Annotated in this window: 92 protein-coding genes (2 of these 92 cut by a window edge); 61 read left to right on the top strand and 31 right to left on the bottom strand. The window is 68.0% G+C overall.

Annotated elements, in window-relative coordinates; all coding sequences use genetic code 11:
* The 3 genes from IE191_RS11760 to IE191_RS11750 form a co-directional block, all read left to right on the top strand.
* Nucleotides 1-717 carry the 3' portion of a MurR/RpiR family transcriptional regulator gene (locus IE191_RS11760; RefSeq protein ID WP_191324548.1) on the top strand. 186 nt of this gene lie to the left of the window's left edge, so only the last 717 of its 903 coding nucleotides appear in the window; its start codon lies off the left edge, out of view; it ends in the stop codon at nucleotides 715-717.
* A 151-nt stretch (nucleotides 718-868) separates the two neighbouring features.
* Nucleotides 869-3,667, top strand: coding sequence for a TonB-dependent receptor (locus IE191_RS11755; RefSeq protein WP_191324547.1), 2,799 nt, complete (start codon nucleotides 869-871; stop codon nucleotides 3,665-3,667).
* Between the two features lie 91 nt (nucleotides 3,668-3,758).
* Nucleotides 3,759-6,119 carry a GH92 family glycosyl hydrolase gene (locus IE191_RS11750; RefSeq protein WP_191324546.1) on the top strand — a complete coding sequence of 787 codons (2,361 nt, stop codon included), beginning with the start codon at nucleotides 3,759-3,761 and terminating at the stop codon, nucleotides 6,117-6,119.
* Between the two features lie 6 nt (nucleotides 6,120-6,125).
* Here the strand turns inward: IE191_RS11750 and iolG are convergent, their stop codons facing one another.
* Nucleotides 6,126-7,109 carry an inositol 2-dehydrogenase gene (gene iolG, locus IE191_RS11745; protein ID WP_191324545.1) on the bottom strand — a complete coding sequence of 328 codons (984 nt, stop codon included), beginning with the start codon at nucleotides 7,107-7,109 and terminating at the stop codon, nucleotides 6,126-6,128.
* A gap of 133 nt (nucleotides 7,110-7,242) precedes the next feature.
* Here iolG and IE191_RS11740 point away from each other — a divergent pair, with 133 nt between their 5' ends.
* The 4 genes from IE191_RS11740 to IE191_RS11725 are packed head-to-tail and all read left to right on the top strand — an operon-like array spanning nucleotide 7,243 to nucleotide 12,255.
* Nucleotides 7,243-9,147 carry a bifunctional 5-dehydro-2-deoxygluconokinase/5-dehydro-2-deoxyphosphogluconate aldolase gene (locus tag IE191_RS11740; protein WP_191324544.1) on the top strand — a complete coding sequence of 635 codons (1,905 nt, stop codon included), beginning with the start codon at nucleotides 7,243-7,245 and terminating at the stop codon, nucleotides 9,145-9,147.
* Nucleotides 9,138-10,931 carry a 3D-(3,5/4)-trihydroxycyclohexane-1,2-dione acylhydrolase (decyclizing) gene (gene iolD / locus IE191_RS11735; protein ID WP_191324543.1) on the top strand — a complete coding sequence of 598 codons (1,794 nt, stop codon included), beginning with the start codon at nucleotides 9,138-9,140 and terminating at the stop codon, nucleotides 10,929-10,931. The genes IE191_RS11740 and iolD overlap by 10 nt, the downstream gene beginning before the upstream one ends.
* Nucleotides 10,928-11,803, top strand: a complete 876-nt coding sequence (gene iolE / locus IE191_RS11730) for a myo-inosose-2 dehydratase (protein ID WP_191324542.1) — start codon at nucleotides 10,928-10,930, stop codon at nucleotides 11,801-11,803. Before iolD ends, iolE begins: the two co-directional genes overlap by 4 nt.
* Before the next feature lie 56 nt (nucleotides 11,804-11,859).
* Complete coding sequence (locus IE191_RS11725) at nucleotides 11,860-12,255, top strand: hypothetical protein (protein WP_191324541.1); 396 nt, start codon at nucleotides 11,860-11,862, stop codon at nucleotides 12,253-12,255.
* A 12-nt stretch (nucleotides 12,256-12,267) separates the two neighbouring features.
* Here IE191_RS11725 and IE191_RS11720 read toward each other — a convergent pair whose 3' ends face one another.
* Nucleotides 12,268-12,594 carry a hypothetical protein gene (locus IE191_RS11720; RefSeq protein ID WP_191324540.1) on the bottom strand — a complete coding sequence of 109 codons (327 nt, stop codon included), beginning with the start codon at nucleotides 12,592-12,594 and terminating at the stop codon, nucleotides 12,268-12,270.
* A 4-nt stretch (nucleotides 12,595-12,598) separates the two neighbouring features.
* The gene (locus IE191_RS11715; protein WP_191324539.1) at nucleotides 12,599-12,805 is read right to left on the bottom strand and encodes a hypervirulence associated TUDOR domain-containing protein; all 207 of its coding nucleotides are present in this window, start codon (nucleotides 12,803-12,805) and stop codon (nucleotides 12,599-12,601) included.
* A 144-nt stretch (nucleotides 12,806-12,949) separates the two neighbouring features.
* On the opposite strand from IE191_RS11715, the gene IE191_RS11710 reads away from it, so the two are divergent.
* Nucleotides 12,950-13,558 (top strand): DNA-3-methyladenine glycosylase I, encoded by a 609-nt coding sequence (locus IE191_RS11710; RefSeq protein WP_191324538.1) that lies wholly within the window; start codon nucleotides 12,950-12,952, stop codon nucleotides 13,556-13,558.
* On the opposite strand, the gene IE191_RS11705 is transcribed toward IE191_RS11710, so the two are convergent.
* Both IE191_RS11705 and IE191_RS11700 read right to left on the bottom strand, forming a co-directional pair.
* Nucleotides 13,555-14,811, bottom strand: coding sequence for a histidine-type phosphatase (locus IE191_RS11705; protein WP_191324537.1), 1,257 nt, complete (start codon nucleotides 14,809-14,811; stop codon nucleotides 13,555-13,557). The genes IE191_RS11710 and IE191_RS11705 overlap by 4 nt on opposite strands.
* Before the next feature lie 89 nt (nucleotides 14,812-14,900).
* A complete protein-coding gene (locus IE191_RS11700) occupies nucleotides 14,901-17,708 on the bottom strand; it encodes a TonB-dependent receptor (protein WP_191324536.1) in 2,808 nt (935 codons plus the stop codon).
* Between the two features lie 234 nt (nucleotides 17,709-17,942).
* Between IE191_RS11700 and IE191_RS11695 the strand changes: the two genes are divergently transcribed.
* The 6 genes from IE191_RS11695 to IE191_RS11670 all read left to right on the top strand — a co-directional run bounded on the left by IE191_RS11695 (nucleotide 17,943) and on the right by IE191_RS11670 (nucleotide 27,031).
* Nucleotides 17,943-18,503, top strand: coding sequence for an RNA polymerase sigma factor (locus IE191_RS11695; RefSeq protein ID WP_191324535.1), 561 nt, complete (start codon nucleotides 17,943-17,945; stop codon nucleotides 18,501-18,503).
* Nucleotides 18,500-19,459, top strand: a complete 960-nt coding sequence (locus tag IE191_RS11690; protein ID WP_191324534.1) for a FecR family protein — start codon at nucleotides 18,500-18,502, stop codon at nucleotides 19,457-19,459. Before IE191_RS11695 ends, IE191_RS11690 begins: the two co-directional genes overlap by 4 nt.
* On the top strand, nucleotides 19,440-22,463 hold the full coding sequence (locus tag IE191_RS11685) for a TonB-dependent receptor (RefSeq protein WP_191324533.1): 3,024 nt from the start codon (nucleotides 19,440-19,442) through the stop codon (nucleotides 22,461-22,463). The genes IE191_RS11690 and IE191_RS11685 overlap by 20 nt, the downstream gene beginning before the upstream one ends.
* 148 nt (nucleotides 22,464-22,611) lie before the next feature.
* Nucleotides 22,612-23,157, top strand: a complete 546-nt coding sequence (locus IE191_RS11680) for a hypothetical protein (RefSeq protein WP_229815284.1) — start codon at nucleotides 22,612-22,614, stop codon at nucleotides 23,155-23,157.
* Nucleotides 23,158-23,291: 134 nt separating this feature from the next.
* On the top strand, nucleotides 23,292-25,139 hold the full coding sequence (locus tag IE191_RS11675) for an aspartyl protease family protein (RefSeq protein WP_191324531.1): 1,848 nt from the start codon (nucleotides 23,292-23,294) through the stop codon (nucleotides 25,137-25,139).
* 242 nt (nucleotides 25,140-25,381) lie between these two features.
* Nucleotides 25,382-27,031, top strand: a complete 1,650-nt coding sequence (locus tag IE191_RS11670) for a tannase/feruloyl esterase family alpha/beta hydrolase (protein WP_229815282.1) — start codon at nucleotides 25,382-25,384, stop codon at nucleotides 27,029-27,031.
* Here IE191_RS11670 and IE191_RS11665 read toward each other — a convergent pair whose 3' ends face one another.
* A complete protein-coding gene (locus tag IE191_RS11665) occupies nucleotides 27,032-27,532 on the bottom strand; it encodes a DUF3237 domain-containing protein (RefSeq protein ID WP_191324530.1) in 501 nt (166 codons plus the stop codon). It lies immediately after the preceding gene.
* Between the two features lie 97 nt (nucleotides 27,533-27,629).
* Here IE191_RS11665 and IE191_RS11660 point away from each other — a divergent pair, with 97 nt between their 5' ends.
* From IE191_RS11660 to IE191_RS11645, 4 genes are all read left to right on the top strand, one after another.
* A complete protein-coding gene (locus IE191_RS11660) occupies nucleotides 27,630-28,706 on the top strand; it encodes an alpha/beta hydrolase (protein ID WP_229815280.1) in 1,077 nt (358 codons plus the stop codon).
* Nucleotides 28,707-28,784: 78 nt separating this feature from the next.
* Entirely contained in the window at nucleotides 28,785-29,774 is a 990-nt protein-coding gene (locus tag IE191_RS11655; protein WP_191324528.1) for a LacI family DNA-binding transcriptional regulator, read from the top strand.
* A 164-nt stretch (nucleotides 29,775-29,938) separates the two neighbouring features.
* A complete protein-coding gene (locus tag IE191_RS11650) occupies nucleotides 29,939-32,293 on the top strand; it encodes a TonB-dependent receptor (RefSeq protein ID WP_191324527.1) in 2,355 nt (784 codons plus the stop codon).
* An 86-nt stretch (nucleotides 32,294-32,379) separates the two neighbouring features.
* A complete protein-coding gene (locus IE191_RS11645; RefSeq protein ID WP_229815279.1) occupies nucleotides 32,380-33,336 on the top strand; it encodes an alpha/beta hydrolase in 957 nt (318 codons plus the stop codon).
* On the opposite strand, the gene IE191_RS11640 is transcribed toward IE191_RS11645, so the two are convergent.
* The 4 genes from IE191_RS11640 to IE191_RS11625 form a co-directional block, all read right to left on the bottom strand.
* Nucleotides 33,333-34,583, bottom strand: coding sequence for an arsenic transporter (locus IE191_RS11640; RefSeq protein ID WP_191324525.1), 1,251 nt, complete (start codon nucleotides 34,581-34,583; stop codon nucleotides 33,333-33,335). The genes IE191_RS11645 and IE191_RS11640 overlap by 4 nt on opposite strands.
* Before the next feature lie 8 nt (nucleotides 34,584-34,591).
* Entirely contained in the window at nucleotides 34,592-35,884 is a 1,293-nt protein-coding gene (locus IE191_RS11635; protein WP_229815277.1) for an MFS transporter, read from the bottom strand.
* 78 nt (nucleotides 35,885-35,962) lie between these two features.
* Nucleotides 35,963-36,820 carry an alpha/beta fold hydrolase gene (locus IE191_RS11630; RefSeq protein ID WP_191324524.1) on the bottom strand — a complete coding sequence of 286 codons (858 nt, stop codon included), beginning with the start codon at nucleotides 36,818-36,820 and terminating at the stop codon, nucleotides 35,963-35,965.
* On the bottom strand, nucleotides 36,817-37,482 hold the full coding sequence (locus IE191_RS11625) for a TetR/AcrR family transcriptional regulator (protein ID WP_191324523.1): 666 nt from the start codon (nucleotides 37,480-37,482) through the stop codon (nucleotides 36,817-36,819). Before IE191_RS11625 ends, IE191_RS11630 begins: the two co-directional genes overlap by 4 nt.
* 126 nt (nucleotides 37,483-37,608) lie before the next feature.
* Here IE191_RS11625 and IE191_RS11620 point away from each other — a divergent pair, with 126 nt between their 5' ends.
* Together IE191_RS11620 and pip are read left to right on the top strand one after the other, a co-directional pair.
* Nucleotides 37,609-38,871 carry a spinster family MFS transporter gene (locus IE191_RS11620; protein ID WP_191324522.1) on the top strand — a complete coding sequence of 421 codons (1,263 nt, stop codon included), beginning with the start codon at nucleotides 37,609-37,611 and terminating at the stop codon, nucleotides 38,869-38,871.
* 30 nt (nucleotides 38,872-38,901) lie between these two features.
* Nucleotides 38,902-39,846 (top strand): prolyl aminopeptidase, encoded by a 945-nt coding sequence (pip, locus tag IE191_RS11615; protein WP_191324521.1) that lies wholly within the window; start codon nucleotides 38,902-38,904, stop codon nucleotides 39,844-39,846.
* Here the strand turns inward: pip and IE191_RS11610 are convergent.
* Both IE191_RS11610 and nfsB read right to left on the bottom strand, forming a co-directional pair.
* The gene (locus tag IE191_RS11610) at nucleotides 39,834-42,866 is read right to left on the bottom strand and encodes a sensor histidine kinase (protein ID WP_191324520.1); all 3,033 of its coding nucleotides are present in this window, start codon (nucleotides 42,864-42,866) and stop codon (nucleotides 39,834-39,836) included. The two genes, pip and IE191_RS11610, sit on opposite strands and share 13 nt — an antisense overlap.
* A 76-nt stretch (nucleotides 42,867-42,942) precedes the next feature.
* Nucleotides 42,943-43,626: an oxygen-insensitive NAD(P)H nitroreductase gene (nfsB, locus tag IE191_RS11605; RefSeq protein WP_191324519.1), complete on the bottom strand. Its 684-nt coding sequence runs from the start codon at nucleotides 43,624-43,626 to the stop codon at nucleotides 42,943-42,945.
* Between the two features lie 141 nt (nucleotides 43,627-43,767).
* On the opposite strand from nfsB, the gene IE191_RS11600 reads away from it, so the two are divergent.
* The 16 genes from IE191_RS11600 (at nucleotide 43,768) to IE191_RS11525 (ending at nucleotide 64,738) form a co-directional block, all read left to right on the top strand.
* Nucleotides 43,768-44,115 (top strand): ArsR/SmtB family transcription factor, encoded by a 348-nt coding sequence (locus tag IE191_RS11600; RefSeq protein WP_191324518.1) that lies wholly within the window; start codon nucleotides 43,768-43,770, stop codon nucleotides 44,113-44,115.
* Nucleotides 44,112-44,540 carry an arsenate reductase (glutaredoxin) gene (gene arsC / locus IE191_RS11595; protein WP_191324517.1) on the top strand — a complete coding sequence of 143 codons (429 nt, stop codon included), beginning with the start codon at nucleotides 44,112-44,114 and terminating at the stop codon, nucleotides 44,538-44,540. Before IE191_RS11600 ends, arsC begins: the two co-directional genes overlap by 4 nt.
* A gap of 3 nt (nucleotides 44,541-44,543) precedes the next feature.
* On the top strand, nucleotides 44,544-45,572 hold the full coding sequence (gene arsB, locus IE191_RS11590; RefSeq protein WP_191324516.1) for an ACR3 family arsenite efflux transporter: 1,029 nt from the start codon (nucleotides 44,544-44,546) through the stop codon (nucleotides 45,570-45,572).
* A 159-nt stretch (nucleotides 45,573-45,731) separates the two neighbouring features.
* A complete protein-coding gene (locus tag IE191_RS11585) occupies nucleotides 45,732-48,038 on the top strand; it encodes a TonB-dependent receptor (protein ID WP_229815275.1) in 2,307 nt (768 codons plus the stop codon).
* Nucleotides 48,032-49,174 carry a phosphotransferase enzyme family protein gene (locus tag IE191_RS11580; RefSeq protein ID WP_229815292.1) on the top strand — a complete coding sequence of 381 codons (1,143 nt, stop codon included), beginning with the start codon at nucleotides 48,032-48,034 and terminating at the stop codon, nucleotides 49,172-49,174. Before IE191_RS11585 ends, IE191_RS11580 begins: the two co-directional genes overlap by 7 nt.
* Entirely contained in the window at nucleotides 49,171-49,752 is a 582-nt protein-coding gene (gene pnuC / locus IE191_RS11575; RefSeq protein WP_191324514.1) for a nicotinamide riboside transporter PnuC, read from the top strand. The genes IE191_RS11580 and pnuC overlap by 4 nt, the downstream gene beginning before the upstream one ends.
* 75 nt (nucleotides 49,753-49,827) lie before the next feature.
* Nucleotides 49,828-51,537: an FAD/NAD(P)-binding protein gene (locus tag IE191_RS11570; RefSeq protein WP_191324513.1), complete on the top strand. Its 1,710-nt coding sequence runs from the start codon at nucleotides 49,828-49,830 to the stop codon at nucleotides 51,535-51,537.
* Between the two features lie 74 nt (nucleotides 51,538-51,611).
* Complete coding sequence (locus tag IE191_RS11565; RefSeq protein WP_229815273.1) at nucleotides 51,612-52,193, top strand: RNA polymerase sigma factor; 582 nt, start codon at nucleotides 51,612-51,614, stop codon at nucleotides 52,191-52,193.
* Nucleotides 52,190-53,158 carry a FecR family protein gene (locus IE191_RS11560; RefSeq protein WP_191324512.1) on the top strand — a complete coding sequence of 323 codons (969 nt, stop codon included), beginning with the start codon at nucleotides 52,190-52,192 and terminating at the stop codon, nucleotides 53,156-53,158. Before IE191_RS11565 ends, IE191_RS11560 begins: the two co-directional genes overlap by 4 nt.
* Nucleotides 53,159-53,406: 248 nt before the next feature.
* Nucleotides 53,407-56,277: a TonB-dependent receptor gene (locus IE191_RS11555; RefSeq protein WP_191324511.1), complete on the top strand. Its 2,871-nt coding sequence runs from the start codon at nucleotides 53,407-53,409 to the stop codon at nucleotides 56,275-56,277.
* 209 nt (nucleotides 56,278-56,486) lie between these two features.
* On the top strand, nucleotides 56,487-58,514 hold the full coding sequence (locus tag IE191_RS11550) for a glucosidase family protein (protein ID WP_191324510.1): 2,028 nt from the start codon (nucleotides 56,487-56,489) through the stop codon (nucleotides 58,512-58,514).
* Nucleotides 58,511-59,986: a tryptophan halogenase family protein gene (locus IE191_RS11545; RefSeq protein WP_191324509.1), complete on the top strand. Its 1,476-nt coding sequence runs from the start codon at nucleotides 58,511-58,513 to the stop codon at nucleotides 59,984-59,986. The genes IE191_RS11550 and IE191_RS11545 overlap by 4 nt, the downstream gene beginning before the upstream one ends.
* Nucleotides 59,983-61,527 carry an alpha,alpha-trehalase TreF gene (treF, locus tag IE191_RS11540; RefSeq protein WP_191324508.1) on the top strand — a complete coding sequence of 515 codons (1,545 nt, stop codon included), beginning with the start codon at nucleotides 59,983-59,985 and terminating at the stop codon, nucleotides 61,525-61,527. The genes IE191_RS11545 and treF overlap by 4 nt, the downstream gene beginning before the upstream one ends.
* Before the next feature lie 187 nt (nucleotides 61,528-61,714).
* Nucleotides 61,715-62,077, top strand: a complete 363-nt coding sequence (locus tag IE191_RS11535; RefSeq protein WP_191324507.1) for an antitoxin Xre/MbcA/ParS toxin-binding domain-containing protein — start codon at nucleotides 61,715-61,717, stop codon at nucleotides 62,075-62,077.
* The gene (locus IE191_RS11530; protein ID WP_191324506.1) at nucleotides 62,074-62,607 is read left to right on the top strand and encodes an RES family NAD+ phosphorylase; all 534 of its coding nucleotides are present in this window, start codon (nucleotides 62,074-62,076) and stop codon (nucleotides 62,605-62,607) included. Before IE191_RS11535 ends, IE191_RS11530 begins: the two co-directional genes overlap by 4 nt.
* 64 nt (nucleotides 62,608-62,671) lie before the next feature.
* Entirely contained in the window at nucleotides 62,672-64,738 is a 2,067-nt protein-coding gene (locus tag IE191_RS11525) for a phosphocholine-specific phospholipase C (protein WP_191324505.1), read from the top strand.
* A gap of 114 nt (nucleotides 64,739-64,852) precedes the next feature.
* Here IE191_RS11525 and IE191_RS11520 read toward each other — a convergent pair whose 3' ends face one another.
* Nucleotides 64,853-65,647, bottom strand: a complete 795-nt coding sequence (locus tag IE191_RS11520) for a ThuA domain-containing protein (protein ID WP_191324504.1) — start codon at nucleotides 65,645-65,647, stop codon at nucleotides 64,853-64,855.
* Nucleotides 65,644-67,089 carry an aromatic ring-hydroxylating oxygenase subunit alpha gene (locus IE191_RS11515; RefSeq protein WP_229815291.1) on the bottom strand — a complete coding sequence of 482 codons (1,446 nt, stop codon included), beginning with the start codon at nucleotides 67,087-67,089 and terminating at the stop codon, nucleotides 65,644-65,646. Before IE191_RS11515 ends, IE191_RS11520 begins: the two co-directional genes overlap by 4 nt.
* 180 nt (nucleotides 67,090-67,269) lie before the next feature.
* On the opposite strand from IE191_RS11515, the gene IE191_RS11510 reads away from it, so the two are divergent.
* From IE191_RS11510 to IE191_RS11500, 3 genes are read left to right on the top strand one after another with little or no spacing between them, the layout of a single operon-like run.
* Nucleotides 67,270-68,049 (top strand): SDR family NAD(P)-dependent oxidoreductase, encoded by a 780-nt coding sequence (locus tag IE191_RS11510; RefSeq protein WP_191324502.1) that lies wholly within the window; start codon nucleotides 67,270-67,272, stop codon nucleotides 68,047-68,049.
* A 5-nt stretch (nucleotides 68,050-68,054) separates the two neighbouring features.
* Nucleotides 68,055-68,855, top strand: coding sequence for an SDR family NAD(P)-dependent oxidoreductase (locus tag IE191_RS11505; RefSeq protein WP_191324501.1), 801 nt, complete (start codon nucleotides 68,055-68,057; stop codon nucleotides 68,853-68,855).
* A 12-nt stretch (nucleotides 68,856-68,867) separates the two neighbouring features.
* Nucleotides 68,868-69,644: an SDR family oxidoreductase gene (locus tag IE191_RS11500; RefSeq protein ID WP_191324500.1), complete on the top strand. Its 777-nt coding sequence runs from the start codon at nucleotides 68,868-68,870 to the stop codon at nucleotides 69,642-69,644.
* Nucleotides 69,645-69,686: 42 nt separating this feature from the next.
* Here the strand turns inward: IE191_RS11500 and IE191_RS11495 are convergent, their stop codons facing one another.
* Nucleotides 69,687-70,601: a hypothetical protein gene (locus tag IE191_RS11495; protein ID WP_191324585.1), complete on the bottom strand. Its 915-nt coding sequence runs from the start codon at nucleotides 70,599-70,601 to the stop codon at nucleotides 69,687-69,689.
* 154 nt (nucleotides 70,602-70,755) lie between these two features.
* Here IE191_RS11495 and IE191_RS11490 point away from each other — a divergent pair, with 154 nt between their 5' ends.
* Nucleotides 70,756-71,028 carry a hypothetical protein gene (locus tag IE191_RS11490; RefSeq protein ID WP_191324499.1) on the top strand — a complete coding sequence of 91 codons (273 nt, stop codon included), beginning with the start codon at nucleotides 70,756-70,758 and terminating at the stop codon, nucleotides 71,026-71,028.
* Between the two features lie 12 nt (nucleotides 71,029-71,040).
* Here IE191_RS11490 and IE191_RS11485 read toward each other — a convergent pair whose 3' ends face one another.
* The 3 genes from IE191_RS11485 to IE191_RS11475 are packed head-to-tail and all read right to left on the bottom strand — an operon-like array spanning nucleotide 71,041 to nucleotide 74,022.
* Nucleotides 71,041-71,481 (bottom strand): nuclear transport factor 2 family protein, encoded by a 441-nt coding sequence (locus tag IE191_RS11485; RefSeq protein ID WP_191324498.1) that lies wholly within the window; start codon nucleotides 71,479-71,481, stop codon nucleotides 71,041-71,043.
* Nucleotides 71,478-72,815, bottom strand: coding sequence for an aromatic ring-hydroxylating oxygenase subunit alpha (locus IE191_RS11480; protein WP_191324497.1), 1,338 nt, complete (start codon nucleotides 72,813-72,815; stop codon nucleotides 71,478-71,480). Before IE191_RS11480 ends, IE191_RS11485 begins: the two co-directional genes overlap by 4 nt.
* A 13-nt stretch (nucleotides 72,816-72,828) precedes the next feature.
* Nucleotides 72,829-74,022, bottom strand: coding sequence for an aromatic ring-hydroxylating oxygenase subunit alpha (locus tag IE191_RS11475; protein WP_191324496.1), 1,194 nt, complete (start codon nucleotides 74,020-74,022; stop codon nucleotides 72,829-72,831).
* A gap of 167 nt (nucleotides 74,023-74,189) precedes the next feature.
* Between IE191_RS11475 and IE191_RS11470 the strand changes: the two genes are divergently transcribed.
* Entirely contained in the window at nucleotides 74,190-75,869 is a 1,680-nt protein-coding gene (locus IE191_RS11470) for an AMP-binding protein (RefSeq protein WP_191324495.1), read from the top strand.
* On the opposite strand, the gene IE191_RS11465 is transcribed toward IE191_RS11470, so the two are convergent.
* The gene (locus tag IE191_RS11465) at nucleotides 75,823-76,965 is read right to left on the bottom strand and encodes an AI-2E family transporter (protein ID WP_191324494.1); all 1,143 of its coding nucleotides are present in this window, start codon (nucleotides 76,963-76,965) and stop codon (nucleotides 75,823-75,825) included. The genes IE191_RS11470 and IE191_RS11465 overlap by 47 nt on opposite strands.
* A gap of 164 nt (nucleotides 76,966-77,129) precedes the next feature.
* Nucleotides 77,130-77,939, bottom strand: coding sequence for an SDR family NAD(P)-dependent oxidoreductase (locus tag IE191_RS11460; protein WP_191324493.1), 810 nt, complete (start codon nucleotides 77,937-77,939; stop codon nucleotides 77,130-77,132).
* Nucleotides 77,940-78,074: 135 nt separating this feature from the next.
* Here IE191_RS11460 and IE191_RS11455 point away from each other — a divergent pair, with 135 nt between their 5' ends.
* Both IE191_RS11455 and IE191_RS11450 read left to right on the top strand, forming a co-directional pair.
* On the top strand, nucleotides 78,075-78,836 hold the full coding sequence (locus tag IE191_RS11455; RefSeq protein ID WP_191324492.1) for an SDR family NAD(P)-dependent oxidoreductase: 762 nt from the start codon (nucleotides 78,075-78,077) through the stop codon (nucleotides 78,834-78,836).
* A gap of 62 nt (nucleotides 78,837-78,898) precedes the next feature.
* The gene (locus IE191_RS11450) at nucleotides 78,899-80,530 is read left to right on the top strand and encodes an oleate hydratase (RefSeq protein WP_268249432.1); all 1,632 of its coding nucleotides are present in this window, start codon (nucleotides 78,899-78,901) and stop codon (nucleotides 80,528-80,530) included.
* Between the two features lie 47 nt (nucleotides 80,531-80,577).
* Here the strand turns inward: IE191_RS11450 and IE191_RS11445 are convergent, their stop codons facing one another.
* Nucleotides 80,578-81,612: an NADP-dependent oxidoreductase gene (locus tag IE191_RS11445; protein ID WP_191324490.1), complete on the bottom strand. Its 1,035-nt coding sequence runs from the start codon at nucleotides 81,610-81,612 to the stop codon at nucleotides 80,578-80,580.
* Between the two features lie 186 nt (nucleotides 81,613-81,798).
* Between IE191_RS11445 and IE191_RS11440 the strand changes: the two genes are divergently transcribed.
* Nucleotides 81,799-84,087: a TonB-dependent receptor gene (locus tag IE191_RS11440; protein ID WP_191324489.1), complete on the top strand. Its 2,289-nt coding sequence runs from the start codon at nucleotides 81,799-81,801 to the stop codon at nucleotides 84,085-84,087.
* Nucleotides 84,088-84,122: 35 nt separating this feature from the next.
* Entirely contained in the window at nucleotides 84,123-84,902 is a 780-nt protein-coding gene (locus IE191_RS11435; protein WP_191324488.1) for an SDR family NAD(P)-dependent oxidoreductase, read from the top strand.
* A gap of 20 nt (nucleotides 84,903-84,922) precedes the next feature.
* Here IE191_RS11435 and IE191_RS11430 read toward each other — a convergent pair whose 3' ends face one another.
* Together IE191_RS11430 and IE191_RS11425 are read right to left on the bottom strand one after the other, a co-directional pair.
* Nucleotides 84,923-85,714 carry a ThuA domain-containing protein gene (locus IE191_RS11430; protein WP_191324487.1) on the bottom strand — a complete coding sequence of 264 codons (792 nt, stop codon included), beginning with the start codon at nucleotides 85,712-85,714 and terminating at the stop codon, nucleotides 84,923-84,925.
* Entirely contained in the window at nucleotides 85,714-86,142 is a 429-nt protein-coding gene (locus IE191_RS11425) for a nuclear transport factor 2 family protein (RefSeq protein WP_191324486.1), read from the bottom strand. Before IE191_RS11425 ends, IE191_RS11430 begins: the two co-directional genes overlap by 1 nt.
* Nucleotides 86,143-86,505: 363 nt before the next feature.
* Here IE191_RS11425 and IE191_RS11420 point away from each other — a divergent pair, with 363 nt between their 5' ends.
* On the top strand, nucleotides 86,506-87,966 hold the full coding sequence (locus IE191_RS11420; protein WP_191324485.1) for a GH1 family beta-glucosidase: 1,461 nt from the start codon (nucleotides 86,506-86,508) through the stop codon (nucleotides 87,964-87,966).
* A gap of 4 nt (nucleotides 87,967-87,970) precedes the next feature.
* Nucleotides 87,971-88,966, top strand: a complete 996-nt coding sequence (locus IE191_RS11415) for an alpha/beta hydrolase (RefSeq protein WP_191324484.1) — start codon at nucleotides 87,971-87,973, stop codon at nucleotides 88,964-88,966.
* 104 nt (nucleotides 88,967-89,070) lie between these two features.
* Here IE191_RS11415 and IE191_RS11410 read toward each other — a convergent pair whose 3' ends face one another.
* On the bottom strand, nucleotides 89,071-89,430 hold the full coding sequence (locus IE191_RS11410) for a Rieske (2Fe-2S) protein (RefSeq protein WP_191324483.1): 360 nt from the start codon (nucleotides 89,428-89,430) through the stop codon (nucleotides 89,071-89,073).
* Between the two features lie 14 nt (nucleotides 89,431-89,444).
* Nucleotides 89,445-90,485, bottom strand: coding sequence for an NADP-dependent oxidoreductase (locus IE191_RS11405; protein ID WP_191324482.1), 1,041 nt, complete (start codon nucleotides 90,483-90,485; stop codon nucleotides 89,445-89,447).
* 142 nt (nucleotides 90,486-90,627) lie between these two features.
* On the opposite strand from IE191_RS11405, the gene IE191_RS11400 reads away from it, so the two are divergent.
* From IE191_RS11400 to IE191_RS11390, 3 genes are all read left to right on the top strand, one after another.
* Nucleotides 90,628-91,035: a nuclear transport factor 2 family protein gene (locus IE191_RS11400; protein WP_191324481.1), complete on the top strand. Its 408-nt coding sequence runs from the start codon at nucleotides 90,628-90,630 to the stop codon at nucleotides 91,033-91,035.
* A 23-nt stretch (nucleotides 91,036-91,058) separates the two neighbouring features.
* Nucleotides 91,059-92,258 carry a beta-ketothiolase BktB gene (gene bktB / locus IE191_RS11395; RefSeq protein ID WP_191324480.1) on the top strand — a complete coding sequence of 400 codons (1,200 nt, stop codon included), beginning with the start codon at nucleotides 91,059-91,061 and terminating at the stop codon, nucleotides 92,256-92,258.
* Between the two features lie 108 nt (nucleotides 92,259-92,366).
* On the top strand, nucleotides 92,367-93,716 hold the full coding sequence (locus IE191_RS11390; RefSeq protein ID WP_191324479.1) for a malonyl-CoA decarboxylase: 1,350 nt from the start codon (nucleotides 92,367-92,369) through the stop codon (nucleotides 93,714-93,716).
* 6 nt (nucleotides 93,717-93,722) lie between these two features.
* On the opposite strand, the gene IE191_RS11385 is transcribed toward IE191_RS11390, so the two are convergent.
* Both IE191_RS11385 and IE191_RS11380 read right to left on the bottom strand, forming a co-directional pair.
* Nucleotides 93,723-95,249, bottom strand: a complete 1,527-nt coding sequence (locus tag IE191_RS11385; protein ID WP_191324478.1) for a carboxylesterase/lipase family protein — start codon at nucleotides 95,247-95,249, stop codon at nucleotides 93,723-93,725.
* Nucleotides 95,250-95,252: 3 nt separating this feature from the next.
* Nucleotides 95,253-96,779, bottom strand: coding sequence for a malonate--CoA ligase (locus tag IE191_RS11380; RefSeq protein ID WP_191324477.1), 1,527 nt, complete (start codon nucleotides 96,777-96,779; stop codon nucleotides 95,253-95,255).
* 136 nt (nucleotides 96,780-96,915) lie between these two features.
* Between IE191_RS11380 and IE191_RS11375 the strand changes: the two genes are divergently transcribed.
* The 4 genes from IE191_RS11375 to IE191_RS11360 all read left to right on the top strand — a co-directional run bounded on the left by IE191_RS11375 (nucleotide 96,916) and on the right by IE191_RS11360 (nucleotide 101,492).
* Nucleotides 96,916-97,611 (top strand): GntR family transcriptional regulator, encoded by a 696-nt coding sequence (locus tag IE191_RS11375; RefSeq protein WP_229815271.1) that lies wholly within the window; start codon nucleotides 96,916-96,918, stop codon nucleotides 97,609-97,611.
* A gap of 54 nt (nucleotides 97,612-97,665) precedes the next feature.
* Nucleotides 97,666-98,031 (top strand): malonate transporter subunit MadL, encoded by a 366-nt coding sequence (gene madL, locus IE191_RS11370; RefSeq protein ID WP_191324476.1) that lies wholly within the window; start codon nucleotides 97,666-97,668, stop codon nucleotides 98,029-98,031.
* Nucleotides 98,024-98,785, top strand: a complete 762-nt coding sequence (madM, locus tag IE191_RS11365; protein ID WP_191324475.1) for a malonate transporter subunit MadM — start codon at nucleotides 98,024-98,026, stop codon at nucleotides 98,783-98,785. The genes madL and madM overlap by 8 nt, the downstream gene beginning before the upstream one ends.
* A 355-nt stretch (nucleotides 98,786-99,140) precedes the next feature.
* Complete coding sequence (locus IE191_RS11360; protein ID WP_191324474.1) at nucleotides 99,141-101,492, top strand: TonB-dependent receptor; 2,352 nt, start codon at nucleotides 99,141-99,143, stop codon at nucleotides 101,490-101,492.
* Between the two features lie 15 nt (nucleotides 101,493-101,507).
* Here IE191_RS11360 and IE191_RS11355 read toward each other — a convergent pair whose 3' ends face one another.
* Together IE191_RS11355 and IE191_RS11350 are read right to left on the bottom strand one after the other, a co-directional pair.
* Complete coding sequence (locus IE191_RS11355; RefSeq protein ID WP_191324473.1) at nucleotides 101,508-102,608, bottom strand: DUF475 domain-containing protein; 1,101 nt, start codon at nucleotides 102,606-102,608, stop codon at nucleotides 101,508-101,510.
* 329 nt (nucleotides 102,609-102,937) lie between these two features.
* A complete protein-coding gene (locus IE191_RS11350; RefSeq protein ID WP_229815270.1) occupies nucleotides 102,938-105,409 on the bottom strand; it encodes a TonB-dependent receptor in 2,472 nt (823 codons plus the stop codon).
* Between the two features lie 251 nt (nucleotides 105,410-105,660).
* Here IE191_RS11350 and IE191_RS11345 point away from each other — a divergent pair, with 251 nt between their 5' ends.
* Nucleotides 105,661-106,665 (top strand): NADP-dependent oxidoreductase, encoded by a 1,005-nt coding sequence (locus tag IE191_RS11345; protein ID WP_191324472.1) that lies wholly within the window; start codon nucleotides 105,661-105,663, stop codon nucleotides 106,663-106,665.
* On the top strand, nucleotides 106,662-107,186 hold the full coding sequence (locus IE191_RS11340) for a nuclear transport factor 2 family protein (RefSeq protein WP_191324471.1): 525 nt from the start codon (nucleotides 106,662-106,664) through the stop codon (nucleotides 107,184-107,186). The genes IE191_RS11345 and IE191_RS11340 overlap by 4 nt, the downstream gene beginning before the upstream one ends.
* 16 nt (nucleotides 107,187-107,202) lie before the next feature.
* Here the strand turns inward: IE191_RS11340 and IE191_RS11335 are convergent, their stop codons facing one another.
* Both IE191_RS11335 and IE191_RS11330 read right to left on the bottom strand, forming a co-directional pair.
* On the bottom strand, nucleotides 107,203-107,343 hold the full coding sequence (locus IE191_RS11335; RefSeq protein WP_191324470.1) for a hypothetical protein: 141 nt from the start codon (nucleotides 107,341-107,343) through the stop codon (nucleotides 107,203-107,205).
* A 62-nt stretch (nucleotides 107,344-107,405) separates the two neighbouring features.
* Nucleotides 107,406-108,392, bottom strand: coding sequence for a LysR family transcriptional regulator (locus IE191_RS11330; RefSeq protein ID WP_191324469.1), 987 nt, complete (start codon nucleotides 108,390-108,392; stop codon nucleotides 107,406-107,408).
* A gap of 253 nt (nucleotides 108,393-108,645) precedes the next feature.
* Between IE191_RS11330 and IE191_RS11325 the strand changes: the two genes are divergently transcribed.
* The 5 genes from IE191_RS11325 to IE191_RS11305 all read left to right on the top strand — a co-directional run.
* Nucleotides 108,646-109,893: an aromatic ring-hydroxylating oxygenase subunit alpha gene (locus IE191_RS11325; protein WP_229815268.1), complete on the top strand. Its 1,248-nt coding sequence runs from the start codon at nucleotides 108,646-108,648 to the stop codon at nucleotides 109,891-109,893.
* A complete protein-coding gene (locus IE191_RS11320; protein ID WP_191324467.1) occupies nucleotides 109,883-111,151 on the top strand; it encodes a cystathionine gamma-synthase family protein in 1,269 nt (422 codons plus the stop codon). The genes IE191_RS11325 and IE191_RS11320 overlap by 11 nt, the downstream gene beginning before the upstream one ends.
* Complete coding sequence (locus IE191_RS11315; RefSeq protein ID WP_229815266.1) at nucleotides 111,148-112,746, top strand: FAD-dependent oxidoreductase; 1,599 nt, start codon at nucleotides 111,148-111,150, stop codon at nucleotides 112,744-112,746. Before IE191_RS11320 ends, IE191_RS11315 begins: the two co-directional genes overlap by 4 nt.
* Before the next feature lie 14 nt (nucleotides 112,747-112,760).
* Nucleotides 112,761-113,918: an NAD(P)/FAD-dependent oxidoreductase gene (locus IE191_RS11310; protein ID WP_191324466.1), complete on the top strand. Its 1,158-nt coding sequence runs from the start codon at nucleotides 112,761-112,763 to the stop codon at nucleotides 113,916-113,918.
* A gap of 84 nt (nucleotides 113,919-114,002) precedes the next feature.
* Nucleotides 114,003-115,343 carry the 5' portion of a CocE/NonD family hydrolase gene (locus tag IE191_RS11305; protein WP_191324465.1) on the top strand. Its footprint extends 588 nt past the window's final position, so 1,341 of the gene's 1,929 nt are visible here — the first part of the coding sequence; its start codon is at nucleotides 114,003-114,005; the stop codon falls past the right edge of the window.

Here is a 115,343-nt window from a genome sequence, read left to right as displayed (position 1 = left end):
CAACCCTCTGCCATCGTGCGCTTTGCCAAGGCGCTGGGCTTTACCGGGGCCGGGCCGATGCAGCGCCTGCTGCGCGACAGCCTGATCGCGCAGAACAGCGCGCTGGGCTATAGCGAGCGGGTCCACCAGTTTGGCGCGGCGGTGGAGGATTCGGTCTCGGCCGGGGGCATCGGCGCGCTGATCGACGAATTTGCCGAAGGCGATATCCTGGCCTTGCAGAATACCCGCGCGATGGTCGGCCGCGAAGGGCTGGCCAGCGCGGTGGCGCTGATCGCGGCGGCGCGGGTGGTGCATCTGGTGGGGATGCGCCGCGCGTTTCCGGTCGCGGCCTACCTCGCCTATGCCGTGCCGCAGGCGGGCAAGCCGACCATGCTGGTGGACGGGGTGGGCGGCCTGGCCGCGCAGCAATTGCGCGCGATCGGGCCGGACGACGTGATGATCGCGATCAGCTATCACTCCTATGCGCCGGAAACGGTTTCGGCGGTGGAGGCGGCCTGCGCCGCCGCGGCCAAAGTGCTGGCGATTTCAGACAGCCTGCTCAGCCCGATTGCCAAGCGCGCGACGCAGACCCTGCTTGTGCGCGAATCGGAAGTGCGGGGCTTTCGCTCGCTGTCATCGTCGCTGTGCCTGGCACAGGCGCTGGTGGTGGGGCTGGCCTATGACCAGCAGCGCCATGTGGCTGCTGGCGGTGGGGCGCCGGCGGGTGACGCTTCCTGACCGGCAAGCGCGTGATCCGTATGCCGCAATTTTGAAATTTTTATATCAAGAAAGATGGAAACGAAAAAATCATATTGACACAAACCGAGCAATACCATTCCATATGACCAACGCCCGGCAATGTGGCGAAAGGGATGTGAGGGATATGGAAATGATCGGTTTGCTCTGTCGGTCGCGTCTGCTGCTCAGCGGATCGACCCTGATGCTGGCATTGGCGGCCCAAGTGCCGGCGCATGCCCAGACCCTGCCACCTGCCGCCCCGGCCGCGCCCGCGACGCCGGGAACATCGGCCGAAACCGAAGGGCAGCTTGGCGCCAGCATTGTGGTGGTGGGCAACCGCTATCAGGCCGCGACCTTGCAGATGCGATCGGCCAACACGGTCAACGTCATTTCCGCGCAGGACTTGCAGCACACCGCCGTCCACAACGTGGCCGAGGCGCTGGGCACGGTGCCGGGCATCAACGTGATGAACACGGGTTCGGCCTTTGCCGGGGGCGTCGACGGCGCCTCGCGCGGGGAAGGCATGTTCGTGTCGGTGCGCGGGCTCAATTCCGAATACAACATCAACCTGATCAACGGCGTGTCGGTGGCGCAGGGCAATCCCTATAGCCGCGGCGTGCAATTGAGTCTGCTGCCCCCCTCGGGCTTGCAGACGATCATCGTCAACAAGACTTCGCAGCCCGACATGCTGGGCGACGCGATCGGCGGCACGATCGATTTCCGCACCCCTTCGGCGTTCGACTATGCCGACGATTCGCGCGCCTCGGTGACGGTGGGTGGCCGCATGGAAAGCCGCGCCCGCGCCTATGGCCAGAACGGCCTGGGCTGGAACGCGGGGGCCGACTATGCCCGCAAGTTCGGCGCGGACCACCAGTTCGGCCTCTATGTCAGCGGGTTCTACGATATCCGCCACTTCGCCAACAGCCTGGTGGGCGGGGTGCAGGAATCGGGCTGCTGCGACAATGGCTATGACTTTGCCGTGCAGGATGCCGCCGGCAACAGCGCGCCGGGCCTCGATCCCGCCTCCAACCTGATCCTGACGGCGGCCAACTTCGGCCTGTCGAGCGGCTATACCGAACGCTATGGCGGCAACGGCACGTTCGACTGGCACCCGGACGCGGATACCTCGATCTACCTGCGTGCCAGCTATGCCCGCGCCAAGACCGACCAGAACAGCCAGCTCACCCAGATCGTGGGCGGCGGCAAGCTGGACGGATCGAGCGGCACGGCGCTGGGCAATGGTACCTATGCGCCGGTGATCGGCAACGTCCAGGCGCGCTTCTGGTATGAAACCAATCCGGCCATCGCCACGCTGGGCACGGTGCAACTGGGCATGGACAAGCACGCCGGGCGCCTGACCGTGTCGCCCAGCCTGTTCTATAGCTGGGGCAGCAATGCCCGCCCGAACCACATCGAAGTGGCTGGCCGCTATGCCGCCGTTGCCTATGGCGGGTCCACGCTGTTCGGCTATGACAACGGCTATCCTGTGCCGTTGCTCAATTCCACGCTGCGCGGCCAGCTCAACAACATCAATGCCATGCCGGCCACCGGCGGGGCGCCCGAATATACCCCGCAGACCAGCTTCCAGCGCAAGGGCGGCGGCAAGATCGACTTCAAGATGGATTTCGACGGGGGCCACCTGTCGTTCCTCAAGGCCGGCTTCCGCGTCGAGACCAGCCACCGCGAGATCACCAACCGCGACTACACCGTTTCGGGCTATGGCAATGCCAGCACGCTGGGCGACCTGGGAATCTTCAAGGAAATCTATCCCGCGGTCTGGCCCAAGCGCTATCTCTGGCAAGTGCCGGTGGTGGACCAGGGCAAGGTCTTTGCGCTGTTCAACCAGCTTGGCGGGGCGACCGACGCCACGATCGACACCTGCGGATCGAACCCCATCAACAGCTACAACTGCAACACGCAGAAGGCCAACGAGACGGTCTGGGCCGGCTATGTGATGGGCCAGTTGCAGTATGGCGACCTGGAGATCGTGCCCGGCGTGCGCTATGAGCACACCGACATCAAGAACGTGTTCTGGGTGACGCCGACGACTGACGGCAACACCGCGACCGGCGCGTTCTCGTCCAACAAGTCGCGCTTCGATGCCGTGCTGCCGAGCGTGGCCTTCACCTATCGCCCCGGAGGCAGCGCGGTCTATCGCGCTTCGGCCTGGACCAGCTATGTCCGTCCGCCGTTCCTGCAACTGGGTGGGGGTGCTTCCACCAACGTGTCGGGCGGGGTGACCACGATCACCCAGGGCAATCCCAACCTCAAGGCGATCCGCGCGATCAACCTGGATGCCTCGGGCGAGTGGACCATTCCGGGCGGCGGGCACGTGATGCTGGCCGGGTTCTACAAGCACCTGTCGAACTACATCTATGACAACGGCAGCAGCGCCGGGATCGTCACCGGCACCAACGTGGGCGTCACCACCGGCACGGTGACCTACAAGCCGGTCAACGGCGGTTCGGGCCATGTCTATGGCATCGAGTTGCAGGCGCGGCAGAAGTTTTCGGCGCTGCCTGGCCTGCTTTCCGGCCTGGGCGTGGCGGTGAACTTTACCCGGCAGTGGACGCGGGTGGACGTGCTGGGCGACGGCACGCGCATGGACCGCATCCAGAACGCGCCCGATGTCATGGCCAATGGCCAGGTGTTCTTCGAGAAAGGCCCGGTCTCGCTAGACGTGAACTACAGCTATGCCGGCGAATATGTCTCGCTTTACGATACGCTGGGCAAGAATTCGACCTGGGACGACGTGTGGGTGCGGCCGGTCAGCCGCGTGGACCTGCACGCCGGCTATGCCTTCAGCCAGATGTTCAAGCTGGACCTTTCGATCGCGAACCTGTTCAACACGCCGAGCTATTGGTCGCACATCGGCAAGAACAGCCTGGCGGTGTCGGACATCGTCAATTCGGGCACGACCTCGCTGGTGACGGCGACCGTCAAGTTCTGATCGATCGGGCCCGCGATCGGCGGGTTGGGGGGCGGGACCGGGCAGAAAGGGGCTGCCCGGTCCCGCTTCGTTTGAAAGGCTGGAGAAAGCGATGAAGTCTTCGCGTCGAGGCATGCTCAAGGGTTCGGTCGGCGTGGCCGGGGTGATGGCCAGCAGATTGGCGCGGCCGGGGGCGGCGCTGGCGGCGGCGGCGGGCGGGGAAGACATGCTGGGCCTGGTCGATCCGATGATCGGCACGGGCGGGCATGGCCACGTCACCCCGGCCGCGACCACGCCGTTCGGCATGGTCCAGCTTGGCCCGGATACCGACAACGCGCGCTGGGATGCCTGCTCGGGCTATCACCACGACGATACGACGCTGCTCGGCTTTTCGCACAACCACCTGAGCGGCACCGGGGTGGGCGATCTGCTGGACGTGCTGGTGGTGCCGCGCACCGGGCCGGTGGTGCTTTCGCCCGGCACGCTGGCGCAGCCGCAAGGCAGCTATCGCCAGCGCTTCGACCATCAGGACGAAGTGGCCGAGCCGGGTTATTATGCCGTGCTGCTGCGCGAGAGCGGCATCGGCGTGGAACTGACCGCCACGGCGCGGGTGGGGCTGCACCGCTATCGCTTTCCCGGCGCCGGGCATCTGCTGATCGACTTTGCCCATGGTGCGCGCGACGAGCCCGATGCCGCGAGCCTGGCGGACGATCCTTCCGGCCCGACCAAGGTGACCGAAGGCAGCCTGAAGCTGGTGGCGCCCGACCTGATCGTGGGCAGCCGCCGCGTGCACCAGTGGGCCGACGGGCGGCAGATCCACTTTGCCCTGCGCCTGTCGCGCCCGGCCGCGCAGGTACAGTTCTTCTGTAACGATGCCGCGTTGCCGGCCGGAACCGCAGAGGTTGCCGGGGCCAACCTGAAAGCGGCGCTGATGCTGCCCGATGCCGGGGCAGCGCCGGTCATGGTGAAAGTGGGTCTTTCCGGCGTGGACGTGGCCGGGGCGCTGGCCGCGCTGGACGCCGAAGTGCCCGGCTGGGACTTTGCCATGGTGCGCGGCGCGGCGCGCGCGGCCTGGGCAGAGCGGCTCGGCGCGGTGCGGGTGCAGGGCGGCACGCGCGACCAGCGCGCGATCATGGCCACCGCGCTCTATCACACGGCGGCCGCACCCAATCTCTTTGCCGATCCGGACGGGCGCTATCGCGGCATGGACAGCGCGGTCCACACCCTGCCGGCGGGCGAAGCGAACTACAGCACCTATTCGCTGTGGGACACCTATCGCGCGCTGCATCCGCTGCTCAGCCTGATCGACGCGCCGCGCAATGCCGCCTTTGCCCGCAACCTGGCGCGGATGACGCTGGAAAGCCCGTTCGGGCCGCCGGTCTGGCCGTTGCAGGGGATCGAGACGCATTGCATGATCGCCTGGCATTCGGTGGCGGTGATGGCCGAGGCGGTGAACAAGGGCGCCACCGGGCTGGACCTGGCGCGGCTGTGGCCGGCGCTGCGCCACCTGGCGTTCGCGCGCAACGACAGCGGGCTCGAGCCCTATCGCCGGCTGGGCTATATCCCCGCCGACACAGTGCGCGAGGCGGCGAGCAAGACGCTGGAATATGCCTATGACGACTGGGCCATGGCCGCCCTTGCCGAAGCCGCCGGGGCGCAAGGCGATGCGCAGGCGCTGCGCGCGCGATCGCGCAACTGGCGCAACCTGTTCGACAAGGGCACCGGCTTCGTGCGGCCGCGCCTGGCCAACGGCGCCTGGGCCGAACCGTTCGATCCGCGCGCGCTGGGCCACGATACCAACCACTGGCGTGATTTCACCGAATGCAACGCCTGGCAGGCGACGTTCATGGCCCAGCACGATCCGCAAGGGCTGATCGACCTGATGGGCGGGGATGCCGCGTTCGAGGCCAAGCTCGACGGGCTGTTCACCGCCGACAGCACGCTGCCCGGCGATGCCCCGCCCGATGTTTCGGGGCTGGTGGGCCAATATGCCCATGGCAACGAACCGAGCCATCACGTGGCCTATCTCTATGCCTGGTCCGGCTCGCCGTGGAAGACCCAGGCGCGGGTGCGCAGCCTGATGGCGACGATGTATCGCGCCGCGCCCGATGGCCTGGCCGGCAACGAGGATTGCGGGCAGATGAGCGCGTGGTTCGTGCTCAGCGCGCTCGGGCTCTATCCGGTGGACCCGGTGAGCGGGGTGTGGGTGTTCGGATCGCCGCTGTTCACGCGGGCGGAACTGGCCGTGCCGGGCGGGCGCCTGGTGATCGAGGCGCCGGGCAACAGCGAGCAGGCGGTCTATGTTCGCGCGGTGCGCTGGAACGGCAAGCCCTGGCCGCGAAGCTGGATTTCCCATGCCGAGCTGGCGCGGGGCGGGCACCTGGTGTTCGAGATGGACACGCGGCCCAATCCCGCCTTCGGCCGCGCCCGCGATGCGCGCCCGCCGGTCAACGCGCTCGGCGCCGCCCGATAGGCGCGATCAGACCGATACGAAGGCGCCGGTTTGCGCCGATTCCTGCGCCGCCTGCGCCAGGCGCAGCGCGCGCAGGCCGTCGGCAGCGGTGACCAGCGGCGGGGCGCCTGCGATCACCTGGGCGAAATGGTCGATCTGCGCGGCGAAGGCGGCGGCATAGCGATCGAGGAAGAAATCGAGGAACGGCGCCTCGCTCGCGCCCTGCGCCCCCCAGTGCTCGACGCGATTTTGCGCCACATTGCCCACGCGCAGCGCGCCGCTGGCGCCGAATGCCTCGATCCGCTGGTCATAGCCATAGCCGCTGCGGCGGCTGGAACTGATCACTGCCAGGCGCCCGCTGGCGGTGCGCAGGATGGTCTTGGCGGTATCGACATCGCCGGCCGCGCCGATCGCGGGATCGACCAGGCAGGCGGTGGCGGCCAGCACCGCCACTGGTTCTTCCTCCAAGAGCCAGCGCGCCATGTCGAAATCGTGGATTACCATGTCGCGGAACAGACCGCCCGACGTGGCGACATAGGCGGGCGAGGGCGGGGCGGGATCGTGGCTGATGATATGCAGGGTTTCGAGCGCGCCGATGCGGCCGGCGGCAAGTGCGGCACGCAGCGCGGCGAAATCGGGATCGTGGCGGCGGTTGAAGCCCATCAGCACGCGCGCGCCCTGCGCCTCCAGCCCGGCCAGGGCCTGCTGCGCCACGGCAAGATCGAGTGCCAGCGGCTTTTCGCAGAGCACCGCCAGGCCGCGCGCGGCGGCGGCCAGTGTCTGTGGCGCATGGAGCGCGGTGGGGCTGGCGATCACCGCGCCGGCAAGGCCGGGCACCGCGAGCGCGGCGTCGGGCGCCATGGCCTGCGCCCCGTGGCGGCTGGCGAGAGCCTGCGCGGCGGCGGGATCGATATCGGCCACCACGGCCAGGCGCAGGCCGGGATGGCGGGCGATGTGCGCTGCATGAACCGCGCCGATCCGCCCGGCGCCGATTAGAACGATATCGTGCATGAACCCCTGCCGCTGCTGCTGCCGCGCTTATGGGCTGATTTCTGCGCCCTGCACAAGGGCGGCACTGGCCAGGCGGCGCGGTTGGCGGCATAGCGGAGCGCAGCACGCCAAACCCGGGGACAAGGCGCGATCCATGAAGCCACTCGATATCATCGCGATCGGCCGCGCCGGGGTCGATCTCTATGGCGAGCAGGTGGGCGGGCGGCTGGAGGATATGGCCAGCTTTGCCAAATACCTGGGCGGCAGCCCGACCAACACCGCCGTGGGCCTGGCGCGGCTGGGGCTGAACGCCGGGCTGATCACGCGGGTGGGTGGCGATCACATGGGTCGCTTCATCCGCGAGGAACTGGTGCGCGAAGGGGTGGACACGCGCGGTGTGCGCAGCGATCCGGCGCGGCTGACCGCGCTGGTGCTGCTGGGCATTCGCGAGAACGGCACCTACCCGCTGATCTTCTATCGCCAGGATTGCGCGGACATGGCGCTGTGCGAGGCGGACATCGATCCCGCGCTGATCGCGCAGGCCGGCGCGGTGCTGCTGTCGGGCACGCATTTTTCCACGGCGCAGACGGCAGCCGCCTGCCGCCGCGCCGCCACGCTGATGCGCGGGCAGGGCGGGCGCGTGGTGCTGGACGTGGATTACCGCCCGGTGTTGTGGGACCTGGCGCCGCGCGACGCCGGGGAGGATCGCTTCGTGGCCAGCCACAGCGTGACCGCGACGATGCAGCGCGCGCTCGATCTGGTCGATCTGGTGGTCGGCACCGAAGAGGAAATCCACCTGCTGGGCGGATCGACCAACACGCTCGACGCGCTGCGCTCGATCCGCACGCTGACCGACGCGCCGGTGGTGGTGAAGCGCGGCGCGAAAGGCTGCGTGGTGTTTGAAGGGGTGATCCCTGGCGAGTTGGACGAAGGGCTGGTGGCCCCGGCCTTTGCCGTGCCGGTGGCCAATGTGCTGGGTGCGGGCGACGGGTTCATGGCCGGGTTCCTGCGCGGCTGGCTGCGGGGGGAGCCGATGGCGCGCTCGGCCGCGTGGGGCAATGCCTGCGGCGCGATCGTGGTGGCGCGCCACGGCTGCGCCCCGGCCATGCCCACCTGGCCGGAGCTGGAGGCGTTCATGGCGGCAGGGGGCGCGCGCAGCCCCGCCAGCCTGGAGCAGATGCATTGGGCGACCACCCGCGCCCCGGCGGATGAAGCGCTGACCATCCTGGCGATCGACCATCGCGGCCTGTTCGAGACGCTGATCGACAGCGGCGGCGGCGACGAGGACCGCGTGGCCACGTTCAAGGACCTGGCCAGTCAGGCGATGGAGCGCACCGCCGCCGGGGATCGCGCCTGTGGCCTGCTGCTCGACGGGCGGTTTGGCGCGCGGGCGCTGGCCCAGTCGGCCGACGCGCCCTATTGGATCGGACGGCCGATCGAGATTTCGGGATCGCGCCCGTTGCGCTTCGAGGGCGGGGCGGACGTGGCGATCACGCTGCGATCCTGGCCCCGGCCCCATGCGGTGAAATGCAACTTGCGCTATCACCCCGACGATCCGGCGGACTTGCGCGCAGAGCAGGACGCGCAACTTCTGCGCCTGTTCGACGCGACGCGGGGCACGGGCCATGAACTGCTGCTGGAAATCATCGCCGCGCCCTATGGCCCGGTGGCGCACGATACCGTGGCGCGGGTCATGGCCCATGTCTATGCGCTGGGGATCTATCCCGACTGGTGGAAGCTGGAGGCGACCGACGATCCGGCCGCCTGGGCCGCGATCGAAGCGGTGATCGCCGACGCCGATCCCTGGTGCCGGGGCGTGGTGGTGCTGGGCGCGGAAAGCAGCCCGGCGCACCTGGCGCGCAGCTTTGCCGCTGCCGCGCCGCGCCGCATCGTCAAGGGCTTTGCCGTGGGGCGCGCGATCTGGCACGATGTGGCGCAGCAATGGTTTACCGGCATGATCGACGATGAAACCGCGCTGGTTCGCCTGACCGCGAACTTTGCGCAGATGGTCGCCACGTGGCGAGAGGCGCGCAGCCGCGCGCTGGCGCCATGCGGCTGACCGCGGCGCGGGCCCTGGTGCGCTGGCTGGCGGCGCAGGACGTCTTGGTGCCCGGCGCGGAGGGCGACGCGCGCGTGCCGTTCTTCGGCGGGGTATGGGCGATTTTCGGCCATGGCAACGTGGCCGCGCTGGGCCAGGCGCTGGCGGCTGCCGATCCGGCGCGCCTGCCCACCTATCGCGCCCACAGCGAGCAGGGCATGGCCCATGCTGCGATCGGCTATGCCCGCGCCCATGCCCGGCGGAGGGCGATGGCCTGCACCACCTCGATCGGGCCGGGGGCAACCAACATGGTGACGGCCGCCGCGCTGGCCCATGCCAACCGCCTGCCGGTGCTGTTCCTGCCCGGCGATGTCTTTGCCTCGCGCCGGCCCGATCCGGTGTTGCAGCAGATCGAGCACTTTGCCGATGCCACGGTTTCGGCCAACGACTGCTTCCGCCCGGTCTCCCGCCTGTTCGACCGCATCACGCGGCCCGAGCAATTGCTCGACGCGCTGCCGCGGGCGATGGCCGTGCTGACCGATCCGGCGGCCTGTGGCCCGGTGACGCTGGCGCTGTGCCAGGACGTGCAGGCCGAGGTGATTACTTGGCCGGAGGCGTTTTTTGCGCCGCGCCTGTGGTCGATCCGGCGCCCGGCGCCCGACGCGGACGAGCTGGCAGCGCTGGTTGACGCCCTGCGCCAGGCCGAGCGCCCGCTGGTGATCGCCGGGGGCGGGGTGTTCTATGCCGGGGCCGGGCCGGCGCTGGCCGCGCTGGCGGCTGCGAGCGGATTGCCGGTGGCCGAGACCCAGGCAGGCAAGGGCGCGCTGCCCGCCGATGCGCCCGGAGCGCTCGGCGCGATCGGCGTGACCGGTAGCGCAGCGGCCAACCAGGCGGCGCGCGTGGCCGACGTGATCGTGGGCCTGGGCACGCGCTTGCAGGATTTCACCACCGGATCGCGCCGGCTGTTTGCCGCCGATGCCCGGTTGTTCCAGGTGAACCTGGCGCTGCATGACGTGGCCAAGCATGGCGCGCAGCCGGTGCTGGGCGATGCCGGCGTGGTGGTGGCGGCCCTGGCGCAGGCGCTGCGCGGCTGGACGGTGCCGCCCGGCTGGGCCAAGGCGACCACCGGCTGGGCGCGGGACTGGCATGGTACGGTGCGCGCGGCGCTCGATTGCCCGGTGCCGAACGGCGACTTGCCCGATGACGTGGCGGTGATCGGTGCCGTGCAGCGCGCGCGGCCCCATGCCACGATCGTGGGGGCGGCGGGCGGCCTGCCCGGAGACCTGCACCGTTTCTGGCCCTGCCCGGCACCGGGGCACTATCACGTGGAATATGGCTATTCCTGCATGGGCTATGAGCTGGCGGGCGGCATGGGCGTGGCCCTTGCCCGGCCCGAGGCGGACGTGGTGGTGATGGTGGGCGATGGCAGCTATCTGATGCTCAATGCCGAACTGGCCAGCGCGGTGGCGCTGGGCGTGGGCTTTACCGTGGTGCTGGTCGACAATCGCGGCTTTGGCTGCATCCACCGCTTGCAGGGACGCACCGGCAATGCCTCGTTTGCGACCTTGCGCGGCGGCGGGATCGATTTTGTCGCTCATGCCCGCGCGCTGGGGGCAGAGGCGCACAAGATGGCCGATGTCGCCGCGCTGGAAGCGGCGCTGCGCGCGCCGCGTGCGCCCGACCGGCCGACGGTGCTGGTGATCGAAACCGATCCTGATGGCGGGCGCGATCTGGGCGGCGCTTGGTGGGACGTGCCCGTGCCGGAGGGCTCTGCCAATGACGGGGAAGGGATGGAGCAGCCATGACGGTGCGGTGGGGGGTGAGCCCGATCGGCTGGGTCAACGATGATCTGCCCAGCCTGGGCGCGGGAACGCCGCTGGCGACGATCCTGGACGATGCGGCGGCGATCGGCTTTGCCGGTATCGAGCGCGGCGGCGTGTTTCCGGCCGAGCCGGCGGCGCTGGCGCAGGTGTTGCAGGGCGCCGGGCTGGCCCTGGCGGGGGCCTGGCATGGCAGCGGGTTGCTGGCCCATGGCCTGGCGGGGGAACGCGCGGCGATCGAGGTGCAGGCGGCGCTGCTCGACGCCTGTGGCTGCGGGGTGTTCGTGCTGGCCGAGACCAGCGGCGCGGTCCATGGCCGGCGCGATGTGGCGCTGCGCGCCCGGCCGCGACTGGCGCCGGGGGAATGGCCCGCGTTCGGCGCGATGCTGACGGCGCTGGGTGACCGGCTGGCCGAACGGGGCCAGCGCCTGGCCTATCACTATCACCTGGGCACGGTGGTTGAGGATGCCGACGATCTGGCGCGGCTGATCGATGCGACGGGCGAGAGCGTGGGGCTGGTGATCGATACCGGCCATGCCCGGCTGGGCGGGATCGATCCGGTGGCGGTGATCCGCGACCATCCCGCGCGCGTGGCGCATGTTCATGCCAAGGACGTGCGGCCGGGCGTGGCGGCGGCCACGATCGGGCAGGGCGCCTCGTTCCTGGATGGCGTGCTGGCCGGCATGTTTACCGTGCCGGGCGATGGCGCGATCGATTTTGCGCCGGTCTGCGCGGCGCTGCGCGCGATCGGCTATGCCGGGTGGATCGTGATCGAGGCCGAGCAGGACCCGGCGCTGGCGCCGCCTGCCGCCTATGCCCGCGCCGGGCTGGCGCATCTAAAGGCACTGTGGGGATAAGTCGCACGACAGGGGCGGGGGTTGAAGAACCCTGCCATGCATGCGACATCGGCTTGATGGATCCGGATATTCGCGCGGTGATCGCCGCTGTCGCCTTTGCCTCCACCACCGGCAAGCCGGTTGCCGGCCTGTTCGACCACGACGCCGCGCGCGACCGCCGCGTGGCGGCCGAGCGGCGCGACGATCGCGTGAAAGGCTTCGACGGCGAACGCAATGTCGCTTTTGGCGGCACGCTGCCCGAAATCCATGACGAAGGCACCAAGGCCTACCTCTCGTTCACGATCGAAGGCGACCAGGTGCGCGGCTTCGATCGTGCCAGCGGCGGGCATTTCGAGGCGCGCGTGGGCGAGGGCGTGGTGCAGGTATTCGATCACGCACGAGGCACGTGGTTTGCCTATGACGTGCAGGATGCCGGCGCTGCCGCGAGCTATCTGCGCAGCGGCACGGCCTGACGGGTTGGCCGGTTAGCTCGCGAGTTTCGCGCGCTTGGCTTCGGCCCACTTGCGGCCGTCTTCGCCGCCCCACAGCAGCCAGGCGATGAACCCGGCGGAAGGGTCGCTGTTGCTGTCCCACTGATGGGCATTGGCCTGCTTGTCCACCGCGTGGCGGGCGAAATAGCTGGCCATGGCTTTCACGTCCTTTTCGCTTACCTCGCGCCGCTCTGCCAACTGGTGCGCGCGGCGCAGGCCGACGGCGGTGCCGCCGCGCCCGAATTTCTCACGCAGGCGCAGGCCGCGGCGGGCGTTGGCGGCCATCTTCTGGGTGGGGGTGAAGGTCTGTTGCTCGGCCATGGGATCAATCCTTGTGCAGCGCTTCGGGCTTGTGTGCGGCGCGGGCGCCGTCTTCGGTCTCGACCAGAATCTGCGGATCGTCTGGCGTTGCCGCGACCTTGTGGCCCTTGACGTGCATCGTGTGCGTCACCTTGCGCACGACCTTGCCGTGGGCCGTGCCGCCGCTTGCCTGCCACTTCACCTTGCTGCCCTTGCGCAGACCTTCGGCCATGATTGCATCCTTTCCCAGTGTCTGGGGATCAACCCGGCAGGCGCGGGGGCAGTTCCGGCGGGCAGGTGCCGTTTGCGGTGGATCGGGCCTGCCCCTTGGGGCATGACGCGGCAATCACCGGCGCAAGCAAAGGAAACCGTGCCCATGACCGCCACCAGCCCCGGCCCTGATGGACAGATGCGTTGCCACTGGTGCGCGGCAACCCCCGAATATCGTGCCTACCACGACAGCGAATGGGGCTTTCCCGTGGCCGACGATGTTCGGCTGTTCGAGAAGCTGGTGCTGGAAGGGTTTCAGTCTGGCCTGAGCTGGCGGACGATCCTGGCCAAGCGTGACAATTTCCGGGCTGCCTTTGCCGGTTTCGATTTCCACGCCGTGGCCGCGTTCGACGATGCCGACGCGGCACGCCTGATGCAGGACGCGGGCATCGTGCGCCATGCCGGCAAGATTGCCGCCACCATCAACAACGCGCGACGGGCGGTGGAGATGGTGGCACAGGAAGGCTCGCTGGCCGCCTACTTCTGGCGCTTCGAGGAACCGCCGCGCGCGGCGGGCAGCGCCACCGTGGTGGCGGTGACACCCACTTCCACCGCGCTGTCCCGCGACCTGAAGAAGCGGGGATGGGCGTTCGTTGGCCCGACCACCGCCTATGCCTTCATGCAGGCGATGGGCCTGGTCAACGATCATGCGCCGGACTGCGTGATCCATGCCCGCGTGGCGCAGGCGCGCGCGGCGTTCACCGTGCCGCGCTAGCGCGGTTCGTCCAGCACCTTGGTTTCCTGCGCGATCAGGGTGGCGAAGCCCTGCGGCGTGCAGGTGGGGCCGCAGCGGCCGGGCGCGAGCGGATGGTGTGGCGCGGCCGGGCCGGATTGCGGCAGGGGCGCGAGGCTGCGGGCCTGGTCCGGCGTCTGCGCGAGATAGGACAGGCGCAGGGTGGCGCGGCCGGTGCGGCGGTCGATCAGCCGCTCGAACAGCAGGCCGCCGCCGATCGGGGGATCGTTGCGACCATAGCCGGGCAACTGGAAGCCGGTGCCGAGCAGGGCGGTGACGGCGGCGATGGTGTTGTCATGCCCCACCAGCACCGAGACGGCGGGCGCCCTGGGCGCGGTGAGCGTGGTGGCGATCCGCCGCGCGATGAGGCCGCCGACGCGCGGCGCCATATAGGCCGAGCGGGCGAAGACATCGAACAGGCGGGCATGGAGCGGCGACATCGCGGCGATATCGGCGGCAGAGGCACGGCCCCAGCCCACCTGCGCCAGCGGCATGCCCTGGGTATATTGCAGCAGGAACACTTGCGCGGTGCCCGAGGCGAGATCGATCGGGCCGGAGAGCGTGAGGCCCTTGCCATCCGCCGACGGGGCGATGCGATTGGGCAGGGTTGAAATCGGGCAGGGGCGGCGGCAGCCGAGCACGCGCTCGATCGTGGCGACCGCCGGACCCATGCCGACCATCAGCGCGCGGCCCTGGTCCAGCTCGGCATTGATGCTGGCGGCAGCGGCGCGGGCATCGAACGGCACGGCCTGGGCGTCGAGCGCGTCGAACAGCGGATCGGCCTGGTCTTCGGGGCGATGCTCGACCGGCACGGCGCAACCGGGCGCGAGGCCCTGGGCCAGGGCCTGGCCGCTGGCGATGGTGCGCGACTTGCTGTTGGTCCAGATCGCAAGCTGGCCGGTTTGCGGGCAACCGCCGCCGGGCAGCAGGCCCTGGCCGACGAAGCGCGTGCGCATGTAGCCCGCGAGCCGCTCCAGCGCCTGGGCGCCGTGCGGGGTCAACTGGCTGGGCGGGGTGTTCCACCGGGGAAAGGGCTGGTCGGCCAGCGGCGCGGCGGCGGCTTCGCCATCGAGCGGGGCGCGAATGCCGTGGCGGATCAGCAGGACGACGCGATCGACGCGATAGCGGCTGGCAGAAGAGCGGGCAGAATCAGGACGGGCGGCGGCCCAGGCGGGGGTAAGCGCGACGGCCAGGCAGACGGCCAGGCTCAGTGTGATACGGGCGGGGCGGTGCATGGCGAGGGCGCTACCTTGAAAATGGGACAGAACCGCGAAAGCGGCCAAAAAAGGAGCGGCGGCACCAGGCCGCCGCTCCAGTCGAGGGATCAGAACGAATACTTGATGCTGGCCAGCCCGGTGGTGCCGGAATTGACGATGTCGGAAATGGCCAGCGAATGGCGCCCGATGTGCGCCCAATAGGTGTAGTTGTTGAACAAGTTGGCCACCGAGACATCGGCTTTCAGGCCATTGCCGAAGTCATAACCGGCGTGCAGGTCCACGCGCTTGACCGGGCGCACCCAGCGGTCGTCCCACTTGGTGGGCTGGCCGAGGTAGTTGTAGGACTCCAGGTAGGCGCCGGTATAGTTGTAGATCGCGTCGATCGAGAAGCCGCCGAGCGCGTAGAACACGCGAGCCTGGGCCATCACGTCGGGTGCGTTCTGGATGTTGCGGATCACGCCGTTGCCGATGTCCACGCTGGTCCACTGGCGGGTGAGGTTGGCACCCAGGCCAAAGCCGCGCAGCGCGCCGGGCAGCTCGACGAAGGTTTTCTGCACTTGCAGTTCCACGCCATAGATATTGCCGCTGCCGCCATTGAGCGGGCGGGTGACGAACGTCTGGTTCGTGCCGTCGCTGGTGGCGGTGTTGAGCAGGGTGGTGCCGCTGTCATAGAGGTAGTTGGTCAGGCGCTTGTAATAGCCGCCGAGCATGGCGTGGCCGGCCGGGGCGAAGTTCCATTCCACCGAGGCATCGGCGTTGATCGCGCGGATCGGCTTGAGGTTGGGATTGCCTTCCACCACCGTGACCTTGCCATCGTCGCCAGTGCGCGCGGTGGAACTGCCGCCGAGCTGGAAGAACGGCGGGCGGGTGTAGGAGAACCACACGTCGCCGCGCGCCACCAGCGTGGAATTGGGACGCCAGTTGACGAAGAGGCTGGGCAGCAGTTCGTTGTAGCTGGTGCGGTTGCTGGCAAAGGCGCCGGGCTGTTCCACCCCGCCCGAATAGGCCATGACCCAATAGGTGTTGCGGATCGACGTGTGTTCGAAACGCAGGCCCGGGATCACTTCCAGGTTGCCGGTCTTGAGCGTGGCGGTGGCATAGACCGCCGACACGGTTTCACGGCCCGACAGCGTGCCGCAATTGTAGTTGTTCACATAGAGCGAGCCGCAGGTGTCGAAGCTGTTGTAGCTCGATCCATCGGCTTCGTTGGCGAACTGGTACTTGCGGAACAGGGCGAACAGGGCATCCTTGTTGAAGCGCGGCAGCGACCATTCGTAAAGCCCGGGGTAGGTGTGGGCATATGTGCCGTTGGTCAGCCCGAGTTGCGCCCAGGTGGCGGTGTGGCCAAGATAGTTGGCGACATAGTCCGTCGTCCAGTCGCGGCTGGTGACGTCGCGCTTGCTGGTCTGGAGCTTGGCGCCGAAGGCAATGCTGCGCAGCACGCCATCGTCGCCGAAATCGCGGCTGACGTCGAGGCGGCCGCCCCACTTGCGCTGGCCGCTGAACTGTTCGGTCAACTGGCCGGCGCGGCGCGCGGGCAGCACGCTGGCGGAATTGTCGAAGGCGTTGAAGATCGCCTGGTTGTACAGCGCGACGGGGTAGTTGTCGCTATAGCCCACCGACTGACCGCCCAGCGGAATCTTGGAGCCGCTGGTGTACTTGTCGGACTGGTTGATGCGGGCCGAAGCCTCGATATGGTTGGGCCGGTTGTTGTGGCCTTCGCTGTAGAACACTTCGGGCGCGACTTTCCAGTCACCGAACTGCTTTTCGCCGCCAAAGGCCGCCGTGGCGAGGATCGCGGTTTCCGGGTTGGTCTCGAAATAGTTGCGCACCGAGACCGAAGGCACGGTCAGCACGTAGCGGTCGGTGCCGGGCGAGAGAATCCACGCCTTGGTGCCCCCGTTGAACTGGGCCAGGGTGGAATCCTGTTCCGTCAGCGCCTTGGCATAGGTGCCGCGCAGATAGACGCGGGTGGTATCGTCCGGGCGCCAGTCGAGCGAGGCGTTGCCGCCAAAGCGGCGCGAGGTGCCGCTGGAAACGCCGGCGTCGAAGCCGGTGAGCGCGGCGTTGCGTTCGGGATCGAGGCCGGGATAGGCCGCGCCCGAACTGTTCGAGGCGTTGAGATAGCCCCAACTGCCATCGTCATGCGCCGATTGCGCGCCGCGAATCTCGCTGTTGGTATAAGTGCGGCGGTCGTAATAGCCGCTGACGTAGAGGCCGATGGTGTGGCCGGGGCCAAAGCGCGACGAGACCTCTGCCGCCAGGCCGCCGCCCAGGCCGCTGTCGCCATAGGTGCGGGCGCGGGTTTCGAGGCGGCCCGAGGCGGTGACGCTGCCGTGCAGGCGATCGGAATAGTCGAACGCGGACGGCGTCCGGAAATCGACCGTACCGCCGATCGCATCGCCATCCATGTCGGCGCGCGAGGCCTTGTTGAGCACGATGGTGTTGAGCCCGGTGGGCGGCAGCAGGGTGAGCTGGACGCCACGGCTGTAGGGCTGGCCCTGCGCGACGTTGACGCCGTTGATCAGGTTGACGTTGTATTCGGAATTGAGGCCACGAATGGCCACGTACATGCCTTCCCCGCGCGAGGCGCCGTCGACGCCGCCGATGAACGAGGAGCCGGTGTTGACCACGTTGACGCCGGGCAGCAGGCCGAGCGCTTCGGCCACGTTGTGCACGGCGGTGTGGCGCAGGTCTTCCTCTGACAGCACCGAGATCGGGTGCGAGGACTGGAACTGGATGTCGGCGGCCTGCTTGCGCGTGCCGATCACCACGATGGCGCGCTCGGCATCGGCGGGCGCATCGCTGTCGGCGGCTTGTGGCGCGGCCTGCGGGGCCTGCTGCGCCAGGGCGGGTGCGATCATCGTGTGCAGCGCGCTGCCCAGCAGGGCGATACGCAGATAGGAACGTGGCATGTGTCTTCCCCCTTCGGAACACGACCGGCCACTGCGGGGCGGGTCTGCCGGGAAGGACGCAGCGACACTCCGCGATTCCCCGAAAAAATTTGATGGCGGGATTGTCATCCCGCTGTCACACCTGCCGCCTAGGGGCCGCGGCCATGCGCCTGCGGGGGATCGTCCCCGCCCGGATGGGCCGGTTCCGGACGGGATCGCTACCGGGGGGCAGCAATGGCAGGAACGGGGTCGACCATGCGGAGCATCGACGGGGATAGTCATGCGCCGCTGCCAGAGCCGGGCGGGGGCCTGGAGCTGGCGACCAGCGCAGAGGAGATGGCGGCGCTGCGCGGCTATCTCAAGCGGCGGATGCGCGACGGGCAGGATCTGGACGACATGGTCCAGGACGTTTATCTGCGCGTGCTTTCGACGCCGGAAACGGGGCCTGTGGCCAATGTGCGGGGATTTCTGCGCCGGGTTGCGTCAAACCTGTTGATCGACCGTTACCGCAGGAAGGCCGCCCGCTTGTCCGACAACCACACGACCTTGGACGAGCATATCGTCGACGATGGCGCGCTCGCGCCCGAGCGAATCGCGTCCGGGCGGCAGGAACTCGCCCTGCTGGGCGATGCGCTGGAGGCGATCGGGCCGGTGGCGCGCGATGCGTTCCTGCTGGTGCGGGTGGAAGGGTTCAGCCACAAGGAAGCGGCGCAGCGGCTGGGCATCACGCCCAAGGCGGTGTCGCACCATGTGGAGCGCACGCTGGCCCGCATGGCCGAGCGGCTGGCGATGCCCCAGGGGGGCAGTGCCCGATGAGCACGCCGAGCCCTCAGGAAAGCGCCCTTCTGGCGCAGGCCGCGCAGTGGCTGGAGCGTGCGCGCCATGGCAGCGAGGCGGATCGCGCCGCCTTTCGCGCCTGGTTGCAGGAGCGGCCCGAGCATGTCGCGGCGATGGACCTGGTCGAGCGGGCCTGGCGCGCCGCGCCCCGTGCGGCGCAGGCACGGGGCCTGAAGGCGCGCGCGCCGGCCGCCGTGGCGCAGGGCCATGTCCGTAGCCGCTGGCGGCTGGCGGGGCCGGCGCTTGGCCTAGCCTGTGCCGGGGCCTGTGCTGGCCTTGCCGCCGTGGCCGCCTGGACCATGAATGTGGACGAGCAGCGCCTGGCCGCGCCGGCCGATCGCATGGCCAGCTTTGCCCTGGCCGATGGTAGCCGGGTGTGGCTGACGCCGGGCAGCGCGGTAACCATGCGCGCCACGCTGCTCGATCGCGCAGTGCGCTTGCAGGGCGAAGGCACGTTCGATGTGCGGCACGAGCGGCGCCCCTTTGCGGTGACCGCCGGAGACGTGCGCGTGGTCGATCGCGGCACGTTGTTTTCGGTCGCCCGCCGCGACGGGCAGACCGCGGTGATCCTGGCGCGCGGCGCGATCGATATCGAGGACAGCCACAGCGGCGCGGTGATCGCTTCGCCGCATCCGGGCCAGCAGGTGGCGCTGGGCGGAGACACCGCGACGATTTCCGATGTCGACGCCACGGCCGCGCTCGCCTGGCGCGAGGGGCGCCTGGTGGTGCAGGACCAGCCCCTGTCGGCGGTGGCGGCACGGCTGGCGGAATTGAGCGGCACGCCGATCGCGCTGCGCGATCCGGCGATCGGCACGCTGCGCGTCTATGGCACTTATCGCATCGGCGATGCGGCGCAGTTCCTCGATGCCGTCGCCGCGCTCTATCCCGTGGCCTGGCGCCGCACCGAGCGGGGGTATGAGGTCTACCGCCGCTAGCGCCGCTGCGCTGGGCGCGCTTTGCGTGGCGCCCGCCCTGGCCCTGGCCCCGCTGCCGGCCTGCGCCCAGGAGCCGCCTGGTGCCGGCGGACCCATCGTCTTGCCGGCCATGCCGCTGGGCGAGGCCTTGCTGGCGCTGGCGCGGGAGGCCGGGCGCAACATCCTGTTTGCCGCCAGCGACGTTGCCGGGGCACGGGCGCCGGCCATCCGTGCGGCCGACTTCGACAGCGCGCTGCGCCGGCTGGCGCGCAGCAACGGCTTGGTGGCCACACGCCTGGCGGGCGGCGCGGTGCGTCTGCAACGCCCCGCCGCGCCGGTTCGAGCAAGGCCGCCGCGCCGCCTGACGGCATTCGCGCCGTTGCCACCCCGGCCGATCGAGGACCGCACCGCGATCGTGGTGGAAGCGGCGCTGGCAGCGCGCGCGTGGGGCGCCGGGGATGTGGCGTTGCGCCCGCAGGACGGGCTGGCCAGCGCGCAGATCCGCCGCCTGCCCGATCGCACGATTGCCGAGGCGCTGGGCCGCCTGCCGGGCATCGTCACCCTGGCCACCTCGCTGGAAGGGGCGATGGGGCGTGTGGACCATGCCGGGCGCGCCACGGGTGATTTCGTGGCGATGCGCGGGCTGCCTGGCACTTACGTTGAAACCCGCATCGACGGCATCGAGATTCCGCAAAGCCTGCCTTACAGCCGGGGTACGCAACTGGGGCTGATGGCCCTGGCGCCGGACATGGCGCTGAAAGTCCATCGCGTGCTCGATGCGCGGCTGGCGGGGGAGGCAATCGCTGGCACGCTGGATATCGATCACCTCGGGCCGTTTGCCGCCAAGGCGCAGGGGCTGCGGCTGGGGCTGACGGCCGGGGCGGATGACCAGGCCTGGCGCTTTGGCCAGAACGCGGGGACTTGGGGCGCCAAAGCCGGGTTCGGCTGGCAGAGCGGCGATGGCCGGCTGGCGCTGGTGGCCAGCGCGGCGCTGAGCCGGCGGCATTTCGCCAGCGTGGAGCAGACCTACCAGTCCGGCAACCTCGCCTATGCGCTGACCGATGCCCAGGGCAACAGCGCGCCCGGGCTGGACCCGGCGGCGAACCTGCTGCTTGCCTCGGTCAATGCGCAAGTGACGCGCGGCGCGGCGCACGAGGAAACCGCGTTTGTGGCGCTGGGCTGGCGCCCCGATCCGCGCCTGACGGTGACGGCCAGCGCGATGTGGGCGAGCCGGGCGATTGCGCAGGATGTCTATCAGGTAAGCGTGCAGGGCGGGCGCGCCGCCGGCTTCTTTGCCCAGACGACGCGGCCGGACGGGCTGGTGGAGACCCGGAGCGTGCGGGCCGACGCACATTACTGGTTCGAGACCAACCCGGAGCGGGACCGGCTGGGCATGGCGCAGCTCGCCGCAGCGTGGGACGCCGGGCGGGTGCAGGCGCAAGGCCTGGTGTTTGGCGCGCTGGGCCGCACCGACCGGCCGGACCATATCGAGATTTCCTTCTGGGATCCGCAGACGACGCGGCTGTCCGGTGGGGTGCAGGTGGCCAGCGTGCGCGGTTTTCCCGTGCTGCAACTCAATGCCGCCGACGCGGCGCTGGTCGCCAATCCGCTGGCCTTTCCGGTGCACAACCAGGGGGAGCGGGAAAGCGAGACCAGCCAGGACCGCCGGCTGGGCGGGGACTGGCGGGTGCGGCTGGAAGATGCGGCCGGCTGGCATGGCGAGATCGGGGGCCTGGCGGTGCGATCGTGGCGCACGCGCGCGACGGCGCACTTTCTCTATGCCGATACCCTGCCGGAGGGCACCACGCTGGGCGGCAGCGGACTGGTCGACGGGCAGATCGGGCCGGTGCTGCGCGGGGTCTATGACTATGCCATCCCGACCATTTCCGACGCGGCGCTGCTGGCTGCGATCGGCCGGGCCACGGTGCAGCCGCGCACGAGCGACGATCGCAATGCCAATGCCTATGCCCTGCGGGAAGACCGCCTGGCGGCCTATGCCGTGGTGGGCGGCCCGCTGGCCGAGGGGCTGGACCTGGCGCTGGGGCTGCGCGGCGAATGGTCGCATCTTGGCGGGCGCTATTGGCTTTCGGGCAACGACGGCGTGCCCGCCGATGGCGTCGCCTATGGCTGGAACCAGCTATCGGCGCGCTTTGCCGCGCTGCTGCCGAGCGTGACCCTGCACTGGCGCGCGGCGCCGGCCTGGACGCTGGACGCGGCGCTGTGGACCAGCCAGACGCGGCCTTCGCCGTTTCAGTTGACCGGCGGTGGCAGTTCGGCGCGCGACAGCCAGGGGGTGATGGAAATCCAGTTGGCCAACCCGGACTTGCGCGCGGTCCGTGGCACCAATCTGGACCTGGGCGTGGCGTGGCAGGGGCCGGGCGGCCTTCACCTGGCATTGAGCGGCTTTGCCAAGCGGCTGGCACGCTATCTCAATGACACCGGCAACGATCTCAACAACCCGGACGCGGTCATGCAATATCGCGCGGTACGCCTGATCCGGCCGGAGAATGGCGGCACGGCCACGATCCTGGGGCTGGAAGCGAGCGCCGCCGTGCCACTGGGCGGCGTGGCGCGGGTGCTGCGCCATGTTGCGCTGGCCGGTGACCTGACCATGCTGCACAGCGCGGTGCGGCTGAACAATCCGGCGCTCGATCGGGTGGAGCGCACGCAATATGCGCCGGCCAGCAATCTGTTGCTGCGGCTGCATTACGATGACGGGCGCATTTCGGCCGACGCGGCCTGCCGCCTGACTGGCGCCTATATCCAGGAATATGGGATCGAAGTGCCGACCTTTGCCGGCACCACGCCGCTTTCGGGCAGCGCGCTCGACACCTGGGTGCGCCCCTCGCGCCAGATCGACCTGGCCGTGGCGCGTCAGTGGGGCACGCACACACTGCGTCTCGCGCTGCGCAACGCGCTCAACGATACGGCCTATCGCGCCACGATCGGCCGCACCAGCGATGCCGTGCCGCAGACCATCCTGGGCGGGCGGCAGGTGCTGCTGACGTGGACGGCGGGCTTCTGACGAAGCCACTCGGCTGGGCTTATTTTCCCATCAAGAAAAAGATTATCGACGTGATATCGGGAACCACATCGGGTGATGGCTGGTTGCAAGACCAGGCCGGGTCTGCCCGGCCAAGATCTAACGTTTTGGCAAGATGGGAGTTCGACACGTGAAGGTTTTCCATTTCCTGGTGGCGGCAGCGGCCGTGGCCAGCGTTCCGGCCCTGGCCCAGGCGCAAACTGCTGCGCCGGCTGCACCGACAGCCAATGCTGGGGCGAGCGTGGCCGTGGGCGGCACGATCTTTGATCCGCAGGGCGGCGAAGTGGGCAAGATCGTGAGCATGACCGGCGATGCCGTGGTGGTCGATACCGGCGCCAACAAGGCGACCCTGCCCAAGAGCGCGATCGGCAGCGGGCCGAAGGGGCCGATCATCGCCATGACCAAGGCGCAGATCGACGAGCAGGTGGCCGCCGCCAACCAGAAGGCCGCCGCTGCCGTGGAAGCCGCGATGGTCACCGGCGCGCCGGTGAAAGGCAAGGCCGGCGGCTCGATCGGCACGATCAAGGAAGTGAAAGGCGACCAGGTCATCGTGGCGCGCGCCGCCGGGCCGGTGGCCTTGCCCAAGACTGCGTTCGGCCTGGGCGCCGATGGCCTGTTCATCTCGATGACCGCGGCCGAACTCGACGCCGCGACGAAGGCTGCCGCGTCTTCGTGACGCGCTTGCCCGGCCTGCCTGCGGTGGGCCGGGCGCCTGACCCGAAAAAGGATTGAGCTGCCGCTATTTGCCTCTGGTGGCGCGCCCGGATTCGTGATCAAACGGCGTGTCGCTTTGACCCGAGGCCCGCCATCATGAATCGGTCTTTCCGCGCCACCCTGTCGCTTGTGGTGGCCGCGTTGCCGCTCGCCTTGCCCACTGCCCATGCCGAAAGCGCGGGCAAGTGCCAGTTTGGCCTGATCGCGAAGCTTCCGGTGGTAATGGAGCGCAGCCGGGCCAGTGTGCCGGTGACCGTCAACGGCTCGGCCACGCGCGTGTGGCTCGACAGCGGGGCGTTCTTCAACTTCATGCCCAAGGCGCGCGCGGTGGAACTGGGCCTGAGCACCCAGCCCCTGCCGCAGGGCTTCCATTTGACCGGCATTGGCGGCACGGTGACGCCCGAACTGGCGCAAGTGCGCGATTTCGGCATTGTTGGCGTGACCATGCACAACGTGCAGTTCCTGGTCGGCGGAACGGACGCGGGGAACGGCTTCCTCGGCTCCAACCTGCTGGGCACGGGTACCACCGAATTCGACCTGGCCAAAGGCGTGGTCAACCTGTTCCAGGAGCGCGGCTGCGGCGGCGTGAGCCTGGCCTATTGGGGCAAGGGCATGTCGGTGGGCGAGGCGCGCGTGTTCAACCCGGTCAATGAATATGACCACCACATCATCGTGGAAGTCCTGGTCAACGGGCAATCGTTGCACGCGCTGCTCGATACCGGGGCACCCACCTCGACGCTGGGCCGCCGCGCAGCCGAACGCGCCGGGATCGACCTGGGCGCGCCGGACGTGGTCGCGTCGGTCCGTATCGGCGGGATCGGCGCCAAGCGGCGGCAAAGCTGGATCGCGCGCACCCGGACGATTTCGATCGGTGGGGAAAACATCACCAACAGCCCGATCCGGGTGATCGACGACAGCGACGATGTCCGCTCTGCCGACATGGTGCTGGGCGTGGACTTCCTGCTGTCGCACCACGTGATCGTCTCGCGCGCGCAGAAGACCATGTTCCTGACCTATAACGGCGGACCGATCTTTTCGGCGACGACCGATCACGAGATCGGCAAGCTGGACACGCGCGCCGAGGGCATGGGCGCGAGCGAACAGAGCGCTGAGCCCAGGACCGCCGACGAATTCGCCGGGCGCGCCTCTGGCCGCATGGATCGCAACGACGTAGCCGGCGCCATTGCCGATTTTGGCGAGGCGATCCGCCTTGCGCCCACCCGCGCCGACCTGTTGCAGCATCGCGCCGAAGCCTGGCTGCGCAGCGGCAAGGTGGCACTCGCCCGCCAGGATCTGGACGCGGCGCTGGCCATCCAGCCCGACGATCACCGCCTGCTCACCCGGCGCGCGCAGCTCCGCCTGGCCACGGGCGACCGCGCGGGGGCGCGGGCCGACACCGATGCTGCCGCCGCGCACCTGCCGCGCGGCTCGCTCGACGTCATGCCGGTGGTCTCGCTCTATGAGCGGCTGGGCCTGGCCGATCGCGGATTGCCGCTGATCGATGCGGTGGTGGCCCTGCACCGCGAGGATTCGGCCTATCCCAACCTGCTCAATGCGCGCAGTTGGAACCGGGCGCTGGCCAATGCCGATCTCGACCGCGCGCTCAAGGACAGCGACCTGGCGATCCGCAAGGCCGGCCCGCTGCCCGGCCTGCTCGACACCCGCGCGCTGGTGCAATACCGGCGCCAGGCCTATGCCGCCGCGATTGCCGACGAGACCGCTGCGCTGGCCACCCGCCCGCGCCTGGCAGCCGCGCTGTTCGTGCGTGGCCTGGCCCGCACGGCCAGCGGCGACAAGGCCGGCGGCCATGCCGATCTCGCCGCTGCGCGCGCGATCCAGCCCCGCATCGACGCCCGCTACGAGCCCTATGGCCTGGTCGCGCCGAACCCCGGCCCTGATGGTGCGCCGGGCGCGGCGCCCGACCTGGATGGCGGCGAGGGCTGATTCTGTGCGGGCAAAACGGTTGCGCGAAAGGTCGCGCATCCATTTGCGCCCATATAAATATCTTTAAAATGCAATATGATGAATGGAAATGAGGCTGGGCATTGCCAGTTGCAATCGTTTGCCCAAGTGTTATGTATCATTACCATATCGCGGCGCGATAACGAGGAGAGGTGATGATGCGCGTGCCCCAGCGTTATGCGGCTGGCTTGTTGGCCGGCCTGTCGGTATTTGCCCTCGCGCCCATGGCGCACGCCGCGGCGGATGAGACCGGTTGCACTGGTCTGGCCAAGGCCGGTCAGGTGGCCTGGCCCGAGGCAGGCACGCGGATCGTTTCGGCCACCTGGCGTGCGGCCGGCACCACGGTGCCGCTGCTGGCGCAGCCCGATGCGCCGCCGGTGCAGGTGGCGCTGCCGGCGCACTGCGAAGTGCAGGGCATCCTGCACGAGCGCAAGGGGATCGACGGGCAGGACTATGCCATCCGTTTCCGCGTGCGGCTGCCGGCAGCGTGGAATGGCCGCTTCCTGATGCAGGGGGGTGGCGGCACCAATGGCACGGTAGGCGATGCCATCGGCATGACCGCGATGGACCAGCCTTCGGCGCTGAGCCAGGGCTATGCGGTGATGGCGCAGGATTCGGGCCACGACAACGCCACCAATGCCGATCCGGCGCGCGGCGGCCTGGTCGCCTTTGCCCGCGATCCCCAAGCCCGCGCCGATTATGGTGGCGCTTCGCTGCGGCCGGTGACGCTGGCCGCAAAGGCGGTTATTGGTGCCTATTACGGGCAGGCGCCCCGGTTCAGCTATTTCATGGGCTGTTCCAAGGGCGGGCAGGAAGGCATGGTGCTGGCCCAGCGCGAGCCAGACCTCTATAACGGCATCGTTGCGGCAGCGCCCGGCTTTGCCCTGCCGCGTGCCGCGCTGGCCGAGGCATGGAACACCCAGGCTTTCGGCGGCGTGCTGGCGGCGCAAGGCAAGGCGCCGACGGTGGCCAACCTGGCCACGGCGTTTTCGGTGGAAGACGGGGCGCGGGTGCGCCAGGCGATCCTGGCGGCCTGCGACGGGCTGGATGGCGCGCAGGATGGCATCGTGGCCGATGGCGCGCGGTGCACCAGCGCGCTGGTGGTGCCCCGGTTGCGCGCAGCGGGCCTGAGCGCAGCGCAAGTCGTGGCGCTGGAGCGGGTTCACGATGGCGTGCGCGATGCGGCGGGCCACCAGATCTATCCCGGTTTTGGCTGGGATGCCGGCTGGTTCGATCCGGGCTGGCGCATTTGGATGACCGGCAGCGCCGATGGCCGCGTGCCCGCGCTCAACGTGGTGCTGGGCGGTCCTTCGCGCCTGGTGCTGTTCGCCACGCCGCCGGGGGATGCGCCGCCGGCGCCCGATGCGATGCTGGCCGCGCAGAAGGCCTTCGTGCCCGCGCAGGGTGCCGCCGCGATCATGGCGACCGCGCCGGGCTGGCCGCGCTCGGCCTGGCAGGACGTGGGCGCGCATGAGCCCGATCTCGATCGCTTCCGGGCGCGCGGCGGGCGGCTGATCGTGCCGCATGGCGCGTCTGACCCGGTGTTTTCGCTCAATGACACGCTGGCCTGGTGGCGCGCGCTCGATCGCCATAGCGGCGGCCAGGCGGCCGGCTTTGCCCGGGTGTTCCCGGTGCCGGGCATGGCGCATTGTGCCGGCGGCCCCGCCACCGACCGCTATGACGCGCTGCGCGCGCTGGCAGACTGGGTGGAGAAGGGCCGCGCGCCCGATGCTCTGGCGGCGAAGGCGGGGCCGGCCACGCCCTGGCCGGGACGGGAGCGGCCGCTGTGCCGCTATCCCCTGGTGGCCCGCACCAAGGGCGGCGTGACGGCCTGCGCCCTGCCACCCAAAGTGCCAGTGAAGGCGGCGCGCTGATCAGCGCACTTTGTACACATCAATGTCCACGGCCGGGTGTGCCGGATCGCTGCCGCCGGTGATCGTGGCGACATAGGCGCCGCTGTTGAGCCAGGCATTGCGGCCCAGCGGCGCCTCGAACATCGGCATGCCGACCATCTGCGGTTGCTTGCCCGTTGCATCGGGGCAGGCCTTGGCGTGGTTGACCACGTTGATCACGCTGCCGTCGTCGGCCTTGAGCATGTAGTCTGCGTGCAGTTCGATGCAGCCGCCCGCGCCGTGGAGCTGCCAGTCCCAGCCGCCGGGCAACACCGCGCCGTGCAGCATCGGCCCATCCACCGTGCCGCCGGTGATCCGCACCAGGCTGCGCCCGCCGCGCGGGGTCTGCCCCACGTCAAGGGATTCGCCCAGCAGCACGTGGGCGCGAAAGGCGGGTTCGAGCACGGGCGGTGTGGCCGCGTGGCTGGTGGCGTGAAGGGCAAGCATGGCGACAGGAAGCGCGGCAAGGCGGAGCGGGAGCATGACAGTCCTTTCAGGCGGTGACGACAACTGAGTAAACGATTGCGCAGTTGGGGCCGCTGTGCAAGATGCCCCGGATAGATCCGGCAAGGAGAGGATGATGATCGACAGGCGTGGGGTTTTGCGCCAGGCGGGCCTGGTTGCCGCCACTGGTCTGGCTGGCGGGCTTGCGGGCGGGCTGGGCATGGGCCGCGCCTTGGCGGCGCCGGTCGATCCGCTGGCGGGCGTGGACCCGCAGTTGCGCGCCGGGGCGCAGATCGTGCTGGCGATGGGGGCCAAGCTCTCTCCGCTCACCACGGCGCGCCTGCCGATCCTGCGCGAGGGTGGGGCAGCGATGGCCGGGCCGCTGCGCGCCGATGTGCCGGTGGAAGAGCGCAAGGTGCCGGTGGGGCCGGGCATTCCTGACGTGACGGTCTATGTGATCAACGCCGGCAAGCGGCCCGGCGGCGGCCCGCGTCCGGCGATCCTGCATACCCATGGCGGCGGCTTCGTGGCGGGCACGGCCAAGGCCGAGCGTGGCTATCTCCAGGATTTTGCCCATGCGCTCGACTGCGTGATCGTGACCGTGGAATATACCCTGGCGCCCGAGGCGCGCTTTACCCGTTCGCTGGACGAGACTTATGCCAGCCTGCGCTGGCTGCATGATCAGGCCGAGGCGCTGGGTGTCGATCGCGCGCGGCTGGCGGTGATGGGCGAAAGCGCGGGCGGCGGCCATGCAGCGCTCCTGGCGATCCGGGCGCGCGATCGCGGCGAGGTGCCGCTGGTCTTGCAGGCGCTGACCTATCCGATGCTTGATGATCGCACCGGCAGCACGGTGACGCCGCCACCCGGCGTTGGCCATCTGGGCTGGGACACGCAGGCCAATCGCTTTGGCTGGGCGAGTTTCCTGGGTGCCGAACCGGGATCGCGTCAGGTTCCGGCCGCTGGCGTGCCAGCGCGGTGCGCGCGGCTGGGCGGCCTGGCGCCCGCGTTCATCGCGGTGGGCGGGATCGACCTGTTCGTGGACGAGGACATCACTTATGCACGGCGGCTGACCGATGCCGGGGTGCCGACCGAATTGCTGGTGGTGCCCGGCGCCTATCACGGGTTCGATCGCGTGGTGCCCGATGCGGCGCCGTCGCGGCACTTGATCGAAAGCCGGCTTGCCGCGCTGCGCCGGGCCTTTGCGCAAGGGTAATCCCCTGGTGCGCCCTTGCTTGGGCCTGGCGCTGGCGCCATGGTGCCGATCGCCAGGCGACACCATGAAACGGACGACATGAATCTCAAGCAGTTTGCCGAATTGGCCGGGGTTTCCACCGCCACGGCGTCGCGCGCGCTGAGCGGCACCGGGCGGGTGAGCGAAGAGACCACCACTCGCATCGCTGCCTTGGCCGAGAAGCTGGGCTATCAGCCCAATGCCATTGCCCGCAACTTGCGCACCCAGCGCACCATGACCGTGGGCGTGCTGGTGCCGATGGGGCACGATGCGCTGCAACACCTGTCGGACCCGTTCTTCAACACCATGATCGGCTTTCTTGCCGATGCCCTGGTCGAGCATGGCTATGACCTGCTGCTGTCGCGGGTCTTGCCCGACGACGAGCGCTGGCTTGATCGCTATATCGGCACGGGCCGGGTCGACGGGCTGCTGGTGATCGGGCAATCCGATCAATACCACGTGATCGAAAGCGTTGCCCGCCGCTATCGCCCGATGGTGGTGTGGGGCGGGCAAATGCCCGGGCAGCGCCATTGCGCGGTGGGATCGGACAACTTTCGCGGCGGCGTGATGGCGGCCGAGCACCTGATCGCGCGGGGCTGCCGGCTGCTGGCCTATGCCGGTCCGCGGCAGGGCGTGGAATTCGGCGAGCGCCTGGCCGGCGTGCGCGCCGCGCTGGCGGCGGCCGGCCTGCCCGATCCGATCGAACTGCCTTCGCATTTCGAACCCGACGCGGCCTATCGCGACCTCGCCGCCCATCTGGGCAACCTGGCGACGATGCCCGACGGGATCGTGGCCGGCGCGGACGTGACCGCTGCCAGCATGCTCAAGGCCCTGGCCGAAATGGGCTGCGACGTGCCGGGCACGATGCGGGTGATCGGCTATGACGGCCTGCCGATTGCCGGGCACCTGGTGCCGGCGCTGACCACGATCGACCAGCAACTGCGCGAAGGGGCGCGCATCATGGTCGACCTGCTGATGCGCCGCATTGCCGGCGAAGAGGCTGCCTCGGTGCGGATCGAGCCGCGCCTGTTGCTGCGCCAATCGACCTGATCGCCTTTCCTGCCGATTGACAGCGCCGTCGGTCAGGCGGGGCGATGCAATCGATCGTATTTTCATGCGCAATCGATTGCGCAATGACGTGCAATGGCGTAGGCGTAAGGCCGAATCGCCGGCGGTGAACCGCCGCAGCACCGATTGCACAGGGAGAGAGAACCATGACCCATCGCACCCTTTTGCTGGCCACTGCCGGCATCGTCGCACTGGCAACGCCGGCTCTGGCACAGGAAGCCGCGCCCACTGCGGCTGCTGGCACAACCGATTCCATGCCCGCCGAAATCGTGGTGACCGCGCAGAAGAGCAGCGAGCGCATCAGCAAGGCGCCGATCGCGGTGAGCGTGGTCGCGCAGGGCCTGCTCGATCGCCAGGGCCTGACCACCGGCGAGCAACTGGCCACCACCGTGCCTTCGCTCAAGCTGTCGCAGAACGGCTTTGCCATTCGCGGCATCGGCAGCAACAACGGCTTCAGCGGCTATTCCACCGTCGCCACCCAGATCGACGGCATCTACAACCCGTTTTCCGCCGCGCTGACCATGGCGGTGTTCGACATTGCCTCGGTCGAAGTGCTGCGCGGGCCGCAGGGCACGGTCTATGGCCGCAATGCCACCGCGGGCGTGGTCAACATCAACACCGCCGATCCGGGCCGCACCTATGGCGGCAGCGCCAGCGTGCAATATGGCCGCTTCAACGATATTCGCGCCCAGGCGGCGATCGACCTGCCGGTCAGCGACACTTTCGGCATCCGCATTGCCGCGTTCCACCAGGTCAACGATGGCTATGGCCCGCAGTTCAAGGCCGACCGGTTCGACAAGACCGACCTGCTCGGCACGCGCGTGACCGCCAAGTGGGAAATCACGCCGACGCTGAGCTGGCGCGTTTCGGGCGCCTATGGTGAAAACAACAGCACGGTGCCCGCCGTCTATCTGCGCAACTACACCTATTATCCCGATGCCGATCTCAAGGCAGGCACGTTTGGCAAGGGCGTGATCGTGCAGAGCGACGCGGTCAATCCGGGGCTGGATACGGTCACGGCCAATCGCCAGGCGGTGAAAAGCTATGATGTCCGCTCCAAGATGGTGTGGCGCGCGTCGAACGCGCTGAGCCTCACCTGGCTGGCCGGCTATTCCGAGCTGAAGAACAACGGCGTGACTGCCTCGACCGGGGTGTTCTCTCAGGAATACCTCAACCAGCGCATGCAGACCTGGTCGCACGAACTGGACGTGAACTATGAAAGCGGCCCGCTCAAGCTGGTCGCCGGCGCCTATATCTCGGAAGACAAGCAGCCTTCGGGCCAGCGCCTGCTGCACGCCGGCAATACCGCACCCGCGCCGTTCAACAGCGTCTACAACATCTTCGGCGCCAAATATGCCGGCACCGGCAACGAGATTTCCACGATCAGCGCGGTCGACGTGGTCAACACCTATTCCGGCACGGGCAGCCGGTCCAAGGCCCTGTTCGGCCAGGCGACGATCAAGCCGGTATCGGGCCTGCGCATCAACCTGGGCCTGCGTTCCACCTGGGACACCGTGTTCTCGCGCGAGCAGCAACTGGTTTGCCCCGGCGATACGGTGACGCGCAGCAACATCAGCGCCACCACCTGCCCCACGTCATCCACCCCGCTTGCCTATACCGACGACAGCAATCGCCCGGCGGTCAAGTTCAGCAAGGTGAACTGGAAGATCGGCCTGGACGCCGATATCACGCCCGACGTGATCGGCTATGCCTCGGTGTCCACCGGCTATCGCGGCGGCGGCTTGCAGGCCAGCACCAACCCGGCCGGGTTCCGCCAGTATGCGCCCGAAACGGTCACCAACTATGAAGCGGGCCTGCGCGCCAACCTGCTGGGCAACCGCCTGTTTGTGGGCCTGACTGCCTATCAGATGGATTACAAGGACTTGCAGGTTTCGACGATCATCGTCGATCCGGTGCAGGGGCCGATTGCGGTGACGACCAATGCCGCCAAGGCGCGCATTCGCGGGCTGGAGCTGGAAACCACGTTCCGGCCGACGTCGGCCGACCGCTTCTCGGGCTATATCTCGGTCATGGATGCCAAGTTCCTCAGCTTCGCCGATACGCCCGATGGGCTGCTCTATGCCGACACGATGTACAACATCTTCGCGCCGCTGCTGGGTTATTCGGCGATCACTGCGGCGACGACCGACAATTCGGGCAAGCGCCTGCCCAACGCGCCCACGTTCAGCGCGCGCGCCAGCTATTCGCACAGCTTCACGCTGAATTCGGGGGCGAAGATCACCCCGGCGGTGGATTTCTATTACCAGACCCACAGCTATGCCACCGCGCAGAACATCGCGCAGGGGCTGATCGATGGCTATACCAAGACCGACCTCAACCTTCAGTTTGACGATGCAAGCGGCCATGCCTACGTCAATTTCTTCGTCAACAACCTGGAAGACCGCCGCATTCCCACGGTGGTGACCCCGGTGTGGAGCTCGACCACGGCCAGCTATGCGCCGCCGCGCACCTATGGCGTGCGGATCGGTTTCAAGTATTGAGGCCTTTGGGCAATCATGCGGAAGGGAGGGCGATGGACCATGCGATCGATCGGCGGAGGCTCTTGGCCACGGCGGGAAGCGCGCTGATGGCCGGCGTCCTTCCTCCCGGCCTGGCCAGCGCTGCCACCGGCGACGTCCGTCCGCCGTTGCAGACGCCGATCGGCGCCAGCCCGCTGCCGGCGCGCTGGCAAGCGGCGGAAGCGGTGCGGCTGTGGCCGGGCGCGGCACCGGGCGGCACGTTCCACCCGGCGGGGCGGGCGGCAGACCTGGCGGCCACGTTCCTGACCGACGTGGCCGTGCCGGAGCTGCGCGTGTTCCGGCCGCGCCAGGCCAATGGCCGCTCGCTGCTGGTCGTGCCGGGCGGCGCCTATACGTTCGTGTCGGTGCGCAACGAGGGCCTCGATGTGGCCGATGCCTTCACCGCGCTGGGCTATACGGTGTTCGTGCTGGTCTATCGCCTGCCCGGCGAAGGCTGGACGCCCCGCGCCGACGTGCCGCTGGCCGATGCCCAGCGCGCCATGCGGGTGATCCGCGAGGCGGCCGGATCGGCCGGATTGGATCCGGCGCAGGTGGGCGTGATCGGCTTTTCGGCGGGCGGGCATCTGGCGGCGTCGCTGCTGACCGGCTTTGGCGAAGCGCTGTTCCCGGCGCAGGACGCGATTGACCGGCTGGACGCGCGGCCAGCCTGCGGCGCGTTGCTCTATCCCGTGATCGCCATGGAGCCGCCCTATACCCACGCGCTGTCGTGCGCGCGGCTGCTGGGCGATCATCCCGATGCGGCGCTGGTCGCCCGGCGTTCGCCTGCGCGCCATGTCACGGCGCAGACGCCGCCGGTGCTGGTCGCCCATGCCTTCGACGATCCGGCGGTGCCGTGGCAGAACAGCACGCTGTTCATCGAGGCGATGCAGGCGGCGGGACGCCCGGTGGAAGCGCACTTCTTCGAGGAAGGCGGCCACGGCTTTGGCATTGGCCCGGCCAATGCGCCGGCTGGGCAGTGGCCGCGCCTGGCGTCTTCGTGGCTGGATCGCGCCTTTTCCGGCTAACCCATCAACACCCGGCACAACAGTGCCAGCGCCAGGGCCGGGGGCATAGCCAGCAGGCCAACCTTCAGGAAGGGAAAGAAGCCCACGTCTTCCCCTTCGCGGCGGATTACCTGAAGCCACAGGATCGTGGCGAGCGAGCCGGTGATCGACAGGTTCGGCCCCAGGTCCACGCCGATCAGCAGCGCATCGACAATCACGCGCGGCGGCTGGGCAAGGCCGACCGCGCCGGCCGCGACCAGCCCGGCGGGGAGATTGTTCATGACGTTGGACGCCAGCGCCAGGACCGTTCCGGCGGCGAGTGCGGCGCGGTGCGGATCGGCGGCGGCCTGCGACAGCATATAGGCGATCGCGCGGATCGTGCCGATCCGGTCGAGCGCCTCGACCAGCACGAACAGCCCGGCGACCAGCGGCAGCACACCCCATGAGACCTGGCGCGCCAAGGCGAGCGGCGATTGCCGGGCGCGAAGCGAAACGCCGATGGCGGCCACGATTCCGGCAAGCGCGGTGGGCAGGCCAAGCGGTTGGTCGAGGGCGGAGGCGGCGATCAGCACGCTGGCGGTGAGCGCGATGGCGAGCAAGGCCGCCCTTCCGGCGCGCGACAGCGAGGGCCGGGTGACCTGCGCGGCGCAGGGGCCTTGCAGGTCATGCCGGAAGGTCCAGCGCAGCACCGCATACGTGGCGCCGATCGCGGCGAGCGAAGGCAGCGCGAAAGCCGCGAGCCAGGGGCCGAGCGGCGGCATGTGCCCGCCATAGAGCACGAGATTGGCCGGGTTCGAGATCGGCAGGACGAAGCTGGCGGCATTGGCGATGAGCGCGCAGGCAAACAGCAGCGGCAGTGGCTCAGCGCGGGCCTGGCGCGCCACGGCGAAAACCGCCGGGGTCAGCACCACCGCCGTGGCATCGTTGGACAGGAACGTGGTGACCAGCGAGCCGGTGGCATAGACCAGCGTGAACAGCCGCGCGCGCGAGCCACGGGCGTGGTTGACGGCGGCTGCCGCGATCCAGTCGAACACGCCATGCTGGCGCGCCGCCTCGCTCAGCAGCATCATGCCGGTGAGGAACAGGTAGACGTCCAGCCCCTTGGCAATGGCGGTGCCGGCGTCCGCCACCGGCAGCAGCCCGGTGAGCACCAGCAGCGCGGCGCCGGTGACCGCCCAGATCCATTCGGGCCAGCGCATCGGGCGTGCGATGACGCCGGCGGTGGACAGGGTGGCGATGGCCCAGATGGCGCCGTTGGCACTTGGCATGGCGGCGCTCATGGCCGGGATGCGCCAGTCGCGCAAGCCGGGCGCAGCGTGGCGGCAAAGCCGATCCACAGGCCCAGGCTGACCAGGGCAAAACCACCCAGGATCAGGAACGTCGCGTGATAGCCGAGCATCTGCGCGAGCCAGCCGCCGATCGCGGGAGAGAGACTGGCGCCCACCCCCTGCACGGTCATCACCGCGCCCTGGCCGACATTGACCCGCCCGGTGCCATCGAGCAGGCAGGCGATCAGGCCCGGCACGGCCACGCTTTGCAGGCCCGCGCCGATGCCATCCAGCGCCTGGACCGGCCAGACGCCCCAATGTTCGATGAAGGTGCCGGCCAGCACGCCGCGCAAGGGCAGCGCGGCAAACGAGATCAGCAGCACCAGCCAATAGCCGCGCCGATCAGCGAGCTTCATCGCCACGAGGCTGGCCACGATCATCACCGCCTGCGCCACCATCACCGTGGTGGCGGTGAACATCGCCGGATCGCCCTTGCCCATGCCGACCACGGCCAGTCCATAAAGCGGCAGCATCGCGCCATTGCCGAGATGGAAGCAGGCCAGGGCAGCGGCCAGGATCAGCAGTGGCTTGTTGCGCAACAGTTCGCGAAAGCCTTCGGCCTGGCCATCGCCGGTGCCGGGATCATCCGGCGCGGCGTGATCATGCTCCAGCCCGCGCGCGGCACGGTGGTCGATCGCGCGTTCGGGAATCGACAGGACCGCGATGATCGCGACAACGCCGAACGCGGCGGCGAGGAAGAAGATTGCCGGCATGCCAAAGCGCCAGCCGAGCCAGCCCGACAGGCCGGCGCCGATCATGTTGCCGGCGTGGTTCCACGCCTGGTTGCGCCCATTCTGGGCGTTGAAGCCGCGCTGGCGCACCACGCCCAGCGTGATCCCGGCCACCGCCGGGCCGATTGCCGCGCCGGCAATCGCGGTGGCCACCTGGCTGCCGGCGACAACCACGAAGGCCTGCGACCACAGCAGCAGGAACGAGGCCAGCACCGTGCAGATGCCGGTGATCACCACCACCCAGCGCTTGTGCGGCGTGTGATCGATGAACGCGCCGGCGGGAACGGTCATTGCCATGCCGGCAATCCCGCCGGCGGTCATCACCGTGCCGATCGGGCCGGTCTGCCAGCCGCGCTGTTGCAGGAACACGCCCAGAAACGGGCCTATGCCGGCCTGCATGTCGGCCATGAAGAAGTTAAGCGCTGCCAGCGCGCGGCGCGCCCGCCGGGCGTCGCCTGTCGCCGGCGCACCGGGGCCGAGATCGATTGCATTGCCTGCTGGTGCGCCCACGCCCGCTGCCCTTTTGCCTGACATTGCCGCACCAACCCGGGCACGGCGCATTGTTTCCCGGGCAACAAGGGCAGGCGTTCAGGGCAAGGGCGCCAGAAAGTCTGCGAGCGCGGCTTGCGCGGCCGGTTCGTCCAGCATCGGGGCATGGCCGATGCCGGGAACGGGCACCAAACGGGCCCGCGGCTTGCCCGCGACCATCGCCTCGGCAACGCGCTCTTCGAGCAGGTCGGTCTGGGTGCCGCGCAGCAGCAGGACCGGGCGCGCCGCGGCAAAGGCATGCCATTTGCCCCAGGGATCGGGATCGGCAACGATCCGGCCAAAGGCCTGGGCAATGGCAGGGTCATAATCGGCGATGACCATGCCGCCCTCTTCGCGGAACAGGCGGCGGGCCATGCCCATCCAGTCCGCCGCGCCATAGTGGGGAAAGACATCGGCGTTGAGCGTGGCACAGGCGCGCGCCGCCGCGTTCCAATCTGGCAGGGGCTCGCCCTTGCCGACATAGCCGGCGATCCGCGCCAGTCCTTGTGGCGCCAGTTCCGGGCCGATGTCGTTGATCACCGCGCCCGCCACGCGCGCCGGATGCTGCGTAGCGAGGTCCACGGTGATCAGCCCGCCCATCGACGTGCCCACGAACAGCGCGCGGGCCAGGCCCAGCGCATCGAGCAGGGCGATCACGTCGGCGGTGTAGGTGGCGATGTCATAGCGCGCCTCCGGGTCGCGCGCCGATTGCCCCCGCCCGCGCATGTCGAGCGCGAGGACGCGGCGACCGCGCGCGGCGAGCCAGGGCGCCACCGCTTCGAAATCGCGCGAATTGCGGGTCAGGCCGTGGAGGCAGACCACCGGCAGGCGCGCCGGGCCGGGCGCGGCGGCATAGTCACGCGCGAAGAGAGAGAGGCCATCGGGTGCGGTCCAGGTGCGCTCTGCAAACAGGCTCATGCCGGGGTGTCCGTGGCGGCGGGCGGGGTCAGGCCATGGGCGAGCAGGCGGCCGGTTTCCTGCACCACGCTTTCGGGTGGCTCGTCGCCCCACACGCCAAAGCGCAGGCCCAGGAACACGTTCATCCCCATGATCGCCCAGGCGCGCACTTCGCTGTTGCCGGGGCTGATTTCGCCACGCTGGGCTGCGGCTTCCAGCCGGGCGGCGATGCGCGCGGCGGAATTGGTGTAGTGTTCGCGGTAGGCGGCCGGATCGACGAATTCGGATTCGTCGATGATGCGGTAGATCTCTTTATGTTGGCGCACGAAGTTGAGATAGGCGAGCTGCCCGGCGGTTTCGGCGGCAAGCTGGTTGGGGGCAGCAGCGATGCTGGGGCCGACGAAATCCTTCACCTGGCCCGAAAGATCGCGCACCAGCGCCTGGAAGATCGCTTCCTTGCTGTCGAAATAGACATAGAAGCTGCCCGTGGCGACACCGGCGCGCGCGGTGATCTGGCTGATCGCGGCATCGTGAAAGCCCTTTTCACCGAATTCCTCGGCCGCGGCATTGAGCAGCGCGCGCAAGGTGCGGCGGCCACGCTCGGTCTTGGGCACCTTGGATGGGCGCGGGGCAGACGCGCTCGGGGGAGCAGGGGGCGCAGGAGCAATCCGGGTTTCAGCCATCGACAGCCGCTTTCTAAATTGAAGCGTGATTCATTTTTCACTATTAAGCCGGAACCGGCCAAGAGCGCAAGCTACAGCCAAGGCCACCCCACGCTCAATGGGGCCGCGCTCACTGGGGAGAGAGAGATGCCCGATGCTGACAACCCGCCCGCGTCCCGGCGCCTGACACGCCGGCCAGCCTTCGTGCTGGCGATGCTGCTGGTGGTCTATACCTTCAATTTCATCGACAGGCAGATTCTGGGCATCCTGGCCGGGCCGATCAAGGCCGATCTGGGGTTGAGCGACACGCAACTGGGCGCCCTGGGCGGCTTTGCCTTTGCCTTGCTCTATTCCACCATGGGCCTGCCCCTGGCCTGGCTGGCCGACCGGCGCGGACGCACCCCGGTGATCGCCGCTTCGCTGGCGGTGTGGAGCGCGTTTACCGCGCTGTGCGGCATGGCCTCGGGCTATTGGGCGATGTTTGCCTGCCGCCTGGGCGTCGGCGTGGGTGAGGCGGGCGGGGTGGCGCCATCCTATGCGCTGATTTCCGATACCTTTGCGCCGCAGCAGCGAGCCCGCGCGCTGGCGATCTATTCGCTGGGCATTCCGCTGGGCTCGGCAGCGGGCATCCTGCTGGGCGGCTATGTCGCGGCGGCGGTGAACTGGCGTGCGGCGTTCCTGGCGGTGGGGCTGGCGGGCCTGGCGTTCACGCCGCTGTTTGCCTGGACCGTGCGCGATCCCCGGCGGCCCGGCGAGGGCGAAGCGCCGGCCATGCGCGCGGTGCTGGCGATCCTGGCCGCCAAGCGCAGCTTCTGGCTGCTCGCGTTCGGTGCGGCCTCGTGCTCGATGATGGGCTATGGCCTGGCGTTCTGGCTGCCCTCGCTGATGCGCCGCTCGTTCGGGCTGGGGCTGGTGGAAACCTCGCAGTTCTTTGGCCTGCTGCTGTTGCTGGGGGGAACGGCGGGGGTTCTGGCCGGCGGCGTGCTGGCCGATTGGCTGGGCACGCGCAGCCGCGCGGCCTATGCCCGCGTGCCGGCGCTCTCGTTCCTGGCCGGGGTGCCGCTGTTCGTCGCCGGGCTGCATGCGGGCGGCGCGGCCCTGGCGTTCTGGTTGTTCCTGCTGCCCCAGGCGCTGGTCTACATCTGGCTCGGCCCGATCCTGACGGCGGTGCAGCATCTGGTGCCCGCGCCGATGCGCGCCACCGCCTCTGCCGCGTTCCTGCTGATCAACAACCTGATCGGGGTGGGGCTGGGCGCGCTGACCATCGGCACCCTGTCAGACAGTCTGACGCCGCACTTCGGCAACGATGCGCTGCGCCAGGCGATTCAGATCGGGCTGGGCTTCTATGTGCTGGCGGCGCTGCTGCTGCTCGCGGGCAGCCGCCATCTGGCGCGCGAATGGGTGGATTGATTTAACCGCCGGGGAGCGCGACAAGGCGCCATGCTGCGCACACTCTATCCCGAAATCGAACCCTATGAAACCGGCCTGCTCGACACCGGCGAGGGGCATCAGGTCTATTACGAACGCTGTGGCACGCCCGGCGCGACGCCGGCGGTCTTCGTCCATGGCGGGCCGGGCGGCGGCTGTTCGCCCACCCATCGCCGCCTGTTCGATCCGGCGCGCTATGACGTGCTGCTGTTCGACCAGCGCGGCTGCGGCCGATCCACCCCGCATGCCGAGCTGGAGGCCAACACCACCTGGCACCTGGTGGCCGACATGGAGCGGCTGCGCGCGCTGACCGGCGCGGAGCAATGGCTGGTGTTCGGCGGATCGTGGGGCTCCACGCTTTCGCTAGCCTATGCCCAGGCCCATCCCGAGCGGGTGAGCGCCCTGGTGCTGCGCGGCATCTATCTGGGCACGCGCGAAGAGGCGGACTGGTTCTATCAGTTCGGCGTGCCGCAGATCTTTCCCGACAAGTGGGCGCGCTTTGCCGCGCCGATCCCGCCCGAAGAACGCGGCGACATGCTGGGCGCCTATCACCGGCGGCTGACCACCGGGCCGCTGGAGCAGCGGATCGCGGCGGCGCGGGCGTGGAGCCTCTATGAAGGCGAGACGATCACCCTGCTGCCCGATCCGGCCAACAGTGCGCAGCACGATGACGGGCATTTCGCGCTGGCCTTCGCCCGGATCGAGACGCACTATTTCGTCAACCGCTGCTGGCTGGAACCGGGCCAGTTGCTGCGCGACGTGGGGCGGCTGCGGCACATTCCCGCCACGATCGTGCATGGCCGCTATGACATGCCGTGCCCGGTGCAGTTCGCCTGGGCGCTGCACCAGGCCTGGCCCGAGGCGGAGTTCCATCTGGTGGATGGCGCCGGCCATGCCTTCAACGAGCCGGGCATTCTCGACCAGTTGATCCGCGCGACTGACCGCTACGCGCGATAGGCGGTGCGGCCGGGCACGCGCAACTGCACCACCGCGCCGCCCTGCGCGCCGTTGCGGATATCGATCCGCGCGCGCAGGCGGCCGGCCCGCTCGCGCATGCCGACCAGGCCGAAATGCCCCTCCGCGCCGCATGGCGCACCGGCAAAGCCCACGCCATCGTCGCTGATGCGCAGGATCAGGTCGCACGGGCCGAAATGCAGCGCCACCGTGATGGTCTGGGCACTCGCGTGGCGCCGCGCATTCTCGACCGCTTCCTGCGCCACGGCCAGGCATTCCTCTGCCACGCCGGCGGCCACTTGGCGCGGCTTGCCGGTGATGCGCAGCACCACGGGCGGCGGTTGCGTATCGGCGCACCCTTGCGTGGCGAGCGGCGCCAGTGCCTGGCCCAGATCGACGGCAGCGGCCGACTGCGCGCGCAAATCGATCACCCGGTCGCGGGCGGCGGCGACCACATCATCGCCCCGTTCCAGCACGGCATCGAGTTCGGCCCGCGTGGCCGGATCGAGCGAAGCGCGCGTCGCCACGGCCTGGAACCGCAGGATCAGGCCCTGCACGCCTTGCAGCAAGGTATCGTGCAATTCGCGGGCAATGCGCTCGCGTTCCGCCACCTGCCCCTCGCGCTTGGCCCGCGCCCGCGCCAGCAGCACGCGGGTGCGCTGGAGATAGAGCGCACGGGCCAGCACGAGGATCACCGCCGCCACGGCCAGGCGAAACCAGGTGGTCTGCCAGAACGCGGCGCGGATGGTGAAGGCCAGCGCCGCGCCCTGCGGCTGCCAGGCGCCCTGGCGATCGGTGGTCTGCACTTCAAAGCGATAGGCGCCGGGGGCGAGGTTGGCATAGGATATGTCCTGCGCCGTGCCGTTGCCGGCCCAGGTTTCATCCAGGCCGGACAGCCGCACGCGGAAGCGGCGCTGGCTGGGCGTGGCCAGATCGAGCACGCCATAGCGGATGGTGACCTGCGTGGTGCCGACCGGCAGCACGGGCGCGCCGCTCGCGGCAATCTCGTTGCCGTTCGCCTCCAGAGCGCGCACGAACAGGCGATAGGGCGCCTCGGGCAGCGGGCTGGACCAGGGCAGGGCTTCCAGCACCCCGGAGCGAGTGAGCGCCAGCACGCGGCCGCCGCCATCGGCCACCATCTGCTCGCCCGCGCCCGGCTGGGGCAGGGCAATGCGGCGATCATCGTCATCGAACGTGGTGTGGGGGATCGGCCGGCGCGGTGCGGCAAAGGCACCGTCCAGCGCGGCGGTGGCGACGCGCGACAACCCGCGATAGCCGAGCAGCCAGGTGGTGCCGTTGCCGGTGGCGATGATGCCACGTGTGTCGAACAGCCAGGGGTGATCGGCCACGTCGAGCACCTGCATGCCCTTGTCGGTCAGGCGCAAGAGGCCGGTGGTGCCGCCCACCAGCACATCGTTGGCGCGCACGGTCAGCGAACCGGGGCGCTCGAAGCCGATCTGGCGCCCGTCCCAGATGGTGAGCTTGCCACGCTCCAATCGCGCCAGGCCGCGCCGTCCCAGGATCATCACCAAGCGGCCCTGATTGTCGAAGGCCAGGCTGCGCGGCGCGCCGAGCGGGGAGTCGATCGGCAGCGGCGCCCAGCCCGTGGCGGTGCGCCGGATCAGGCCCAGGCCACTGCCGCTGACCCACAGCGTGCCATCGGGGGCGACGGCGCAATCGAACATTTCCACCACCGACCGGGGCAGGGGCGCTGCCTGCCCGCGATGCGGCCCGGCCAGCGCCACGGCGCGGTTGTGCTCCAGCGCCCAGACATCGCCGTTGGCCCCGGCGCACAGGCCCATGACGAAATCGTCGAGCGTGGCCAGGCGGCGTGGTGCCTGGCCGGGATCGAGGGCGAACACCGTGCGGCCATTGCCGAGATAGGCCCGCGCGCCCAGCGCGGTGGCGACCAGGCCGGTCGGTGCCGGGGCGCCAACCTGCGCCAGGCTGCGCAAGGGTGTGGGGGAAAAGCGATCGAGCCCGCGCTCGGTGCCGATCCAGACATTGCCGTCACGATCGGCGAGGATCGGCGAGGCGCGGTCCGAAGTCAGCCCGTCGCTTTCGCTGATGCGTTCCACTGCGCCGCTCTGCGGCCATATCGCCACCACGCCCGAAAGGTAGGTCGTGGCCCAGATACGCCCGAACGGATCGGCCACGGCCCGATAGAAATTGGCCGGTGGCAGGGCGGTGGCAGGCACGATCACGCGCTGCGCCGGGCCGGGCCGGGTCGCGGAAATCGCGCGCAGGCCGGAGCGGTCGATCAGATAGAGTGAAGAGTCTGCCGTCTGAACCAGGGCGCTGCCGCTCGATCGGCCGACCGGCCAGGGCTGCGCGCGGAACGGGCCGGGGCCGGGGCGCCCGCGAAACAGGCCACTGTTCCAGGTGTTGAACCACAGCTCCCCTTGGGCGGAGGTGAATTGCGGCTCGCCTTCGCTGGCGTCGAGCATCGCCGGGGCCACGGCCTGCCACCCGGTGGGCGTGTGGCGATAGACGGCGTGATCGCCGTCGCCCGCGCCGATCCACGGCTCTCCGTCCGGGCCGATGACGATGCGCGTGATCTCGCTGGCATCACCGGGCTTGCCCGCATCCTCAATATGGCCATGGCGATAGACCGCCATGCCGCCGCCACCGGCATAGCCCAGCCACACCGCGCCATCGGGGGCTGCGGCCAGCGCGCTGACTGCGGTGGCGGCGCGGGGGTGGCCGGGCGGCGGGGCAACCGGCTGGAACGTGGTGCCATCGAAGCGGAACAGCCCTTCGACGCTGCCCACCCACAGGAATCCGTCGCGATCCTGCGCCAGCGACTGGACGAAGCGCGGGGCACGATCCCGCACGGTCCAGGCGCGGTGCATCCAGGCGGGCGGCGCGGCCGGAAGAGCTGGGGCAGGGCGGGGCGGGGGAGGCGCAGCTTCTGGCGAGCCAGGTGCACTCGCGGCGGTGGCGGCGGCCAGCGCGAGCAGGCCGGCCAAGGCCAGCGCCCCGCTGCGCGGGCGAAGAAGGAATGGGCGGTGTCTGTGGATCATGCCGATGTTGGTTCCATCGGCAATCGCGCAGGCTTGCGCAAGGGCCTGTGTGGCAGGCCCTTGCGTTGCCTTCGGCTCAGACGCGGGTGATGATTGCGTCTGCCGGCAGGCGCGACTTGGGCAGGCGGCCGTTGTAGTCGGCGTCCTTGTCGGCATAGCCCAGCGCCACCACGAACAGGCTGTTGAAGCCCTTTTCGCGCAGGCCGAATTCGGCGTCGAGCACGCGCGTGTCGATGCCTTCCATCGGCGTGGCATCGATCCCCAGCGTGGCCGCGCCTAGCAGGAACTGCCCGAGGTTGAGATAGACCTGCTTGTCCAGCCAGTGCTGCTGGTCGCGCAGTTCATACTTGTGCAGGCCCGAGAACGTGAGGCGCCCGGCATGGACGCGGGCCTTCATCGCTTCGGGATCGGGGGCAAAGCGGCCATCGGCCTCTTCCTGCGCGGTGATGCGGGCGATGTGTTCGGGCGTGGCATCGATCAGGCTGGCAAAGACGACGACGTGCGAGGCATCGCGGATGCCCTTGGCGTTGAAGGCAAAGCGCTCCTGCGCGGCCTTGGCCACGCGCTCCTTGCCCTCTGGCGTGCCGGCGACGATGAAATGCCAGGGCTGGAGGTTTGTGCTCGACGGGCTGAAGCGCAACAGCTCTTCCAGCGTGGCGATGTCGGCATCGCTGATGCGGCGCGCGGGGTCATAGGCCTTGGCCGTGTGGCGGGTGCGAGCCGTGGCGAGAATGTCGGGGAAGGTGGCAATATCGGACAAAGGGGGAAACTCCGTTGAACCCGCAAGGGGCAGCGGCGTCCTCTATGGGTATCCGGGCGGCCACTATCCAGAGGCACGGCCCGTTATGCCGCCATGCATTTTCGGGCTGGCTATCACGGACATATCCATTAATCTGGATATATGGAAAACGAATCGGCCATCGCGACCCTGGGTGCGCTTGCGCAGGGCACCCGGCTCGACGTGTTTCGCACTCTGGTGCGGCACGAGCCCGAGGGGCTGCCGGCTGGCGACGTGGCGCGCGCACTGGGCGTGCCGCAAAATACCATGTCGGCCCATCTCGGCATCCTGGCCCGCGCTGGGCTGGTGCGAGCCGAGCGGCAGGGCCGCACGATCCGCTATCGCGCCGATCTCGACGCGCTGCGCGCGCTGATGCTGTTTCTCGTCACCGATTGCTGCGCGGGCAATGCCGCGCTCTGCGCGCCGCTGGTGGCGGCGCTTTCGCCCTGCTGTGGAAAGGACCCCGCGTGAGCGTGGATATCATCATCTATCACAACCCCGAATGCGGCACCTCGCGCAACACGCTGGCGATGATCCGCAATGCGGGGATCGAACCGCACGTGATCGAATATCTCAAGACCCCGCCCACGCGCGAAATGCTGGCGCAACTGATCGTGCGCGCCGGCATCGCGCCGCGTGCCCTGCTGCGCGAAAAGGGCACGCCCTATGCCGAGATGGGGCTCGACGATCCCGCCCTGCCGGACGCGGCACTGATCGACGCGATGATCGCCTGTCCGATCCTGATCAACCGGCCGCTGGTGGTGTCCCCGCTCGGCGTGAAGCTGTGCCGCCCGTCCGAAGCGGTGCTCGATCTGCTGCCGGCTGCGCAGCAGGGACCGTTCGCCAAGGAAGACGGGCAGGTGGTGATCGATGCCGCCGGTGAGCGGGTGGGCTGAACGGTGGGCCTGTTCGAACGCTATCTGTCGCTGTGGGTGGCGCTGTGCATCGCCGCCGGCGTGCTGCTCGGGCAGGCGCTGCCCCGCCTGTTTGCCGCGATCGCTGCGGCGCAGGTGGCGCAGGTCAATCTGGTGGTGGCGGCGCTGATCTGGCTGATGATCGTGCCGATGCTGCTCAAGATCGATTTCGCGGCGCTGGGCGCGGTGCGGCAGCACTGGAAAGGGGTGGGCGTCACCCTGCTGATCAACTGGGCGGTCAAGCCGTTTTCGATGGCGCTGCTCGGCACGCTGTTCATCGGCCACCTGTTTGCCGCCTGGCTGCCGGCGGGGCAGGGCCCATCCTATGTTGCCGGGCTGATCCTGCTGGCGGCGGCGCCGTGCACGGCGATGGTCTTCGTCTGGTCCAACCTGTGCGATGGCGAGCCCACTTTCACGCTGTCGCAAGTGGCGCTCAACGACGTGATCATGGTGTTCCTGTTCGCGCCGCTGGTCGGCCTGCTGCTGGGCGTGGCGGCGGTGCAGGTGCCCTGGGCCACGTTGCTGCTCTCGGTGCTGCTCTATATCGTGGTGCCGGTGATCGCCGCGCAAATCCTGCGCCGGGCCATGCTGGCGCGCGGCGGGCAGGCGTTGCTCGACCGGCTGTTGCGCGCGCTGGGGCCGGCGTCGCTGGTGGCACTGCTGGCCATGCTGGTGCTGTTGTTCGGGTTCCAGGGTCCGGCGATCGTGGGGCAGCCGCTGGTCATCGCGCTGCTGGCCGTGCCGATCCTGATCCAGGTCTATGGCAACGCGGCGCTGGCCTATTGGCTGTCGCGGCGGTTGGGCGTGGCCTGGTGCGTGGCCGCGCCCGCCGCGCTGATCGGCGCGTCCAACTTCTTCGAGCTGGCCGTGGCGGCGGCGGTATCGCTGTTCGGCCTGCAATCGGGCGCGGCGCTGGCAACGGTGGTGGGCGTGCTGGTGGAAGTGCCGGTGATGCTTTCGATCGTGGGCATGGTGAAAGCCACGCGCGGCTGGTACGAACGCAGACCTGCCTGACCGGCCTGCCCCGTTTCCCGCAAGGCCGTGCTTTCACGACGGCGCATAAGGGTGTAGGCGCGCGCCCTTTGCAGCACGATGAAAGAAAGAGTGACAGGGATGATCGGCACGACGCGCAGATGGAGCGGGCGCAGATGGGCCGGGATGGGCGCGGCCCCGATGCTGGCGTCCGCGCTGGCCCTGGCCGTGGCGGGCCTGGTGCCCCAACTGGCGCACGCCGCGCCGGATGGCGAGAGCGCAGACGCAGACGGCAATCGCCCGATCCGGGTGATCGGCCATCCCGATCCCGAAGGCCTGCTGCCCGATACCGCTGCGCCCAAGGCGGTCAGCGCGATCGGCGCGGCGTTCATCGAAAAGCAGGCGGCGACGTTCAACGCCTATCAACTGGTCAACATCCTGCCCGGCGCCAATGTCGCCAGCACCGATCCGTTCGGCCTCTCCACCTCGTCCAGCCTCACCCTGCGCGGGCTGGGCCAGGATGCCATCGGCGTGACCATGGAAGGCGCGCCGCAGAACGATATCGGCTATTACGTGGCCTATCCGGCGCAGTTCGCCGATCCGGAAAACATTGCGCGGGTGGAACTGAGCCAGGGCTCGGCCGATATCGCCTCTCCGGTGGTCAATGCCGTGGGCGGCCTGCTCGCGCTCAGCCTCGATGCGCCGCACCGCGATTTCGGCGTGCTGGCCGATGCCTCGCTCGGCTCGTTCAACGAACGCCGCGTGTTCGTGCGGGTGGACAGCGGCAACCTGGGGCAGAGCCCGCTGCGCGCCTTCGTGTCCTATTCCAACAACCGCGCCGACAACTGGCGCGGCCCCGGCGTGGACAAGCGCCAGCATATCGATGCCAAGATCATGGGCGAATGGGGCAACGGCAACACCGCGAGCCTTGCGGTCTCGTACAACGATGCCAGCAATTCCACCTATCGCAGCCCAAGCCTAGCCGATTGGCAGGCGCAGGGGCGCGGCTATAACCTTGCGGCCAGCTATGGCAGCGGCGATCTCAATTACTGGAACCTCTATCGCCAGCCGTTTCGCAATCTCTATTTCGCCGCGCCGGTGCATCTGGCGCTGGGCACCGGGCTGACGCTTGATGCCACCAGCTATCTCCAGTTCGGCTATGGCAATTCGCCCTATGGCGCCTCGATCGGGCCGGATGGCTATTACCCCGGCACCTATCTCGGCACCCAAGCGCTCGATGCGCCGCTCAAGCTCTCGGGCCTGGAAAACGGCGGCACGGTGAACGTGCTGGGCAACTGGCTGGGTGAACAGACCCGCGCCGGGCAGACCCTGCGGCTGACCCTGGCGCGCGGCGCCCACACGCTCACCGCCGGGCTGTGGCTCGACTATGGCAGCGACCGCGTGGTGGAAAGCTTTACCCCGCTCAATGCCAATGGCGATCCGGTGGACGGCTGGGGCCACGACGGGCCGGCGGTGCACACCGCCGATGGGCGGCTGTTCTCGCTGGCCGATACCAAGACGATCACCGTGGCCAAGGCGTTCTTCCTGGCCGACAGCATCGCGCTGGCCCCGCGTGTGACGCTCGACCTGGGCTTCAAGGGCGTTGACCTGCTGCATGCCGGGCGCAACAACCTGCCGGGCACGCAGGGGCGCGTGCATTTCGACAGCTTTGCCGCCTTGCCGCGCGCCGCGCTCCATGTGCAGTTGACCGACCGACAGCAGGTCTTTGCCAATGTGACCACCAATTTCCGCGCGCCGGACGAATACACGCTCTACGATACCTATGATGGCTATGGCGGCGTGGCTTCGGTCGGCACCACGGCGCTGAAGAACGAATATTCGCTGGCGCAGGAACTGGGCTGGCGCTGGCAGGGGCGCAACCTCTCGGCCTCGGCCACGGCCTTCCACTATGCCTTCCGCAACCGGCTGGTGGCGACCATGGCCAATGTGAACGGCGCGCTGGTCAACACGACGCTGAACGGCGGGCGACAGGAATCCTGGGGCGTGGACGGGGAAGTGGACTGGCGCCCGCTGGCGGGCATGAGCCTCTATGCCTCGGGCGAATGGCTGCATGCGCGGATCAAGGACAACCTGCCCGCGGATGGCGATTTTCTGCCCACGGCGGGCAAAGTGGCGGTCTCCAGCCCGGAATGGCAGTTTGCGCTGGGCGGTACCTATGACGACACGCGCCTGTTCGGCAGCCTGGCGATGAAATACCTGGGGCCGCAGTTCGCCACGTTCATGAATGACGAGCGCATTCCCGGCTATGCCACGCTCGACCTGTCGATCGGCGTGCATCTGGCGGGCTGGCTGGACGGCAAGCGCACCGATCTGCGCGTGAACGCGATCAACGTCACCGATCCGCACGTGCTGTCGGGCGTGCAGGCGGTGACCCCGGCGGCGCGCGACACGGTGGGCACGGGCGGCACGGTGATCACCGGATCGGCGCCGACCTATTACATCGGCAGCGGGCGCGCGTTCATGGTCACGCTGGCGCGGCAATTTTGAGCAGCGGCGCGCATCAGGTCCACGGCATGGGCACGGCGCTGGAGGCGCCGTCGTGGCCGCCGATCACCCTGGCCGAGGCGAGCGCCGTGCTGGCGCGCTGGCCGCAGGCGGGGGTGCCGGTGCGCCTCGCCTGGCACAGCCCGCGCCCGTTTTCCGCCGCCACGCTGGTGGAAACCGCCGCCGGCATGTTGTTCCTCAAGCGCCACCATCATACCGTGCGCAGCGTGGCCGGGCTGGGCGCAGAGCATGCGTTCCTGCGTCACCTGGCCGAGCATGGCCAGCCGGTGGTGCGCCCCTTGGCCGATGCGCAAGGCCAGACGGCGCTGGCCATGGGCGACTGGGTGTGGGAAGCGCATCCCGTGGCGCCGGGCGATGATCTCTATCGCGACGCTCCGTCGTGGACGCCGTTTCACAGCGAGGCCCATGCCCATGCCGCCGGCGCGGCCCTGGCCCGGCTGCATCGCGCAGCGGCCGACTATGCCGCCCCAGCGCGCCCGGCCGAACCCCTGGTGAGCAGCGCGACGATCCTTGGGTCTGGCGATCCGCTGCGCGCGGCGGTGGACTATGTGGCGGCGCGGCCCGCGCTGGCCGACTGGGTGGCCGGGCGGCCGTGGCAGGAGGAACTGGCCGAGGTGCTTGCCCGGCACGATGCCCCCGCCGTGGCTGGCGCCTTGCAGGCGCGGCCGAGCTTGTGGACGCACAACGACTGGCATCCTTCGAACCTGACATGGACGGCGGCGGGCACGATTGCCGCCGTGCTCGATTTCGGGCTGGCCGACCGGGGCTTTGCCCTGCTTGACCTTGCCATCGCGCTGGAACGCAGCACAGTGCGCTGGCTGGAGCTGGACAGCGGCAGCCAGAACCTCGCGCAGATCGCCGATGCGCGCGCCCTGCTGGCAGGCTATGCCAGCCAGGCGCCGCTGGATGCTGCCGATCGTGCGTTGCTGGCCCGGTTGCTGCCGCTGGCCCATGTGGAATTCGCGCTGGCCGAAGTGGACTATTTCGCCGGCACGGTGCGCCGCCAGGCCGATGCGGCGCTGGCCTGGCAGGGCTATCTGCTGGGCCATGCGGCGTGGTTTCGGGGGTCGGAGGGACAGGCCCTGCTGGCCGCGATTGCCGGGGGTGCGAGCCTATGAGCATGCTGGAATGGGTTGCCGTGGCGGTGAGCCTGCTGGGCATCTGGCTGACGGCGCGGCGGCTGATGGTGTGCTGGCCGGTCAACATCCTGGCCTGCGCGCTCTATTTCAAGCTGTTCCTGGACGTGAAGCTCTATGCCGACATGGTGCTCCAGGCGCTGTTCGGGCTGGCCATGGTCTATGGCTGGTGGGCCTGGTGGCGCAGCCGCCGTCAGGGCATGCCCGTTGCCGGAGACGTTGTCGTCGCCGCCCTGCCGCGCGGCTCGCTTGTGCTGGGGCTGGGCGCGGGGACGGTCGGCGCCATGGCGATCGGCTGGTTCACCAGCCATTATACCGATGCGGCGCTGCCGTGGATGGATGCGGCGCTGTCCAGTTTCAGCCTGGTCGCGCAAGTCTGGGCGGCGCGGCGCCATGCGGAAAACTGGCTGCTGTGGATCGTGGTCGACGTGATCTACGTCGGCATGTTCGTGTTCAAGGGGCTGTGGCTCACCGCCGGGCTCTATGCCGCGCTGGTCGTGCTCGCGGTGCTCGGCTGGCGGCAATGGCGCGGCCGGGGCATCGCGGTTTCGCCGGGCTAACCCATGTAAAGGGCTGGGCGATTTAGGCGCACTGTGGCGGAACCGCCATGGCCCCGCTGCCGTTGCCTTGCCATCATGTCAGCCACGCCCCGCGTGCCGGCGCGCTCCGGTCCTTTCCATCCGCTGTCCATTGCCATCGTCGGGGCCGGGCCAACGGCAGTCTATGCGCTCGATGCCTTGCAGCGCCAGGGCGTGGCCCATCGCGTCACGCTGCTGGAGGCGGGCGGCCAGCCGGGGCAGGGCATTCCGTTCAACGCCCGCCACAACGGCGCGCATCTGCTGGCCAATATCGCCGGATACGAGCTCCCCCCCGTGGGCGAAACGCTCAACGCCTGGGCCACGCGGCAAAGCCCGCAGCGCCAGGCGGCGCTGGGCTTGGCAGGCACGGCGCACGATCCGCGCGCCTTCTTTCCGCGCATGGCGCTGGGCGCCTATTATGCCGACCAGCTTGGCCGCCTGATGACGCCGGAAGCCGGGCCGTGCGCCACCGCGCTGCACTGCCATGCCGAAGTGCAGGACATTCTTGCCCGGCCCGATGGCGTTGAGGTGGTGTGGAAGCAGCGCGGCCGCCGGCACACGGCCGATTTCGACGCGGTGATCGTTGCCAGCGGCTATGGCAAGCCCGATGTCGGCGCGCGGCTGGCCGGGGCCACGGCGCGCACCGCGCATGGGCGCCGCGTGGCCGTGCTGGGCAGTTCGCTGAGCGCGATCGACGCGGCGGTGGAACTCGCCGTGCGGCATGGGCACTTCCATGAGGCGGGCGACGGCACGCTGCGCTATGCGCTGGAACAGCCCTTTGCCGTCACGTTCCTGTCGCGCCACGGCCTGCTGCCGGAGGCGGATTTCTGGGTGCCGGAAACCGCGCCGCCGCTGCGCCATTGCACGCCCGAGGCACTGGGCAGAGTGGTGCAGGGCCGCGCCGGAGACCTCGATCGCGCTTTTGCGCTGTTCGCCCGCGAGCTGGGCGAGGCCGATCCCGGTTACGCCGCCGCGCTGAACCTGGAGAGCTGCGATGTCGACAGCTTTGCCGAGCGCCATTTTTCCGCGCGCATGGCGGCCGATCCGTTCGCGCATGCCCGCGCCAATCTGGCCGAGGCGCGGGCCAGCCATGCCCAGCGCAAGGCCAGCCCGTGGCGCCACGCCATCCTGCGCCTGCACGAGGCCTTTGCCACCATCGTGCCCACACTCGCCGATGCCGACCTGGCGCGGTTCTCGCGTGGGCTCAAGCGCGTGTTCGTCGACAACTATGCCGCCGTGCCGCACCTGTCGGTGGTGCGCCTGCTTGCGCTGCACGACGCCGGGGTGCTTGCCGTCCAGCGCGTCGACGGGCGCCAGGGCGTCGCACGCGGACCGGACGGGGGCTGGCAGATCGCGGGGCAGACGTTCGATGACGTGATCGATGCGCGCGGGCAGGCGCCGCTGGGCCTGGAAGACTTTCCGTTTCCCACGCTGCGCTTGCACCTGTGCGCCCAGGCCCTGGCGCAGGAGCGCGAATGGCACGAAGGCCTGGCGCCAGCGCAAGGCCATGTGCTCGATCCCGAAGACCCCGCGCTGGCCCGCGTGCATGTGCTGTCCCTGCCGTTCCTGCTGCACCGCCACCCGTTCATCCAGGGCCTGACCGAGAGCGCGGCGATGGCCCGCGCCTGCGTCGCCGCCCTGATGCGCCGCGCGGAAGCGACGCCGCTGTCGCGCGACGACATCCACGTGGCCCTCGCCTGGCTGGATCGCACCGATCCGATCTACCAGGGCCACGACGTGCTGATGGTGGCGAGGCCAAGCGCCTGACGGCCGAGGCAAATTTTTTCGCCTGAGAAGTGACGGAAAGGCACGGGCGGTGCATCGGTGGGCAGATGCCTGCAATGTCTTCTTTCCTGATCGGCTGGGTCAGCCGCCACGTGCTGCCGCACGAGCGCGCCTTGCGCACCTGGTTGCGCACGGCGTTTCCGGCGATCGATGTCGATGACGTGATCCAGGAATCCTATTGCCGGTTGGCTGGCCTTTCCAGCGTGGAGCATATCGACGATCCCCGCCGCTATTTCTTTCGCGTCGCGCGCAATATCGTGCTGGAACAGGTGCGCCGCGAACGGGTGGTGCGGATCGAGGCGGCCAGCGGGCTCGCCGTGCTGGAGCAGGGGGGCGAGGACGAGGAATGCAGTCCGGAGCGGATCGTGGCCGGCCGCCTGGCGCTTGAGCGCGTGGAGCGCCTGATCGATGCGCTGCCCGAACGCAGCCGCAAGATCGTGCGCATGCGCAAGATCGAGGGCCTGCCCCAGCGCGAGATCGCCAGCCGTCTGGGCCTGAGCGAAAACGTGGTGGAGAACGAAGTGGCGCGCGGGCTGCGCCGTGTGCTGGACCAGTTGACCGAAGGCGAACGCGCCGAAATGCCCACGCGCCGCCGCGCCATGCTGGCGCGCCGCACCCGCCAGGGAGACCGCCCATGAGCGATGCGCCCGCCAACCCGATCGATGCGATCGCCTGCCAGTGGGCGGCCCGGCTGGACCGCGGCCTTGCCGGCGAAGAGGAAGCCGCGCTCGACGCCTGGCTGGCGCTCGATCCACGCCATCGCGGTGCCTTGCTGCGGGCGCAGGCGGGCATGGCCCTGCTCGATCGGTGCCGCGCGCTGCACGATGACGATGCGCCGGAGCAGGCGCCACAGGACGAAGCCCCCGATGACCATGCCCGATGGGGCGCCACCCGGCGCCAAGCCCTGGCGCTGGCCGGCGTGGGCGTGGCAGGCGGGCTGATCGGTGCCGCCGGCCTCGCGCTCTGGCCGCAGGGTTCGGGCATCCGCACCCGCATCGGCGAAATGCGCCGCGTGCCGCTCGCCGATGGATCGATGGCCGTGGTCAACAGCGGCAGCGAATTGAACGTCTCGTTCACTCCCCGCCGCCGCGACGTGGACCTCGCGCAGGGGGAGGCCTGGTTCCAGGTGGCCAAGGCACCCGATCGGCCGTTTACCGTCACGGCGGGCCGCGTGCGGGTGCAGGCGGTGGGCACCGCGTTCAATGTGCGCCGGGCCGGCCTGGGCGTGGACGTGGTGGTGACCGAAGGCACGGTCAAGGTATGGAGCGAGGGCGGCGAGGCGCAACTGGTCAAGGCCGGGCAGCGCGCGCGGCTGGACGATGGCGTGGGGCTGGCGGTCAGCCCGATCGCGGCCGATGCGGCCCAGCAGGAACTGGCCTGGCGCGAAGGGCAGATCGTGCTGGACGACGTGACGCTGGCCCAGGCCGCCCAGCGCTTCAACGCCTATCACGAGGATCGCCTGGAAGTGGACCCGGCGCTGGCCGACAAGCGCGTGGTCGGCTCGTTCCAGACCAACGACATGGACGGCTTTGCCCAGGCCTGCGCGGCCATGGTGGGCGGCCGGGTAGAGCGCGGCAACGGCGTCATCCGCATCCTGCGATAGGGTGTGTGGGGATTTGGGCCATGGCGGGCTGCGAACGGGCGCTTTCCGCGCTTCCGGTGCTCACGTACCTGAAGTACGCTGCGCTCCGGGTCGCGAAAATCACCCATTCTCGCTCCACCCTGGCCCAAATCCCCACACACCATAATTTTTTGCGGGTTTTTTGAACCGGGCCTGACGGAAATGCGTTGGCCGGTCATCTGTGGGGCTGAACGCTGCAAAGGCGTGAGAACCTGTCAGGGGAGGATACCATGCGATCGATCCATCGCTTCTGCATCTCGTCATCCGTGCTCGCCGGGGCGGCCGTCGTGGCCGTGGCCCCGGCCATGGCCGATGAACAGGTGCGCCAGTTCGACGTGCCCGGCCAGGCGGCCAAGGATGGCCTTGTGGTCTTCGCCCGCCAGGCCGGCATCCAGATCCTGGCGCCCGGCACGGCCACGCAAGGGCGGCGCATCGCCGCGATCAAGGGGCGCTATACCGTGCAGGACGGCCTGCGCCGCCTCGCCGCCTCGGGCCATCTGCGCCTGGTTTCGTTCGATGGCCGCACGGCGGTGTTTGCCGATGCCGGCCCGCTCGATCCCGCGCCCAGCCGCCTGCGTTCCGCGCCGCGCCCGCAGGCCGCGCCCGGCGCCGGGCAGGACGTGACCTCGCCGGCCAGCCCCAGCCAGCAAACTCCGGCGGCAGAGACGACCGCGCCCGAAGGCATCCAGGCCACCGAAGCCATCGTGGTGACCGGCAATACCTCGGGCCGCCGCACCCAGTTCAACTCGTCGAGCAACGTGACACTGGCGAGCGCCGCCGAACTGCAACGCAAGGCGCCGCGTTCCACCGCCGAAACGCTGGAGCTGGTGCCGGGCATCTTCGTGGAAGCGACGGCGGGTCCGGCATCCAACAACTATTCGGTGCGCGGCCTGCGCGGCGGCGGGCAGACGTTCATCACCCTGGAGCAGGATGGCCTGCCGATCCTCTATGGCGGTGGTGGTGCCGACTTCTATTTCCAGCAGGATCTCTCGGTCGATCGCATGGAAGCGGTGGAAGGCGGCACTTCGGGCGTGCTGGCCCCCAATGGCGCGGGCGCCACGATCAACTTCATCTCGCGCAAGCTCAATTTCGACAAGCTGGGCGGCCTGGCCCGGATCAGCGGCACGACCTATTCCGACTTTCGCGCCGATGCCTATCTCTCCGGCCCGGTGGCAGACGGGCTGGCCTATAGCCTGAGCGGCTATTTCTGGAGCCAGCGCGGCCAGCGCCATTCGCCGTTCCGCTACAACAGCTATCAGGTGAAGGGCCAGATCGAGAAGCGCTTCGACGACGATGGCTTCGTGCGCCTGACCGTGCAGCGGCGCGACGAGCGCGATCCCTATTATGCCGACATGCCGTTCGCCGTCGATGCCTCGGGCAAGATCGGCAGCATCCCGGGCACCGACCTGCGCTATGACAACATCCTGGGCGAAGGGTTCCGTTCGATCGCGGTGCCCGATGCTTCGGCCACGGGCAACCGGCTGCGCGTGTTCAACGGCAAGGATGGCATCCACACCACCTCGTGGACCTATCGCATCGACATGGAAAAGCCGCTGGCCGATGGCGTGAAGCTGTTCGCCCGCGCGCGCTATCTCGACGGCAACTACGATTTCAACGGCATCTTTCCGGGCAGCGGCTCGGGCACGGCAGGCCTTGCCTCGGCGGTCGATTACCTGACGCCGGGCACTTCGCCGATTGCCAGCACCCTGGCGGCCGGTGCGGCGGCTTTCCCCGGCACGACCCAATTCGGCATTCGCGACACCCTGACCGGCAAGGTGATCGCTGCGTCCGATGCTGCGACGCTGAACGCGCTTAACGGCAATGGCCTGCTCCAGCAGACGGTGCTCAATCACCAGACGCTGGCGACCAAGGATTTCGGCAGCAATTTCGGCGTGACGTGGGACGTGCGCGGCGATGCCGTGCAGAACTCGCTGACCGTGGGCGGCATGTATTACGACGTGCGCCGCCGCAACGACCAGTCGGCCGTGGCCACCCTGATCAACGATGTGCGCGACAATTCGCATATCTATGACGTGGTGGCGCTGAGCGCGGGCGGCGATGTGCTGGGCCAGCTCACCAACAATGGCATGCTCAGCTATGGCAACTGGGGCCAGGGCATTTTCAACGACCACGTCGAAAGCCTCTCGGGCTATTTCAACGACGAGCTGACGATCAACGACAAGCTGCACATCGACTTTGGCGCGCGCTATGAGCACCAGCACGTTTCGGCCAACATCGGCAATACCGCCGCTGTCAACGAAGCAGTGCCGGCCGGCACGCCGGGCCTGGCGCAGGACGTGGGCAGCACGTTCGACGGCACCTATACCCACTATTCGGCCAGCTTCCACGACTGGGCCTATACGGCGGGCATCAACTATGAACTGACGCCGGCTGTCTCGCTCTATGTGCGCGGGGCCAAGGGTTTCCAGACCAATGGCGCGGATACCGGCGGCACGCACGGGCCGACCGACCTGACGCTCTATGAAGGCGGGGTGCGGCTGCGCACGCCGTTCCTTTCGGCCTCGATCGTCGGCTTCCGCACGCTGTTCAAGAACCAGTCCTACCAGTTCATCGATCCGGCCGATCCGGCCAATGCGGTGAACGCGCTGGCCAACAACACCACCAACGGCGTGCAGCTTGATGCCGAAATCCGCCCGACGCGCAATTTCACCCTGACCGCCACCGGCGTCTACCAGGTGCCGCGCCTCAACAACCTGCGCTTCGATGGCGCGGCGCAGACGCAGTATGAAGGCAATACGCCCGAACGCACGCCGAAGAAGCTGCTGACGGTGACGCCCGCGTTCACGCTGCCCCATGGCCTGGGCGAGATCTATGGCCGCTGGAAATACATCGGCAAGATCTTTGCCGACGCCGGCAATGGCGTGGCCCTGCCCAGCTACAGCGTGTTCACCATCGGCACCAATCTCAACCTGACCGACCAGCTCAACCTGACGGTGAGCGTGGACAACCTGACCAACGCCAAGGGCTTTACCGAAGGCAACCCGCGCCAGGGCCAGACGCAGACGATCGTCAACGGCTATTTCTATGGCCGCGCGATCGCCGGACGCAATGCCATGGCCTCGCTCACCTATCGCTTCTGAGCATCCCCTCGCGCCGGGGGTTCCCCCTCCCATGACCCCCGGCGCACCCTTTCTGGGGTTGGCGAAACCAAATTGTTCGTCACCCCGGACATGATCCGGGGTCCCGCTTCTTGGAGCTTGGCGTAGCGGCGAAAGAAAAAAGCGGGACCCCGGGTCAAGCCCGGGGTGACGCTGGAATCAGCAATATCTTGTCAGTGAGAGGTTTTACCATGATCCCCACCCGCGTGCTGGCGCCGCTTGCCCTGCTGCTTCAGGCCGGGGCCGCGCCGCCTGCGGGGGCGCCGGTGTTCCAGGAGGGCCTCAATCTCAACGCCTTTGTCCAGCAGGGCGATGTGGCCGCGCATGTCCTGCTGCGTTCGGGCAGCGATCCGCGCCTGATCGTGGCGTTTCCCGCGGGCAACAGCGGCACGGCGCTGTGGTTCGGCAAGATCGCGCGGCCGGCGCAGTGGACGGTGACCACAGCGCCCGTGCCGGTGCACGAGGCCGATGCACAGGGGCGCCCCTTGCGCGGGGTGCGCCTTGCCGCGCAGATCGGCACGCCCCGGCTCGACCTGAAGCAGGCGGTGCTCTCGAGCGTGCGGGTGCTGCGCGATTACCAGGCATTGGGCCAGACGCCGGGGCAAGTGCTGGTGGCGCCACAGATCTCCGGGCAAAGCGTGACGTGGCAGCGCGACCGGCTGGACAGCAAGGCCGGCTATCGCCTGGCGGTGACCGTCACCCACGGGCGCCTGGCCGATGGCGCGATCCTGGCTGGCGCCGACGGGCGGATCGCCCTGGAAATCACTGCGCTGAGCGGCGATCCGGCGCTGACGCCCTATACGCCGCAGACCCTGCTCACGCCCCAGGCGGCGGCCGATCCGGCGGCCCGCCGCGCGTTGCAATTCCTGAGCTATCATGAGAAGTTCTTGGCCGGTTCCTGGCGGTTCAACACCTATTTCGGACGGGACACGCTGATGTCGGTGCGCCTGCTGATGCCGGTCCTTTCGCCCGCGGCGGTGGAAACCGGTTTGCGTTCGGTGCTCACCCGCCTGTCGGGTGATGGCAACGTGGCGCACGAGGAGGACATCGGCGAATTCGCCGTGCTCGATCACCTCAAGGCGGGCGAGGGGCCAAGCGATGCGCCCACCTACAACTATGCGATGATCGACAGCGCCTTTCTGCTGGCGCCGGTGGCGCGGGCCTGGCTGGTGGACGATCCGCGCGGGGCGGCCCGCGCCGCCACGTTCCTGGCCGAACGGACCGGCGATACCGCGCTCGGCGCCGCGCTGATGGCCAATCTGCGCCATGTGGTACGGGCGGCCGAACCCTTTGCCCGCGATACGCGCTGGCAGAACCTGATCGCGCTCAAGCCCGGCATGGATGCGGGCGAATGGCGCGACAGCAACGATGGCCTGGGCGGCGGGCGTTATCCCTATGATGTCAACGCCGTGCTGGTGCCGGCTGCGCTGGAGGCGGCCGCTGCGATGGCGCGGGCCGGGCTGCTCGATGCCTATGCCGCGCCGGAAGATCGCGCTATGCTGGCGCGCGTGGAAACCATGGCGAAAGTCTGGCACGAGGCGGCGCCGCGCCTGTTCCTGCAAAGTGTGGATGCACCCACGGCAAGGGCGCGCATCGGCGCCTATGCCCGCGCGCAAGGGGTGCCGGCGGCGCCTGCGCTCGCTGCACTGGGCCAGCAGCCGCTGCGCTATCACGCCATCGCCCTCGATGGCGCGGGGCAGCCGGTGCCGATCCTGCATTCCGATGAAGGCTTTGCCCTGCTTATGGGCAGCCCCGATGCCGACCAGGTCAGGCTGGCCGCCGATACCATGGCGCGGCCGTTTCCTGCCGGGTTGATGACCGGGGCGGGCATGGTCGTGGCCGATCCGGCGCTGGCCCCGGCCCCGTTGCAGGCGCGCTTTGGCCGCAATGCCTATCACGGCACGGTGGTGTGGTCGTGGCACCAGGCGCTGGCCGCCGCGGGCCTGGCGCGGCAGGCGGCGCGGGCTGATCTGCCCGCACCGGTCTGCGCGCGGGTGCGGGCCGCGCAAGGGGCGCTGTGGCGCGCGATCGATGCCACGCGCGCGGTGCAGAGTTCCGAGCTGTGGTCGTGGAGCATGGCGGGCGGTCGATACAAAGTGGAGGCCTTTGGCGCGCGCGGCGGCGATGCCGACGAATCCAACGCCGCGCAATTGTGGAGTACGGTCTACCTCGCGCTCAAGCGGCCGACACCCGGCGCCACCGGCTGCGGCCCGCGATGAGCGCGGCGCCGATCCGTTCGGTCGCGATCCTGGGCGGCGGCACCGCCGGGTGGATGACGGCCGCCGCGCTGTCCAAGGCGCTGGCCGGGCAAGGCGTGGCCATGGCCCTGATCGAATCCGACGCGATCGGCACGATCGGGGTGGGCGAGGCGACGATCCCCACGATCCACTGGTTCAACCAGTTGATCGGGCTGGACGAAGCCGCGTTCATGCAAGCGACCGGCGCCACCTGGAAACTGGGCATCGAATTTCGCGGCTGGCAGGGGGAGGGCAGCGCCTATTTCCATCCGTTCGGCACGTATGGCTTGCCGGGCGACGCGCAGATGCTGCCGCACCGGCTGATCCGCGCGTGGAACGGTGGGCATGCCCGCGATATCGAGGCGTTTTCGCTCACCACGCAACTGGCCCGCGCGCGCCGGTTTGCGCGGGGCAATGGCGATCCACGTTCGCTGCTCTCGACGCTGGGCCATGCCTATCACTTCGATGCCGGGCGCTATGCCGCGTTCCTGCGCCAGATGGCCGAAGGGCGCGGCGTGCGCCGCCACGAAGGGCGCGTCACGCGGATCGAGCGCGATGGCGAGACCGGCCTGGTCCGCGCGCTGACCACCGAGCGTGGGGAGCGCATCGCGGCCGACCTGTTCATCGATTGCTCGGGCCTGAAAGGCCTGTTGATCGAAGGGGAAATGGCCGCCGGGTTCGAGGATTGGTCGCACTGGCTGCCCTGCGACAGCGCCTGGGCCGCGCCCACCGCCGCCGATCCCGCAGCGCCGCTGCACACCACGGCAACGGCGGCGCAGGCCGGCTGGCGCTGGCGCATTCCGCTGCAACACCGCGTGGGCAACGGCTATGTCTTTTCCAGCCGGTTCCAGCAGGCGGAGGCCGCGCGCGACAGCCTGCTCGCCGCGATCGGCACGCCCGAGGCCGAACCGCGCCTGATCCGCTTCGTGCCCGGCCGCCGCCGCAAGGCGTGGATCGGCAACGTGGTGGCGATCGGGCTGTCCAGCGGATTCCTGGAACCGCTGGAATCGACCAGCATCCACCTGATCCAGACCGGGATCGGAAAGCTGCTCTCGCTGTTTCCCAGACAGGACTGCGCGCCTTTGCTCGCCGAGCAATACAACCGCGTGTTTGCCCGGGAGATGGAAGACGTGCGCGATTTTCTGGTGCTGCACTATCACTTTACGCAAGGGCGGACCGAACCGCTGTGGCAGGCCTGCCAGGCCGCGCCGCTGCCCGATAGCCTGGCCTACAAGGTGGAGCAGTTCCGCGCCAGCGGGCGGCTGATGCTCCAGGGCGAAGACCTGTTCCGCGATGCAAGCTGGTTTGCGGTGATGACCGGGCAAGGCCTGCGCGCCGCCGATCACAATCCCATGCTCGACAGCATGAGCGAGGCGGACAACCTGCGTCATCTTGATGCCGTGCAGGCCGCGATCGCCAAGAGCGTGGCCCAGTTGCAGGCGGGCGGGGCATGAGCCTGCGCATGCTGTTGCGCGGCGCGGGCTTGGGCCTGGTGGCGCTGGCCACGATGGGGCAGTCGCTGCCGCCCCCACCGCAAGTGCTGTTCGGGCCGCTGTTCGAAGCGGTGCAGGCGGCGCGGATCTATCCCGACAGCAAGACCTTTGCCGATGCCACCCCGCGCGAGGCGCCCGACGCCGTCATGGCGGCCTGGCGCGCCGAGCGGCCGCAAGGGGCCGACGCGCTGCGCGCCTTTGTCGAGCGGCATTTCGTGGTGCCCGCGCAACCCGGCGCCAAGCCCAGCCTGCGCGAGCATATCGCCGCTCTGTGGCCACAATTGACGCGCCCGGCGTTCACCCCGCCGCCCGGTTCCTCCGCGCTTGCCATGCCCGAGCCCTATGTCGTGCCGGGCGGGCGCTTTCGCGAAATCTATTACTGGGACAGCTATTTCACCATGCTCGGCCTCAAGGCCGATGGGCAGGACCGGCTGATCACCGGCATGCTCGACGATTTCGACAGCCTGGTGGCGCGCTATGGCTTCGTGCCCAATGGCACGCGGACCTATTACCTCGGCCGCTCGCAGCCGCCGTTCCTGGCCTTGATGGCCGATCTTGATCCGCGCCACGATGCCGTGACGGCGGCGCGCCATCTTGCCGCGCTCAAGGCGGAACACGCATTCTGGATGAAAGGCGCTGCCGCCGCCCGCCAAAGCGGCGCGGCAGCGCGGGTTGTGCGCATGCCCGATGGCAGCCTGCTCAACCGCTATTGGGACGATGCCCCCGGTCCGCGCGATGAATCCTGGGCAGAGGACGTGGCCACGGCGCGCACGTCCGGGCGCCCTGTGGCCGAAGTCTACAAGGACTTGCGCGCCGGGGCGGAAAGCGGGTGGGACTATTCCTCGCGCTGGCTGGCCGATCCGGCGCGGCTGGACACGATCCGCACCACGCAGATCGTGCCGGTCGATCTCAACAGCCTGCTCTGGGCGCAGGAACAGGCTATTGCCCGCCGCTGCGCCGCAGCGGGCGACAAGGCCTGCGCCGCCGATTTCGCCGCGCAGGCCGCCGCGCGCGGCCGCGCCATCCAGCGCTGGCTGTGGCTGCCGGGCGAAGGCCGCTTTGCCGATTGGGACCGCGAGCGGCGGGCGCCGACCCCGCGCGTTTCGGCCGCGACGCTCTATCCCCTGTTCGTCGGCCTGGCGACGCCAGCGCAGGCCAGCGCGGTGGCGCGTCTGGTTTCGGCTCAACTCCTTGCGCCCGGCGGATTGCGTACCACGCCCTTGCGCACCGGGCAGCAGTGGGACGATCCCAATGGCTGGGCGCCACTGCAATGGATCGCGCACCAGGGCCTGGCGCGTTATGGCCAGGTTGATCTTGCCGCCACGATTGCCCGGCGCTGGCTGGCGACGGTGGCGGCGGCCTATGACGAGACCGGCAAGATGCTGGAGAAATACGACGTCGAGACTCATGCGCCCGGTGGCGGCGGGGAGTATCCGTTGCAGGACGGGTTTGGCTGGACCAACGGGGTGACGCGGGCGTTTTTGGAGAAGTATGGCGGGTAGCGCCAGGTTTCCACCACCCCCCGACCCCCTCCTCTGAAGAGGAGGGGGAGATAAGGCGCTGAAAATAAAGTCCCCTCCTCTTTAGAGGAGGGGGTTGGGGGTGGTGCGAAGCCTGCCCCGACGCACCTTGTAAAAACCACAAAGCCGCGTATATTGCCCCAATATAGCGGCATTTGGTGAGGCAGGCGTGGCAACGGCGTTTCTGGTGGATGTGGTCGGGCAAGGCGGGGCGGTTTCGCCCGATGTCGTCTCGGGCCGGTTGCGCATCACCAAGACCGAACTGGCCCATGCGCTGGGCCTCTCGCGCGACAGCGTGTCCAAGGCCAGCCGCGTGGCCTCGCCCGCCACGCAAAAGCGGCTGCGCGACATGGTCGAGATCGTCAACCGGGTGATCCCGTGGACGGGCTCGGAACTGGCCGCCTTTGCCTGGTATCGCTCGCAGCCACTGCCCTCGTTCGGGGACCAGACGGCCGAGGATCTGGTCCATGCCGGGCGGGGCGAAGCGGTGAAGCGCTATCTCAGCCGCGTGGCCGAGGGTGGCTTTGCTTGACACTGCCGCGCAGCAAGCTGGTGGGCGCGGTCTATCGCGCGCACCATCCGCGCTGGGCCTTCGATCCGGTTTCGGGTGAAGGCGCGGCGCGCCATGGCGGGCGGTTCAATCCGCTGGGTACGCCGGCGCTCTATACCGCGCTGCGGCCCGAAACCGCCTGGCTGGAAGCGCAGCAGGGCTTTGCCTTCAAGGCGCAGCCGCTGACGCTCTGTTCCTATGACGTGGATTGCGCCGACCTCCTCGACCTGACCGATCCCGCGACGCTCTCTGCGCTGGCAGTTGCGCCGGCCGATCTTGCCTGCGCGTGGGAAGACCTGGCCGATCGCGGGCAGGTGCCGCCCACCTGGACCCTGGCCAGGCGCCTGATCGCGCAAGGGGCGGCCGGGGTGATCGTGCCCAGCTTTGCCCATCGCGCGCAGAGCGAAGACCGCAACGTGGTGTTCTGGCGCTGGGGCGCGGCGCCGCCGCACCAGGTGCGCGTGGTGGACGATTTCCAGCGCTTGCCGCGCGATGACAGCTCATGGCGGTGAAAGCTGTCACAAATCTGTTCGACAAGGCAGATAACGGGGCAGGCTTCGGTATTTAGGGATTCCCATGATGCAGCGGTCAGGGCGGCGCGATTTCCTCAAGGCAGTGGCGGCGGCGAGTGCCGCGGGCGCCTTGCCGCCAGCGATTGCCAAGGCCCTGGCGCTGCCCGCCGCGCGCCGCACCGGCACGCTGGCCGATGTGGAGCATGTGGTGATCCTGATGCAGGAAAACCGCTCGTTCGATCACTATTACGGCACCCTGCGCGGCGTGCGCGGCTATGGCGATCCGCGCCCGCTGCTGCTGCGCAACGGGCGCAGCGTGTTTCACCAGCCTGCCCCCGATGGTCAAGGTGTTGTCCTGCCGTTCCACATGGATGGTACGATCAGCAATGCGCAAGGGCTGAAAAGCCTGGACCATAGCTGGAAAGGCGCCTTTGCCGACTGGGCCGAATACGATAGCTGGATCAGGCACAAGTCGCCCCAGACGATGGGCCATTTCGTGCGCGGCGACATTCCGTTCTACCATGCGCTGGCCGATGCCTTCACCATTGGCGACCAGTACTTCTGCTCGATCCACGGGCCGACCAATCCCAATCGCATGTTCCTGTTTTCCGGCACCAGCGGGCTGAGCGTGGGCGACGACCGCTTGCAGGCGGTGGACAATGCCGACGATGGCAACTGGACCGCCGACATGGCGCGCGACAAGGCCGATTTCCCCGGCGCGGCGCGCTGGACGACCTATGCCGAGCGGCTGGAAGCGGCCGGGATAAGCTGGCAGGTCTATCAGGAATACGAGAATTTCGGCGACAACTCGCTGCCGTTCTTTGCCAGCTTCCGGGGGCTGGATCGCGCCTCGTCGCTCTATCGCCGGGGGCGGGCGTGGGTGGCCGGATCGAGCGCGGAGACCGCCGAAAAGTCAGAGGCGCAATACCTCGTCTCGGCCTTTGCCAAGGACGTGGCGGCCGACAGCCTGCCGCAGGTTTCCTGGATCGTCGCCCCCGCGCGCTATTCCGAGCATCCCGAGGCGCCGCCCGCCTTTGGCGAAAGCCTGACCGCGCGGCTGCTCGCGGCGCTGGTGGCCAATCCCGAGGTCTGGGCCAAGACCGCGCTGATCCTCAACTATGACGAAAACGACGGCTTTTTCGATCACGTGCCCGGCCCGGTGCCGGCGGTGACGCGCGCGCAGGGCCTGAGCAGCGTGGACACGCGCGGCGAGGCCTACAAGGGCGAGCCGGTGGGGCTGGGCATCCGCGTGCCGCTGCTGGTGGTCTCGCCGTGGACGCGCGGCGGCTTCGTCCATTCCGGCGTCAACGACCATACTTCGGTGATCCGCTTCCTGGAGCGGCGCTTTGGCGTGATGGAGCCCAACATTTCCCCGTGGCGCCGCGCGGTGACCGGCGATCTGGTGGACATGTTCGATTTTGCCGATCCCGATGGCGCGGCGATCCATGCCCTGCAATCCCTGCCCGCGATCGGCGATTACCACGCCCGCGTGGCGGCGCAGGCGGCGCTGCCCAAGCCGCAGCCGCCGGCACAGCAGGCCATGCCGGTACAGGAGCCGGGCCAGCGCCCGGCGCGCGCGCTGCCCTATCGCCTGGCAGTGAGCGAAGCGGGCGAGGGCGCCGAATGGCAACTGGTCTTTGCCAATACCGGCCGTCAGGGCGCGGTGTTCCAGGTCTATGACCGTGGCGGTACGGCAGGTCCGTGGACTTATACCGTGGCGGCGGGCGCCAGCCTGCGCGATCGCCCGCCGGGCCTGGCGCAGGGGCCTTGCCGCCTGACGGTGCGCGGCCCCAACGGCTTCGTGCGCGATCTGGCCGGGCCGCTGCCGCCCCCGGCGCGGGTGACGCTGGAGGAGGCGGGCGACCGCGTGTGGCTGACTCTGGCCAATCCCGGCCCTGCGCCGGTGGCGCTGGTGGTGCGGCGCCTAGCCTATGGCGCGGGCGAAGTCGCGCGCGTGACGCTCGCCGCCGGGCAGAGCCGGCGCGTGGCCGTGCCGGTCGCGGCCAGCCACCATTGGTATGACCTCGCGGTGGACGGCCCCGATGGCTTCCTGCGGCGCTTTGCAGGGCATGTCGAGACCGGGCGGCCGAGCTGGTCCGATCCGGCGATGGGCACGGTGGTTACGGTTTGAGGCGCTGACGGGAGCGGAGGGCCCCGGATCAAGTCCGGCGCGACGGATATTGGGAACCGCGCAAACCCATCGTCGCCCCGGACTTGATCCGGGGCCCTCCGCAACGCCAACGTCCTATTCGCCCGCAGCCTCACCGAGCGGCTCCTTCAACCAGGCCACCCCCCGGCGCAGCAGGTCGTGGAACACCGGCAAGTCCCAGGCGCAGCGGTCCACGCTGGGCCACCAGTCGAGCAGGGGTTGCAGGTCATAATGCCCCCGGCAGTGGCCGAGCGTGAGGTAGAGCACCGCGCCCGCGCCGTGGTGCTTGATGTAGAACACCGGATGGCGGCCGGGCGCGGCTTCGGCCTCGACAAAGCCGGTGCCGGGCTCGGTGCAGCAGGTATCGAGCAGCACGTGGAGATCGCCGTGGGTTTCGAGGTGATAGAGCTCGTCCGTGGTCTCGAACGGTTCCACCCCCTGGACCAGCGGATGATCGGGATCGGCCACTTCGACGCGATAGGGCGCGATCGGCGGATGGCTGATGAACTGGCTGCCGAGCAGGTCCATGAACAGCGGCGCCCAGCGCGGCGCATCCCACAGGCCGGCGTTGGGGCCATCCGACAGCAGGCGCAGCACGGAGTTGGTGCCGTGCAGGGCATACCAGCGCCCACCGCGCGCCAGCCAGGCCTTGAGCGCTTCCTGCGCCGGCAGCGACGGGGTGATGTCGCACGTATAGGTGATCAGGATATCGGCCCCCTCGATCGCGGCGATGTTCTCGTAATCCTCGAACACGCGGGTGCGCACGGCGGGATCATCGGCCAAGAGCTTGAGCAGTTCGAGCCGGGCAAAGTCGATATCGTGCCACACCCCGCCGCAGATCAGCACGCAATCGATCCGGCGGGGGTGGGCGTCTGGCGGCGTCTCGCTCACGCATCGGCTCCGTCGCTGCCTTCGGCGATGCCGAGATAGCGATCCAGCGTCTGCTGGAACTGGCGGATGCGGATTTCCTGATAGTTGCCCAGTTGCACTTTGCCGGTCTTGGAAGCGTGGAGCCCCTCCTGGACATAGGGCAGGTTGTCCATGTCCTGCTCGAACACGTCGCCCAGAATGCCCAGCTCGGGCGCTTCGGTCCATTTCTGGTCCAGCCTCAGGAACTTCATCGGCACACCGCGCGGGTGCTTCTCGCCTTTCTTCACGCGCATCAGGATGCGCACTTCCATGATGCAGGTGTCGGGCGTTTTCCCGGGGCGCCAGCGATAGACGATGTTGGGCATGAACCCGCCCCAGGGGGCAAAGTTGGGGAAGACGTTGTAGACCAGCGCGTCGAGCAGTTCGGCGTCGGTCGCGTCCTCGTGGTCATAGCCGGTCTGCGCGGTATAGGCCGCGCGCATGCGGGCGCCGAGCGCCTCGCGCGCGGTCATGCCTTCGGGCACCGAGACGGCATAGGGATCGGCGGCAGCGTCATAATTGTCGCCGCTGCGACCGTTGTATTTCACGAACTGGTCGACGATCCACTGCTCGCTCTTGCCCGAGGGATCGAGGTGCGGGGACATCGTGCCGAACGGCACCAGGTTGACGTTCACGTGATCGCCCCAGGTCCAGTAGGCGCTGTTGCAATCGCCGGTGAACGGCAGCAGTTGCGGATGGGTGACCACGGTATGCCAGGCTTCCATGAAGGCCTCGGCGGTGACTTTCCAGTTGGCCGGCACTTCCTTGCTCACCCACATCACGGTCACGCATTCCTCGTGCCGCCAGCGCTTGAAGTGATCGGGCAGCGGGGCGAGGAATTCCTCCAGGCTCGGCCCGCCCGGCTCCTCGCGCAGGAAGATGTAGCCGCCCCAGCGGCCCACCTCGACCGGCGGCAGCGACAGCTTGGCTTCGTCCAGATGCTGGAAATCCCACTTGCAGGGCATGTGGTTGAAGCTGCCGTCCTTGTTCCAGGCAAAGCCGTGGAACGGGCAGACGAACCGGTCGGCGCTGCCATCTTCGGTGCGCAGCTTGCGCCCGCGATGCAGGCAGACGTTGTGCATGGCGCGGACCGAGCCATCGTCCTGCCGCGAAATCAGGAAGCTGCGCCCGGCGTTTTCATAGACGACATAGTCGCCCGGATCGGGCAGGTCTTCCTCGCGCGCGGCGAACTGCCACACGCGCGGCCACATCCGCTCGCGTTCAAGCCGGGCGAAATGCTCGCTGGTATAGCGCGCGGCAGAAATCGGCGTGCTGCCCCGGTTCTGGTAGCTGGGAGTGACCAGCACATCGGGTGCGGGCCGCGAATCGGCGGCCATGAGTTCGAGCCAGCTTATCCCGTCGCTCACCGGCAGGCCGCAGCTTTCGGGCGTGGGGCGTTCGGCCGTGTTGCCGGGGCTTGGCATATCCGATGGTGCCATGATGCTGTCCTGTCCTCTCGCGCCGGATCATGCCCGCCCGGCTTGCATTGCAACTTGGTCTATTACGCGCGGGCGGCGCAAGTCACCTTGCGCAAAGCATAGGTTTCCCAACCGCGCCGATCACGGCATGATCGCGGCACAAGCGAAAAAGCGGGAGAGCAGGCCGTGGCCAGAAGGCTGGAAGGAAAAGTGGCGCTGGTGACCGGCGGCACCAGCGGGATCGGCGCGGGCGCGGTGCGGCGGCTGGCCGCCGAAGGGGCCAAAGTGGTCTTCACCGGATCGCGCGCCGAACTGGGCGAAGCGCTGGCGCAGGAAGTGGGCGGTCGCTTTGTCAGCCACCGCGTGGAAGATGCAGCGGCCTGGCCCGCCCTGATCGAAAGCATCCTGGCCGAGCATGGCCGGCTCGACATCGCCTTCGCCAATGCCGGCACCGAGCAGGGCGACGCGAATATCGAGGACGTGACGATCGAGGGCTGGAGCAAACTGGTCGGCATCAACCAGACCGGCGTGATGCTCACCGTCCAGCACGCGATCCGCGCCATGGCCCGCAACGAGGGCGCGACCGGATCGATCATCGTCAATTCCTCGATGAACGCGGCGCGGCCGCTGGGCAATTACGTGACCTATTCCACCACCAAGGCCGCCGTGGTGGCGCTGGCCAAGTCCGCCGCGGTCTATTGCGGGCAGAAGCGCTACCGCATCCGCGTCAACGCGATCCTGCCCGGCGTGGTGGAGACCGATCTCATTCGCCAGATAATGGAAAGCCAGCCCGATCCGGCCGCCGTGCGCGCGATCTATGAAGGCATGGCGCCGATGAACCGCATGGCGCAAGTGGAGGAAGTGGCCGGACTGGTCGCCTATCTGGCGAGCGACGAGGCCGGCTTCATTTCCGGCGCGGAACTGACGATCGACGGTGCGACCACCGCCGGCATGATGGGAGTTTGAGCGCGATGGATCGTCTCTCCGGGCGCGTGGCGCTGGTGACCGGGGCCTTGCGCGGCATTGGCCTCGCCATCGCCACTCGCTTTGCCCGCGAAGGCGCCAGCGTGACGCTGGCCGATCTCGATCCCGCCGACAGCCCGGAAGTGGCCAAAGTGCTGGCCGCGCTGGGCGCGGGGGCGGATTACCGGCAGGCCAACGTGACCAGCGAGGCGGACTGGGCCATGCTCGCCGCGCACATGGAAGCGCGCGGCGCCTGCCACATCCTGGTCAACAACGCCGGGACCGACCTGACCGGCGCGGTGGAAAGCCTGAGCCTGGAGGCCTGGCGCAAGATCATGGCGGTCAACGTCGATGGCGTGTTCCTGGGTACGCGCGCGCTGGTGCCGCTGATGGCGAAATCGGGCGCGGACGTGGCCGGCGGGGCGAGCGTGATCAACGTCAGCTCGATCATGGGGCTGGTCGGCTATTCGGAAGTTTCGGCCTATAACGCCAGCAAAGGCGCGGTGCGGCTGTTCACCAAGGGCATTGCCGTGGAATTCGCGCAGAAACGCATGCCGATCCGCGCCAATTCGCTGCATCCCGGCTTTGTCCGCACCCCGCTGCTCAATGCCGGGTTCCAGCGCTGGGTGGACAAGGGCTTTGCGCAAAAGCCCGAAGACCTGGTGGCAGCGATGGAAGCGGCCACGCCCAATGGCCGCCTGGCCGAGCCGGAAGAACTGGCTGGCCCGGCGGCGTTCCTGGCAAGCGCTGATGCCAGCTACATGACCGGGGCCGAACTGGTGATCGATGGCGGCTGGACCGCGCAATAGGAAACATGGCTGATGGCTTTTGAACTGGACAACGTGGTCGCGGTGGTCACCGGGGCGGGCGGCGGCATCGGCCGTGAAGTGGTGCGCGCGATGAAGGCCGCCGGCGCAACCGTGGTGGCAACCGACGTGGCCGCGCCCGATCGTGCCGAGGCCGATCACGTGCTGGCCCACGATGTCACGAGCGAGGCGGATTGGCAGGCCGTGGCTGAGCTGGTGCAGGGCACTTATGGCCGGCTCGACGCGCTGGTCAATGTGGCGGGCATCAGCATTGTCGCCAGCATCGAGGAAACGCCGCTGGAGGAATGGCGCCGGATCAATGCGGTCAACGTGGAAAGCGTGGTGATCGGCGTGCAGACGCTGCTGCCGCTGCTGAAGCAAGGGGGCAAGGCGCGCGCCAGCGGTGCGTCGATCGTCAACTTTTCCAGCGTGGGCGGGATCAGGGGCGCGCCGTTCAACGGCGCCTATTGCACCAGCAAGGCGGCAGTGAAGATGCTGTCGAAGTGCATGGGCGCCGAATTTGCCGCGCTGGGCTACAACATCCGCGCCAACAGCGTGCACCCCGGCGGCATCGACACGCCGATGCTGCAATCGATCATGCAGCGCTATGTCGATCTGGGCGCGGTGCCCTCGCTCGACGTGTCGATGCAGGGCGTGGTGGCCGCGCACCCGATCGGGCGGCTGGGCCGGCCGGCGGAAATGGCCGGCGGCGTCGTCTATCTCTGCTCCGACGCGGCGAGCTTTGTGACGTGCAGCGAGTTCATGATGGATGGGGGTTATTGCATGAGCTGATGCCGGGGCGTGCTGCCGGTGTCCCGGCAGCACGCAAACGCATCAAAAATGGCGGTAGCCGGGCCTGCCCCAACCGGGCCGGCCATAGCCACCGGGTCGCCCGTAATACCCACGATCACCCCAGCCATAGGGATGATAGGGCCGATAGGCGCGGTAATAGTAATCGTGATAGGGATAGGGACGATAGGTCCAGCGATCGCCAACATAGACCCAGGGGCGATACCAGCCCGGCGCGGCGTAATAGTAGTTGGAAAAATAGACCGTATCATAGCTGTAGGGCGCCGCGCCCGAGCGGACGACGAAGCCCGGCGGACAGCCGGGGCTGGTCTCGTTGGCAGTGCTGCCACCGATCGCCGCGCCGCCGACAGCGCCCACCGCTGCGCCGGCCAGCGTGCCGAAGCCGCCGTCGTGGCGGCTTGACAGGCCATTGCCCACCAGCGCGCCGAAGATGCCGCCGATCACGGCGCCGGCCGTGGCATTGCTGCGCGCCTTGACGCAGTTGTCGCGCGCCCAGGCTTCGGCATCTGCGGCATAGCGGGCGTCACGCTCGGCCTGCGCGCGGTCGATCGCGGCGGGGTTGTAGCCGGGCGGCGGCGGTGGCGGGCGCGTGCCGTCATAACCGGGCGGGGGGCCTTGGTCATAGCTTTGCACCTCGACCGAGCGAGTCGTGGTGGTGGTCGTCGTCGTGGTCTGTCCGGAGTAAGGCTGCGCATAGCCCTGCGGGGGCTGACCATAGCCCTGCGGGGGCTGGCCTTGGTCATACCCCTGCGGCGGCTGGTCGCGATAATCGGGCGGGGGCGCCTGGTCATAGCCCTGGTTCTGGTCATACCCGCCGTTCTGGTCATAGCCAGAGGGCGGATAGGCCTGTTGCGCGGCGGCACTGCTGGCCATGATCGGCAGCGCCGCCACGGCAGCGGCGCTGGCAACAAGAGCGATGCGGGTAATGGATTGCGGCATCGGGACGTTCCACTCACTGTGATGGGCAAGGGCTATGCCCGCTCGCGTGAACGGATGCTGACGGTTTGTGGCGCTTTGCGGCGAGTTGATGGTTTGGCTGGCCGGGCCTGGCGGCGATCTGCTACACTCCTGCGCCAGCCGGGGTGTGATGCCGATGAGCCCGATCCGTCGTTTCTATCTTGCCAAGCTGGGCTGGTTGGCTTTCGTCGCGCCAATTCCGCTGTTTGTCGTCAGCATGGAACAGCGCTTGGCCACGTTTTCGCTCGTTGCCGCCATTCTGGTCGGAGTTTGCGGCGAGCTCTATTGCCTATGGATGCTGCGATGCCCCACTTGCGATAGTCCGATCGCGCATCGTGGGCGGCTCTACCCTGGCAATGGGCCGGAACGGTTTTGCCCGGCATGCAGGCGCGATCTGGCCCAGCGCTGAGGTCGCAGTGCGTTATCCCGCCGTGGAGACCGGCGGCAGCAGCATCGTCATGCCCAGGCGGGCGATGCGCCAGGTGCCTTCGTGCAGCGCAACGTCGAAGGCATAGCGCGCTTTCACTTCCAGCATCGTGCCATCCTTGCCCAGGCTGAAGGCGTGGCCATAGGCGCTGAGGCTGGCGGTGGCGCCGTCGTAGGCAGCGAGCGCCACGTTGCCGAGGAAATGGGCGTTTTGCGCCATGCCGGCAAAGGCCTGCTCGAAGAAAGCCTCGATCGCGGCGCGGCCGACGAACCGCTCCATGCCGAGGCTGGCGAGATCATAGATTCCGTCGGGCGTGAACAGCGCGGCGACGCCGGCGGCCTGGCCGATGTCGTCCACCGCCATGGCATAGGCGCTGACCAGATCGGCCAGCGCCAGGCGCACGTCGGCCGGGCAGGGCGGGGCGGGATAGGTCATGCCGGCTGCACCGGTCCCTTGCCCGCGACATAGTCGTTGAGCAATTCGTGGAAGCGCTGGATGCGCTTTTCCTGCCCCGGCAGGATGCAGCCCTTGAAGCCGCGCGAGTTGAGGCCCTGCTGCTGCGTGGTGCCGATCGACAGGTCCTGGTCGGCCACGAAGCCCAGCGACACGCCATCGCCATAGCGGCTGTGGCGCGCCACCGCATCGTGGCGCAGCGGCACGGGGCCGATCGGCGTGACCACCTCTTTCATGCCCTTGACCGGGGGATAGAGGCACCAGTGCTGGAACACGCACTTTTCCGGGTCGGTGGGATGCGGTTCGGTGCGCAGCACCTGCATCTGTTCTGGCGACATCGTGAGGGTGAGATTGGGGAACAGCGTGCAGTGGAAATAGTCCACCAATTGCTGGTCGGTCATGTGCTCGTACATCGTATAGCCGCGTTCCGGCCCCAGCTTGCGCTTCGCCGCGATCACGGCGGCGCGGATATCGCCGGTGTGGCCGTGGTAATCGGCCGGGTCGATGCCCCAGGCGCGGGCAATGTCATCCAGCGGCGCGGGCACTTCGGCGCTGTGGTAATCGACGCGGGTGGTCGCCTGGTGGCCGATCATCCACATCGCGTTGTGGCCGCTGGGATACATCTCGAAGACCGTGGTGGGCAGGCCATCGTTGATGAAGGTTGCCAGTTCGGGATGGATCGTGGGGAGGTGATAGCTTTCGTTGAAATTGTCGCGGATGATCTTCCAGTTGAAATCGGCGTCGCACGACAGCTTGAGCACGCGGACCCAGTTTTCCAGGCCATAGTTGGCCAGGCGTTCCTGCAAGGGCGCCATCCATTGCGCCAGCGGCGGTACATCATCGTCCATGCACCAGAACACGAACGGCCCCCAGGTTTCGCAGCGCAGTTCCGACAGGTGCACTTTGCCGCAGGGGTTGCCGCCGGCAAAATCATCGGGATCCTGCACTTTGGCCAGCACGCCATCGGGGGTGAACTGCCAGCCGTGATAGCCGCAGGTGATGCGCGGCATGGAGCCGGCATCGCCAAGCACCAGGCGATTGCCGCGATGCGGGCAGGAATTGTAGAATGCGCGCACGCCGCCATCGGCCTGGGCGATCATCAGCACCGAATCCTTGCCGAAATCGTGGCGGATGAAATCGCCTTCCTCTTCCAGCTCGGCCCGCATGCCGCCCAGGTGCCAAACCTTGGGCCACAGGTTGCGGTTTTCGCGGTCCATCCAGTCCTTGGAGATATAGCGTTCGGCGGTGATCGTGTCGCCGCGCACCGGCATGTCGAATTCGGGCGAATAGCGCGACTTGAGTTCCTGAACCGTCATCGTGGCAGCCCTCTCACATCACCGGCTTGGGCAGCGTGGCATCGTCTTGCAGATACCAGTTGAGCCATTCGTGGAAATACTGGTTGCCGCGTTCGTTGCGCCCGAACACCAGGTTGTCGTGCGCGCCGCTTTCCAGGCCTTTCTGGATTTCCATGCCGATCACATAGTCTTCCTGGTAGGTCACATCGCGGAAGAACTCGATCATCTGTTCCACTTGGGCGCGGTCTTCCTCGTCGCGGATGGGTTCGCGCCGCAGATAGTGCAGCACGGTGCGGTTGCGATCGGGCGTCGGGCCGGGGAACAGTTGCGCCACCTGGGTGATCTCGGGCGCGAGGAAGGCCGAGACATTGGGAAACAGGATGCGCACGAAATCGAAGCCGTTGTTTTCCTGGTCGCCCCAATCCTCGCGCGGCACGTCTTTCAGCGCTTCGGCAATGCGGTGCTGGGGAAAGCCGATGCGCATCGAGGGGCCGAACCCTTCGTAGAACGTGCGGTTTGCCGGGGTGCGCGGCTCGATCGTGGCGGGATGGAGCGAGGCGAAGTGATAGCCTTCGAGATAGCCGTCGAACGCGATTTTCCAGTTGGCGCCCTCGATCGTGCGGCTACCGAGGTAGGCCCAGTTGGCAAAATCGACGCTTTCGAAATCGTCGAGGAAGCCCTGGAAATAATCGTCGAGGTCCAGCGGGGCATTGGGCGTGAGCGCCACGAAGATCATGCCCGCCCGTTCTTCGCAGGGCAGGGCACGCAGGGCGAGGCCGGCCTTGTCCACGTCGCCGAACGTGGTGCTTTCGGCAATGCCCAGCAGCTTGCCGTCCTGGCCATAGGTCCAGCCGTGATACTTGCAGGTGAAGCGCGCGCACTTGCCGTGTCCTTCGGCCGCCACCGGGGCGCCGCGATGCGAGCAGACGTTGAGGAAGGCGCGCACCTGGCCGGCCTTGTCCCGCACGATCAGCACGGGCAGGCCCATCGCGTCCATCGCCTTGTAATTGCCCGGCTCGGGCAGTTCGGCGGTGAAGGCCAGCATCAGCGGCACGCGGCGGAACACCAGTTCCATCTCGGCCTTCCACTGATCAGGATCGGTATAGCTGGCGGTGCGCACGCGCGCCACCTGTTGGGCCTGATACGTGCTCTTGTGCTCGACGTAATCCAGCATGATTTCGGCAATGTCGCCGATCCGCTGGCGCCGCTCGGCCCGGTCGTTGTTCATGGTGCGGCCTCTCCGTGGTTTATAGTGTTTCCGCTTTCCCCACACGCTGCCGCAGGCCAAACGCCTTGCCAAGCTGGGACAGGTGACAGGTTCCTCGCATTTTGGCCAAGTGGACTTGCGCGCGCCAACGGGCGAACAAGCGGGAAATGGGCGAGGCAGAGAGGATCATGGAGAACAGCGCCGAATCAGGGCTGGAAGCGAGATTGGCGCCGCGCCGGGTCTGGCCAAGGGTGCCCGCCCCGCACCAGGTGGAATTTGCGCGGCAGAGCCTGTGGCCGGTAGAGACGATTGCCGATCGCGCGGCCACCCTGGCCTTGGCCCGGCCCGATGATCCGTGCCTGATCGACGAGGCGGGCACGGTCTCGTTCGCCGCGCTGTGGGCCGATGCCCAGGCGCTGGCTGCGGCGCTGCGCGCGCGCGGATTGCTGCCGGGTGAGGTGGTGGCGTTCCAGTTGCCCAACTGGCGCGAGGCGGCGGTGCTCAACCTGGCCTGCGCGCTGGCCGGGCTGGTGGTCAACCCGATCGTGCCGATCTATCGTGACGCCGAATTGCGCGTGATGCTGGGCGATTGCGGCGCCCGTGCGCTGTTCGTGCCCACGCTGTTCCGCAAGGTGGACTATGCCGCCATGGCCGCGCGGGTGCGGGCGGATCTTCCCGCGCTGGCTCATGTGTTCACCGTTCGCGGGGAAGGGCCGGACGATTTCGCCGCGCTGGTGGCGGCCGGGCGCGCCTTGCCCGATGCGCGCGTGGCGGTCGATCCGATGGGCGTGAAGATGGTGCTCTACACATCCGGCACCACGGGGAGGCCCAAGGGGGTGCTGCACAGCCATGCCACGCTGGGCCGGGTGATCGGCCAGAGCGCGGCATTCTGGGGCTTGCAGGCGGGTGATACGATGCTGATGCCCTCGCCGGTCACGCATGTCTCGGGCTATGCCAATGGCCTGGAAATGCCGCTGGTGGTGGGCACCTGCACCGTGCTGATGGAAAGCTGGCAGGCGCAGGCAGCGCTGGCGCTGATCCCGCAGCACCACGTGGTGGGCACGGTGGCGGCCACGCCGTTCCTGGTGGAGCTGGCCGCTGCCGCGCGGGCAGCGGGCGAGACGCTGCCCAGCTTGCGCTTCTTTGCCTGTGGCGGCGCGGCGGTGGCGCCCGAAGTGATCCACCAGGCGCGCGGCGCCTTTGCCCGCTGCGCGCCGTTCCGCGTGTTCGGCAGTTCCGAAGTGCCGCTGGTCAGCTTTGGTTGGCCCGACAACCAGGCGCGCGCGGCGCAGACCGACGGGCGGATCGTCGATTATGCCGTGCGCATCGTGGACGAAGCGGGCAACGACCTGCCCGATGGCGCCGAGGGCGAAATCCTGGCGCGCGGGCCGGCAATGATGATCGGCTATGCCGATGCCGCCGAAACCGCCGCCGCGATCGACGCGCAGGGCTTCTTTCGCACCGGCGACCTGGGCGTGCGCGATGCCGATGGCGCGATCACCGTGACCGGGCGCAAGAAAGACCTGATCATCCGCGGCGGGGAAAACATCTCCGCAACCGAGATCGAGCAAGTGCTGGCCACCCATCCCGCCGTGGCCGATTGCGCGGTGGTGGCCATGCCGCACGCGCGGCTGGGCGAGGGAGTCTGCGCTTTCGTGGTGGCGCGCGCGGCGGTGAAAACGTCAGAGCTGGCGGCGCACGTGGCCGCCAGTGGCCTGGCCCGGCAGAAGATTCCCGAGCGGTTCGAGATGGTCGAGGCGCTGCCCCGCACCGCCGCCGGCAAGATCCGCAAGGATCAACTGCGCGCGCAGATCGCCGCGATCATTCAGGCAGAGCAGGACCAACCGCAGGATCGGCAGCAGGATTGAGCGGCCCCTGGTGCGCGCCCACCCATTCGCGCCACAACAGCATCAGCACCGCAACCAGCGCCGGGCCGATCACCAGGCCGATCAGGCCCCAGGTCTCGATCCCGCCCAGGATCGCCAGCAGCACCCACAGGAACGGCAGCCGCGTGGCGCCGCCGATGAACACCGGGCGCACGAAGTGATCGGCCACGAAGATCACCACGCCGCCAAACACCAGCACGCCAACTGCCGCCGCAGCCTGGCCCGCCGCCCCGAGCAGCGCGGCGGCAATCCCCACGGCGGCGACGGCGCCGAGCGGAATGGCCGAAAGCAGCGCGGTGAGCACGCCAAGCAGCGCCGCATGGGCAACGCCCGCCAGGCCATAGGCCACGCCCATCAGCACGCCTTCGCCAAAACCGATGATGATCAGGCCATTGACCGTGCCGCGCACCGCCAGCATCGCCTGATCGGCCACGCGCACCCCCGCTTCGCCAAAGGCGCGGCGCGTGCCGATGCGCAGGGCATGCGCCACCCGCGCGCCATCGCGCAGCAGGAAGAACAGCGTCAGCAGCATGAAGCTGATCAACAGCACGCGATGCGCCACCAGCCCGAGGATGCGTTCCCCGCTGGCAAAATGCAGGTGCCGCGCCTGGAGCGAGAGGCGGTCGATCGCTTCGGGCGTGGCCAGGGTCTGTTGCCACCACGCCGCCAGGTGATCGCCATAGGGCAGGTGCGCGACGAAATCGGGCACCGGCACCCCTTGCGCATGGGCCTGGGCCAGCCACTGCGTCACCGCCATGCTGTCGTGCGCCACGGCCACCGCCACCATGGCCAGGGGAATGACGAAGACCAGCAGCACCAGCAGCGTGAAGGCCGCCGGCCAGACCAGCCCCTGTCCGCGCGGCCAGCGCCGCGCCGCTGCCTGGTGCAGCGGCCATAGCGACACGGCCAGGATCACGCCCCAGCCCAGTGCGGGCAGGAACAGGCGCAGGGTCCACACCCCGGCCAGCGTCAGCAGGGCAATGGCAACCAGGCCGGTCAGCCGTTGCGCGCGGGTGGCATGGTTGGGTGCGTCTGCCGTCCAGGTGCCGGGCGCGTCGTCTTGGTGGGGGGCTTGCATCACGTCTGCCTAGCGCAGTGGCGGGCGGGGCGCCAGTTGTGCGGCGTGGGTTCAGGCATCCACCACCCCCCCGACCCCCTCCTCTAAAGAGGAGGGGGCTTTTAGATCAGTGCCTTAACTCCCCCTCCTCTTCAGAGGAGGGGGTCGGGGGGTGGTGCGAAGCCTCAGGCGACGCCTGCCCCAGCCCCCGCCATCGCCGCCGCCATTTCCTCGCGCGTGGGGTTGCGGCGCAGGGTGAGGCCGCCGTTCACTTGCAGGTTTTCCCCGGTCATGAAGCATTCGTCGCTGGCCAGGAACACGGCCGCCGCGGCGATGTCGTCGCTCGTGCCGATTCGGCCGAGCGGATAGCCTGCCAGGAAGCTGTCGAACAGGCCGGGGACGGCCTTGGCCTGGGCGGTCATCGGTGTTTCGGTGAGGCCGGGGGAGATCGAATTGGCGCGGATGCCCTCATGGCCGAATTCGTGGGCGACGCAGCGCACCACGTGGTCGGTGCCGGCCTTGGTGCCCATGTAGGCGGCATGATCGTTGAGCATGATCGTGGCCGTGGCGCTGCTGATCTGGATCAGGCTGCCCCCGCTGCCGCCCTGGCTGCGCGCCATCTTGCGGATCATGGCCTGATAGAACTGGAACGGCCCGACATATTGCAACGCGGTAATGGTATCGAGTTCCTCGCGCGTGGTGTCCAGGAACGGCTTGAGCAGGCCCCAGCCGGTGGCATTGACGGCAATGTCGATCCCGCCCAGCACATCGACGGCGGCATTGGCCAGCGCGGCGAGGCTCGCTTCGGCGGTGATGTCGCAGGGTGCCCAGTGGCACTGGTGGGCATTGGCGAAATCGGCCAGCACGCTTTCCTTGCGCCCGGCGACCAGCACTTGCGCGCCCTCGTCCAGAAAGCGGCGGGCGATGTGCTGGCCCATGTTGCCTTCGCTGCTGGCGCCCAGAACCACGGCGCGCTTGCCGTTCAACCTGCCCATCGTGCTCTCCCGCATCGCGTCTCGTTTGGCGCTTGCTAACACAGGCGGGGCAGGGCCATTCCTCTCCAAAAGGGCAGTGGTTGGCGCAGGCCCCCATGCGCCACTCTGCCCCGGCGCAGACAAGGAAAAAAGACCATGGACCTGGGATTGAAGGGGAAGAAGGTGATCCTCACCGGTGGCAGCCGCGGCATTGGCCGCGCCACGGTGGAGCTGTTCGCCGCCGAAGGCGCCGACGTGGCGTTCTGCTCGCGCAATGCCGACCAGGTGGCGGAGACCGCCGCTGCGCTCGCCGCCCATGGCGGCAAAGTGTTTGGCACCGCCTTCGACATGGAAAGCGGCCATGATGCTTATCGCGCTTGGCTGGCGCAGGCGCGCGACGCGCTGGGCGGCTGCGACATCTTCGTGCCGATGATTTCAACCAGCGGCGCGGGCGCCACCGGCGATTGGCAGAAGGGCCTGGATTACGACATCATGGGCCTGGTGATCGGCATCGAAGTGCTGGAAGAAGCGCTGGCCGCATCGGGCGAGGGCAGCGTGGTGGTCACCGCCAGCACGGCGGGCGTGGAAACCTTCATCGTGCCGCAGGGATACAACGCGCTGAAAGGCGCGCTACTGGTTCATGCCGGGCAATTGAGCCAGGCGCTTGGCGCCAAGGGCATCCGCGTCAACTGCGTGTCGCCCGGCCCGATCCGCTTCCCCGGCGGCAACTGGGAAGCGATCGAGGGGCTGATGCCCGAACTCTATCAGGCCACGCAGGCGCAGTTCGCGCTCGGCCGCTGGGGCGGGCCGGGGGAAGTGGCACGCACGGTGGTGTTCCTGGCCAGCCCGGCCTCTTCGTTCACCACCGGCACCAACGTGGTGATCGACGGCGGCTATACCAAGCGAGTGCAGTTCTGATCGCCAAAATACCGGTACATCTTGCGCCATATCAACGATTTCGGTGATCGGCCGGATATCCCTTGCCGGGTGGGCGCGCTGGCGCCCCTGGCAAGGGATGTGCGGCAATGAAGGCGTATTTCATCGGCAGTGGCATCGGCGCGCTGGCAGGCGCTGCCTTTCTGGTGCGCGACGCGGGCGTGGACGGGCGCGAGATCACCATCTTTGAAAAGCACCCGCATGTGTTTGGCGGTGCGCTCGACGGGGCGCGGCTGCCCGATGGCGCCTATAGCCTGCGCGGCGGCCGGATGCTGACGACCGAGCATTACGAATGCACCTGGGCCTTGCTCGATGGCATCCCCGATCTGGCCGCTACCGACGGCGACGGCACGCCTTCGGTGCGGGCCCGCACGCTGGATTTCAACAAGGCGCACGTGGCCCATTCGCAGGCCCGCCTGATCGACCGCCACCGCCATCGCATCGATGTGCGGCACATGGGCTTTTCCATGGCCAATCGCCTGGAACTGGTGCGCCTGCTGGAAGCGAGCGAGGAGCGCCTGGGGGACAGCCGCATCAGCGACTGGCTGTCGGAAGCGTTTTTCGAGACCAATTTCTGGTACATGTGGCAAACCACGTTTGCGTTCCAGACCTGGCACAGCGCGGTGGAACTGAAGCGCTATCTGCATCGCTTCATGAACGAGTTTCCGCGCATCGAGACGCTGGGCGGGGTCAAGCGCACCGAATTCAACCAGTATGATTCGATCGTGCGCCCGCTGGAACAGTGGCTCACCGCGCAAGGCGTGAACTTCGTGGGCAACACGATGGTGACGGACATCGCGATCGACACGCGCGAGACGGCGCAGGGCCGCAGCCACATCGTCACGTCGCTGGCCGTGGCGCGCGACGGCCAGGCCGAAACGATCGCGATCGATCCCGATACGCTGGTGTTCTTCCAGAACGGATCGATGACCGATGCCACCAGCCTGGGCAGCCATGAAGCCCCCCCGCCCAAGCTGACCAAGGCCGACAGCCAGGGCTGGGCCTTGTGGGAAAAGATCTCGCAGGGCCGCCCCGAATTCGGCAATCCGGCCGCGTTCAACAGCTCCATTCCCGAAAGCCTGTGGGAAAGCTTCACCGTCACCTGCCGTGACCCGGCGTTCTTCGAGGCGATGCAGGGGCTGAGCGGCAATGCCGCCGGCACGGGCGGGCTTGTCACCTTGCGCGATTCCCGCTGGCTGATGTCTGTCGTGCTCTATCACCAGCCGCATTTCCGCGACCAGCGCGCCAACGAGATGGTGTTCTGGGGCTATGCCCTGCATCCCGACCGGATCGGGGATTTCGTGGCCAAGCCGATGAGCGATTGCAGCGGCGCGGAGATCCTGCGCGAGCTGTGCGGCCATCTCAATTTCGATCCGGCGGTGTTTGCCACGGCCACCTGCATTCCCTGCCGTCTGCCCTACATCACCTCGATGTTCATGCCGCGCCGTGCTGGCGATCGCCCGGCGCCGGTGCCGGCCGGATCGCGCAACCTGGCCTTTGTCAGCCAGTTCGTCGAACTGCCCGACGATGTGGTGTTCACCGTGGAATATTCGGTGCGCGCGGCGCAGACGGCGGTCTATGCGCTGGCCGGGGTGGACCGCGCCGTGCCGCCGATCACCCGCCACGATCACAAGCCGGCGGTGCTGGCCGAAAGCCTGGCCAAGGCCTTTGCCTGAACCGGGCCGAGCCCGGTGCCGACACGCGGCGCCGGGCTGCGAAAGGCCTAATCCACCGCCAGCACAAGCTTGCCGGTGTTGGCGCCGGTGAACAGGCGCATGAAGGCATCATAGGCGTTGTCCAGCCCGTGCTGGATATCCTCGTCCACGCGCAGGCGCCCTTCGCCCAGCCATTGCGCCACGGCGGCGCCACCTTCGGCAAAGCGGGGGACATAGCCGGCGATGAGGAAGCCCTTGATCGTCGCCTGCTTGACGATCACCTGCCACAAGTTGCGGATGCCGATCTTTTCGGGCGCGTTGTATTCGCTGATCAAGCCGCACAGCACCACGCGGGCGTGGAGCGCCAGGTTGAGCAGCACCGCGTCCATCACGTCGCCGCCCACGTTCTCGAACAGGATGTCCACGCCATCGGGCGCGGCGGCGGCGACTTCGGCGGCGAGCGCGTCCACCGCCTTGCCCCGGTCGTCGATACCCTTGTAGTCGATCGCCACGTCGAAGCCATAGTCCTCGACCAGGCGGCGGCACTTTTCCGCGCCGCCGGCAATGCCGATCACGCGCAGGCCCAGGATCTTGCCGATCTGGCCGACCATCGATCCCACCGCACCCGCCGCGCCGGTGACCAGCAGGGTCTCCCCGGCGCGCGGCGCGGCCGCGTCGGTCAGGCCGAAATAGGCGGTGAGGCCCACCGCGCCCACGGCCGAAAGATAGCGTGAGGGGCGGTCCACGATCGACACGTCGATCTTGCTGGTAAACCCGCCGGGCGTGACCACCGAATAGTCTTCCACACCGTTGAGGCCCAGCACCCAGTCGCCAGGCGCGAAATCGGGATGGCGCGACTCGTGCACCACGCCGACCGTGGTGGCGCGCACGGGCTCGCCCAGGGGGATCGGCGGCATGTAGCTGGGGGCGTCATCCATCCACCCGCGCTGCGCCGGATCGAGCGAGATGTAGCGGTTGCGCACCACCAGGCCCCCCTCGGGCGCGGTCGGCACGGGGCCGGTTTTCAGGCTGAAATCGTCACGTTGTGGCGTGCCGTGTGGTCGCTTTTGCAACAGGAAACGGCGGTTTTCCAACGGGTTCATCATGTCTCTCCCAAAATGGACCGGCCGCGCGGGGACAGCGGCAGATTGTTGGTTGCAGCTTGGCCCAAACGCTCGCGCAAGCACCTATGATTTGTTGCAGTAGGTGCCCATGCCTTCGCCCGCTTAGGTTCCACACATCAAAGGGCAAGAACCCTGCGCCGATAAAGAACCTGGGGGAGTGAGAGGATGAAAGCCTGCTTTGGCAATCGTGCTGCGTGCGTGCTTCTGGCCGGGGTCAGCCTTCCGCTGATGCCCGGTCTGGCGATGGCGGACGAGGCGCCTCCCGCCGCCAGCCCACAAGCCGACAGCGCGGTGTCGCAAGACACCAACGCGATCATCGTGACCGCCCGCCGCCGCGCGGAATCGCTCCAGACCACGCCGGTGGCGATCACCGCGGTCAGCGCGGCGATGCTGGAAAACAAGGCTGCGGTGAACATCGGTGACTTGCAGGGCGCCGCGCCGGGCCTGCTGATCACCCAGCAGAATTCGGGCGCGCAGGCGGCCAACCTGTCGATCCGTGGCCTGACCTATGCCGATATCGAAAAGAGCCAGACGCCCACGGTGGGCGTGGTGGTGGATGGCGTGACCATCGGCACCAACACCGGCCAGTTGCAGGATGCGTTCGACATCGCGCAGATCGAAGTGCTGCGTGGCCCGCAAGGCACGCTGTTTGGCGCCAACACGATCGGCGGCGTGGTCAACATCACGCGCAGCAAGCCGACCATGACCGCAGGCATGAAGGCCGAGTTCACCTATGGCCGCTGGAACACCTGGTCGGGCAAGGTGATCGGCAATTTCGGCAATGGCGAGACCATGGGCCTGAAGCTGTGGTATTTCCACAACCAGAGCGACGGCTTCTATCACAATGCCACCTACAACCGGCCCGATGGCGGTTCCAAGGGGGACAGCTTTGGCGGCACGATCCTGTTCAAGCCGGCCGATTCCGATTTCACTGCGCAGTTCACCATCGAGAACGTGATCCAGTCGTTCACCCCGGCGGTGAGCAACCTCGCGAAGACCGGCGAAGTGTTCTGCGCCTTTGAACCGGCGGCGGAATGCAACCGCAACACCACCACCGATCTTTACACCACGTTCGGCCAGCCAGCGCTCAGCAATTATCACGCGCCCGATGCCACGCTGGAAATGAACTATAGCCTGGGCAGTGTGAAGCTGACCGCGATCACCGGCTGGCGCCACAGTGCCGAGCGCCAGACGCAGGATTTCGACGGGTCTTCCACCGATCTCTACTATGTCGATCGCATCCAGAACTACACGCAGTGGAGCCAGGAATTGCGCGCCGCCGGCAACCTTTTCCAGGGCTTCGACTATGTGATCGGCGGATTCTATTTCAACAGCAAGTACGATTTCAAGCAGTGCTCGCGCGTGTTCGGTTTTTCGCCCAATACCCCGCCCTGCACATTCGATGCCGCGCCGCAGATCGAAAACGCCAAGTCGGAAAGCTATGCCGCCTTTGCTGATTTCAACTGGGCCGTGGTGGACAAGGTGCGCCTCTCGTTCGGCGGGCGCTGGTCGCACGATTACAAGTATCTGGCCAATGGCTTCCTCGGCGCGCCGTTCCCGCCGGGTTCGGCCAACTTCTCCAAGTTCACGCCCAAGGTGGGGATCGACTATCGCCCCAGCAGCGATGCCATGGTCTATGCAAGCTGGTCGCGCGGCTATCGTTCGGGTGGGTTCAGCCCACGCGCGGGCGACGCCAACTATGCCACCAAGCCGTTCCAGCCCGAAACGCTCGATTCCTATGAAGTGGGCGCCAAGCTTGACCTGTTCGACCACCGCCTGAACATCAACCTGGCCGGCTATATCTCCGACTACAAGAACATGCAGCAAAACACGACGATCCCGTGCACCTGCTCCACCGGCAATCAGACGATCACCAGCAACGTGCCGGGCGGCGCGCTGATCAAGGGGATCGAGTTCGACGGCTCGCTGCGCGTCAGTTCCAATTTCAAGATCACCGCCTCGGCCGCGCTGATGCAGTCTCACTTCCGCCGCTTCGTGGTGGGTGGCCTGGTCGGCACCACGATTACCCCGTTCGATTATACCGCCAACCGCCTGATCTATGCGCCGACGTTCTCCGGCTCGCTGAGCGGCGACTATACCGTGCCGACCGATTTCGGCAGCGTGGTCGCCTCGGCCTCGTGGCGCCATATCAGCCCCTATGACGAGCAGATCTCGATCGCATCGAGCACGGCCGGCACGACCGCGCTGGGCAGCAGTGGCCAGATCGTGAGCGGCAACGATCCGCGCGTGCGCACGGTGACGCAGGATCTGGTCGATGCCAGCCTGACGCTCAATTTCAAGCTCAACAAGACCGACGCCTATGTCCGCGTGTTCGGCCGCAACCTGGCCGATATCCGCACCACCACCCACGCCTTCACCGTGGCCGGGCTGTGGTCGTTCGGCATGGCGCTGGAGCCGCGCACCTATGGCGGCACGATCGGCTTCAAGTTTTGAGAACCGGGGGCGGTTTGCATGAGAAAGGAAGCAGCATGAAGCGCTTGGAAGGCAAGATTGCCCTGGTTACCGGCGGGGCGTCGGTGCCGGGCCTGGGCAGCGCCACTGCGATCCGCTTTGCCCAGGAGGGCGCGCAGGTCTATGTCACCGATCGCGACCTGGATGGCGCGGAAAAGGTGGCGCAATCGATCCGCGATGCCGGCGGACAGGCGACCGCGCTGGCCCACGATGTCACCTCGGAAGCCGATTGGGACCGGGTGATCGCGGCGATCGACGCGGCCGATGGCGCGCTGGACGTGGTGGTCAACAATGCCGGGATCGCCGTGCTCGGCGAATTCGACAAGGTGACCACTGCCGATTGGCTCAAGCAGAACGACGTCAATCTCAACAGCGTGTTCCAGGGCACGCAGCGCGCCTTCGTGATGATGCGCCGTCCGGGTGCCGATGGGCGCCCACGCGGCGGCTCGATCATCAACATCTCGTCGGTGGCCGGGCTGATCGGCGTGCCGGGCTGCGCGGCCTATGCCGCCAGCAAGGGCGGGGTGCGCCTGTTCTCCAAGGTCGTCGCGCTGGAAGGCGCGGCCGATGGCATCCGCTGCAACACCGTGCATCCGGGCATGATCGCCACCAATATCCAGGGCGTGGCGCTGGAAGACAACGCGGCGAACTATGATGCGGTGATGGCCCTGGTGCCGATGGGTTACATGGGCGCGCCCGAGGATATCGCCAACATGAACCTGTTCCTCGCCTCTGACGAGGCGCGCTATGTCACCGGCGCCGAATTCGTGGTCGACGGCGGGATGACCGCGCGTTGAGCGATGCGCTGGGTGGCGGCTTACTGTCCCGCCACCCAGCGCATCGCATTGCGCACCAGCGTGCGATAGGCGGCATTGTCCCAGGCGCCGGGGCCGTCACCCGGCTGGAGATAGACCAGCCGGCTGGCCAGTGCCTGTTTCGCCCAGCCGATCAGCGGCTGCACGGGCGGATGGTCCCACCCCTCGTTTGCAAACATGTGCCCGCGCACGGCAAGATCGGCCGACCAGAAATGGTCGCGCGTGAACGGCGCGTCGCAGGTCAGCAGTGGCACGACATCATCGGCAAAGACCTGCGCGAGATAGAGTTCGTCCTGCAAGGCAAAGTGTGGGGGCAAGCCCTGCGTGACGGGATGGGGCAGGGTGCTCGCAGTGTAGGCCACGTCGTGGCGATAGCCACTATCGGGCGCGGGGGCGTCGCGCACCATGGCCGGGCGATAGAGGAACTGCCCCCCAAGCCATTCGTGATACTCGGCCCAGGTGGGCCAAGCTGCCAGCGCATGGTGCAGCGCGACCACGCCTTTGCCCTGTTCCAGCAGCGCACGGAAACCGGCCTGCAATGGCGCGGGCGGGTCCACGAAGACGGGCGGTTCCGCAGCCTCGAAATCGAGGCCTGGCATGTCGTAGAGCACCAGCACGTCGAAATCGCGCATCCCTTCGGGATTCATCAGCAGGGCGGCGGCGGGCTGATCCACCATGGTGGCCGAAACGCCGTCCATCGCCTGGAACATCACATCGAACCCGCTGCGATCGAACGGATGGCCGCGCACTGCCACCAGGGCGCGCAGCGCGGCGTGGTGGCGGATGATCGGCATCAGAGACCCTTGGCGCCGATCTGCCGGTGGATATTGCGGAACGTGCGCGCCTGGAAATACCAACGGCCGTCGATCTTCACGCATGTATCGTCATACCGCCCGCGATCGCGGTGCACGCCATCGGGCCAGTCGTAGACTTCGGCCGTGTAGGACCGCATCGTGGCGCGATCGCCCTCCACCACGATGCTGCCCGGCCAGGCTTCGAACTGGATGCCCGGATAGTGCTTCATCGCTTCGGTCCACATCGCCACGATCGCGGCGCGCCCCTGCGTGGTGCCGATCTCGGGATAATCGGGCAGCGACCACTGCGCGTCTTGCGCCCAGGTATCGCCCCAGGCCTGCGCATCGTAGCGGGTGACGGCATCGGCATAGGTTTCCAGCAGTTCGCGCAGCGCCAGGCGATCTTCGGCGGGGCCGGTAAAGGGCATGCAGGTCTCTCCCGTTATGGCTTTGCCCGCAAGCATAGCCCGACGGGTGAAGGCGGGCGCCTAGCGCATTGCACAGGCGGGGGCTTCGACAGGCTCAGCCCGAACGGAGATGAAAGTCTTCTCCCCCTCCTCTTCAGAGGAGGGGGTCGGGGGGTGGTGCGGGGCATGGCGTGAGGGTTCCACCACCCCCAACCCCCTCCTCTGAAGAGGAGGGGGCTTTCAGGCATCCATCCCAAAGCATACCTTTGCGCAAAACTCGGGCATTGTCATCGAGGGCAATGATAGCGTAACCATTGCCGATGACACGGGGATTTGGAACGGCGCCGACGCCGCGCCCCGGACCGCCTTGAGGAAGAGGATAGCATGAGCAGAATCAGCCGTCGCGATCTGGGCCGTGGCCTGGGTGTTGCCGCCCTTGGGGCTTCTGTGGGGGGCGTGCCGCCGGTTCTGGCGCAGGCCGCGCCTGCTGGCGGGATCGGTGGGGATGCCGGCGCCTTTCCGGCCGACTTCCAGTGGGGCTGCGCGACCGCGGCCTATCAGATCGAGGGCGGCGTCAAGGAAGACGGGCGCGGCGCCACCAACTGGGACGTGTTTTCGCACACGCCGGGCAAAGTCGCGCGGGGCGATACCGGCGATGTCGCCTGCGACAGCTATCACCGCTATGCCGAGGATATCGGCCTGCTCAAGGCGCTGGGCGTCAAGGCCTATCGCTTTTCCGTGGCATGGTCGCGCATCTTTCCCGAGGGGAAGGGCAAGCCCAATGCCAAGGGCCTGGATTACTACAACCGCCTGATCGATGGCCTGCTGGCGGCGGGGATCACCCCGCACATGACGCTGTTCCACTGGGACTTGCCCGCCGCGCTGCCGGGCGGCTGGCAGAACCGTGACACCGCGCTGGCCTTTGCCGACTATGCCGGGTTCATGGCCGGCAAGGTGAGCGACCGCGTGAAGCATTTCATGACGGTCAACGAACTGCGCTGCTTTACCGATCTGAGCTACATGACCGGGGGCAAGGCCCCTGGCCTCAAGCTGCCGATGGGCGAGGTGAACCAGGTGCGCCACCATGGCGTGCTGGCCCATGGCCTGGGCGTCCAGGCGATCCGCGCCCATGCCCGGCCGGGCACGCAGGTAGGCCTGGCCGACAATGCCACGATCTTCGTGCCCGCGCTGGAAACGCCCGAGCACATCGACGCGGTCAAGCGCGCGGTGCGCGAGGAAAACGCCATGTTCCTCACCGCGATCATGGAAGGCCGCTATATCGACAGCTATCTGGCCGCGCAGGGCAAGGATGCGCCCAAAGTGCAGGCCGGCGACATGGCCGCGATCGGCAGCCCGCTCGATTTCGTGTCGGTCAACATCTACACCGGCAACACCGTGCGCGCCGATGTGACCAAGCCGGGCGGCTATGAAATCCTGCCGCACTTGCCGCAATCGCCGCGCATGGCCTCGCCCTGGCTCTATGTCACGCCCGAGGTGATGTATTGGGGCCTGCGCACGATCCACGAATTGTGGCAGCCCAAGGCGCTCTATGTCTCGGAAAACGGCTGTTCCGCCGATGATCCGGTGGCGGCCGACGGCAAGGTCTATGACGCGGACCGCGTGATGTACTTGCGCAATTACCTCACGCACCTGCAACGCGCAACGCGCGAAGGCCTGCCGGTGAAGGGCTATTTCCTGTGGAGCCTGATGGACAATTTCGAGTGGGAGGACGGCTATACCAAGCTGTTTGGCATCCACCATGTCGATTTCGCCACCCAGAAGCGCACGCCCAAGATGAGCGCGGACTGGTATCGCGAACTGATCCGCACCAACCGGCTGGTCTGATCCGATGCGCGACGTAAACCCCTCGCGCCGCGCCCTGCTGGGCGGGCTGGCCGCATTGAGCGCGGCAACCACCATGGCCAGCCAGCGCGCCAGCGCCGGCCCCACTGCGATCCACTATGGCGGGCCATCGATCCCGCTGTGGCCCGGCGCCGCACCCGGGGCGCCCAAGGTGCTGCCCACCCGCCGCATCGAGCAGCGCAGCCAGAGCGCCGATTTCGACGATCGCTGGCTCTATGGCGTGGCGGCACCCACGCTAGAAGTGCGGCGGCCCGCGTTCCAGGATGGCTCGGCCGTGATCCTGGTGCCGGGCGGTGGCTATGGCTTCCTCTCGATCGACAACGAGGGCGAGGAACAGGCCAACTGGCTGACCCGGCGCGGCGTGACCTGCTTCATCCTCTATTACCGCCTGCCTGATGAAGGCTGGGCCAATCGCGGCTTGGTGCCCTTGCAGGACGCGCAGCGCGCGATCCGGCTGGTGCGCCATCGCGCCGGGGAATTCGGCATCGATCCGGCGCGGGTGGCGGTGCTCGGCTTTTCCGCCGGGGGGCATCTGGGCGGCAGCCTGGCGACACGCTTTGCCGAAAAGACCTATGCCCCGGTGGACGCGGCCGACGCACTTTCGGCGCGGCCGGACCTCACCGGGCTGATCTATCCGGTCATCACGCTGAGCGAGAGCTTCGTCCACGCCGGATCGCGCGACAACCTGCTGGGCAAGGGCGCCAGCCTGGCCGCCGCGCAGGCGGGTTCGGTCGAGCGGCTGGTGAGCGACCAGACCCCGCCCGTGTTCCTCACGGCCGCGTCTGATGACGGACTGGTGCCGATCGCCAATTCCTTGGCGATGTATCAGGCCTTGCTCGCCAAGGCCCGGCCGGCGGAATTCCATGGCTTCGACCAGGGCGGCCACGGCTTTGGCGCGCGCCTGCCGCAAACCGTGCCGGCCCATGCCTGGCCCGACCTGTTCCATGCCTTTGGCCAACGGCACGGGGTGTTCAAGGGCTGAAGCCGGCGCGTGCCGGGAAGGGGCTTCGACAAGCTCAGCCCGAACGGGTGCGGGGATATGTTTGCGCACTTCCGTTCGCCCTGAGCTTGTCGAAGGGCGCCAGCTCAGCCCGGCAAGTCCACCGGCGTTTCGTCCATTCCCGGCGGCGTGGTGGGCACCGCCACTTCCACCACGCCAGCGGCCTCGCGCACCGGAAACTGGCGCAGCGCGGGATAGGCGCCGCCGATGCAGCGGCCATCGGCGAGGTCAAAGCGCGCACCGTGCAGCGGGCACATCAGCGCGCCGCGCCGGATGCGGCCGGTGGACAGGCGCGCGGCGGCATGGGTGCAGCGGTCGTTGACCGCCACGATCGCACCGTCGTGGCGCGTCAGCAGCACCTGCCAGCCATTGACGGTGTGGACGCTGGCCTGTCCTTCGACAATGGCCTCGGCGGGGCCGATCGGGTGCCAGGCTTGGGTTTCCACGGTGTCCTGCTCCTTCAAACTTCCACCAGGGTCTTGCCCGTGGTGTGCCCCTGCATCAGCGCGATGAACGCGGCCGGCAGGGCTTCGAAACCATGGTGCAGGTTTTCCAGCGGCACAAGCTGCCCGCTGTGGTGCAGGCGATCGAGCGTGGCTTGCGCCTCGGCCAGGCGATCGGCGTGATCATAGGTGAGAAAGCCGCGCAAGGTCAGGCGCTTGACCACCAGTTGCCACAACTGGGTGACGCCATGGGGATGATCGGCGTGGTTGTATTGCGCGATCATGCCGCACAGCGGGATGCGCCCGCCTTCGCGCATGCGCGGCAGCACGGCATCGAGCAGCGGGCCGCCGACATTGTCGAAATAGACATCGAAGCCTTGCGGCGCGGCAGCATCGAGCGCGGCGGCCAGCGTGGCCGGATCGCAGCGATGGTCGATCGCCACGTCTGCCCCCATCCGGCGCACCAGCGCGGCCTTGTCCGGCCCGCCCGCCAGGCCGACGACGCGGCAGCCCATGGCGCGGGCCAGTTGCACCACGGTGCTGCCGGTGGCGCCGGCCGCCGCGCTGACCAGCACGGTATCGCCCGGCTTTGCCTGTCCCACCGCGACCAGGCCGATCCAGGCGGTCAGCCCGACCGGCCCGAGCGCGCCCATATAGGCGCGCAGCGGCACGCCGGGCTGCGGATCGACGCGTTCCAGCCCCAGCGCATCGGGGCCGATGACATAGTGATCGGACCAAGTGCCGAGCACCCGCACCAGCGTGCCGACCGGCCAATCGGCGTGACGGCTGGCCACCACTTCGCCCAGCGACATGCCGGTGACCGGCGCACCGAGCGCGACCGGGGGCAGATAGGACGGGCGATCATCGAGAAAACCGCGGATCGCCGGATCGACCGAGCCGACGCGCATGCGCACCAGCATCTGCCCTTCGCCGGGCTGGGGCATCGGCGTTTCGACCAGTTCGAAGCAATCGGGTGTCGGCACGCCCACCGGGCGGCGGCGCAGCACGATGTGCCGGGCACGATCTGGCAGGTGGGGCGCGGTGTGGGGTTGCGGCATCCGTCTTTCCCGTCGTTTTTGCTCTCTGGCCCGCTTGATAGGCGCGTGGTGGGGGAAGGACGCTCTAGCTTTTTCGCTAGGTGGCGTGGGCCATGCCGGCGCCGATGATAGGGGTATAGCAGCGGGAAGAGGAACGCCGGCCATGACGCCTGCCGAAATGATCGCCTTTGTCGAGGAACTCTATGCGCTTACCGCCAGTGGCCAGTGGGACGCGGTGGCCGCGCGGCTGACCGACGATTTCGTGGTGGTGGAGGCCGATGGCCTGCCGATGGCCGGCACCTATCGCGGGGTGCAGGGCCTGCAAGACCTGTTCACCAAGGTCATGGGCCTGATGGACGTGGTGGCGATGGACCGGGTGGAAACCACCGCCGGCAAGGACCACGCGGTGACGATCCTGTCGCTGCGCTTTGCCGATCCCGCGCTCAAGCCGGCCGAGCTGTGCGAGCTGTTCCGCTTCCGCGACGGCAAGGCCTGCGCGATCATTCCCTATTACTTCGATCCCGCCCCGGTGCTGGCCGCAACCGCCGCCAAGCGCGCCGCGCTGGCGTGACCCTGCAAGGATCAATTCCGACAATGACCGACCAATCCCCGTCCCCCGACGACATCCTGATCCTTGGCCCGGTGCGCACCGCAATCGGTGACTTTGGCGGCGCACTCAAGGGCTTTGCCGCCGCCGATCTCGGCGCGAAAGTCATGGCCGAGGCGGTGCGCCGCGCCGGGCTGGAACCGCATGACCTGGGCCATGTGGTGATGGGCCAGGTGATTCCGTCGAGCGGCAAGGATGCCTATCTGGCGCGGGCCGCCGCGCTCAAGGCGGGGGTGCCGGTGGAAGTGCCCGCGCTCACGGTCAACCGGCTGTGCGGCTCGGGCCTTCAGGCGATCATTTCCGCCGCGCAGATGATGCAACTCGGCGAGGCCGACATCACTCTGGCGGGCGGCGCTGAAAGCATGTCGAACACGCCCTATCACGATCATGGCCAGCGCTGGGGCCGCAAGATGGGCGATGCCACGCTGGTCGATGCGCTGGTGGAAACCCTGTCCGATCCGCTCGATGGCTGCCACATGGGCATCACTGCCGAAAACGTGGCGGCGCGGCACGGCATCTCGCGCGAGGATCAGGATGCATTGACCGTGGAAGGCCATGCCCGCGCCCTGCGGGCGATTGCCGAGGGGCGCTTTGCCGACCAGATCCTGCCGATCGAACTGGTCAGCCGCAAGGGCACCACCCTGTTCGACACCGACGAGCACCCGCGCGCGGGCACCACGGCGGAAGGGCTGGCGGCGATGAAGCCGGTGTTCCGCAAGGATGGCACGGTCACCGCCGCCAATGCCAGCGGCATCAACGATGGCGCGGCGGCGATGGTCCTGGCGCGCCGCGCGGTGGTGGAAGCGCGCGGGCTGGCGCCGATGGCGCGCATTGTCAGTTGGGGCCATGCCGGGGTCGAGCCGGCCTACATGGGCATCGGCCCGGTCAAGGCGGTGCCGATCGCGCTGGCCCGCGCCGGGCTGACCCTGGCCGATATCGACGTGATCGAGGCGAACGAGGCCTTCGCCGCGCAGGCGCTGGCCGTGGCGCGCGCGCTCGGTTTCGATCCGGAGCGGGTCAATCCCAATGGCAGCGGCATTGCCCTGGGCCATCCGGTTGGCGCCACCGGGGCGATCCTGGTGGTGAAGGCTGCGCACGAATTGCGCCGGACGGGCGGGCGCCGCGCGCTGGTGACAATGTGCATCGGCGGCGGGCAGGGTATTGCGATGGTGATCGAAGCCGCCTGATTACATGCGTAATGCTGGATATCGGTATTTCCTGTATGCAATAAGTGCCTGTCATGGTGTAGTGTATATCCATGGCTCACCCGTGAGCCTTGAGGAGATTCACTCGCCATGCCGTTGGTTCGCTCGCGCCTCATCCGGGACAATCTGGCCGGGGACATTCTGGAAAGCCTGTTCCAGCGCTGGCGGCGGCCCGCCCGCGCGACCAAGGCCGCGGCCGGTGTCCTGATCGCCGCCGATGCGCCGCTGATCGATCGTGCTGCGGCCTTGCTCGAAGAACGCAGCCAGTCTTCCGGCGTGCATCTCGCGGCGCAGATCCTCGCGACCTACGCCGCGCTCGACGATGCCGGGCGCCACGATTTCCTGCGGGCGCTGGCGGCGCGCTTCGTGCCCGACGTGGCGGGCATCCGCGCCGCGCTGGCGGCCTATGACGCCGAGCCCACGATGGCGCGGCTTTCCGCCGTGACGCGCGCGGCCGAGGCGCCGCGCCAGGAAGTGCTGCGCCGCCTGAACCAGGCCCCGGCGGGCACGGCGGCGCTGGTGGCGATGCGCGCCGATCTGCTGCGCTTCCTGCCCGATGACCCGTCGCTCGCCGCGCTGGACGAGGACATGACGCATCTGCTGCGCTCGTGGTTCAACCGCGGGTTCCTGGTGCTGCGGCGGATCGACTGGAGCAGCCCGGCCGACCTGCTGGAGCGCATCATCCGCTATGAAGCGGTGCATTCCATTGCCACATGGGACGATCTGCGCGCCCGCCTGCTGCCGGCCGACCGCCGCTGCTATGGCTTTTTCCACCCCGCACTGGGGGATGAGCCGCTGATCTTCGTGGAAGTGGCGCTCTGTTCCGCCATGCCGGATTCCGTCCAGGCCCTGCTCGCGCCCGATCGCGCCGTGCTCGATCCGCAGGCGGCGCAAGCGGCGGTATTCTATTCGATTTCCAATTGCCAGGCGGGGCTGGCCGGCATCAGCTTTGGCCAGTTCCTGATCAAGCAGGTGGTGGAGGATCTGGGCGCGGAGTTTCCGGGCCTCGCCACCCATGTCACGCTGTCGCCGATTCCCGGCTTTGCCCGCTGGCTGAAAGAGGCGGCAGGCAAGGGTGACGGCGCCGCCGCGCAGGCCCTGGCGCAGGGCGCGCCCGATGCCACCTGGGCCGAAACCGATCCGCGCCGTCAGGCCCTGCTGCGCCTGGCTGCGCGCTACCTGTTGGCCGAGCGCGACGGCAAGGGCCGGTTGCGCGATCCGGTGGCGCGGTTCCACGTGGGCAACGGAGCGCGGGTTGAGCGGCTGTGCTGGCAGGCCGACACCAGCCCGCGCGGCATGGCGCAGTCATTCGGCCTGATGGTCAACTACCTCTACGATCTCGCCACGGTGGAGGCCAACCACAACGCCTATGCCCGCCACCGCGTGGTCAACGCCAGCGGCGCGCTGCACACCCTGCTGGCCCCGGCGCGGGCTGCGTAAAGCGCCCTATTCGTCCCAGAGCCGGCGTTCCACCCCGTCGGGATCGCTCGCCATGGCGGGGGTGTGGTCGAGCACCATCGTGGCGCGGGTCTTGGCGTCATAGGTCTGCCATGCGGGCAGGCCGGGCGCGGCCGGCGTGGCGCCGCTGACGAAGCGGACCATGGCGCCGTGCATGGCATCGGCCAGCGGCTGATCGGCGGCGGTCAGCCCAAAGAACTGCGCCATGCCGCGCGCGGAGAGGTGGTCGAACGTGAACGGCACGTCGAGCACATGCGGGCTGTGGCCCTGGAACGGGCCGCCCGGCGCGGGATAGGCCAGGCGATAGCGCCACACCGGCGCGCCATGGGCGGCCTGCACTTGCGCCAGGCGCAGGCAGGGCATGCCATATTCCTCGGCCGTCAGCAGGCGCCAGTGGCGATCGGCGGTGGAAAGGTCGGGAAAGGCGCGGGCATAGGCCGCGTCGAGCGTTTCCATGTCCGCCAGCGTGGCATTGGACAAGGCGCGGGGCTGAAGCGGGGCGGCGGCCTGTGCCGGTGTCACGAAAACGCGGCTTTCATCGGCATTGCTGCCGATCAGCAGCGGTACGCGCGGCGCCTTGCCGGCGCGCAGTCGCTCCAGCGGCACCATCGGCAGGTCATGGCCATCGACCACCGGGCGGAACGGAAAGTTCTGCGGCCAGGCGGCCTTGGCCGCTTCCTGCGCGGCCAGCAGATCGGCCACCGGGGCGGTCAGCAGCTTGTCTGCCCCGCCCAGCTTTTCAGCGAGGAGCCGGGCAAAGGCCTCTGCCTGCGGGCGGGGGTGCACGGTCTGGCCGCCGCCGCTGAAGATCGCGGCGCGGGCATAGAGCCCGTCGGCCATCGGCATGCCCAGCAGCGTGCCGACATTCTTGCCACCGGCGGATTCGCCCGCGATCGTCACCCGCGCGGGATCGCCGCCGAACGCGGCAATGTTGGCCCGCACCCAGCGCAGCGCCAGCACCAGATCGCGCATGCCGTTGTTACCGCTGCCCGCATGCGCGGCGCCGAGCAGCGCACCGGTTTCCAGGAAGCCGAGCGCGCCGACGCGGTAGTTGACCGTGACGGTGACCACGCCATCGGCGGCAAAGCGGTCTCCGGCGGTCAGCGCCTCGCCGCTCCAGCCAGTCTCGTTGCCGCCACCGTGGATATAGACCAGCACCGGATGGCGCCCTGATGTTGCCGGTGCCCAGATGTTGAGCGCCAGGCAATCCTCGGTCATCGTGCCAGCGAAGGGCATCATGCCCGGCCGTTGCGGGCAGACCGGCGCCGGCCCGGTCGCATCGCGCACCCCGGCCCAGCGGGCGGCGGGGCGTGGCGGGGCAAAGCGCGCGGCCCGGCCATAGGGAATGCCGGTGAACACGCGCACCCCGCCCGCCATTTGCCCGCGCACCAGGCCGCCGCTGGTCGCGACCGTGAGAGGCGCCGGGCTCAGCGCGGCAGGGGCGGCGCGGGCCAGCAGCGGTGCAGCGGCGATCAGGCCCAGCGCGTGGCGGCGGTCGAGCGGGAAGCCGGCCATGGCTCAGGCCACCTTCACGGCAAAGAGATCGGCATAAGTCTCGCGCAGGGCCTTTTTCTGGATCTTGCCCATGGTGTTGCGCGGCAGTTCGGGCAGGAATACCACCCGGCGCGGCTGCTTGAAGCGGGCAAGCTGCCCTTGCAGCGCGGCCAGCACGGCGGCTTCGTCCAGCGCCGGATCGCGCGCCTGGACCACGGCGACCACGCCTTCGCCCATGTCGGGATGCGGCACCCCGATCACCGCGCTTTCGGCAATGCCGGGGATCGCGTCGATCAGCGCTTCAACTTCGGCCGGATAGACGTTGAACCCGCCGCAGATGATCAGATCCTTGGCGCGGCCGACGATCGAGACATAGCCGGCCGCATCGATCACGCCCATGTCGCCGGTAATGAAGAAGCCATCGGCGCGCAGTTCCTCGGCGGTCTTTTCCGGCATCTGCCAATAGCCCGTGAACACGTTGGGGCCGCGCACCTCGATCCCGCCGACCTGGCCCTGCGGCAGCACGGCGCCGGTTTCGGGATCGGTGATGCGCAGCTCCACGTCGGGCAGAGGCAGGCCGACACTTCCGGGAATGCGTGGCCCGTCATAGGGGTTGGACGTGTTCATGTTGGTTTCGGTCATGCCATAGCGTTCCAGGATGGCATGGCCGGTGCGGGCAGAGAATTCCTTGTGGGTTTCGGCCGAAAGCGGGGCAGAGCCGGAGACGAACAGCCGCATGTGCGCCACCAGATCGCGGGTGAACGCGGCATCGCCCAGCAGGCGGGTGTAGAACGTGGGCACGCCCATCAGCACGCTGGCGCGCGGCATCAGGCGGATCAGCTCGGCCACGTCGAATTTGGGGCACAGGATGATTGCGCTGCCCGCGGCGATGGTGATGTTGGTGGCCACGAACAGGCCGTGGGTGTGGAAGATCGGCAGGGCATGGAGCAGCACGTCCTGCGCGGAAAAGCGCCAGTACTCCTTCAGCGTGAAAGCGTTGGATGCCAGGTTGGCGCGGCTGAGCATCGCCCCCTTGGAGCGGCCCGTGGTGCCCGAAGTGTAGAGAATCGCGGCAAGCTCATCCCCCGTGGCGGGATGGGGCACCAGCGCCGGGCCGTGCGCGGCAAGACCCTCGGTGAGCGTGCCGGTCTCGTCCGCGTCCAGCGTCAGGCGGGCCGGCACGCCGATTTCGGCGCAGAGCGCGGCCATGGCCGCTTCATCCTGCGGGCGATGGATGAACAGCGCGGGGCGCGCGTCGCCCAGGAAGAAGCGCACTTCGGCGGCGGTATAGGCGGTGTTGAGCGGCAGATAGACCGCGCCCACGGCCTGCGCGGCCAGATAGGTGAGCAGCGCCGTGGCGCTCTTTTCCACCTGCACCGCCACGCGATCGCCCGGCTTCACGCCCAGGCTGCGGAACAGGCCCGCCATCTGTCCACAACGTGCCAGCGCGGCGCCATAGGTGATCACGGCAGCATCGGGCAGGATCAGGAAAGGCGCATCGGGGGCCTCCAGGGCACGGGTTTGGAAAGTGGTGAAAAGATCCTGCTCCATGCTCATCCCTTTGTGTGGCCGCCGATGCCGGGCGGGGAACGGGGCCGCGCAGCGGCGCCGTTCGCTGTCTGGCACATACATGATGGTTGAATAGCGTTCTAGTGTATGCAAGATGCGTTGTGGAGAAAAATTGCGCATGCAGGATAATCCGATGAACCCGGCCGAGGAAGCCCCGAGCCTGCTCCTTTCCGAGCGGATCCGCATTGCCCTGGCCGACGAGATCACTGCCGGCAGCCTGGTGCCCGGCGCCACGCTCGACGAGCAGCAGATCGGCGACCGCTTCGGTGCCTCGCGCACTCCGGTGCGCGAGGCGATCCGCCAGTTGTCCGCCGTGGGCCTGGTCGAAATGCGGCCCCGGCGCGGCGCGGTGGTATCGGGCTTCACCACCCAGCGCATCATCGACATGTTCGAGATGAGCGCGGAAATCGAGGCGATGTGCGTGCGCCTGGCCGCCTATCGCATGAACCCGATGGAGCGCAGCCGGTTGGCGCAGCTTCACGAGGATTCGCTGGCGATGGTCGAGGCGGGGGACATCGACGCCTATGACCGCATGAACTGGTCGTTCCACCAGGTGATCTACGAAGGCACCCACAACGCCTTCATCGCCGAGCAGGCCATGGCCCTGCGCGATCGCATGGCCGCCTTCCGCCGCACCCAGTTGCGCGAGACCGGGCGTCCGGTGCGCTCGCGCGAGGAGCATGGCGACGTGGTGAGTGCGATCATGCGCGGTGATGGCGAGGAAGCGGCGCGCTGCATGCGCGCGCACATGTTCAACGCCTCGATCGCGCTGGAGCGCTTCACTGCCAAGCGCGAGGAGATGGGCGGGGGGTGATCCCGCCGCACGATCCGCCGGACAAGACACGATAAGACGGGAGAGGGGAGAGGCATGGCAATCTACGGGACGGCGCTGCTGGCGCTATGCACCCTGCTGGGCGCGGCGCTGGGCGAAGTGCTGGGGGTGGCGCTGCATGTGAAGGCCAATGTCGGTGGCGTGGGCATTGCCATGCTGCTGCTGATCGCGGCCAAGGCCTGGCTGGCGCGCCAGGGCAAGCTCACCCCCGGCCTGCGCCTGGGCGTGGAATTCTGGGCCGTGATGTATATCCCGATCGTGGTGGCCATGGCCGCGCAGCAGAACGTGCTGGCGGCGGTGGAAGGCGGGCCGATGGTGGTCATCGCCGGTGTCGGCGCGGTCACGCTGTGCTTCGCGCTGGTGGCCGTGCTCGGCCGGGTGATGGGCCGCCGCCATGGGTGAGATCGCGCAGAAGATTCTCGCCGATCAGGGGCTGGTCCTGGCCTTTGCCCTGGTCGGCGCGCTGATGTGGGCGAGCGCCGCGCTCTCGCGCCATCTTACCGCCGGGCGCATTCACGCCAGCGCGATCGCCATTCTTGCGGCCCTGGCGCTCGCCTGGTGGGGTGGGGTCTTGACGGGCGGCAAGAAAGGCCTGGCCGATGTGCCGGGGTTTGCCGGCCTGGCGTTGATGGGCGGGGCGATGCTCCGCGATTTCGCCATCGTTGCCACCGCGTTCGAGGTGGACGTGGTGGAGGCGCGCAAGGCGGGCCTGATGGGCGTGATCGCGTTGGCGCTGGGCACGATCGTGCCGTTCGTGCTCGGCGTGGGGGTGGCATGGAGCTTCGGCTATCGCGACGCCGTCTCGCTCACCACCCTGGGTGCCGGCACGGTCACCTATATCGTCGGGCCGGTGACCGGCGCGGCGCTGGGCGCATCATCGCCCGTCATCGCGCTGTCGATCGCCACCGGCGTGCTCAAGGCGGTGCTGGTGATGACCGCCACGCCGATGGTGGCGCGGCTGATCGGGCTGGACAATCCGCGCAGCGCCATGGCCTTTGGCGGGCTGATGGGCACGGTCAGCGGTGTCGCCGGTGGGCTTGCCGCCACCGACCAGCGGCTGGTGCCCTATGGTGCGCTGACCGCCACGTTCCACACCGGCATCGGCTGCCTGGTGTGCCCTTCGATCTTTTTCCTGATCGTGCGCGCGCTGACCTGATCTGTATACGCATGTACCGAAAGGGCCGCGTCGGACGCGCAAGATTGCGCGAACGGCGTGGCCTTATTGCATATTGTGTGCACATAGCCCGGCTGAGTGGAATATCTGGCATACAAAACGCAATTCACGGTTTGACAACGCCGTCAGTGTGAAATACAAAATCACGAAATAGCCGCATAGCGTATGCTTGATTATGGGAATTTCCCGGTTCTGGCATACGAAGCCTTTCAAGCGGCAAGACGGGATGCAGGGTGTGAATGGGGGCAAGTTTTGCCGCGGCGGAAACACGCCTGCGGCCAGCGCAACGCGCCTCTCTCACGCCAAAAAGACAAGAACGCCTGATGGGAGCAGACGCATGACATCCATTTTCGCCCGATCCACGCCGCTGGGTTCGATTTCGCTGTTCGCACTGGCGCTGGCCCTGACTCAGGCTATGCCCGGCGTTGCGCATGCGGCGGCGCCGACGCCTGTTCCGGCCGCAGACGCCCCGCCGCCGGCGGTCACCGATATCGTGGTCACCGCGCAAAAGCGTAGCGAGCGGTTGCAGGACGTGCCGGTGGCGGTCAGCTCGGTCAGCGGCGACATGCTCAAGGCGGCCAACCTCACCAATATCACCGACATCCGCTTCCTGGCGCCCAGCGTGCAGTTTGCGGAATCCAACAGCGTGCGCGGCGAAGGCTTTGCCGTGCGCGGCGTGGGCACCTTTGCCTTTGCCGATGGCACCGAACAGAGCGTGAGCGTGGTGGTCGATGGCGTGGTGCTGGGCCGCCCCGGCATGGGCACGGGCGACCTGGCGGACGTGGCGCAGGTGGACGTGCTGCGCGGGCCGCAGGGCATGCTGTTCGGCAAGGGCGGATCGGCCGGCGTGGTTTCGATCAGCACCCGCAATCCGACCGACAAGTTCGAAGGCAGCGCGCGCGCCAGCTATGGCACGGACAATGAAACCAAGCTGGAAGGCGTGGTCAACGTGCCGCTGACGGATAACCTCGCCTGGCGCACGGCGGGCTATTTCAACCACCGCGACGGCTTCATCAAGAATGTATACACGGGCCAGACGCTGGGCGGCCAGAGCGAAGGCGGTTTCCGCACCAAGCTGCTGTTCAAGCCCGATGCGGATCTGTCGGTCCTGGCCTCGTTCGACTGGGGCCACCATTCCTCGGCCTGCTGCCAATCGGTGATTGTCGGCACAGTGGGCGCGGCGGCCAACAACTATGTGGTGCAGCGCCTGGCGGCCTACAACATCGTGCCCAGCCTGGACAACCGCGAGACCAACGTGGGCGGGCCGGTCTATCTCAACATGACGCAGTGGGGCGGATCGTTGCAGATCGACAAGTCGATCGGCGATTACACGCTGACCTCGATCACTGCGTTCCGCCGCTGGGTGCTGCACGACAACACCGACACCGGCTTTACCGACACGCCGTTCTTCCCGATCAACGGTGCGGACGAAGCGCAGCAGCAGTTGACCCAGGAACTGCGCCTGGCGTCGCCCAAGCGCGGGCTGGTCGATTACGTGGTGGGCCTCTATTACTTCAACCAGAACCTCAAGGCGGCCTATCCGCAGCAGGGGCAACTGGGCCTGCCGGCTTCGACTGCGGTCTATAGCCGCAAGGCGCAGCCCGATATCCAGACGCTGAACTATGCCGTGTTCGGCCAGGGCAACATCAACCTGACGCCGCAGTGGAAGCTGATCGTGGGCGGGCGCTATACCCACGATGACCTGACCATGATCCGTTACAACCGCACGCTGGTCAGCCCCACGGACAATGCCTTCCCCGGCGCGCCGCCGCTCTCGTTCGACCAGACGACCTACCCCAGCAACCGCAAGGCGGACAATTTCAGCTACAAGCTGGGCACGGAATACAAGATCACCCCCGATGTCATGGCCTATTTCACCTATTCGCGCGGCTACAAGGGGCCGGGCATCGGCCTGGTCAGCGGTTATTCGCTGGGCCAGCCGCTATTCTCCAACCCGGAAATCCCCACCAACTATGAAGTTGGCCTCAAGACCGCGTGGTTCAACCGCCGCCTGACGTTCAACGTGGATGCCTTCACCACCGACATCAAGGATTTCCAGACGCAGATTGCCACGCCGTTCATCTTCAACGGCACCAACCTGGCGATCCTGCAAATCGCCAATGCCGGCAAGGTGCGCACGCGCGGCGTGGAAATGGACTTTTCCGCGCGGCCCAGCGATCGCCTGACGATCAGCGGCAATGCCGCCTATATCGATGCCAAGTTCGCCTATTTCCCCAACGGCACCTGCAACTATCCCACGCAGCCGGGCTGTTTCCTGAGCACCACGATCCCCGGCACCACCACGACCGTGCCGGCCACGCGGTTCTTCAACAACACCGGCAACGTGCTGCCCAACAGCCCGAAGTTCACCTATTCGCTCAACGCCAGTTACGATGTGCCGCTGACCATGGCGATCACCGGCTTCATCAAGGCGAACTACAACTATCGCAGTTCGGTGAACTTCAGCGCAAACAACGATCCGCTGACGTTCCAGCGCGGTTATGGCATTGCCGGCGGCCAGATCGGCGTGCGCGATGCCGATGGCCGGTGGAACGTGGCGGTGTTCGCCCGCAACCTGTTCAACACCCGCTTCGTCACCGCGATCAGCAACAACGGCAGTTACCAGACCGCCTGGCTCACTGCCCAGGCCATGCGCACCGTGGGCGTGCTGGCCGACATGAAGTTCTGAGGCTGTCCTTTTCCCTCACGCGATGTGCTGGCCGGGCAGCACATCGCCGCTGGGCAGGATCGCGTCGGCCTCGCCCGCTTCCTCGTATTCATGGGGAAAGCGCTGCTTGTGGCGGACCGAGGCGTAGAGCGAGGCGCCGATGATCACCGCGCCGATCAGGCCGGTGACGACTTCGGGCACGTGGACGCGGATGCTGACCAGCATGATCACCGCCAGCGCCAGGATGGCATAGAACGCGCCGGGCTCAAGGAAGCGGAATTCGCTCAGGTGCCCGCCGCGCACCAGGGCCACGGTCATCGAGCGCACGAACATCGCCCCGATGCCCAGGCCCAGCGCGATCAGCAGGATGTCGTTGGTGATGGCAAAGGCGCCGATCACCCCGTCGAACGAGAACGAGGCGTCGAGGAATTCGAGATAGACGAAGGCCGCCGCGCCCGAGCGGACGACCTGGCCGGTTGCGGCGTCTTCCTCGCCGCCCATCAGATCGCCGAATTTCTGGACCGCGAAATAGGTGGCCACACCGGCCAGCCCGGCGATCAGGAACGTCTTTTGCTCGCCGTGTGGCACCCAGAACGAGAGTCCCGCGACGGCCAAGGCAGTCACGATATAGGGCGCCAGCGGCAGGCGCGCGAAAGCGGCGAGCGGCCGTTCGATAAGGCCGATCCAGTGGTGCTCGCGATCGGCATCGAAGAAGAACGACAGGCCGACCAGCATCAGGAACGCGCCGCCAAAGCCGGAAATGCCGACGTGCGCGCCGGTCACGATCGCTTCATAACGGGCGTGATCGGCAATCGCGATGCGCGCCGCTTCCCACGGCGATACCAGCGCCGCGAACGAGACGATCAGGATGGGGAACACGATGCGCATGCCGAACACGGCGATGAGAATCCCCCAGGTGAGGAAGCGGCGCTGCCACAGCGGGTCCATGTCCTTGAGAATGGAGGCATTGACCACCGCGTTGTCGAGGCTGAGCGAAGTTTCCATCACGCCAAGCACGGCGGCGATGAACACCATCGACAGCGCCGGGCCGACCAGGCCGGTTTCGACATAGCCGAGCACGCCGGCGAGGAGGAGGCAGACGACCGTGAAGATCATCGAGCCGCGAAAGGCTTGCATTGGAGCGTGGCTCCCCTTGTTCTGCGTTCTTGGGTCCCGCGCCGGGCCTTAGAGCCCGGCTCAAAAGTCTTGCGGGTCGGCCTGGCGGGTCTTTTGCGCCACCGCTGCGTCGGCTGCTCGCCACGATGCTTCCAGCATCGCTGGGCTCCCAGCCTTCTTGCGGTGACCCAAAATCCCTCGCCAAACCTTCGCCGCCAGACTTTTGAGCCGGGCTCTTAATGGATCGCGACGCTGCCGCCAACCACCTCGGGCATACGAAACCGGGCGCAGGCGCTGGTGGTTCCCAGCTCCTGCGCCCGGCGCGTTGACAGGAAGGTGTGGAGTGCCGGTCAGAAATTCTTGGTCAGCGAAATCTGCACGGTGCGCGGCAGCGCGCCAAAGCCCATCAGATCGGCATGGACGGCATTGGCCGTGCCGGTGCCGCTGCCGGTCAGCGGCGCATCGACGCCGCCGTTGATGTATTGCTTGTTGGTCAGGTTCTTGCCGATCAGGGCCACTTGCCAATTGTCGTCCCGCGCGCCCAGGCGCAGGCCCACGTCGAGCACGGCATAGGCCGGATTGCGCGAGAATTCCTCGCCGAAGCCGGAGACGAGATAGGACGAGCTGTAGCGGGTATCGATGTTGAACCCGGCTTTCAGGTTGCCGCCCACCGGGGTTTCGTAATTGGCGCCGATGGTGCCGGTCCAGTGCGGCGCCATGCCCAGCGCCTTGCCGGTCAGGTTCTGGCGCGATCCGGTGCCGCCGGCCGCGATCGGCGTGCCCGCCGTGGTCAGGTTGCAGCCTTCGGCAATGCTCTGCCCGCCAAAGCACGGCGCCACGGGGAAGTTGCTGTAGGTGGCATCGTTGTAATTGAGGCTGCCGTGCAGGTTGAGGCCCGAAACCGCGCGCGGCGCGAATTCGAACTCCAGTTCCACGCCCTTGGTGGTGGCATCGGCCGTCAGCGTCTGGAACGCGACCTTGACCGAGTCGAAATAGTCGGTTTGCAGGTTCTTGTACTTGTAGGAATAGAGGTTGAGATTGAGGCGCAACTGGTGATCGGCCAGCGTGCTCTTGATCCCGCCTTCGAAGCCCTGCACGGTTTCGGGATTGAACACGAAATCCGCCGCCGGATTGGCCGAGGCGAGCGAATAGATCCCGCCGTTGGAGAACCCGCCTGACTTGTAGCCCGTCTTGTACGAGGCATAGACCATCACGTCCTGCAAGGGCTTGTAGGTCAGCGAGAAATCGGGCGACCAGTTGTTGAATACCTGGTGCGCGGTGACTTGCGAGGCAGCGCCCATCGGCCAGACGCCGATGAACGTCGGGCTGGTGTAGGGCTGGATGAAATAGCTGTCCTTGGTCTCGTGGGTATAGCGCACGCCCGCGTCGAATTCCACTTGCGGGCCGATCTTCCAGATCGCCTGGGCAAAGCCGGAAATGGTCTCGCCCCGGGTGTAGCTGGACTTGGTGCCATCCTGGTACTGGTTGATGCCCTGGCTGGGAATGTTGTTGTAGCTGTAGCTGACGAACTGGGCGAAATCGCGGCGGGTCTTTTGATAGAGCACGCCGGCCATCAGGTTGACCGGGCTGTCATAGTGGGTGAGCGCGCGCAGCTCGTTGGAGAAGGCCTGCCAACTGGAATTCTCCGTGGCCCAGACCGAACTGGCGCTGGAATTGAATTCGCAGGCGCAGAGCCAGCGGTTGTTGTTCCAGTTGTAGTTGGTGACGTTGGTAATCGTCACCTTGTCGAGGTCGTAGTTGAAATTGTTGGTCACCGCTGCGGACTTGTAGCGGTTGTAGAGGCTGCCATCGCCGGCATAGGGGAAATTCTTGGCCACTTCCGCCGGCAGGTTGTTCTGGTGGGTGACGAAGTTGAACCCGCAGGTATAGCCGTTGATCTGCGTCTTGCCCGAAAGGCAGTTGTAGGCGACGTAGTTGTAGCTGGAATTGTTGGCCTTGTTATAGTCGAACGAGGCCTTGAGCGTGTCGGTCAGGGCGCTGCTGGGCTGGTATTTCAGCGTCACGCGGCCCAGGAATTCGCGATTGCCGGGCTGGTTGCTGCTGGTGGGATAGGATGTGTAGGTCGGGCTCGGCGTGGGCGAAAGCGGATAGCTGATGGCAAAGGGCTGCGACACGTTGTCGTAATAGCCGCCCCAGGCCTTGGTGCCGCGCACTGCCACGCGCAGGCCGAGATCGTCGGTCAGCGGGCCGGATGCGACGCCTTCCAGTTGCGCCTGCTGCGCCTTGAATTCATAGCTGGCCTTGGTGCGGAATTGCCAGGTGGGGGTGGGATCGGCAGTCTTGATCGAAATCACCCCGGCCGTGGCATTCTTGCCGAAGAACAGCACTTGCGGCCCCTTGAGTACTTCAACACCGGCGAGGTCGAAGAACCCTTCCTCCAGCACACGGCCCTGGCCGTAATAGACCCCGTCCACCACCGTGGCGACCGACTGCTCGATGCCGATCGAGGTGGAGGACGAGCCGATCCCGCGCAGCGCCACTTGCGCGGCCGAGCCATTGGAGGCGTGGCCGACGGTCAGGCTGGGGGTGGCGGCGGCGATCTTCTCGATGCTGGTGATGTCGCGCTGCACCAGGGTCTGCGCGGAAATGGCAGTGACCGCCACGGGCACCGACTGCGCGCTTTCCACGCGCTTGCGCGCAGTCACGATGATTTCGGCCAGACCGGAATTGTCGCCACCGGCATTGGCGACTTGGTCTGGCGCGGGCGCCTGCGTTTCGGCGGCGTGAGCAACAGTGATGGAGGCCAGGGCCAGCGGGCCAAAGGCGGCCGCCACCATCAGGCGATGGGCTTTGCGGGGCATCGTACTCTCCCTGTGACGGCGTTTGGCGATGGTCCGCCGCGCGTCTGTTGTGTGTGGGCGCCAGTTGGCGTGGTCGTTGTTCGAACTTCAGTCCCGACGTGCATGGTTAAGCCACGTCCCGCACCGCGCCCCGCCTCCAACAATGGATAGTCCTAACCCTTTGGCTAGGTGGCGGTGACGCAGGCGAGCAGGCAGCACCCTGGGCCAGCGACGCAAGACCGTGTCGGGAGAGGACAAGGCAGGGCAAAGCCATGGCGCAGAACCGTTTCTGGAGACTCGACGCGCGCCCGCAGGGCCACGATTTCGCCAGCGCGCTGTCGTTGCAGGAAGAGCCGCTGGCGCCCCTCGCGCCAGGCGAATTGCGCATTGCCGCCGATTACCTGTCGATGGACGCGGGCACGCGCATGTGGATGAGCCCGCGCACCGATGGCTATCAGCCGCCCCTGCCACTCGGTGCCAAGATGATGGGTCTGGTGTTGGGCCGCGTGGTGGAAAGCCGCGACCCGCGCTTTGACCCCGGCACACTGGTGCGCGGCTTTGGGCAATGGGCGCAATTCAGCACGGTCAGCCCCGATGCCGCAGGGCTGGTGGAGGTGGACGAAGGCGTGGCCGATCTGCGCCAGCATTTCGGCGCCCTGGGCATGAACGCCTGGACCGCCTATGTCGGCGTGCGCGAAGTGCTGGGCCTGGCCGCCGGGCAATGGCTGGTCGTATCGGCCGCCGCCGGCGCCACCGGGAGCCTTGCCTGCCAGATCGGCCGCAATCTGGGCCTGCGGGTGATCGGCATTGCCGGCGGTCCGGACAAGTGCGGCTACCTCCTCGAAACGCTGGGCGTGGACCTGGCGATCGATTACAAGCACGAGGATGTCGCCGCGCGGCTGGCGCAAGTGGAAGGCGGTGTCCACGGCTATTTCGACAATGTCGGCGGGCCGCTGCTCGATGCCGTGCTGCCCAACATGGCGCATTACGGCCGTGTTGCTGTGTGCGGGCTGGTCGCCGCCTATGATGCCGATGCGCCGTTGCCCGGCCCCGCGCGGTTCGACCAGATCCTGATGCGGCGGCTGCGGGTGGAAGGGTTCTTCATCCCCGATTTCCTGCATCGCGGCGCCGAATTCCTGCCGCAGCTCCAGGCCTGGTTCGAGGCCGGGCGCCTGACCGCAGACATCGATGAAACCGTGGGCCTCGAAAACGTGCTGGTCGCCTATGATCGCATGTTGACCGGCAAGAGCCGGGGGAAAGTGGTGGTGAAGCTATGATCGCCGTTCTCGATGATCCGCTGGCCGACTATGTGGCGCGGCGCGATATTGCCGATGCCCTGGCGCGCTACATGCGCGGCCTCGACCGGCTGGACGAGGCGCTGTTCCGCAGCGCGTTCCATCCCGAGGCCCGGATCGATTGCGGTGTCTATGCCGGCGATCTCGATGGCTTCGTGACATTTGCCTTCGGCTTCCTGGGGCAGATGCAGGCCAGCCACCATATGCTCGGGCAAAGTCGTATCGCGCTGCATGATGCCGCCAGTGCCAGCGGGGAAAGCTATTTCCAGGCCTGGCACGGGATCACCGACGCTGCCGGCGCCCCGCGCGACCTGTTCATCGCCGGCCGCTATGTCGATGCCTATGCCTGCCGCGACGGGCAATGGCGGATCGTGCGCCGCACCCTGATCAGCGAATGGGCGACAGATACCGCCGCCACGGGTGGGGCGCACATGGACGCGCCGCAGACCCTGCGCAGCGCGCGCGGCGGACGCGACTTTTCCGACGCGCCGGTCTGGCCCTGAGCCCGCCGTGCCGTGGTCAGCCCGTGCGGCGGTTCTGCATCACGCTGACAACCAGAAACGCAACGATGCCGATGGGGAACCACAGCCCGAACTTGTGGGTCAACAGGCCGATGGCGGAGCAGACCAGCAGCGCGCCGAAGGGAGAAAGTTTGCTCATCTCGACAGCGTAACATACTGAAACGAAACTTGCACGCCGTCGTTATTGCACCAGATGCAGCGTCAAGCCTTCGCCACCATCTGCGCCTTGTGGTCCGCCTCGGCCGTGTCGTTCTGGGCAAAATGGCGGATGATCCATTCGCGGAACAGGTAGATCGCCGGGTCCGACAGATCTTCGGCATGAAGCTTGAGATAATAGCCATAGCCATCGGCAGCGACCGCATCGAACGGCATGACCAGGTTTCCGGCGGCAATTTCCGGGGCGAACATGTCGATGTCGGCCAGCACCACGCCCGAGGCACCGATGGCATAGCGCACCGCCGAAAACGCGGTGTCGAAGGCCAGGCCGTCGCTCGTGTCCACCACGATGCGCTGCTGGTCGGCATAGCTGCTCCACAGCAGGCCGCGCGCTTCGCCCTCCAGCTTCACGTGCAGGAGATCGGCGGAATTGAGGAAGTCTTCCAGCGACTTGCCCTTGTGCTGTTCCCACGTGGCGGGGGAGCACAGCGGCGCGACGCGGACCATCCACAAGAGGTCGGTGACCATGTCGCCCACGTTGGGCCGGTCGAACACGATCATCATGTCGAGATTGCCGGGAGGGGCGCCGCAGACGTTGGAGGTGGACACGTCGATGCGGATTTCGGGATGCTCGCGACGGAAGCCGTGGATCAGCGGCAGGGCCGTCTGGTAGAGCAGCGAGGGAGGGATGTGCACGCGCAAGGGGCGGCTTTCCATGTCCTGGTTGCGCACCACGTTGAGCGTCTGTTCCATCCGGTCCAGGCACTTGCTCACCACCGGCAGCAGCACTTCGCCCGCCGGGGTCAGCTTCAGGCCCGATGCGCTGCGCTCGAACAATGGCTTGCCGATCAGGTCTTCCAGGCTGCTCACATGCCGGCTCATCGCGCTTTGCGTTACCGTCAGCGCCTGGGCGCCGGCGGTGAAGCTCAGATAGCGGCCCACCGCTTCGAACGCGCGCAGGGCGTTCAGCGGCAACCAGCGGCGATTGATGAGCCCGTTCGGTCCGATGGTCGTGGCTCCCCTTCCTGGCATGCCCGGCAAGGCGGGAAAATGCGCGCTTCCTTGATCTGCGTCAATTCCATCGAATTTTTGCCGCACGCGCGCCACGGCGAAAATCGCATGCGGGCATGACTTAATCGGATTCGCGGGTGCCGGGCGCCTCGTGCAAGCAATGGCCCGGCACCGGCCCGTTCCCCCACCCGGCCTCCCGACGCCAGTATCCTGTGGGAGGCCGGGTGGGGGAGCGGGCCGGTGCCGCAGCCCCATGATAAAAGGACGCACAAGGGTGAACCTGGTCGACATCAAGGCCAAGCTTGACGAACGCCGCCCCGGCCATAGCCTGCCGCAGGCGCTCTACAACGATCCGGCCATGTTCGATTTCGACATGACCGCGATCTATGGTCGTTCGTGGCTGATGGCCGGCTTTACCTGCGAACTGCCCGAGACGGGCGCCTATTCGGCCATCAAGGTCGGGCGCTGGCCGATCCTGCTGGTGCGCGACAAGACCGGCACGATCCGTGCGTTCCACAATTCCTGCCGCCATCGCGGCGCGATGCTGTGCAAGGAAGGCACCGGCCGCTCGCCGCGCCTGGTCTGCCCCTATCACCGCTGGACCTACAACCTCGATGGCTCGCTGCTGAGCGCGGCGCGCATGCCGGCCGATTTCGACAATGCCGAGCATGGCCTGCGCGAAGTGCACTGCGAGATCGTGGCAGGCGTGATCTATATCTGCCTGGCCGACACGCCGCTGCCGTTCGAGGCGTTTCGCCAGGGCATGGAAGCCCTGCTGGCGCCACATGATCTGGCCAATGCCAAAGTGGCGCACACCGAAACGCTGACCGAATACGCCAACTGGAAGCTGGTGCTGGAAAACGGGCGCGAGTGCTATCACTGCCAGGCCTCGCACCCCGAGCTTTCGCGCACGTTCCCGGTCAGCGCGTCGTCGTATTTCGAATTTGGCGAGGCCGATCACGCCGCGCAGTTCGAGGCGCGGATGAAGGATCTGGGCCTGGCCACCGGCCCGGTTGGCGAAGACTGGTGGCAGGCGATCCGCTTCCCGCTCAACCCCGGCATGCAGTCGATGTCGATGGATGGGCAGCCGCTGGTGGCGCGGTCGATGGTGGCCGTGGGCGATGGCGACGTCGGCTCGCTGCGCTGGGCGCTGGAGCCGCACAGCTTTGCCCATGCGGTGGGCGATCACCTGTTCTTCTTCAGCGCCATGCCGGTTGGCCCGCGCGAAACCCTGGTGACCGCCAAGTGGCTGGTGCACAAGGATGCGGTCGAAGGCGTGGACTATGATCGCGCGCGGCTGGTGGAACTGTGGAACACCACCAATATGCAGGACAAGGAACTGGCCGAAAACAACCAGCAGGGCGTGGACAGCCCCGGCTACACCCCCGGCCCCTATTCGCCCGAGGCCGAAGTCTTGGTGGTGCGGTTCGTCGACTGGTATTGCGCCAAGGCACGGGACTATCTCGACGAGCAGCTTGCTGGCGGCACCGTTCCGGCCAAGAGCCTGAGCCATGCAGCCTGACGCGCCCCATGTGCGGCCGGGCGTGCGGCCAGAGACGCTGGCCGTCGCCGCCGGGTATGATCCGGCGCAGGCCGGTGGCGCGGCCAAGCCGCCGGTCTACCTGACCAGCACGTTCGTCTATGAATCGGCCGCCCAGGCCAAGGCCATTCACGAGGCCTATTTCGACGGCACCGGGCCGGAAGTGGGCAAGACCCACCACATCTATGCCCGGCTCGGCCATCCCAACCTCGATATGCTGGAAAGCCGCCTGGCGGCCGTGGACGGCGCCGAAGCGGCCGCCGTGTTTGCCTCCGGCATGGCGACGCACAGCGCGATCGCGCTGGCCCATCTGCGGCCCGGCGACAGCGTGCTGCATTCCCGCCCGATCTATGGCGGCACCGATGGCCTGCTCAACATGTTCATGCCGCAGTTCGGCGTGACCCCGTTCGACATTACCGACGGCTGCGACGCCGATCACGTGCGCGCCCAGGCGGACAAGGCGCTAGCCGCCGGGCCGCTGGCGATGATCGTGATCGAAACCCCGGCCAACCCGACGGCGGCGATCACCGACCTGCCCATGATCGTGGCGCTGGCCGACGATATCGGCGCGCGCACCGGGCGCCGCCCGCTGGTGGTCTGCGACAACACCCTGCTCGGTCCCTTTGCCCAGCGCCCGATCGCGCTGGGGGTGGACTTGTGCATGACGTCGCTCACCAAGTATTGCGGCGGGCACAGCGACCTGCTGGCCGGCGGGGTTTCGGGCAAGCTGGAGCTGATCGCGCCCTTGCGCCTGCTGCGCACCACGCTGGGCAGCCACCTCGATCCGTTCACGAGCTGGCTGGTGCTGCGCTCGATGGAAAGCGTGCATGTGCGGTCGGAAAGGGCGATGCGCAACGCGCGCAAGATTGCCGAATTCCTGCGCGATCATCCCAAGGTGGCCGGCATCACCTACCTCGGTTTCCTGCCCGAAGGCAGCCCGCAGCGCGCGGTGTTCGATCGCCAGTGCAGCGGCGCAGGATCGACCTTTTCGTTCCACCTCAAGGGTGGGGAGGCCGAGGCCTTCCGCATGCTCGATGCGCTGCGCCTGATGAAGGTGGCGGTCAGCCTGGGCGGGTCGGAAACGCTGGTGTGCCATTCGGCCAGCACCACGCACTATGCGGTGTCGCCCGAAAAGCGCCTGGCCGGCGGGATTACCGATGGCACCATCCGCATGTCGGTGGGGATCGAGCACGAGGATGACCTGATCGCCGATCTGGCGCAGGCGCTGGAGGTGGTGTGAGCGTGGCGGACAGCAACAACAAGGAATTCACCGGCACCGATGCCCACGCCGTCAACGGCAAGCTGCCGGGAGCCGATGCGCATTACGATCTGGTGGTGGTCGGCGCCGGGCCGGCCGGGCTGGCGGCGGCGCTGGAAGCGGCCGCCACCGGGGCCAGCGTGCTGCTGGTGGACGAGCATCCGGTTTCGGCCGCGCAGATGGGCAACGACGTCCCCTATTGGTTTGGCGGGCGGATGACCGGCGCGGTCCAGGCCAAGGCGCGCATGATCGAGCAGGTGTTCATGGCCGAGCCGCTGTTCGAGCAGGCGTTCGAGGCTGGGATCGACGTGCAACTGGGCGTCTATGCCTGGGGCCTGTGGCGCAACCGCGCCAACCTGGGTGCGCTGCCCGAACCGATGCTGGGCCTGGCGGACGAGGAGCGTTCGTGGACGGTGGGCTTCAAGGCCATCGTGCTGGCCACCGGCGCGCGCGACCTGGCGCTGGCCTTTGACGGCTGGGCGCAGCCCGGCGTGATGGGCGCGCAGGGGCTGCATGCCCTGCTCACCCGCTATGATGCCTTTGCCGGGCGCCGCGTGGTGATCCTCGGTTCGGGCGATCTGGCGCTCGACACCGCCCGCCTGGCGCTGGACAAGGGGCTGGAGGTGGCTGCGCTGATCGAAGTGCTGCCCGCGCCGCAGGGCGATCCGGCCAAGGTCGCGGCCGTGCAGGCGGCCGGCGTCGTGATCCATTGCAGCACGGTGATCCGGGGGGCGCCCAGCGGCATCGACGGGGTGCGCGCCGCCGTGATCGGGCCGGTGGCCGGCGATGGCCCGCTGGTGACGCTGGACTGCGACACGATCTGCATGGCGGTGGACGTGGTGCCGGCCATCGAACTGCTCGACGTGGCCGGTGGCCGCATCGTGACCGAAAGCGCGCGCGGTGGCCATGTGCCCCAGGCTTTGGCCGGGGCGGCGCTGCCGGGCGTGTTCATCGCCGGGGATTGCGCCGGGCTGGGCCAGAGCCGCGAGCAGGCCGCCGCGCAAGGCAGGGCGGTGGCCCGCCAGGCGCTGGGGCTGGAGCAGGCGGCGGCCGACAATGCGCCCGATGCGCTCGATCGGCTGGCCTATCGCGAGGCCTGGCTCCGTGCGCTTGTTTCGGTCACGCCGGATACGGTGCATGTCTGCCAGTGCGAGGAAGTAAGCCGGGCCGACCTGCTGGGTGTGCAGCCCCCGCAATACCTGCCCCGCCCGGAAAAGCTGGGTTGCCGCAGCCTGGAAACGCTGCTGGCCGATGGCCCGGCCGACCAGGAACAGATCAAGCGCCTGACGCGCGCCTGCATGGGGGCCTGCCAGGCGCGGCGCTGCCGCGAACAGGTGGGCATGCTGCTGGCGATGGGATCGAACCTGCCGGTGGAGCAGGCCCCGCGCGCGGGCTGGCGCGCCCCGGTGCGGCCACTGGCGCTCAAGGTGCTGGCCGACTGGGGCGAGGCCGAGGCCATGCGGGAAGGCTGGGACGTGTGGTTCGGCATTCCCACGCAATGGACACCCTACCGCGATATCGGCACCGAGCGCGAAGCGATGCATCGCGAGGCGCTTGGCGGCAACATGCATCTGTGAAGACGGGAAGCGGCATGACGAAATCGGCAAATGGCGCTTCGGTCATCGTGATCGGGGCAGGGGTTACGGGCCTTTCGGCCGCATGGTGGCTGGCGCGCTCGGGCGTGGACGTGCTCGTGCTCGACAAGGGCGTGGTCGGCTGGGAAGCGTCGAGCCGCAACGGCGGTGGCGCCTCGCACTATCAAAGCCCGCTGTTCGACGAGGAACAGCGGATGTGGCCGCTGATGGACGAGCTGCTGGGCTATCCCACCGAATACCAGCGCGAGCGCGTAATCATCGCGGTCAGCGAGCGGCAGCTTCACCACTATCACTACATCGCCGGCATGTGCGGCGACATGGGCTACCAGGTGGACAAGATCGACGCGCAGCAGGCGCGCGAGATGGTGCCGCTGGCCGGGGACAATTGCCTGGGCGGCATCCACCTGCGCTTTGGCGGTCATGCCAATCCGCAGCGCACGGTGCAGGCCTATGCCTGGGCCACGCAGGACCTGGGCGGGCGCATTCTCCAGCATTGCCCGGCCTTGCGGATCGAGACCAGCGGCGGGCGCGCGACGGGCGTGGTCACGCCGCAGGGCACCTTTTCCTGCGATGCGCTGGTGGTGGCGGCCGGGCCGCAGATTGCCGGGCTGATGGCGCCGCTGGGCGTTGACGTGCCACTCGCTGCCGCGCGCGCGGAAATGATCGTGACCGAACCGGCGCCGCTGATGCGTTGGGGCGGAGTGGACGGCAATGGCCTCTATGGCCGCCAGACGCTGCGCGGCAACCTCGCCTATGGTGGCGGCCCGCACGAATGGATCGACACCGATCCGGCCGGGCCGGCGGCGCGTCCGTCCACGCCGCTGGCGCGCAACCTGGCGCGGCGCGTGGCCGAACTGCTGCCCGGCGCGGCGCACCTCAACGTGATCCGCTCGTGGTCGGGCATCATCGAGAATACCCCCGATGGCCGCCCGATCATCGACCGGCTGACGCAACCCGAAAACGTGACGATCGCGACGATGTCGGGCGTGGGCTTCGGCCTGTCGCCGGCCTCGGGCCACGCCATCCGCGATCTGGTGATCGATGGGCAGGTCAGCTTTGCCGAGATCGACAAGCTGGCGCTGTCGCGCTTTGCCAGCCTGCCCGCCGATTGGCGCAGCCAGCGCGGCTGGGATCCGCTGGCAGAGGCCGCCTAATCAGCGCTTTTCTTTGCGGGATCGGGCGTTAGAAGGTTTCGCGCGCAACTGCCTTGCGCGCGTTTCCTGCTGAAAGTGCCCCCCATGCGCTCCATCCTGTCCCTGGTAACGGCTTCGTTTCTCACGCTGGCGCTGGCCGCCCCGGCCCTGGCGCAAGGCGCCGCGTCCGCGCCCGTCACGCCTATGACGCCCGACGTGATCGCCCATTTTGACCAGGTGCTGCCCTCGGCCGATTTCATCCGGCGCGAGGTGATGGTGCCGATGCGCGACGGCACCAAGCTCTACACCGTGATCGTGATGAAGAAGGGCACCAAGGGCGGGCCGATCCTGCTCTCGCGCACACCCTATGACGCCTATGGCTCGACGCACCGCGTGGCCAGCCAGCGCATTGTCGATATTCTGGAGGCGATGGACGCCGAATTTGCCGAGGATGGCTATATCCGCGTCTATCAGGACATTCGCGGCATGCACCGGTCCGAAGGCACCTACATCATGAACCGGCCGATTGCCGGGCCGCTGAATGACACCGGCATCGATGAATCGACCGATGCCTATGACACGATCGACTGGCTGGTGAAGAACGTGCCGGAAAGCAACGGCAAGGTCGGCGTGATCGGTTCATCCTACCTGGGCTTCACCACGCTGATGGCCGAGATCAACCCGCATCCGGCGCTGAAAGCCGCCGTGCCGGAAAGCCCGATGGTCGATGGCTGGATGGGCGACGACTGGTTCCACAACGGCGCGTTCCGCGTCACGTCCTTGAGCTATGCCACCACGCAAGTGGTCAACAAGGGCGACGGCGGCGGTGAATTCGCGCTGGGCAAGGGGGACGATTACACCCGCTGGCTGGAAGCCGGCTCGGTGGGCGATTTCGCCGCCAAGCTGGGCATTGCGCAAGTGCCGGGCGTGCGCAAGTGGCTGGAAAATCCGGCCTATACCCGGTTCTGGTCGGAACAGGCGGTGGACAAGTGGCTGGCCGCCCGCCCGCTCACCGTGCCCACCATGCTCGAAGTGGGGCAGTGGGACCAGGAAGACAGCTATGGCGCCCCGGCGGTCTATCGCGCGCTGGAGCCCAAGGATAAGGCCAACGACATGGTCAGCCTGGTGATCGGACCGTGGCGCCATTCGGGTGCCAACCATGGCGGATCGAGCCTGGGCGCGCTGGACTTCACCGGCGATACCGCGCGCGAATGGCGCGTGAAGTATTTGAAGCCGTTCTTCGACCACTGGCTCAAGGATGCGCCCGATCCGCACACCCCGCCGGTGCTGACCTATGCCACCGGAATCAACCAGTGGCAGGAAAGCCCGCGCTGGCCGATGGGCACGAACACGCCGCTCTATCTCGGCGCCGATGGCTCGGCCGGCTTCGCCAGGCCTGCCGCGGCCGGGCACGACGATTATGTCAGCGACCCGGCGCACCCGGTG

Source organism: Novosphingobium pokkalii (assembly GCF_014652855.1).
In the GTDB taxonomy this organism is placed as follows: Bacteria; Pseudomonadota; Alphaproteobacteria; order Sphingomonadales; family Sphingomonadaceae; genus Novosphingobium; species Novosphingobium pokkalii.
This window is presented reverse-complemented; position numbering and strand designations above follow the sequence as displayed.

Bases quoted from the DNA above. Each gene is read 5' to 3' on its own strand.
- IE191_RS11755 (WP_191324547.1), top strand. From the start codon at position 869: ATGATCGGTTTGCTCTGTCGGTCGCGTCTGCTGCTCAGCGGATCGACC.
- IE191_RS11750 (WP_191324546.1), top strand. From the start codon at position 3,759: ATGAAGTCTTCGCGTCGAGGCATGCTCAAGGGTTCGGTCGGCGTGGCC.
- iolG (WP_191324545.1), bottom strand. From the start codon at position 7,109: ATGCACGATATCGTTCTAATCGGCGCCGGGCGGATCGGCGCGGTTCAT.
- IE191_RS11740 (WP_191324544.1), top strand. From the start codon at position 7,243: ATGAAGCCACTCGATATCATCGCGATCGGCCGCGCCGGGGTCGATCTC.
- iolD (WP_191324543.1), top strand. From the start codon at position 9,138: ATGCGGCTGACCGCGGCGCGGGCCCTGGTGCGCTGGCTGGCGGCGCAG.
- iolE (WP_191324542.1), top strand. From the start codon at position 10,928: ATGACGGTGCGGTGGGGGGTGAGCCCGATCGGCTGGGTCAACGATGAT.
- IE191_RS11725 (WP_191324541.1), top strand. From the start codon at position 11,860: ATGGATCCGGATATTCGCGCGGTGATCGCCGCTGTCGCCTTTGCCTCC.
- IE191_RS11720 (WP_191324540.1), bottom strand. From the start codon at position 12,594: ATGGCCGAGCAACAGACCTTCACCCCCACCCAGAAGATGGCCGCCAAC.
- IE191_RS11715 (WP_191324539.1), bottom strand. From the start codon at position 12,805: ATGGCCGAAGGTCTGCGCAAGGGCAGCAAGGTGAAGTGGCAGGCAAGC.
- IE191_RS11710 (WP_191324538.1), top strand. From the start codon at position 12,950: ATGACCGCCACCAGCCCCGGCCCTGATGGACAGATGCGTTGCCACTGG.
- IE191_RS11705 (WP_191324537.1), bottom strand. From the start codon at position 14,811: ATGCACCGCCCCGCCCGTATCACACTGAGCCTGGCCGTCTGCCTGGCC.
- IE191_RS11700 (WP_191324536.1), bottom strand. From the start codon at position 17,708: ATGCCACGTTCCTATCTGCGTATCGCCCTGCTGGGCAGCGCGCTGCAC.
- IE191_RS11695 (WP_191324535.1), top strand. From the start codon at position 17,943: ATGCGGAGCATCGACGGGGATAGTCATGCGCCGCTGCCAGAGCCGGGC.
- IE191_RS11690 (WP_191324534.1), top strand. From the start codon at position 18,500: ATGAGCACGCCGAGCCCTCAGGAAAGCGCCCTTCTGGCGCAGGCCGCG.
- IE191_RS11685 (WP_191324533.1), top strand. From the start codon at position 19,440: ATGAGGTCTACCGCCGCTAGCGCCGCTGCGCTGGGCGCGCTTTGCGTG.
- IE191_RS11675 (WP_191324531.1), top strand. From the start codon at position 23,292: ATGAATCGGTCTTTCCGCGCCACCCTGTCGCTTGTGGTGGCCGCGTTG.
- IE191_RS11670 (WP_229815282.1), top strand. From the start codon at position 25,382: ATGGCGCACGCCGCGGCGGATGAGACCGGTTGCACTGGTCTGGCCAAG.
- IE191_RS11665 (WP_191324530.1), bottom strand. From the start codon at position 27,532: ATGCTCCCGCTCCGCCTTGCCGCGCTTCCTGTCGCCATGCTTGCCCTT.
- IE191_RS11660 (WP_229815280.1), top strand. From the start codon at position 27,630: ATGATCGACAGGCGTGGGGTTTTGCGCCAGGCGGGCCTGGTTGCCGCC.
- IE191_RS11655 (WP_191324528.1), top strand. From the start codon at position 28,785: ATGAATCTCAAGCAGTTTGCCGAATTGGCCGGGGTTTCCACCGCCACG.
- IE191_RS11650 (WP_191324527.1), top strand. From the start codon at position 29,939: ATGACCCATCGCACCCTTTTGCTGGCCACTGCCGGCATCGTCGCACTG.
- IE191_RS11645 (WP_229815279.1), top strand. From the start codon at position 32,380: ATGGCCGGCGTCCTTCCTCCCGGCCTGGCCAGCGCTGCCACCGGCGAC.
- IE191_RS11640 (WP_191324525.1), bottom strand. From the start codon at position 34,583: ATGCCAAGTGCCAACGGCGCCATCTGGGCCATCGCCACCCTGTCCACC.
- IE191_RS11630 (WP_191324524.1), bottom strand. From the start codon at position 36,820: ATGAGCCTGTTTGCAGAGCGCACCTGGACCGCACCCGATGGCCTCTCT.
- IE191_RS11625 (WP_191324523.1), bottom strand. From the start codon at position 37,482: ATGGCTGAAACCCGGATTGCTCCTGCGCCCCCTGCTCCCCCGAGCGCG.
- IE191_RS11620 (WP_191324522.1), top strand. From the start codon at position 37,609: ATGCCCGATGCTGACAACCCGCCCGCGTCCCGGCGCCTGACACGCCGG.
- pip (WP_191324521.1), top strand. From the start codon at position 38,902: ATGCTGCGCACACTCTATCCCGAAATCGAACCCTATGAAACCGGCCTG.
- IE191_RS11610 (WP_191324520.1), bottom strand. From the start codon at position 42,866: ATGATCCACAGACACCGCCCATTCCTTCTTCGCCCGCGCAGCGGGGCG.
- IE191_RS11600 (WP_191324518.1), top strand. From the start codon at position 43,768: ATGGAAAACGAATCGGCCATCGCGACCCTGGGTGCGCTTGCGCAGGGC.
- IE191_RS11585 (WP_229815275.1), top strand. From the start codon at position 45,732: ATGCTGGCGTCCGCGCTGGCCCTGGCCGTGGCGGGCCTGGTGCCCCAA.
- pnuC (WP_191324514.1), top strand. From the start codon at position 49,171: ATGAGCATGCTGGAATGGGTTGCCGTGGCGGTGAGCCTGCTGGGCATC.
- IE191_RS11570 (WP_191324513.1), top strand. From the start codon at position 49,828: ATGTCAGCCACGCCCCGCGTGCCGGCGCGCTCCGGTCCTTTCCATCCG.
- IE191_RS11565 (WP_229815273.1), top strand. From the start codon at position 51,612: ATGTCTTCTTTCCTGATCGGCTGGGTCAGCCGCCACGTGCTGCCGCAC.
- IE191_RS11560 (WP_191324512.1), top strand. From the start codon at position 52,190: ATGAGCGATGCGCCCGCCAACCCGATCGATGCGATCGCCTGCCAGTGG.
- IE191_RS11555 (WP_191324511.1), top strand. From the start codon at position 53,407: ATGCGATCGATCCATCGCTTCTGCATCTCGTCATCCGTGCTCGCCGGG.
- IE191_RS11550 (WP_191324510.1), top strand. From the start codon at position 56,487: ATGATCCCCACCCGCGTGCTGGCGCCGCTTGCCCTGCTGCTTCAGGCC.
- IE191_RS11545 (WP_191324509.1), top strand. From the start codon at position 58,511: ATGAGCGCGGCGCCGATCCGTTCGGTCGCGATCCTGGGCGGCGGCACC.
- treF (WP_191324508.1), top strand. From the start codon at position 59,983: ATGAGCCTGCGCATGCTGTTGCGCGGCGCGGGCTTGGGCCTGGTGGCG.
- IE191_RS11525 (WP_191324505.1), top strand. From the start codon at position 62,672: ATGATGCAGCGGTCAGGGCGGCGCGATTTCCTCAAGGCAGTGGCGGCG.
- IE191_RS11515 (WP_229815291.1), bottom strand. From the start codon at position 67,089: ATGCCAAGCCCCGGCAACACGGCCGAACGCCCCACGCCCGAAAGCTGC.
- IE191_RS11505 (WP_191324501.1), top strand. From the start codon at position 68,055: ATGGATCGTCTCTCCGGGCGCGTGGCGCTGGTGACCGGGGCCTTGCGC.
- IE191_RS11500 (WP_191324500.1), top strand. From the start codon at position 68,868: ATGGCTTTTGAACTGGACAACGTGGTCGCGGTGGTCACCGGGGCGGGC.
- IE191_RS11495 (WP_191324585.1), bottom strand. From the start codon at position 70,601: ATGCCGCAATCCATTACCCGCATCGCTCTTGTTGCCAGCGCCGCTGCC.
- IE191_RS11490 (WP_191324499.1), top strand. From the start codon at position 70,756: ATGAGCCCGATCCGTCGTTTCTATCTTGCCAAGCTGGGCTGGTTGGCT.
- IE191_RS11485 (WP_191324498.1), bottom strand. From the start codon at position 71,481: ATGACCTATCCCGCCCCGCCCTGCCCGGCCGACGTGCGCCTGGCGCTG.
- IE191_RS11480 (WP_191324497.1), bottom strand. From the start codon at position 72,815: ATGACGGTTCAGGAACTCAAGTCGCGCTATTCGCCCGAATTCGACATG.
- IE191_RS11475 (WP_191324496.1), bottom strand. From the start codon at position 74,022: ATGAACAACGACCGGGCCGAGCGGCGCCAGCGGATCGGCGACATTGCC.
- IE191_RS11470 (WP_191324495.1), top strand. From the start codon at position 74,190: ATGGAGAACAGCGCCGAATCAGGGCTGGAAGCGAGATTGGCGCCGCGC.
- IE191_RS11465 (WP_191324494.1), bottom strand. From the start codon at position 76,965: ATGCAAGCCCCCCACCAAGACGACGCGCCCGGCACCTGGACGGCAGAC.
- IE191_RS11460 (WP_191324493.1), bottom strand. From the start codon at position 77,939: ATGGGCAGGTTGAACGGCAAGCGCGCCGTGGTTCTGGGCGCCAGCAGC.
- IE191_RS11455 (WP_191324492.1), top strand. From the start codon at position 78,075: ATGGACCTGGGATTGAAGGGGAAGAAGGTGATCCTCACCGGTGGCAGC.
- IE191_RS11445 (WP_191324490.1), bottom strand. From the start codon at position 81,612: ATGAACCCGTTGGAAAACCGCCGTTTCCTGTTGCAAAAGCGACCACAC.
- IE191_RS11440 (WP_191324489.1), top strand. From the start codon at position 81,799: ATGAAAGCCTGCTTTGGCAATCGTGCTGCGTGCGTGCTTCTGGCCGGG.
- IE191_RS11435 (WP_191324488.1), top strand. From the start codon at position 84,123: ATGAAGCGCTTGGAAGGCAAGATTGCCCTGGTTACCGGCGGGGCGTCG.
- IE191_RS11430 (WP_191324487.1), bottom strand. From the start codon at position 85,714: ATGCCGATCATCCGCCACCACGCCGCGCTGCGCGCCCTGGTGGCAGTG.
- IE191_RS11425 (WP_191324486.1), bottom strand. From the start codon at position 86,142: ATGCCCTTTACCGGCCCCGCCGAAGATCGCCTGGCGCTGCGCGAACTG.
- IE191_RS11420 (WP_191324485.1), top strand. From the start codon at position 86,506: ATGAGCAGAATCAGCCGTCGCGATCTGGGCCGTGGCCTGGGTGTTGCC.
- IE191_RS11415 (WP_191324484.1), top strand. From the start codon at position 87,971: ATGCGCGACGTAAACCCCTCGCGCCGCGCCCTGCTGGGCGGGCTGGCC.
- IE191_RS11405 (WP_191324482.1), bottom strand. From the start codon at position 90,485: ATGCCGCAACCCCACACCGCGCCCCACCTGCCAGATCGTGCCCGGCAC.
- IE191_RS11400 (WP_191324481.1), top strand. From the start codon at position 90,628: ATGACGCCTGCCGAAATGATCGCCTTTGTCGAGGAACTCTATGCGCTT.
- bktB (WP_191324480.1), top strand. From the start codon at position 91,059: ATGACCGACCAATCCCCGTCCCCCGACGACATCCTGATCCTTGGCCCG.
- IE191_RS11390 (WP_191324479.1), top strand. From the start codon at position 92,367: ATGCCGTTGGTTCGCTCGCGCCTCATCCGGGACAATCTGGCCGGGGAC.
- IE191_RS11385 (WP_191324478.1), bottom strand. From the start codon at position 95,249: ATGGCCGGCTTCCCGCTCGACCGCCGCCACGCGCTGGGCCTGATCGCC.
- IE191_RS11380 (WP_191324477.1), bottom strand. From the start codon at position 96,779: ATGGAGCAGGATCTTTTCACCACTTTCCAAACCCGTGCCCTGGAGGCC.
- IE191_RS11375 (WP_229815271.1), top strand. From the start codon at position 96,916: ATGCAGGATAATCCGATGAACCCGGCCGAGGAAGCCCCGAGCCTGCTC.
- madL (WP_191324476.1), top strand. From the start codon at position 97,666: ATGGCAATCTACGGGACGGCGCTGCTGGCGCTATGCACCCTGCTGGGC.
- madM (WP_191324475.1), top strand. From the start codon at position 98,024: ATGGGTGAGATCGCGCAGAAGATTCTCGCCGATCAGGGGCTGGTCCTG.
- IE191_RS11360 (WP_191324474.1), top strand. From the start codon at position 99,141: ATGACATCCATTTTCGCCCGATCCACGCCGCTGGGTTCGATTTCGCTG.
- IE191_RS11355 (WP_191324473.1), bottom strand. From the start codon at position 102,608: ATGCAAGCCTTTCGCGGCTCGATGATCTTCACGGTCGTCTGCCTCCTC.
- IE191_RS11350 (WP_229815270.1), bottom strand. From the start codon at position 105,409: ATGCCCCGCAAAGCCCATCGCCTGATGGTGGCGGCCGCCTTTGGCCCG.
- IE191_RS11345 (WP_191324472.1), top strand. From the start codon at position 105,661: ATGGCGCAGAACCGTTTCTGGAGACTCGACGCGCGCCCGCAGGGCCAC.
- IE191_RS11340 (WP_191324471.1), top strand. From the start codon at position 106,662: ATGATCGCCGTTCTCGATGATCCGCTGGCCGACTATGTGGCGCGGCGC.
- IE191_RS11335 (WP_191324470.1), bottom strand. From the start codon at position 107,343: ATGAGCAAACTTTCTCCCTTCGGCGCGCTGCTGGTCTGCTCCGCCATC.
- IE191_RS11330 (WP_191324469.1), bottom strand. From the start codon at position 108,392: ATGCCAGGAAGGGGAGCCACGACCATCGGACCGAACGGGCTCATCAAT.
- IE191_RS11320 (WP_191324467.1), top strand. From the start codon at position 109,883: ATGCAGCCTGACGCGCCCCATGTGCGGCCGGGCGTGCGGCCAGAGACG.
- IE191_RS11310 (WP_191324466.1), top strand. From the start codon at position 112,761: ATGACGAAATCGGCAAATGGCGCTTCGGTCATCGTGATCGGGGCAGGG.